Consider the following 115,343-nt stretch of genomic DNA (forward strand, 5'->3'; position numbering starts at 1 on the left):
AGCCTCCTTATCGCCTCCTGGCATAATGCTCGGGCCTGTACGGGCACCTTTTTCACCACCCGAAACACCGATTCCCATGAAATGAATGTCCTTTTCACGGAGGTATTTCACGCGACGGAGCGTGTCTGTATAGTGGGAGTTTCCTCCATCAATAATAACGTCGCCTTTTTCAAGAAGCGGTAACAGGGATGCAATCACATCGTCGACCGGCTGGCCGGCTGGCACGAGCATCATTACCTTGCGGGGGCGTTGCAACAGCTGGATCATTTGGGCAAGTTCCGAAACGCCCTTAACAGTGGTGCCCGGGGTGGCACTGGATTCCAACGCAGAATTTTTGGTTTCATCCTTATCGAAACCGATAACAGAGAAACCATGATCGGCCATGTTCAGTAACAGGTTTCTTCCCATTACGCCCAGTCCGATCATTCCAAAATCGAATAAGTTCTGTGACATAGATTAAACGTCTTGAATTAAGAAGCTGCAATATCAGGGTTTTTCAAAGACCAGCTTACATCTTTGTTGACATTCTATTTAAAATTTAAAATCTTCTCAATATTTTATTAAATCCATTTCTACTATGGTTATTTTATAGTTATGCAAGTAGTTATTATTTACTATACACATTACTATATACTACAAATTTATCAAGGTCGCCCTTCTGGCGATCCTCGCTTCGTGCAATGCGTTTTCGCAAGACTCGCTTGTTATCAAAAACCGCTTCCTGGAAAGAAAATTCACCATCGGTGATAATTCTTTCTACACATCCCGTTTCCAGCATCTTCTGACGAACAAAGATTACAGCCGCCCTGGCTCGGAGGAGTTTTATTTTACAATTAATGGTACACACGCGAGCAGCAACGGTGCGCATGGGCTACTCAATTACATTAAACACACCTCCACCAAAACCAGTGACGATATTCAGAAAGTGACCGTACAACTTGCCGGAAAGCAGAGTACCAGCGCAGAAAATGTGACAGTGCAATTAACCTACGAAGTATACGACGAGCTACCGGTGGTGCGAAAGCAAATCAGCATTACTAACAACACTTCAAAACCATCGCCGTCGCGGATCTGGAAGTCGAACGACTGAACCTCGTACCGGTTTCTTCTCAACAAAGCGAACTATACACCAATTACGGTTCGCGCTTCGCCTGGCGCCTCTACCACGGTGACCACCATGATGCTACCATTTTTGTATACAACAATTATGCAAAAGAGGGATTTATCCTTGTTAATGAAGCGCCCAGCGTACTTAAAAAGACCGAAGTTTACGCCGATCATCATCGCATTTCGATCGGTATGACGAGCCTTGCCGATCACTATCCGTTGCCTCGGGGTATTATGATTATGTTTTAGAGAAAATAAAGCGCCACGTGCGCGAAAACGACCTGGCCTACATTAAACTGGATCTAGCCATCGCCAACTCTGCGTATGTGCTCGATTATGACAAAAAAGGCGATTACAAATCCGAAGGCAAGGGTTACAAAGACCGCGAAAGTTCCTATTATGCCATCTATGAAAAGGCATTGCAGCTCTTCGACGACCTGCACAAAACATTCCCCGATCTGCTTATCGACTGCACGTATGAAGTGTGGGGAGAATACTACATTAATGACTATGCATTAATCGAACACGCCGATTACGATTGGCTTACCAACTATGATGACGACGCGCCCGTCGGACCGATCAACATCCGCCAAATGGCCTTCGACCGCAGCCGCGCCATCCCGACCGCGACCAACCTGATCGGCAACCAGTTTATGGACTCCCCGTATTCCAAGTACACGTTCTTGTCCCTAGCCTCGGTCAAACCAATCCTCGTCGGCGATTCCCGCAAGCTTCCAGCCGAACTGAAACCGTGGTATTTGAAATGGAATACCTGGTTCAAAATGATGGATCAGAAATACCAGTTTACACGCTTCTCCTATGTTTCGGACATTTTTCAGCGCCCCACCTTGAGCAACTGGGACGGCGTTTACAAATTCAACAAAGAGAAACAGGGCGGCGTGCTGTTCTTTTTCAGAAACGGATCGGTTGAAAGCTCCCGCACCTTTGCGTTTCCACTTACCGAGCCTGGCAGCCGGTACCGATTCTTTTCGCCGGAGGATGGGAAGGATTGGGGCATTCGCAGCGGAAAGGATTTAATTGAAAAAGGAATTCAGATAACTATTGACAAGCAGTTTGATGCGATGGTATTGGGTATTGAGAAGATAGAGTAGCCAAAAAGCAAAAATGCCGCTCCTGAGATTTCAGAAGCGGCATTTTGTGGAGAATATCGGATTCGAACCGACGACCTCTTGCATGCCATCCAGATTTTTGAGGATTTTTTGTATATTTGATTTTTATAAAAAACAGTCTAACATATTGAATATTAGTCAGTTAATTGAGTTTCTTTAAGTTTGCTTAATTATCCTTAGACAAGAAATGTTCGACCTATGTTCGACCTAATTTTGATCAAAATATGCACTGATGGCACTCTCAACCAAGTTTATCCTAGCTTCCAAAGTTAACGATTCGTGCGAGTATCCGATAATGCTCCGCATCATTATTAACCGTAAGAACCAGTTGGTCAGCACAAAGAAGAGCTGTAAACAAGAAAATTGGCTCGAAAATCAACAGCAAGTTGCCCGCGGTCACCCTAAGCATCAGGAGATCAATTTACTCCTTAGAACAATCGTTTCTGAGTTAGATTTTCTCATCATATCCGAAGGAAAAAAAGGTCGAAAGCCAACGTTCGACGAAATGAAAAGTGTGGTTCGTAGTTTGACCGGAGCAACGAAAGAACCGGAGAGCAAATCACTTTTTAAGCTCTTTGAGGACCATATTTCTCTGCTCAATCAGCAAAACCGGATTGGCTACGCGGACACCTTTAAATTTACACTGAGCAGCCTGAAAGGGTTTGTGAAAAACAAAGACCGAGATCTCCTATCTATCAATCTAAATTTTCTGAAGAAATATGAAGAATACTTGATGGAACGCGGATGCGCTATTACCACAAGAAGTGTCTATCTAAGGACCTTTAGAACGATGTGGAAGGTGGCAATCCGAGAAAAATTTTGCCCCGAGGGCCACTATCCTTTTAAAGAGCTCGCATTTGGCAAATACAACAACCCTAGGACAAAAAAAAGAGCGATTCAAAAATCGCAGATTGATCAAATCTCAGCACTAGTGATCGATCCAATGAATGATACACTCATTAATTCACGTAATTACTTCCTTTTCAGTTTTTATTGCCGAGGAATCAATTTTACGGATCTTGCAAGTTTAAAATGGGATAACATTGTTGATGACGAACTTGAATATATCAGATCGAAAACCAAGGAAGAATTTCGTTTTAAGCTCCATCCAGAAGCTATGCGGATCCTTGATTTTTACCGAAACCTTCGAGGCAACAGCGATGCCGGCTACATCTTTCCCATATTGTACAAAAGACACGACAGCATACAGTCGATCAGATATAGAAAGCAGAAGATTCGAACGCGGGTTAACAAGGACTTACAAGAATTGGGTGCAATCTTAGGCATTCAGAAGAACCTGACTACGTACGTGGCCCGACATTCATATGCAACCACGCTCCGGAGAAACGGAGTATCCAAGGAGAATATAGGCAGATCATTGGGACATGACAGCTTAAAAACAACTGATATTTATCTGGAAGACATCGGGGATCCAATTTTGGATGAACTGATTAACTCAACGCTTTGAACGCATGTATTTTTTCAATTTGCCAGGCTTCGACCCTGATCTCGGTATAAATCTGGACGATCAGGGACGGTTTCCATATTTAAGGTTTGCAGATCATGTTTTTCGCAGAGGAAAAGTAGATTATCTAGCACGCAACTTCCGCTTTGAGAACATTGCTGACAAGACAATGCCGCCGCTCTTTCTCAGTGAACCGCATCTGGAAGCCATTTTCGACCTAAAAGACCAGAGAAATATCATCGTAGATCATCATAGCCCAATCTCGGAGTCTTATGCCGACGAACTGAGAGTGCTATTTGAAAAAGGTTACTTCGACGCGATGAAGGAGTATCCACAACAAATAGTCTCTATTCTCTATAATCCTGACAACGAAAGCAAAATCGCTCATTTGGAGCAATTCATTGAATTTTGCTCCTATCATTTATACTTCGAGGGATTTGCCGTTCCTTCCTGTTTATACACGCTTGGATTCATCCAGGCGTACCTTGTTCGAGCTTGTGGAGATAGAATAAATGCACTTCGCCTACCTAAATACAAACCTCCGGTCGTGTTACAGAAGCAAGAACTGCCAGTGGTCGAAGCGCAAACGAAAGGTCCGGAGCGAATTCCCCTGGACTACGCGGTTGACGAAATCATATCCATGTGGTTGATTTTAATTGATGCATGGAAATGTAAGGCAGTGGGCTCCATTCAGGTTTTCACCAGTGAAGAGGAAGTGTTGCAGCTGTTGGGAATGATGTTCGAAGAAAAAGGAGGCAGACTGCCCAGACCTGAACACAAGTATTTTGAAATGCCTCCGGGAAACTACGAGCGTGTTTTAAACCTGCTTATGCACGCGACCTATAAGCTGAACACAGATCGGAATAATATTGGGCTTGACAGATACTGTCAATTGCTGCTCGATACATTTTCGTGCTACTCGAAAACGAAGCTGGAAAGCCTTCGCAGTAACATCAATAAAGCGCGTGGCAATATCGTGCAGAGTATCGGTAGTCTGGCTGATAGCCCGCATTCTAAAAATGTTCTGAAAACATTAAGGAAAATAAACGAGTACGGAGTTGAAGATCTGACTTAGTCAACTTCATATTGTTTTTCCCCGATTTTCTAGCCTTGCTTTGCCCATCACCAAAACGCAAAAGGGATGAGCACTACAGTTCTAGTTTCAATGAACGATCAGCAATTATCAGAGTTGATCGAATCTTCACTGCGCCGGGTTTTAGAGTCAAAACCGGAGGCTGCCGCCGATACCAGTGACACTTTGCTGGACACCAAGGAGGCGGCGCGCCTGACCAAATACAAGGAGACTTCCATTTATGGGCTGGTGAAAAGAAAAAAGATTCCGTTCTGCAAAATGGAAGGGAAGTTGCTCTTCTCACGCAGGGAGCTCCTGGAATGGATAGCCAATGGTCAGCAAAAAATAGGAGGTAGCCATGAAAGATAATCCGGTCTATCTGCGCATCGGCACCGGTTACTTTAAGAAAGTCAACCGGCCACTATCTTCCGGCGACACGATCTCCTCCTTGATCCCCTGGTCAGCTGAATGCATCCGGCTGGATCATAGCCGTGAATATTTGAAAGACCGGGTGGAGTGCTACGACGGCTTTTGTTTCGTCCCGAGCCACTTAGACTACCAACAAAAGGTCGGCGGGTTCTATAATCGCTACCAGCCATTCCAACATGAGTCGCGGCACGGCGATGCCTCGGTGATATTCCAGTTCCTGGGGCACATTTTCGGCGAGCAGATCGAGATGGGTTACGATTACTTCAAAATCCTGCTCGAACGTCCTACCCAAATCCTGCCTATCCTGTGCCTGGTCAGCGAGGAGCGCGGAACCGGAAAGACCACATTCCTGCATTTTGTCAAATCCATTTTTGGCGAAAATATGACGATCAACAGCAACGAAGATTTCCGCTCCAACTTCAACATCGAATGGGCGCAGAAACTGGTCATCGGGGTGGACGAAACGTTCCTGGATAGAAAGGAGGATTCAGAGCGGATCAAGAATCTGAGCACGGCCCGGTTTTACAAAGTTGAGGCCAAAGGCCATGACCGGCAGGAGGTGGAATTCTTCGGAAAATTCGTTTTGTGCAGTAACAATGAAGATCACTTTATCATCGCTGAGCCAGGGGAAATTCGCTATTGGGTGAGAAAGGTGCCACCGCTAAAATCAGAGAACCACCACCTGCTTGCCCAGCTACGGGCCCAGATCCCGTTCTTTCTGGATTTTTTGGTGAGCCGTGACTTCGTCCACCCCAGTAAAACAAGAATGTGGTTTACGGCCGATCAAATTGCGACACCCGCATTGAAAAAGCTGCTGAACCAGAATCGGAACAAGCTGGAAGTTGAAATCGCCCATATCCTGCTGACGATCGCAGACGAAAAGGAGCTGGATGAAATCCGGTTTTGCACCGGCGATGTCCAGGACTGGCTCAATAAAAAGCACATCCGTTTCAAAGACCTCTCACAGATCAAGCGGATCCTGCAAAATGCCTGGAAGTTGAGCCCGGCGAGTAATTCACTGACTTACCCGCAATACAAATTTTTAACCGACGGTTCCGTCTTCGAGCAGACCGGCAAGGGCAGGTTCTATACCCTATCCCGAAGACGTATAAATGAGCTCAACGAATTGCCCTAATTTTTGATGCTTTGATGCGCATCATATTTAATTAATTGATTAATAAATAATTACAGCGCATCAAAATCCGCATCAACGCGCATCAATCACTGGATAGCGATGCGACCCCTGATGCATTTTGATGCTTTTCTGATGCGGGCTTAAATGATTAAAAGCCAATCAGTTGCAAGCTATCCGCATCAATTCATCATTTTTTTTACTTTCAAGCCCAGTAATTATGACTTGCGAGCAAGCCAAACAGATGTCTATGGTAGACCTGCTGGAACACTGCCATATCCGTCCTCAATATGTCCGGGGACAAGACCATTGGTACCTCTCCCCGTTCAGGGACGAGAAAACGCCTTCTTTCAAGGTCAATGCGAGGTTGAATCTCTATTATGATCACGGAAATGGTCAGGGAGGTGATATTATTGATTTAGGACGTACCCTGTTTCATTGCGATACAAAAGCATTGTTGGAAAAATTGGATTCTGGTCTTTTTCTATTTCAACCGCAAAACCTAAAATCGACCGGCTTGCATATAGACAGTGGCGTTACCACGGCCAGGGCTCTCGATCAATCTGGCATCCATATTACTGCTTTAAAGGAGTTAGGCAGTAACCTGGCAATTACCCAGTACCTGGAATCGCGCGGTATCGATCTGGCCGTTGCTAAATCATACTGTCGCGAGGTATACTATCGGATCGGTGACAAGAATTATTTCGCCGCCGGTTTCGAAAACCGGTCGGGTGGTTGTGAGCTGAGAAGTGCCTATTTCAAGGGCTCGACATCTCCAAAGGACATATCCCATATCGATAATGGCCATAGCTCGGTCTGCGTGTTGGAAGGCTTTATGGATTTCTTGTCGCTTCTCTCGCTTCGAAAACAGGAGCAGGTCCAGACCGACTTTGTAGTGCTCAATTCGGTGAGTCTGGCAGAGCGCAGTGTGGACATTGTCAAAGGTTACAGCACCGTATTTTTATATACGGATCACGATGCAGCAGGGAAAAAGCTGCTTGAAAAATTCGAGAACGTGGGGCTCAATTGCGTCGATGCCTCTGGTATCTATAAGGATTACAAGGACCTGAATCAGCTGCTGGTTGCAAGCAAACATCCGGAAAAACAGCCCCAACATCAGCACCGTCACAGGAAGTCGCGAGGACTGGGCCTCTAAGTTTCTTTAAGGGAGCAAGTTTGTGTTTTCGCTTCGCAAAAACTCATTCCGGCACCGCCGGAACTCAAACTTGCTTTTACTCCCGATGGTCGCAAAAGGTAATCAACAGATTTTATCAACGAATGAAAGAGGTAGAAAGCATGGAGCAAAAGTCACACAAATCCAAAGGTGGAAGGCCGCCCAAAAAAGTCAAACGAAACGCGCAACTAATGGTCCGGCTATCGGAAACCGAGCGGTTTTTGATAGAGTCCAAAGCCAAGGACGCAGGCCTGCGTCCAAGCACCTGGCTAAGGCAAGCAGCTAAGAAAGCCAGGGTTGTTGCGCGGCTCTCCGCGGAGGAGGCTGGCTTCGTTAGAATGCTGGCTGGCTTGGCTAATAACTTGAACCAGCTGCTCAGATTTACGAATATGCAGGGGCTGCTTTACGAGACAAGAAAAGCCGCGCAGCTACTATCAGACATTGATCATTTACTCAAAAGACTCACTAACGATGATCGGTAAGATAATGATAGGATCAAGTTTCGGAGGGGCAGTCAGGTATGTCATGCAGAAAGAGCAGGCTATCGTGCTTCATGGCGAAGGCGTCAGGACCCTGGATGTAAAGTCAGCTATCCATGACTTCAATGCTCAGCGCCAGATGAATCCCGAGCTGGGCAAGGCTGTCGGCCACCTGGTGCTGAGTTGGAGTGCGTTTGACAAGGATAACCTCTCACAAAAAGTCATGGTCGAGAGGGCTACCGAATATATGGCCAAAATGAAAATCCAGAACACCCAATATCTGATCGTTGAACATCGCGATACCAATCAGCCGCATATTCATATTCTCTACAACCGGGTCGATAATGCTGGCAAATCCATTTCGGACCGCTTTCAGAAGCGAATCAATCAGAAGGTTTGCAAAGAGATGACCCTGAAACATGGATACTACATGGGCAAAGGAAAAACGCTGGTTAACCGAGCGAGGCTTAAAGGGATTGATAAAACACGTTATGAGCTGGCAGATCAGATCAAGATGGCAAGCAGATCGGCAGTGAATTGGAAACAATTGGAAGGCGCGCTTTCATCGAGCGGAATTGCCCTCATCTACAAATACAAGTCTGGTACCGATCAGATTGAAGGTATCAGCTTCCAGAAGGATGGAACGGTGTGGAAAGGCTCAAAAGTGGACCGAAGCATGAGCTTTCTGGCACTTGATAGAAAGCTGCGGGAAAATTTTCAACAACAGATGTCGATTAGGCGTCGGATGTTGGATCGGGGGATACTACCGCCTGCGCAAGAAAAAATGCTAACTCACCGATATGGTTTGCCACACTATAAGGAAGAAAACTTGCTGAAAGATTTGATAGATCCGGTACATCATCACGAGACGATTAATCCAGAGCTTAAAAGAAAACGCAAAAAATCGAGAGGACTGCATTTATGAAAAATATTGAAAATAAACTCGATGAATTCGAGCAGGTACTGGCTATCCTGATAAAAAAAATTTCAGTGCTGGAAAGCCTGTTGATTGATCCCAAAGTGCCGGTCGATGATTTAGCACGCCAAATGCTGGCAGACATTCAAGCTAGCTTAGCAAAGATACCCTCGGGGAACATGATGCTTTCCGACATAGGTAGTATTCGAAAGCGCCTTGATGCGTTATCGCATACTCTGGAAAATCCTAAGCCAGTCACGTTCGATTGGAAGGCTAAAAGTTATCTTGTCTCATTTTCAGTACTGCTTTGTGTTACCGCTTCTTCGCTTGCGGCAGTTAGATGTTCGAATGAGGAAATTGAACAGCGGCGTCGCACAGCGGCAAGGTACGAAGTGGCCCGGCAGTTATCTCCTCGTTTAACGGGCATGATTGATCAAGCTTTCGACCAAACAACGGAACCCTCAGTAGATTCGCTTCGGCATGTGTGGGCGTCTTTGGATTTAAATTCACGAAAGCTTAATAATAACCGCCGGAATAGATAATAAACTAAGTAGCGGTTGATGTCGATGCTAGCGCCATTTTTCGAGTCAAAACCGGGGCACTTTCTTGTTACGCTCTTACACCGGAGCCCGCCAAAAATCGGCCTGGTGGCGTTGTATCCAGTTGTTAATGAAATCGACGATCTTGGACTGGACCGAGATTTGTAAACCATCCGTTTTAATCCTCATATCAAATGAACAAAAAAGGCATTATTATAGTGATTGAGGATGATTTAGACGATCAATTCGTGCTCGAAGAGGCTTTCGTGGAGCTTGATTTCCCCAACAAAAGGATTTATTTCCCCGACGGATTTGCAGCACTAGACTATTTGCATGCGCACCATGGCTCCATTTTCTTGATACTATCGGATGTAAATCTGCCAAAGCTCACAGGATTAGAGCTGAGAGTTGAATTAAAGAAGAATGCGGACATAGCACTTAAATGTGTGCCTTACCTGTATTTGACGACATCGCTTAACCATGCTCATGTGGTCGAAGCCTACTGCGATTCGGTGCAGGGTTTTTTCGTGAAACCGGCCGACTTTGAGGAGATAAAAGAGCTGTTGGAAACTATTATTCGCTATTGGACTGCTTCTGCATCAAGCCGACTACATGAAGAATGTTTTTAGATTTTAAGCTATGTAAGCTCCCGAGCTAAAAACGATATGGGACAAAGTAGACGGACATAAAATAAGGTGTCGGATTTGGACGCTATATTCCCTTCAAGGGCTGAGAGTAACTACATTCATCGTCTGACAAGTTGTCAAAGTTTTGTTAATAGGTAGGTTTTAACTACATCTTCAAAAGCTTCTTTTGTTTTTAGCTTTGAGGGGTCTAATGCAGAAAATTGAAACAATCTGTCTTTCAGCTCGTCGTGTAGGTAAAAGGAAATAGAGCCTTCTTTTATGTAGATTCTTATATGTCGTCCCGCGGCAGAGAGCCAGTCCATGTATTCAATGTAGTCCTCGATGTCAAAATCTTCTACCTCCGCCAAAAAGGTGTATCCGTAAAGAGACATTTTTATTCCTGCTTATTCTCCTTCTTTGCCAGTTCTGTTTTCCGATACTTCAAACTTTCATGAGGTCTGTATAGCCTAAACGTTTATTTTTCAGAACAGGCGCCGCGGATACTTCGGACCCCATGGTATCCTTTATCTTTCTGCAATTTTGAAAAAATTGAATTTATTGCAACAACAATGCCGGCGTCTAGGTCTTGTTTCCCATAATACCTTGTGCGTATGCGGAAAGTTCCAGGATTCTGATTAAGATCAAAAGTCTGTACTCGCTTGCGACAATTCATTGTTGTGTTACCTCAACGATAACCCAGGTACAATCGCGATAAGAGATTAGCGATAAGGTTCGGACAACTGGGATAAACGGCGTTGCTGTCTAGTGATTTGTTAGTTCAAATTGATAGGTCATTGTAGCTGAGCAGGGCTCGGTTAGTCCTTCCACCAGTGCGACCTGCTCTGGACCGGGTCCGATCGCAAGTGGGATATGGCCTTCACTGGTAAACAGGCCCGAGGTCGTGTCCAAACCAATCCAGCTGGCCCCTGGTATGAAAACTTCTGCCCAGGCATGCAGTTCAACTGAGTCGCCCGATGTGGTACCTAATTGTATCAGATAACCTGATACAAACCTGCTTGCCAGTCCTAATCGTCGCAGCACCTGAACCATGAGCCATGCAGAATCGCGGCAAGAACCAGTACGGGTTCTCAGGGTCATCTCGCATGACTGCACGCCTGGCTCTAATCTCTGCACGTAACGGATATAATTACAAATATGCTGATTGAGCTGTACCAGGAAAGAGAGAGTTTCACCATGAAACTTTTCAGCGCAGCCAACGAATGCGGTGAGGGCAGAGCTCCTGTCTACGATCTGCAAATATGGCAGCAAAGCATTTTTAACGATCGAAGGATACAAAAATGGGAAGTACTGTGATTCATCGTCGACTAGCACATCGAAGGGGTTGAAACCGGTCAGCTTGATTTCCAGAGTAACGTCCACCGACATAAAATCTGTTGTCTCATCGAAATCGGCCCGCGCCATTTTATTGCCGTAAACATCGTGTTGCCAGTATAGGCGATTAGCGGGCCGCAGCACAAAGCTGTATCCTTCGATGACCGCCTGGGTATCGCGCTGCGGAGCAAGGCGGAATCTGTGTGGGGACAGAAGTACTTTGTGATCGTATCTGTAGTCTATTCTGTGCTTAACTGAAACGCGCGTCATCTAGTCGATCTTCGATTTACTATCCCGCTTCTCCTTCTTGTCCGCGCGCTTTTCTTTCAGGTTTTTGGCGGGCTTTTTTTTGTCACTTTTCTGCTGGTTTTTTTCTTTTGACATGGTTTTTAGTTTTGTTGTAAGGTAGGTCCTTTTCCCTGATATTCAACATGTTTTATGGATTCATGAGGATTCTGTAAAATATTTGGTGGCAGCTGAAATATTCCCGGGTAATGCGGTTTAATTAGGTTATCTTACAACAAATCAACAAACGGCCGAAATGAAAATTGCCTTTATAGGAACTTACCCGCCAAGGGAGTGCGGAATTGGCACTTTCACTCAAAATTTATTTCATTCTAGCGTCGGAGAGGAAGCCGTGGTAGGCGGCTCGCAAGGCTTTGTGATCGCGATTGACGACAATGGCCTGCATTATGATTACCCCAAAGAGGTCAAGCTCACTATCCGGCAAGAAGAGCAGACCGATTACCTGGAAGCAGCCAATCTCATTAACCTGAGCGGGGCTGATATCTGCATCCTCGAACACGAATTCGGTATATTCGGTGGGCAGGACGGCATCTACATCCTGCCGCTATTATACCGACTCAAAATTCCGCTGATTGTGACACTGCATACCGTCCTGAAAACGCCTTCCTACAATCAGAAGGCTGTGATGACCGAGATATGTAAAATTGCGCAGTCGGTAGTGGTCATGAGCCAGACCGCGGTAGATATGCTGTCGGATGTCTACAAGGTACCCATCGACAAAATCGCCCTTATTGCACATGGTGTGCCGGACATACACTTTGGTCAACTTCTGGCCAAGAAAGAGTTCAAGCTTTCCTCCAAGCAGGTGCTGTTGACCTTCGGATTTATCGGGCGTAATAAAGGGATTGAGACAGTCCTGAGGGCCTTGCCCGAGGTAGTGAAGAAGTATCCGCAACTAGTTTATATTGTGCTGGGAAAAACACATCCCAATGTAGTCAGGCATGCCGGGGAAGAATACCGTGTCTTCCTCGCAGGCCTGGTCAAACAGCTGGGTATTGAAAAGCATGTCGTATTCCTGAACGAGTTCATAAGTCAGTCCGAGCTTTTCAAATACCTCTCCGCCTCCGATATATATATCACCCCTTATACCAGCGAGGCTCAGATCACCAGCGGGACACTTTCCTATGCGATCGGCGCCGGCAATGCAGTGATTTCTACGCCGTATTGGCATGCGGCAGAACTGCTCGCCGATGGCAGGGGCCGCCTTTTCAACTTCCACGACTCACCGGCACTCACCGAGATATTGCTTGAACTACTGGATCATCCCGACCAGATGCAACAGCTCCGCAAAAATGCATTCGATTATGGTCGCGAAATAACTTGGCCGAAAATCGGGGAAAAATACCTGGAATTGGCGGAATCAATAGCGAAAATCGGACTGGATCTTGAATCGGGCAGTCCGATGATTCTGGACCCGCTTGCGCTCCCGCCATTCCTGCTCGATCATGTTCAGCGCCTCACCGACGACACCGGCATTATCCAGCACGCCAAATACGGGATTCCGAACCTGAAAGAAGGCTATTGCCTGGATGATAATGCAAGGGCCTTGCTGATGGTGTTGATGACCTACAAAAGAAACAAGCATCCACTTGCCTTGAAACTGTCGCCCACCTATTTAAGCTACATCAATTACATGCAGACCCAGGACGGCATGTTCAGAAACTTCCTGAGCTTCAACCGGAACTTTCTGGATGAAGTGGGGTCAGAGGACTCTTTTGGACGTACCATATGGTCATTGGGCTATCTGCTCGGGAATGCGCCTAATGACGCCTATTACCAGACCGGCCGCGAGATTTTCTTTGACGCCGTGCCGAATTTCACCAATCTCAGATCTATCCGAAGCATTGCCAATACCATCGTCGGGATATGCCATTACCTGAAAAGCAATCCGACAGACGAAGGGATGATCAAGATATTGGAAGCCCTGACCGGCAGGCTTCTCACCGAATACGATATCCACCGCAGCAATGATTGGCAATGGTTTGAATCGCTGCTGGCCTATGACAATGCATTTTTGCCTTTGGCGCTCCTGCATGCTGCTGAGTTTTTGCATGATCCCCGCGTCTTCGAAGTAGCAATAGAAAGCATGGATTTCCTTTCGGATGTAACGCTCCGTAACGGCTATTTGTCGGTGGTGGGCAACGAGAACTGGTACGGCAGAGATCGCGAGCAATCGATGTTTGCTCAGCAACCACTGGATGCCCTTGCCATGGTATTGATGTTCCATCAGGCATTCCGGCTTACCAAAGATCAATCCTATATCCAGAAATTATCCACCTGTTTCATGTGGTTTTTAGGAGAAAACGACCTCCGGGTAAGCCTTTACGATTTTGAAACAAAGGGCTGCTGCGACGGTTTGGAAAGCACAGGCGTCAACCGAAACCAGGGAGCCGAGAGCACATTGGCCTACCTGATCTCCCATTTAAGCGTGCTCGAAGCATTTGAGGAAGTCACCAAAATGGAAGCCGAACTGGTATGAGAGTGGCTATACTATCATCGATCGCATGGCGTACGCCGCCCCGGCAATATGGGCCATGGGAGCAGGTGGCCTCGTATCTGACGGAGGGGCTCGTCGAGAAGGGGGTAGATGTAACGCTTTTTGCCACAACCGATTCGATGACTACGGCAAAACTGGAAGGAACCTCGCACGCTCCCTATGCGGAAGACAGGGACATCGACCCAAAAGTGGCCGAATGTCTGCACATCAGCCATTTGATGGAAAATGCCTCCCGATTTGATCTGATCCACAATCATTTCGATTTTCTCCCACTAACCTATTCAAAGCTTATCCCCACCCCAATGCTGACGACGATCCATGGATTTTCATCCCCGAAAATCCTGGATGTCTACCGGAAGTATAACGGATCATGTTTTTACGCATCCATTAGCAATGCCGATCGTAGCGACGAGCTGGACTACATTGCAACAGTTTATAACGGTGTCGACGGCAAGGATTTCCCTTTCGAGAGAAACCCGCAAGATTATCTGCTGTTTTTCGGACGTATTCATCCCGAAAAGGGAACGCTGGAAGCGATTCAAATAGCCCGAGAGTCAGGGAAAGTCCTGCTAATAGCGGGGCTGATTCAGGACGATGCCTATTTCGAGCAAAAGATCGAGCCCTGCGTCGACGAAAGATCAGTCTTTTATATTGGGAACGTCGGGCCATCCGAGCGGAAAACGTTACTCGGAAAGGCGCTCGCTCTGCTTCACCCGATCCAGTTCGACGAACCTTTTGGTTTAAGCGTCGCAGAATCGATGTTCTGCGGTACACCGGTGATCGCCTTTAACCGTGGCTCGATGTGCGAGCTGATTATCGACGGGAAAACCGGGTTCCTGGTCCATACAATCGGTGAGGCCGTTCAGGCTGTAAAAAGGGTTGCACAGCTTGACAGGCAGGAATGCCGCCAATGGGCGAAGGCGATGTTTTCGAAAGAAAAGATGGTGGACAATTACATGAGCGTCTACGAAGAAATTCTCCGGCATTAGTTCTTGTCGACGATAAGGTCTTCTAATAATTCTTCTAAATTGACCACTGCATAAGTAGAAGCATAGTCGGAAGTCGCATAGGGGATAATCAGACTCTGATTGTGCACAAATGCGCCACAGGAATACACGACATTCGGCACATAACCATCGCGCTCGCTTGCATTGGGGATCAGTAGGGGGTTAATCAGACGCCCTATCTCATTTTCAGGACTTTCCAATTCAAACAGCGATGCACCTAGCACGTACTCCCGCATCGGGCCGACTCCGTGCGTTAATACCAGCCATCCCGCCCGGGTTTCAATGGGTGAGCCGCAATTGCCGATTTGAACGAATTCCCAGGGGAATTTGGGTGTCTGGATCAACGTGGCCTTGCGCCAAACGCTGATATTATCCGAATAGGCAATGTAATTATTTACGCCGTCGATACGGCAAAGCATGGCGTATTTACCCTTGATCTTGCGGGGAAAAAGTGCCATTCCCTTGTTTTGCGCAATCTCTCCGTGCAGCGGCAGTACTTTGAAATGATAGAAGTCGCGGGTAGTCAAGAGCTTGGGTAGGATATTGACGCCATCGTACGCCGTGTAGGTAGCATAGTAGGTCCGCTCTTGCTTGTCATCGGTGAAACAGACAAACCTCGCGTCTTCGATACCTCTTTTTTCCGTATCGGCGATGGGAAAGATCACACGTTCTGAGATGTCGGTATCAAGGGAAAAATCCATTTCATAGTGCGAAGAGGCCAGCCACATTACCTCGCGGAGAAACACCGCGCCCGCGATGTCCATCTCCGACAACCCGCTGGTTTCTTCCACATACCGTTTGAGTTCTTCGTACGTAAAAGTCTCGGTCAACTTTCTTTCCAAAGCCGGATACGCAAGATTATCCAAATCCTGCATTTCACCCAATTTTGACAGAAACGACTTTTTCTTATAGATGTGGTTGCGCACATGCTCGGGAGAATCGAGTAACCGGCCAGGCGTATCGATGACAATATCATCGTTTTGGTCAATGAGTGCAGAACGGAATACAATAGATGATATATGTCCTTCCCCCGTAGCCCGAAAGCTGAGGATCACCCGCGTTTCACCCGGTTCGACCCCGGATTGATCGGGATCGGCCACAATCGACGGGTTGAAAAAGGCCGCAGCTTCGATGGAGTATTCCATCGTGAAATAGGCGCCGATCAGCAGACGCTGGTTCGTCTCCAGATCCTGTGGGTCTATCTGCATGGCTTTGAGCAGAACTTCCAGCTTTCGAAAATGCCGTTCGAATACTTTGAGGATATTCCGGTGCCGTTTCGCGTACTTTCTCAGAACGTTGTTCAGTTGCCGTACCTGAGTGCCTGCATCAAGAGCGAGAATAATCGATATCAGTTCTTTACTCCTATCCTCGCCATTGTATAGAAATCGCGCAATGACCCGGCTCGAATCAGGTTGAAAAATGGTGTCTTTCCGAATGAGATGTGCGGCCATGATCGATATTTAAGATGAATGGATAGCACCCGCCGCCGGAATTTTCCAACGGTTATGTGACCATAGCCAGTAAGATGGCGCGCGGCTGATGCTTTTTTCCAGAAAATGATAGTAGGATTTTGTAATGCTCAAGGGCGTTGACCGGTCAAGGTGCTCCATCAGCCGAAATGTGAACTCGTAGCTGAAACGAGACCTTTTTTGAGATTCAACGTACACGACTGCCGCCTGCGATGAAGCCGCCATCCGTTCTCCTCCCGTTTGAACGGCAGTATCCTGGTCCAGGAATGAAATATGAAATTTATCGCTGCCAGGCGCAGGCCGCTGATCTGCTATTACCACCAGTAAATTAGGGATAGCAGTTTGGCGCAACAGCGATAACGCTTGCCGGTAAAACCCCTTCTTGGGAATAAGTTTGACTCCCAGGAACGAACGCAACCTGATCATTATCTTGTCGAGCAAACCATTTTTGATCGGCGAGTACGCTGTGTAGACAGGATAGTCCGTCACTTGCGGAAGATTAATCAGGTATTCCCAGTTTCCATAATGCGACGCGAAGACTATTACCGGTCGCTGGTCTGCATGGAGCGATTCCAGAACTTCCGGATTGATATACTTCGCCAGGCGCTTTCTAAGTCTTTCGGGCGCCAGATAGAACAAAAAAGGTTCAAGCAGCAGATCGCTCATATGGCGGTAATATGCACTCGTCAACCCGCGGATCTCGCCCGCGGATTTGGTAGGGAAAGAACTTGTCAGATTTTTACGGATCACTGTTTTCCGGTATTGCAGTACAAACCGAAGCAATAAGGATAGTAAAATTGAAAGGAGTGAGGTCAGGCAAAGCAGCGCATTACTTAAAAGCGTTGCTGGCAGATGTGTTAATCGGACCGCTATAATCCGCCATAACGATCTCGGGTATTGCTGGGTATTGGATTTCATTTGTTGGTCTAAAACAAAAAATCCTCCACACTGGGAGGATTCTGTTGCTTTGTATGGTTTGGCAGGCTAGATAATGGTTACATTAACTGCGTTCAGGCCTTTTCTACCTTCTTCAACTTCGTAAGACACACTGTCATTCTCACGGATATCATCATTAAGACCTGTGGTGTGTACAAAAATGTCATCTCCGCCATTTTCCGGAGCAATGAAACCAAACCCTTTGGTATCATTGAAAAACTTAACCGTTCCTCTATTCATAACTTTATTTTAAAATATTTATCAAATGTAAAATAAAATTTTGATAATAAAAATATTTCTGGAAGTATTTAGAATAATATTTTATTTAGGTGAAAAATAGCTACCTTCATGGAACACTAGGCTAAACCTGACTTCTGTAATGCAAAACCTGCTCGACATCCACCTAAATCCTGACTTTTGGGGTGTCCGTGAGCACTGTCTGGAAAAGTTACGGCCTTCTCAAATGGAGCGTCTTGAAAGCTTGATTCGAAAATATCCTACGTTGCTATCCGGAGTCTTTTTTCTCCGGTCGACCTCCCGGAATGGAACCATTTTTAGCTACCCGGATGACGAAACCGGCGATAAGGAGGTAATCGCGTGGTCGCGCATCTCGGATGACAATGAAATACTATGCGCTATGAATTTAGACCAGGAAAATTACGCTATTGTATACGTCACAGTCGATGATGTGATGCACCCTCTTGACGGCTCGATGAAGTGCTTGTTTGCCTCGGACTTGAGTCCGGCTGAATTAAATATTGAAGTGAGAAACGGGAAGGCGATCCGCTTAACAATACCTCCGCACGCGTTGGTTATCTACTGTTGAGATACCCATAGATTACTAAGAGCCACCACTGCGCCGCCCCCCGACGTTCAAGAGGAAATAGCACATGCCAGCCAATAATCCATAATGGCTTTCAGCGTCGAAACAAGTTCCTTTGGCGAATTGGGTTTAATGAAGAAGCCTAGCGCCAATTTACCATATGCATCGATTATCAGCTCGTGATTTGCCCTGTTTGTTAGATAAAGATAAGGGATGCCCGTTCGCCTTATTTCAATGTCAGTAATAAGCTGAGTGTCAAGGTCGGCACCATCCATATAAGGGTGATCAATGTCAGACAGTATCAGGAAGGGTTCTGCATAGGGCGCATTCATGTAGGCTAACGCTGACGCTCCATCCTTGAAATAGGCCCTCCTGTTGGGATAGCTCAGCTTTTCAAATACATATTCCAGCACATTTCTGTCCTCCTCGTCATCCTCAATAATAATAATTTCTCCGTTTCTGTTCATTTGTAGGCGATGATTGGTAGGTGGCCAATTGAAGCAAAAACCTAGCCACAGTTAAGATCCCATAAGGCTGGGTCACAAGCAGGTGAAGGGCAGTAAACAAAAAGCGAGCCCTAGCAAATTGCATTTGGGCTCGCCGCGCACCGTTTTATTAAATCGATCAGTTCAATGGAATTGGAATCAATTCCCTTTCAAAAAAAGCCAACATCTTTTTGTCACCGTCGCCGATTTCCTCACAATAGTAAATACGCTTCAAATACTTTTTGACCGTCAAACGCTTCCTGGGGTCCGTTAACAACGAGACCACCGACCCTACTAGATGTATGTTTTCCATTCAGGAAGATAGGGAACTTAAATGGTTATTGCTAAGAGTACATCAATTAAATAACTGCTTTTCAATGGCCTCTTATCACAAATACGCTACCTTTACAGCATTGCCTCTCTAAGATTTTACCGCTCGGTCGCCTCATTGGGAAAAAACCTCCGGCAAACCGCTCCTGCCGGATGTAGGCATTCATCATCACTGATCAATTATTCCCAAGACACCCGCAGTGCCGCCGGTAAATTGCATAGACTTCTTTGCTTCAGAATCATAATGCGTTAGCATTCTTCACTTGCGCGCACCTGACTTAACGGTCAGGTTCAGACTTCGAGATTTGAAACGGCCTGAGCATTATGCCGCCTATTTAGCGAAACGGCCTAATGCCGCAAACAACCGCATCAAATATTTCCACTATTTCAACCTATAATTATGAGTTTTATCGATGTCGTATTACGCGTACCATCTTATGGCTGGCAAGACCACGAGGGAAACCTTGTCAAACCCAGTGTTAAACAATTATTTTCAGAGTTTTTCCAGAGATTGAATGTTTTTCGAGACAAAAGAAATTGGTTAACGGTTTTGAGTTGGGGAAAGGTGGTCTGCATGGTACCATTTCTACTACTTTTTATCTTAAAATTTTTTACCGTTCCATTGCTGATCGCCGCGTTCATATACAGCATGTTCGTTATGGGAACACACGGTACCATCTGGCACCACCGATATTGCACGCATGGCGCTTACAAATTTCGCAATCATTTCTGGCGGTTTTTCACACAGAATTTGACGATTAGTATGATCCCTGAGGAAATATATTTAGTGTCTCACCACGTACATCATGCCAAATCTGATCGCCCGGGAGATCCTTATAATGCGGAAGGCGGTTTTTTGTACTGCTTTTTGGCGGATGTTAATCACCAGCCCATTTCACTGAGTCTGGATGAAATCCAATATAGTCGCGTAAAATCACTAATGAAGCATACCGGTCTCGTCCCGAATACATTCCAGCAGTACAAGAGATGGGGATCCTACCAACATCCCAGAAGAGCCTTAGTCAGTTGGGTCCTGAACTGGTCGTTTTGGTATTTAATCTTTTTCTTGCTTGGAGGGCATGCATTATCATGTACACTCTTCGGAGCGGCAGGCTTTTGGGCCGTAGGTGTCAGAACTTTCAATTACGAAGGGCACGGCAAGGGGGAGGATAAGCAGCGCCCCGGAATCGATTTCTGCCATGCAGATCGATCTATTAACCAACTGTGGCCAGGAATTGTTGCCGGTGAGTGGCACAATAACCATCACTTATTTCCTAAAAGTGCAAGAAGTGGTTTTAAACCATACCAAATCGATTTTGCATGGTATTATATCAAATTTCTGCATATCCTCGGTGCAGTGACTAGCTATAATGATGCAAAAAAAATGTTTGACACTCGATACTCAAACCCCAAAAATGAGGTAGATGAAAACACAACGACAGTAGCGGCTGTTCGATTAAATGCCAAACCAGCAAAAAACCGCTAAAAAGTAATGTGGCTGAATCGCCAGATACTAAGAAAGCCAAATAAAAACAAAGAAAAATGTTCGACCTATGTTCGACCTAAATAAAAAAGCCACTTACATTTTATCTGTAAGTGGCTGATTATCAAGTGGAGAATATCGGATTCGAACCGACGACCTCTTGCATGCCATGCAAGCGCTCTAGCCAACTGAGCTAATCCCCCATTTCAATCATCGCCGGCTATCACTTTTCGACACCCGACCCTCATTTGAGGAGTGCAAAGATGAAACGGAGAATTTTCAGAAGCAAGCGCCTACGCACGTTTTTTATGTATTTCTCACATTCATGATGCTTACGCGTCACCGCGAGCCCCCGCCGAACGCCTTCGCGAGCAGCCAGATTATAATGCCGATGATTCCCACAACGAGAATTACGCCCGTCCAAACGCCCGTCTTGAAAATATCGCCGATTAGCTCGCAGCTCATCAGTGTGAAGGATAAAAGGAGGATTATCAGAAGATTGATGTAAGCTTTCATGAGAAGGAATCATTTAGGTTAGTAATGTCTATCTGACCTTCAAAAACCATTCCATGAAAGATTGGGGCAGGATTTGCTACTGATATAAATCCATGGGGATAAGATTCTGCCTGTCGTTTAGCAGAAGTTTTTCAAAAAGACGGACGGTCGCTTCCGCATCGCCATGGGCGCGGTGCCGGTTTTCGATCATGATTTCCAGGCTCTCGCACAGATTTCCCAGGCTATATGATTTCAAGCCAGGAAAGATTTTCCGGCTTAGCTGCACAGTGCAAAGCAAATCGCGTTGAAAATACTCGTCCAACGCGCCGAATTCCCGTTTGATGAATCCGTAATCAAATTTCGCATTATGGGCTACGAACCACGCATCGCGGGTCATGGCCCTTACGGCATCCTGGACATCGTAGAATGTGGGCGCATTTTTCACCATTTCATTATCGATCCCGGTAAGGCGGGTGATAAATGGTGGAATATACATTTCCGGGTTAATCAGCGAGTGAAAAAAATCAACGATCCGGATACCATCGTGTCTGAAAACGGCAATCTCTGTAATACGTGAAGTCCCTCCTCCGCCTGTGGTCTCAATATCAACTATCGCATACATTAATTACTCACACTGAAATGGTTACTCACTAGTACTGTCATTATCCGGCCTGCGGTGGGAAAATTTGAATAGTACAAAAAAACGAAAAAATCCCCGCCGAAGCGAGGATTTTCTTCAATAACAGGGAGGCATCTACGCAAGAAGGCGATGATCAGTCCAGTTGAAATGCGATCGGCAGTGTAAATCTAACCCTCACCGGAACTCCAGCTTGTTTGCCTGGCATCCAGTCTTTCATCATTTTCACCACTCTTACCGCTTCCTCATCGCAACCAAACCCGATCCCCTTCACTGCGGCCGCATTCTCTATTTTTCCATCAGAACCTACTGTAAATTGTACGAATACCTTTCCTTGAATACCTGCACGCGATGCTTGCGAAGGATATTTCAGGTTTTTTCGCAGAAAAGCCGCCATCGCCTCGTTTCCTCCTGCATATTGGGGCGACTGTTCTACAAACGTAAAAGTCTCTTCTTTCCTCGCTTCAATCCCGGCAGCCTCGGCTTTGGGAGCCACCGCACTTTCAACAGGTGGGACAATCACATCAAGATCCTCTACCCCTTCCACGGTTTCCGTCGAAGGTTGGGCATTACTAAGGTCGTCAACCACCGGCGGTAGCTCTTCAATCTCGACTTTGTCGTCCGGAAGCACCTCAGGCGTCAGCGACTTCACCGTTTTCTGTACGGGCTCCGGTTCTTCCTTGGCGGGAGGCGGCGCAGGCGGCTCTTCCATCGTAACGTTGACCGTCTCCGCCTCCACGAGCCAGGCTACGTCATCAGGCTTTGGATCCGGTATCAATTTTGCATAAAGCTGCGGAAACATTACCAGCAGCAGAAAGAACGCTACACCCATTACAACCGCCCGTTGGACGGTCTGCCCGTAACCTTTTCTCAGATCATACGCACCGTACGACTTGTTACGATTCTCGAAGACGATGTCATTGAGGGATTTTTCCATGGCTAATAGATTTTGATGATCAACACTCAGATTCAGGAGGGTTTGCGCATCAGCCGTCTTTACCATATCCTGGTAAATCTGCTCGAATGACTTGCCATCCCAAAGACTTTCCTCCGCTTCACAAGCCAGGTGGTCGAGAATCTCCGGAAGCAATCCCGGATCCAGCTTGCTTGCCTGCAAATACTTGCTTATTTGGTCAATGCGATTTTCCTGAAGGCGTTTCATAGATCGATCTGTTTAGAGATTAGCCATGTACCTATTCTTTATTCTGTTGCCAGGTTTTTAGGAGCAAGCAGCAATCTTACTGCCTCTATAAAACGCTCTAAGTCATTGGTTTTAGTACGGGCAGTTTCATTTCCTCGGTGCGTCAGGGAATAATATTTCCGAAGACGTCCGTCCACCTCCACCGACTCGGTCAGCAGCAACCCCTCTTGCTCAAGTTTATGGAGCACAGGATAAAGTGCACCGAACGTCAGGGCGATAGCGCCGCCGGTTCTGTCTTTTACTTCCTGGGTAATCTCATAACCATACATCCGGTCGTGCTCTGCCAGCAAATTCAACACGATGGTTTTCAATGTACCCCGTACATACTCGTTACTCGTTGTGTTATTCTCCATGAGTTAAATTTTTATACAGCAAATATATATAAGTTTTTTATATATACAACACAAATCTACAAATTTCTTTTGATGAGGTCAAGATAAATTTCAAACTAGCTCTCAGCCAGTGGAATAGAACGATTAATGCGCTCTTCTAACGAAATAAAGGTTTCCGTTCGCTGTATGCCGTTTACTTTCTGGATCTTGTCATGGAGGATTTCGCGGAGGTGCCCGGTGTCTCTGCACACTATCTTAAGAAAGATACTATAAATTCCCGTGGTATAATGGATATTCACAACTTCCGGAATGCCTTCAAGTTCGGTAGCCACTTGCTCGTACAACGAACTTTTATCCAGGTAGATTCCCAGGAAAGCGCTGATATCCCAGCCCAGCTTTGTAGGGTCGATCACGAGCTGGGAGCCCTTTACGATGCCCATTTGTTCCAGCTTTTTCATGCGCACATGCACGGTCCCGCCAGACACGAACACACGCTTCCCGATTTCCGTGTACGGTAACGCTGCGTTTTCGATGAGCAAGGAAAGGATGCGCAGGTCGGTATTATCAATATCTGAATATTTTTGCATTTTGTGTTAAAAGTTTGAATTCTTCGCAACAATTAGGCTCAAATTATGAAAGAATTGTAAATTTTAACAATTTTAAATGAAAATATTTTATAATTCAGATCAGAAGTTTTAGTTTTGCAAAACCAAATTAGAAAAAAGGCAGTAGCAATATTGCTTTTACTCTGTTTGAGATCACATTGTAGGGTGATGAAATTGGCAGCCATGCCCTCCTGTCTCGGGGGTGGTGAATAAGGGATAAACGCGGCATAATGCCGACGCAAGTCGACTGGGGTGGACCACCAACAGTATTTGTACCGTAGCTAACCGCACCGTGGGTGGTTCGAATCCCCCTCCTACAGCAAAAAAAACTTGACAAGCGATTTTTTTCGTATTAGTTTTATTTGGTTTTTAGTTTGTTGATGAAGTGTAATTTGACACGCGGGTTCATTTTGAAACCTGCGTGTTTTTTTTACGCCTTTTTTAAACGGGCGTAGCCATACTTTCACAGGTAGCAGCACAAAGCCTGCAAGCCTCTGCACAAACGCGGCAATGAGCCATCCCCATCGCCGCATGTTGCTCACATTCAGCGGCACACGCATTACAAATATCCGCACACACTCTGCAAAGGTGCGCACTAAAATCGCTTTCAAGCGTCATTAATTCCACAGCGGCGTGACATACTGCGGCACACTCCATGTCGAGCTGGATACATTTTCGAAGATGCGCAACATGTTCATCGCGTAGACACGCGGTCGCACAAGTGACACACGCCTGCGCGCATGACACGCACGCATCAATACATTCCTGAAATTGGTTACTGGCCATAACTTTCGTCGTTTGAGAAAAAGATCTAAAAAATCTTTCGCCAACATGAAAATCATACCAAAGCAGAAAGCCTTAAAATGCAAAAAGCCCAGATTCCTCTGAGCTTTTGTGCGGTCTGGACGGGACTCGAACCCGCGACCCCATGCGTGACAGGCATGTATTCTAACCAACTGAACTACCAAACCAAAAAATAAAGAACTTCAACTTAATCGGCGGTCTGGCTGAGCCGGCATTCCGGCGGGACTCGAACCAGTATACTACCTAACTTATTTCTCGGCGGTCTGGACGGGACTCGAACCCGCGACCCCATGCGTGACAGGCATGTATTCTAACCAACTGAACTACCAAACCGATTCGTTTTACAAGCGTTTTTGTAAAACGTGGTGCAAAACTACTACTAATATTTACGATTGCAACACCTTACACAGCAATTTAGTTATTTTATTTGCAAAAACAATAGCCCCTCAACTAAGAATATTCTGAAAATGAAATAGTTGAACCAAGAGAAAATTTATGACTTTCATCAAAGAAATTTTAACCGAGCTCGAAAAGCTGGCTCCGCTGCCTTATCAGGAGGATTACGACAACGCAGGCCTGCTGGTTGGCGCACCGGATACAGAAGTTACCGGCATTCTCTTCACACTGGATATAACGGAGGACATCGTTGACGAGGCCATCCGCAGGCAATGTAACCTCATTGTCGCACACCATCCCGTTATTTTCAAAGGTCTTAAAAAGCTTAATGGTAAGAATTATGTGGAGCGGACAGTCATCAAGGCTATTAAAAATGATATTGCGCTTTACGCCACGCACACCAATCTTGACCATGTGGTAGGAGGCGTAAACTGGCAAATCGCAAAGCGCCTGGGCCTTCAGAATATAAAAGTACTGGCACCTAAAAAACAGGTTCTGACCAAACTGGCTTTCTTCTGCCCCGTTGAAAACACCCGGGAAGTACTAAGCGCATTGTTCGAAGCAGGTGCCGGAGAAATCGGCGAATACAGCAATTGCAGCTTCCGAAGTGAAGGACTAGGCACATTTTTGCCAGGCAACAATGCAAACCCGGTCATCGGCGCACGCGGCGAACTGGAAACGGTGAAGGAACACCGCGTGGAGGTGATACTGCCTTCACATTTACAGGGATCGGTACTGAGCGCACTTAGGCGTACACACCCGTACGAGGAAGTGGCCTATTACATGTCTGCGCTCGAAAACGAAAACCAGGAAGTGGGTGCAGGTGCCATCGGCGAGCTTCCCGAGGCGATGGAATCCCTCGACTTTTTGAGTTATTTAAAGAACGGCATGGAAGCATCGGTCGTGAAACATACGGAACCGACCGGCAAGTCAATCCGCCGGGTGGCGGTATGTGGCGGGGCAGGCAGCTTTCTCCTGCGCAATGCCGTTTCCGCAGGCGCCGACGTGTACGTAACGGCGGACTACAAGTATCACGAATTTTTCGACGCCGAAGGACGTATCATGATCTGTGACATAGGGCATTACGAAAGCGAAGTGTTTACGAAAAATTTATTGCATGACTATATATCAGGAAAATTTAGTAATTTCGCACTCTGTTTGTCAGAAATCAGTACCAATCCGGTGCGGTATTTTTCCTGAAAACCGGTTTTGACAACGAATTCTGCTGATAATCTGTTTAAATTAGGGCTGACTACCTCACATTTCAAGCATTGAAACAAGTCCATAAAAGACATACATGGAAAACACAATCGCACAAAAACTAGATGCTCTCCTGAAACTTCAGGAAATCGATTCAAGCCTTGACGAAATACTAAAAACCCGCGGGGACCTTCCCGAAGAAGTAAGGGACCTGGAAGATGAGATTGCAGGAATCGAAACGCGTTTAGGAAAATTTAAATCTGAAATTGCCAACCTGAACACAGAAATCGACAATTTCAAAAATGCGCAGAAAGAAGGGGAAAAACTGATCAAGAAATACAAAGATCAGCAGATGAACGTCCGCAACAACCGCGAATATGACGCCATCACCAAAGAAATAGAATTACAGGAACTGGATATGCAACTGGCCGACAAGAAAATCAACGAAGCCAGGGCCCGTATCCGCCTCATCGAGGAAGATGCCAACCGCGCGGAGTCCATCCTGAACGAACGGAACGAAGATCTGAAAGTTAAGAAAAACGAACTTTCGGTCATTACCTCGGAAAGCCAGGCCGAAGAACAGGCGCTGATCGCTGAAAGGGAGAAACACATTAAGAAAATCGAAGAACGCTTACTGAAATCTTACCAGAAGATCCGGGACAACTCACTCAACGGCTTGGCTGTTGTACACGTGCAGCGTGGCGCCTGTGGTGGATGCTTCAGCATCGTTCCTCCTCAGCGTCAGGCAGATATCCGTGAGCGTAAGAAACTGATCGTTTGCGAACACTGCGGACGTATCCTCGCCGACGTTGAAAGCGTTCAGCCGGTTCACCAACGCCGCTAGAATTATTAATATTAAATTGAAAGGTTGTCTGATCCGGGCAACCTTTTTTTATGTGCATTACCATGAGCAGCAGTTATTCGGAGGCCAAATATGCGGGATTCAGGTTACTGATGTGCCTGCTGCTTTTGTTACTTTTCCACCGGCCGGCATCAGCTATCGAGGAGCAAAGCGACGTTGCATTTTCTCCCAAACTGCAAAAAGCCTATTTTGAAATACAAAAACTGAGGCTGCCTGCCGCCCGTGAGCTGATCAACGACGAAAGGGCCGGCAATCCCGACAATCCGTTTATATCCTACCTCGACAGCTATGCCGACCTGCATGATCTGCTCATCGCCGAGGACCGCTCACGCTACAAAGTTTTCACCCAACAACAGGACAAGCGACTCGATTTGGTAGGGAGGCTTTCTGAAAAATCACCCTACAAGCGACTTTTTCAGGCTGACATCCGCCTGCACTCCGCATTTGCCAAGCTCAAATTCGGCAATGAGGTCAGCGGCTCGTGGGAAATTATCAAGGCTTACCGGCTCCTGGAAGATAACCGCAAGAAATTCCCTGCATTCACCCCTACCCTTAAATCGCTTGGACTACTGCACGTGCTGATAGGCTCCATTCCTGAAAACTATACGTGGATCGCCAAGATTCTCGGTTTGAAAGGGAACATCGCGCAGGGTATCCGCGAGCTCCGTGAAGTGGTAAAAGAAGAGCCTTTTTTCAAACAGGAAGCCGAGCTGATTGACCTCCTGTTACATGCCTACACCCTGCAACTCAGCCCTGAGCAACAAGCCCGGATTCGCCAGTGGCCGCAAGAACAACCCGACAACCTGCTACTGCACTTTTTCGCTACGACCGTTTTAATGAAAGAAAACCGGAGCGAAGAGGCTTTGCATTTCCTCGCCGATGCACCGACTGGCAGGGAATACATGCCTTTTCCGTTCCTTCATTACCTACGCGGGGAAATCGCATTGCAAAGTGGCGATTACGATGAGGCATTTGCCGCTTATGCCCGGTTTCTGAAACAATATGCCGGATTTAATTATATCAAAGACAGCTATTTCAAAATGTTCATGTGCCGCTGGCTCGCCGGGCGCGACCGGGAGGCCGCGGGTTATATGCAAAAAGTAACCCAAAGTGGCAGTACCATTGTGGAGGCCGATCAGTTTGCCGAAAGGATTGCGAAAGAATATGGTGAAGGAAAAATCAGTCCGAGCCAAAAGGTGCTGTACAAGGCCCGGTATGCCACCGACGGCGGTTATTTTCAGAGAGCCGAGGAACTGATGAAAGCTGTTTCGGAGAAAACTTTTAACACAACTTACGAAAAAGCCGAGTTCAATTATCGAATGGCCCGAATTCTTCAAAAATCAGGACGAACGAATGAGTCTGCACTATTTTACGACCGTTCGATAGCGCTTGGGCAGGCAGACCCGGGCGCCGGGGGATTTGCGGCTTCTTCGGCATTACAGATGGGTTACATTTATCAAAAAAAAGCTGATAATCAGAGAGCTGTAATGTATTTCAAAAAAGCGATGAGCTTTAAAAAGCACGAGTACAAAAACAGCATCGACAATAAAGCCCGTGCCGCGCTGACAGAATTAGGACAATAGGATTGTTACCAAAACGCACTTTCAGCGTATCAAGGATGCAAGCATTAATGCAACATTTGATATGCCCAGAAAAAAGAGCGACAATCCGAAAGTGATCATCAATTGGCACGATGACGACAAACCCCGTGAGAAATTCATGAACAAAGGCCGGGCCGCCTGCTCGGACTCTGAGCTGATGGCCATCCTGATCCGCTCGGGAACGAGGGAAATGACTGCCGTGGACCTTGCCAAAGCCCTCATGACATCGGTAGGCAACAATATTAATGAACTCGCCAAACTGAACGTCCGGGACCTGACAAAAATCAAAGGTATAGGCGAAGCGAAGGCACTTACCATCCTTGCTGCACTGGAACTCGGCCGGCGGCGCAAAGACATTATTTCTGATAAAAAACGTAAGATCATCGGTTCCCAGCCGGTGTATGAAGCCATGCGCCCCTATCTGATGGACAAAACGCATGAGGAATTCTGGATTTTACTGCTCAACCGCGGGAATTACGTGATGCGGGTGATACAGGTGAGCGTGGGCGGCATTTCCGGTACTGCGACCGATATTAAAATGATATTCAAAATTGCGTTGGACCATATGGCCAGTTCGCTGATCCTGGTACATAATCACCCATCGGGGCAGCTCATACCGAGCTTTGCAGACAAGGTGCTGACCGAACAAATAAAAGAAGCAGGCCGATTGCTCGACCTGCCTGTTCAGGACCATATCATCTTTACCGATGACGGTTATTATAGTTTCAAAGATTCCGGTGAAATGTGATCAGAACACCGCTTCTTTCCTGATAATACCTTTCAGCTCCTCATAAGGAATTGTAAGCTCGATTGGCCCACGGGCGTAGGCTGCTATTTCATAAGGATTATAGAAAAATAAGACTCCTTCCGGCCTAAACACATAATTGGCCGGAAGAAAGAATTTATGATTCGCGAGAAAATAACCTGCATCTTCCAGGTCGACCCCGGGCGCGAGCTTTTCCAGCTCACGAAACTTCTTTTCCACCAGACTCAACAAAGCCACCGAGTCGGCTACAAAGTTTTTCATTTCGATTTCCTCACCCGTCTTACCGTCGAAGGCATGATACGAAGTGAAGCTGTTGGGATGTGCGCCACCGGTGAATGCGTAATGATCCAGCTGATAGAACATTACTTTCGGGGTTGTCATGACGGTATCGCCATGCAATTCCACTTCCCAGCAGCCCGGAGAGTCGGGAAACTCCTTCTTGAAATCATTATAGTTTTTTTCAAAATCTTCGAAAGCTGCTTTCGGGCTTTTAATAGCCTCCAAGCGGGCTAACGCACTGGCCGGGTCACCGTAGGAATTCAACCGCTTAATGGCCTTGTCCGTCAGAATTTCCCTGATTTTGGTGGCAACAGCCCCGGAATCAGTCGGCTCCCAGAGGTTAATCAGCACAGATACCCCTTTATTGGAAACGGTATCACACCCTCCAAACTGCTCCTTTTTTACCTCTCCTGCCTGATAGCCGGTTTCAGCGACTGCCTGATCATTTTTGGACTGCTGGTTACATGCCCAGAACGACAAAGCGCCGAGCATCAGGGCAGCCATTTGCTTCAAACCCATAGTCATCGATTTTTTCAGTTGAGAAAGCGATTATAGACTCATCAGTTCCTTGAAACGAATGGCCTGGCGGCGCGAGATCTCGATTTTATCCCCGCCCTGTAAGGTTACCAGCAAGCCCCCACTGAACCACGGCTCGATTTTCTCGATCCAATGCAGGTTGATAATATGCTTGCGGTTGGCGCGGAAGTAGGTGTTCGGATCCAGACGTTCTTCGAGGTTGTTCAGCGATTTCAACACCAAAGGCTTCTGGTCGTCGAAATGCAAACGAACATAGTTTCCCATCGATTCGAACAGACGGATCTTACCCAGTTTTACAAACCAGCATTTCTCGCCATCTTTCACAAACACCTGGTCGTTTTCGCCCAGTACTTTTTCCGCCCGCTCATTCGCATGCGTGGGTGCTTCCGGCTGAGCCTGATTCTCCTCAATGCGGTGAATGGTCTCTTTGAGACGTTCGGTATCGATAGGTTTGAGCAGGTAATCCAATGCATTGAATTCAAATGCCTTGATCGCGTACTCGTCGAACGCGGTGGTAAAAATTACCTCCGGGCTTTTGCCTTCGATCGACGAAAGCAGTTCAAACCCGTTCTTGCCGGGCATTTGAATATCCAGGAAAAGCAATTCAGGCTGCTGCTCTTCGATCATTTTCAGCGCCTCTTCCGCGTTCGCGGCTTCTCCTACTATTTCAATTTTAGTGTATGGTTCAAGCAATCTCTTCAACTCGTTGCGCGCTAGTCGCTCATCATCTACAATTAAAGTCCTCATGGCGGATGGATCAGTTAGGAATAATAAACAGATAGTATATTGATTTGGTCATTAGTTCTCTTTTTCGGATCCTTCTCCCACCATCATCACGCCTTCCGAAAGCATCGGGATTTTAATTTCCGAACAAACCACGTTCTCTTTCTCCTGGAAAATCCGGAATGTTGCCGCCTTACCGTACAGAATCGACAGTCGCTCGGCTGTATTTTTTAAACCAACCCCACCGGATTCGGTGTTGCCCAGGTTGCCTGCATTTACCTCCGTATCTCCCAGGTTCCCCGAGTTATGGATCGTGATAACAAGCAGCTCATTGGCAATTTCCGATTTTAACCCGATAAATCCACCTCCCATTTGCTTGGCAACCCCATGCTTGATACCGTTCTCGACGAGCGTTTGCAACATCATGGGCGGCACTTGCCAGTAAATAGCTTGCGGGTTGGTCGTAATGCTGTAACAAAGGCGGTCCTCGTAACGCACTTTTTCCAGTTCGAGATAATCTTCGACCGTGCGAAGCTCTTCCTGTAAATCGACTGTTTTACGGCGGTCGGCCAGCAAAGAGTTCCTTAATATGTTGGATAGCTGTGTAATACTGAGCTGCGCACGCTTGGGATCTTCGTACACCAATGCGCGGATGCTGTTCAGTGCATTGAATGTAAAATGCGGATTGAGCTGCGAGCGTAGCACTTTCGCTTCCGCCTCGCGCATAGACATTCTCAGCATGATCTTCTCATAGCTGGCGAGTCGGTTCTGCTCCACATAGTGATAAACCGTGTAAGACAATATCCACGCCAGCAGGATTTTGCACCAGTTGGTATAATAACCCCAGAAAATCAACGGCTGGTTGAGCATATTGTGTTCCAGAACCTCACGATCCATTGGTTGGTTAATCATCGTCATGATAAGCCCCAGCCACAACACCGACCCGATCACCCGCAACGCAAGCCTGGGCAACGGCAGCGATGACCAATTCCACCGCCTGATCACAAGGCGGTACACATGGGTAAGGCAAATGCCCAACAGGATATTGGCCAGCGCAGAATAGAACTCGGTCAGCTTGAAACCGTATTCCAAGAGATACGGAATGTATTCGAACATGATGATTAATGTCCAACCCAGTATCTGAAGAGTCCAATAAATGCGTTTTTTGGACATGAGCATACGAACGCTGATAATGTATTGAAAAGCCACAAATGTATTAATGACCCCTCAGGGGAGGTACATTAATACACCAATGGAAACGAATCTACACAAACGGCTGCTATATCGTTTGCGGGATTTCGATGGAAAGAAGGTGTGTGATATCGTTGGAGACTTCCAGTTCGAACTGCTGGGTATCGTAGGAGTAATTAATCTTGTAGAGGCAAAGATTGCTGTGCTCGTAGTCGTCCATACGCACCAGCGGCTGTTTGAAAAGCGTCGTTAGTAATACGCGCATCGCACGGCCGTGCATGGCGATGAGAATATTCCTTTCATGCGGACGGGAGAGAATCGTATCGATCACCGGTATCTGACGTTCGCGCACATCTACGGGGCTTTCGCCGCCTTCTGCGGCAAGATTCACCTCACCTGCTTTCCAGGCGTTTACCAGTTCACGATAATAGTTATTATCGCCCGTGTTCGGTTCGCGGCCCTCACGATCTCCCCATGATATTTCGTTCAGCCCCGAGTAGCTTTCATGCGGTATACCGAGCCTGATGAACCCCCGGACGGTTTGATGTGTTCGCTTTAAGTCAGAGGTATAAATTTTGTCAAACGGAACATGTTGGTAAGCATTAAAAAAAGCTTCGGCCTGAGCTTCTCCCCATTCATTCAGCAAGGAGTCAACACCGCTCCCCTGGACAACTCCCCTGCGGTTCAAATCAGTTTCACCGTGGCGAATGAGGTAAATCGATTTTCTTTTCAAGACAATAGGATAATTTAAATATAAAATTTACAAAAACCTTGTTTATATTCCGCAAAGCCAATACAAATTTATACATTTTTTAGATATGTTCGCTAAAACCGTCACCGTCGATTCATTACAATCTTTTGGACAAAACAGTATCGCCCATCACATCGGGATCGAGTTTACGGAAATCGGAAAGGATTATGTGTCAGCCCGAATGCCGGTCGATAAACGCACCCATCAACCCTTCGGAATTTTGCACGGCGGTGCCTCGGTCGTACTGGCCGAAACGCTGGGAAGCATCGCCTCATTCTTGACAATTCCTGAAAACGAAAACAAACACGCCGTAGGGTTGGAAATCAATGCGAACCACCTGAGGCCGGTGAAGGAGGGTTATGTGTACGGAACCGTGCGACCGATCCATATCGGCCGGACCACGCATATCTGGGACATCAGGATCACCAATGAGGAAAACAAACTGGTTTGCATCAGCAGACTTACAGTTGCTATTGTGAATGCAGACCGCTAACATTATTTTGCAGAAAATTGACCTAACGGGACACGCCCATTCGTTATAAATGCTATCAGTACAGACCGACACAGGGATTTCGATATTTGAGGGATTACAGATTCAGGAGCTTTGGCGTGCATCCAAAATGATGGGTTTCCCGTCAGCAGTATGGCGCCTGCCCCACGCCAACGAAATTAAACTGCTTATTTCCATTCAGGATGGCACACGTAAATGTCTGCCTGAACTCGAAAAAATGAGCCCGGGCTTTGTGATAAGCACATTCTACTGGGAAGACGACCAGGAAGTACTTTTCCTGGAAGGCGATATTATCCTGACATTCTCGGAAGACAACCGGATCACGCACATCAAGAACCAACTCGGCGAGGAGCATCCCGAAGTAAAAAGACTCGTTCAGCTCGCATTAACCGAAAGCAACCACGAAAATCAGCAACAGGTAACTTCCAACCCGCTGTTACCTTTAAGCGGCCACCTGGATGCCAAATCCCGTTTCGAACGGACGGTAGAGCTCGCGGTGGCAGCAATCCGCCAGAATCAATTCAAAAAAGTAGTGCTCTCGCGTACCAAAGACCTGCGATACACCGATGCATTTCAACCCGCGCAGGCATTTCAGCGGCTCGTGAAAGCCTACCCTCACGCATTTGTTTCGCTGGTGAACCTGCCGGAAGAAAATGAACTGTGGCTCGGGGCAAGCCCCGAATTGCTGGTAGAGCAAATATCCGGCGGTATTTTCAAAACCATGTCCCTCGCAGGTACGCAGGGGGCTCGTGACGCATCGGGTGAGCTCATACCCAAGTATGACATCCGCTGGGGCGAGAAAGAGATTGAAGAGCAGGCGCTTGTAAGCCGCTATATTATTGAATGCTTTAAAAAAATCCGCTTGCGCGAGTACCTGGAAACGGGGCCCAAAACTGTGCTGGCGGGAAATCTATACCATCTCAGGACCGTCTTCGAGGTCGATACCGTGGCACTCAACTTCCCTGAGCTGGCTTCGGTAATGCTCAAACTCCTGCACCCGACGTCGGCTATTTGCGGTGTACCGAAGGCGCCCAGCCTTCGATTTATCAATGATGTCGAAGGTTACAACCGCTCCTATTACAGCGGCTTCCTGGGGCCAGTACAAGTGGGTGGTGATACCCATTTGTTCGTTAACCTCCGCACCGTGCGGTTCAAGGACGGCATTGCGACGTTTTTTGCAGGGGCCGGGATCACGGAAGACTCTGTACCTGAGCAGGAATGGTTCGAAACAGAACTGAAATGCGATACTTTGCTTAAAGTGATTGGTAGTTCCTTATAAAAAAATTAGCTGGCATTAAACTTTTATAGCGGCAAAAAGTCTAATCCGTTCGAGATTAATATCTAATTTTGAACAAAGCTCTGAATAGGACGCATTTAGTCCGTCAGACTCCTAAACCAATTTAAGCCAGGTTAACCAACCCTATGAATGTTATCGCCAGATCTGCCCGTGCAGAAGGAATGCCAAACTTAACCAAACCTCTGTCTTCACTTTTCATTGCCGGTTCGCTCTTTATTACGCTTTCGTGCGGAGAAAAAAAGGATACTTTTCAACAAAAAGGCGGTGGAGGCCCCACCATCGTGGATGTGATCGTTGCGAAATCCGAGAAGGTAAGTGACAAGGTAGAAGTGAATGGTACCATCGTGGCCAACGAATTCGCAGAATTGCGGCCGGAAGTAAGCGGATTGCTGACTTTCCTCGATGTACCGGAAGGCAAAACGGTCCAAAAAGGAACGGTGATCGCCCGGATTAACAGCGCCGACCTCCTTGCCCAGCTCAACCGGTCGAAAATACAGCTTGACCTCGCGGAAACGACCGAAAAGCGGCTCAAACAGCTGATCGCCGTGAACGGTATCAACCAGGCGGATTATGACCTGGCCCTCAACAATGTCAATACCCTCAAAGCGGACATGGCCTATACCCAGGCGCTGATCGACAAGACGATCATCAAGGCGCCGTTCACAGGTGTGGTAGGCTTGCGCAAGGTGAGTGCGGGCTCGTATGTGACGCCCCAGAGTGTAATCGCCACGATGCAGCAACTCTCCAATCTGCGGATAGATTTCACGGTTCCAGAGAGCTATCAGCAATATGTGAACAAAGGCGGCACCGTGGAAGTAATGCTCGACCAGGCTTCTGGTAAATATGAAACCGCCCGCATTCTGGCTATCGAACCACAAGTGAACCAAACCACCCGTAACCTGACGGTTCGCGCGGTGCTGAGCTCTGGCAATACCAGCCCCGGCTCGTTTGCAAAAGTATATATCACTGCCAGCAACAATAAAAATAGCATACTTATTCCTTCGAACAGCATTATTCCGGAAGCCCGCAGCAAGAAAGTCGTGACCGTGAAAGGGGGTAAGGCCGTATTTGCACAAGTAGAAACCGGCGACCGCAGGGAAGATGTGGTAGAAGTAACCAAAGGCCTGAATGTCGGCGATACGGTGGTTGTTTCGGGTGTACTTTTTGCCCGTCCCGATGCTCCTGTGAAAGTGAGAAGTGTTAGAAACCTGAATGTAGCGAGTAAGTAACAATCGCCGTTGCGGCGCTTGTTGCAGTGACCATTCCTTTGAAACCCCTGCTATGAATATTTCAGAACTATCCCTGAAACGGCCCGTTCTGGCGGTCGTGATGAACCTGCTCATCATCCTTTTTGGTGTGGTAGGATATAACTTCCTTTCACTGAGGGACTACCCGGCCATCGACCCGCCAATCGTGAACGTGCGGACAAGCTACACCGGTGCCAATGCCGACATTATCGAGAGCCAGATTACCGAGCCGCTCGAAAAGAGCATCAACGGTATCCCTGGTATCAAGAGTATCAGCTCTTCGAGCCAGATTGGTTCGAGTAACATTACCGTAGAATTCAACCTGAAATCCGACCTCGAAGGCGCCGCCAACGACGTGCGCGACAAGGTGAGCCAGGCTGTCCGCAACCTCCCGCAGGACATCGACGCCCCCCCGGTGGTAAGTAAGGCTGACGCCAACTCCGATTTTATTCTCCTTTTGGCCGTACAAAGCCCGTCGAAAGGTTTGCTCGAACTGAGTGAATATGCCGAGAACGTCCTCCAACAAAGCCTGCAAACGATCGACGGTGTAAGTGCGATCAATATTTTCGGGCAAAAGCGCTACGCCATGCGCATCTGGCTGAATCCCGACCGGATGAGCTCCTACAACGTCTCCTTCAACGACATTACCACTACTCTTGCTTCGGAAAACGTGGAATTGCCCGCGGGTAAAATCTACGGCGACAATACCGAGTTGACGATCCGAACCATGGGCCGTCTGAAAAGCGAGAAGGAATTCAATGACCTCGTGATCCGCAATGACAGCTCGGGAATCGTGAGGCTCGGTAATGTAGCCAAAGTGGAACTGGGCCCCGAAAACGAGGAACAAAGCTGGAAATACAACGGCATGTATGCGGTAGGTCTGGCGGTAATCCCGCAGCCCGGTGCCAACTACGTGCAGATTTCCGACGAATTCAACAAACGCCTCGCGGAAATCCAGAAATCCAATAAATCGGACATTACCTTCAACGTACTGATCGACAATACCCGCCTCGTGCGGCAATCTATCAAAGAGGTAGAAGAAACGCTGATCATCGCATTCTCTCTCGTGGTAATTGTGATCCTCTTCTTCTTCCGGAACCTGCTCGTGGCCGTCCGCCCATTGATCGATATTCCGATATCGCTCGTGGCGACGTTCTTCATTATGTACATGTGCGGGTTTTCGATCAATATTCTCACGCTGCTAGGCATCGTGCTCGCAACAGGTCTGGTGGTCGATGACGGTATTGTCGTCACGGAAAACATTTTCCGCAAACTGGAAAGCGGTTTACCGATCCGGCAGGCGGCATTGGAAGGTAGCCGGGAAATCTTCTTTGCAGTTATTTCAACTTCGCTGACATTGGCTGTGGTATTCCTTCCCGTAATTTTCCTAGAAGGTTTTGTGGGAAGTCTTTTCCGCGAATTCGGGATCGTGGTAGCCTCCGCGGTACTGATATCCGCATTCGTTTCGTTGACGATCACACCGGTACTGAATGTAGTGCTGAACCGCAAAAATGCAGGTCATGGCTGGTTTTATAACAAAACAGAGCCATTCTTTACCGGAATGGAAGACGGCTACAACCGAATGCTCCGCGGATTTATGAAAGCACGCTGGATTTCGTGGGTTCTGGTCGTAGCTTGCGGTGTGCTCATCTGGTTTACCTACACCCATTTGCAAAGTGAGCTCGCGCCGATGGAAGATCGAAACAGTGTCCGTTTCAGCGTTTCGGCGCCGGAGGGTACCAGTTTTGACCAAATGCAGCAGGTATCCGACCAGCTCAGCAATTTTCTCAATGATTCTATTCCTGAAAAAGCATTTACTTTCTCGGCAACACCCGGCTTCGGCGGGGGCGGCGTGAACAGTGCTACGGCTCGTATCGGCCTTGTCCCCTCCGACCAGCGAAGGAGAAGTCAGAATGACATCGCACAGGAAATTAACAAGAAGATGTCGCGGTTCAATGACGCCCGCATATTCGCAACGCAGGAGCAGACGATTTCCGTGGGTATCGGTTCAAGGGGCTCCCTTCCGGTTCAGTTTGTGTTGCAAAACCTCGATTTTGACAAACTAAGTGAAGTTCTTCCGAAATTCCTCGACGAAGCAAGACAGGACCCGACATTCCAGAATGTCGATGTGAACCTCAAATTCAACAAACCGGAGGTACGCCTGACCATCGATCGTCTCAAAGCACGTGACCTGGGCCTCTCTACAACCGATGTAGCCGCCACCATCCAGGCTGCATTCAGCGGTCGCCGGCTGGCCTACTTTATCATGAATGGCCAGCAATACCAGGTAATCGGCCAGGTGGAACGTTCGGAGCGTAACAAACCTGCCGATATCGAGAAATTGTATGTGCGTAACAACCGCGGCGAAAGCATTCCGCTCACCGCCGTTGTGCATATGGAAGAAGAGAGCGGCCCGCCGACTATTTATCACTATAACCGCTACAAAAGCGCTACCATTTCCGCATCGCTCGTGGAAGGCAAAACGATTGGCGACGGTGTGGAAGCCATGCGCAGGATTGGAGCCAAGCTGCTCGACGAATCCTTCCAGACGTCACTCACAGGTCCATCCCGCGACTTCGAGGAAAGTTCTTCCAATACCAGTTTCGCATTTGGGCTGGCGCTTTTACTCGTGTACCTGGTGCTTGCCGGCCAGTTTGAAAGCTTCACCGACCCGTTCATTATCATGATCACCGTGCCATTAGCATTGGCAGGTGCGTTGCTAAGCTTGTATTTGTTTGGATTAACCATCAATATTTTCTCTCAAATCGGGATGATTATGCTCATCGGGCTTGTGACGAAGAATGGTATCCTCATTGTGGAGTTTGCCAACCAGAAACGCGAACAGGGCATGGGCCGGATGGCTGCGGCTATCGAATCGGCAACGCAGCGTTTGCGCCCTATTTTGATGACGAGCTTGGCAACCGCATTCGGTGCGTTACCAATCGCATTGAGCCTCGGAGCGGCGGCGACGAGCCGCGTACCGCTGGGGGTGGTGATCGTTGGTGGTCTGATGTTCTCGCTGATCCTGACGCTGTTTGTGATCCCGGCGATTTACACGTTCATTTCACCCAAAAAACACAAGGTGACGGAAGAGCAGAAAATGGCAGAGGAGCTTGTGGCTTAAAGGATATTTTTTTTAACAAAATCAACTATTGTTTTTTACATGGGCTCGCTCACCTTTTTTAAAAAATACCAGTACACATTCATTCTCCTTTTGCTTTGCTGCACAACCGGCTGGGTCGGAGCCCGGGGCATCGCACAGCCTGCCGATACACTGGCGCTTACACTCGAACAGGCCGTGGCTACTGCGCTCAAAAACAGCTACGAAATTGAGATTGCCAAAAATAATGTCGATGCGAATACCATCCTGAACAACTACGGCGTAGCGGGCGGCTTGCCGACGGTAGCCCTCAACGCTTCCAATACCGAGCAAATCACTCAGGTAAACCAGAAACTGAACACCGGTGTGGAAATCAGCCGTAACGCCGCCGCGGGAAATAACACGCAGGCAAACCTTGCGGTAGGAATGCTCCTGTATAATGGAAAACGGGTAGTAGCTACCAAAAAACGGTTGGCCGAACTGCAATACCAAAGTTCTGAAGTACTCAATTCACAAATCCAGAATACAATTGCGCTGGTTATGACGAGCTATTACGACGTAGTTCGCCAGTTGAGTTACATCAATACGATCCGCACATCCATTATCGCTTCTGAGAAGCGCCTCGAAATCCTGCGGGTTCGCAAAGAAGCCGGTATGGCCAACAATGCGGATATTTTTCAGGCCGAAATCGATTTGAATACACTCAATCAGACTCTCCTGAACCAGCAAATGGTGGCGCAAGTCGCCAAAACGGAACTGCTTCGTACACTTACGCTTGATCCCAAGTCGGCGGTCACCATCAAGGACACCATTACAGTGGACAACAATATGCAACTGTCCACCATATTGGACCGGTTAGCTGCGAATGCCGACGTTAAAGCGGCCGACCATCAAATCAAAATCAATGAACTGATTGTCAAAGAAACATCGGCGCTGCGTTACCCTACGGTCCGTTTCAATGCAGCTTATAACTTTTCCCGCAACCAGACAGCCGCTGGTCTTACACTGCTCAACCGGGTGGTAGGTCCGCAAGCAGGGCTCACACTCGCGGTCCCGATCTACAACGGCACGGCATTCAAACGCCAGAAGCAGGCCGCTGAGATCGACACAAAAACGGCCGAATTGCAAAAAAACACGCTGCTGCGTGATTACAGCGCCAACGCGGTTAAGATGTACCAGACCTACCAGAGCTCTATCGAACAGCTGGAAAACCAGAAGAAAAACTACGCGCTCAGCAAACAACTCCTCAACCTGACCCTCCAGCGCTTTGAGCTGATCCAGGCAACGATCATCGACGTGCGCGAAGCGCAACGCAGTTTTGAAGAAGCAGGTTACAGGCTGATCAACCTGAACTATGCCGCCAAAGCTGCTGAGATTGAACTAAAAAGACTTAGTAATACGCTTCAATAAGGCCATTGACCGTCCCCGGTATCAAAATTTTTCCGGGGACGTGCATTGATTTCCATAACAGTCCTGTCCAGAATGTAACGGCTCGAAAGAGCCGGGCTTTGCAAGACTGAAATCCGAAATCAATGAAGGTACTGGCTATCCACAATATCCTCTGGTCGCATTACAAGGCCAGGGTTTTTACCCAACTTCACCAAAGGTTGCATCAGGAAGGAAACGACTTCTTTGTGCTGCAACTAGCTTTCAGCGAACTGAGCCGGCTCGGACTTAAAACGGACCTGAGCGTTCATACCTATCCTTACCAGGTCCTGTTTCCCGGCAAAGCCATCGAACAGATCGGGCATATTCAAAAAACACAAAAGTTACTCGCCGCACTCCGCCACCACCAGCCGGGAATCGTTTATCTCAATGGCTATTACGACCCATCCTATTGGTTTGTATTGGGCTATTGTAAAATCAACCAAATAAAAGTCGTGCTGGATTTCGAAAGCAGCGAAATCAGCAGACGCAGGATTTGGTGGAAAGAAGGCTTGAAAAAGGCCTTTCTCGGACAATGCAACGCACTGGTTTGCCTCGGACAGAAAGCCGCCGAATACGCGCTGAAACTGGATGTGAACCGCGAACGCATTCTCAGCACCAAAAATGTGGGTGTTGATAACGATGCCCTGCTGGAAATCTTCACACGCGAGCTGGCGTTGCGCGACCGCAGGAAAACAGAAGCCGGCCTGCCGCGCTTTAATTTCCTGTATGCGGGCAGATTCGTGGAACGCAAGAACCTGGACATGTTAATCAGGGCTTTTCATGAAGCCAAAAATCGCTCGAAAAACGGTAACGAATGGGGATTGATCCTGAGCGGTGAGGGAAGCCAGAAACCGCGGCTACAAGAACTGATTCGCTCGCTGGGCTGCGAACAAGTGCATTGGATGGAGCCCTGCGAATGGTATGAGGTACCGATTCGTTACACACTGGCCGACGTGGCCGTGCTCCCGAGTACATTTGAGCCATTCGGCTTCCTGACCAACGAGGCTATGGTATACTCGATGCCAGTACTCGTGTCCGAACGGTGCGGAAGCGCCACCGACCTCGTCATCGACGGGCTCAATGGCTTCCGGTTCGACCCTTGCAATCAAGAGGAATTTGCCGGCAAACTACAATGGTTTATGAGCCATCCCGAAAAGTTCAGGCAAATGGGCGCTAACGGCAAGGCGATCATCGATCAATGGTCACCAGACATCATCACCGAAGAACTTATTCAATCTTTTCATAAAGTATCTGCATATGATTAATCAACAAGCCAAAACGGTGCTGGTAACAGGCGGCGCAGGTTACATTGGCTCCGAACTGGTCCGAATCCTGTTGGAGGACCAGTTTCGGGTGGTCGTACTTGATAACCTCTCATTCGGTGGCGAATCGTTGTTGAGCTTCTGGGGAAACCCGGCATTCCGTTTTATCAAAGGCGACCTCCGGAACGACAACGATATCCGGGCAGCATTAAATGGGGTACATTATGTGTGCCATCTCGCCGCAATCGTTGGTGAGCCGCCTTGCAAGAAATATCCGGAACTGGCGCTGGAAGTGAACTGGCATGCATCCGTACGCCTGTACGAACTTTGCGAAGAGGCCGGAATCGACCGGTTCGTATTTGCCTCCACTTGCAGTAATTATGGCAAAATGGCTATCGCCGACGCTCTGCTCGACGAAACTGCTGAACTGAACCCGATTTCATTGTATTCGGAGACGAAAGTCAATTTTGAAAAATACTTGTTTGACCAGAAAAACAGCACTATTACGCGCACTATCCTTCGTTTTTCTACGGTTTATGGCATATCGCCACGCCCCCGGTTTGATCTCACGGTTAATGAATTCACGCGCGACGCGGCACTGGGAAAGCCGTTGCTGATCTACGGCGAAAACTTCTGGCGTCCCTATTGCCACGTGGGCGACCTGGCCCGGTCTGTAAAAATGACGCTCACAGCCGATCAGGAAAAAGTGGACGGGGAGGCATTCAACGTGGGAGATACTTCGCAGAACTATACCAAGAAAATGCTGGCGGCCGAGATCGGCAAAGCGATCCCTTCGCTCCAAGTGAATTACCATCCCGTAGTCACCGACCCACGCGATTACAAAGTGAATTGTGATAAAATCAAAAACGTACTCGGCTTTACCATCACCAAAACAGTCCCGAACGGTATCACGGAAATAGCCTCGCTATTCCGCGAACAGGTAATCAGCGAACCGATGAATGCACGCTATGGAAACGTATAGCTCTCCTGTGATCCCCCTCTGTGAGCCCAACTTGAATGGGCGCGAAAAACAGTACATGGCCGAAGCCGTCGATTCCAACTGGCTGTCGGGCGGCAGTTTCCTGCGCCGATTCGAGCAGCAATTGGCCGACTATACGGGCGCAAGGCACGTAATAGGTATATCCAATGGCACGAGCGCATTGCAGGTTGCGCTCACACTCGCGGGAGTGGAAAGAGGAGACCTCGTACTCGTCCCGGACCTCACTTTTGTAGCCACCGCGAATGCGGTAAAGTATCTCGGAGCAACTCCTATAATGGTTGATATCGACCCGCATACATGGCTGATGGACCTGGATTTGGTGCAGGATTTTCTTGAAAACCATACCTATCAAAATAGCGGCGGGTGCTTCCACCGCAAAAACCACCGGCGCATTAAAGCAGTGATACCGGTACACCTGCTGGGAAACATCTGTGAAATGGATCGGCTCAACGGTATTGCAGAACAATTTGCATTGGCGGTAGTGGAAGATGCGGCATGCTCGCTGGGGACATTTCAAAACAGTCGGCATTCGGGCACGTCCGGCCTGCTGGGGACCATGAGTTTTAACAGCAATAAAATCATTACCACAGCTGGCGGCGGAGCTATCCTGACGCATAACGATACATTGGCCAAACGCGCGCGACACCTCATTACCCAGGCTAAAAGCCATCTTACCGAATATATTCACGACGAACTCGGCTACAATTTCCGCCTTGTAAACCCGCTTGCAGCTATGGGCTGTGCGCAAATGGAGCAACTGCCTGATTTTCTGGAAAGGAAAAGGGAGGTTGCTGCGCATTATCATGAGGCGTTCGCGGAATATGAGGTTGCATTTCAGCAATTAACGCCCGGCACCGATTCCAACTATTGGCATTCCGCCATGCTGGTCGACAAAAGCCGAAGCCTGATTGCAGGATTGGCAGCCGAAAATATTGAAACGCGACCGCTGTGGACGCCGATTCATGAGCTTCCGGTATTCCGGGAGGATGTGTATCTCACACATGAGAATGTTTCATCCCAGGTATCCGGGCGTGGAATCATGCTACCCTGCTCAACATCCATAACGGACGAGCAGCTGCAAAGAGTCAGCCAAGCTGTCGGGAACCTTTTGAATAGCATCAAAAATTAAGCAATATGCTCCGGACCGCTGAAATGGGCCAATGGCCTGTGAATATCATCATTATGGCAGGTGGCAAAGGCACCCGTCTGAAACCGCTGACCGATAGCACCCACAAATCGCTCATTCCGGTAGGCGGAAAGCCCATTATCCGGCATCTGATTGATCATTTGACCATGTCAGGCTTTCGTGAAATGCACATTTCAGTGGGGCATCTGGCCGAGCAACTGACAGGCTACCTGCACGATGGCAGCGAGCTGGGCATTTCGATCCGGTATATTCAGGAACACAGTCCAATGGGCAGCGTCGGCGCTTTGACGCTGAAACATCGCTGGCCGCACGAGCATTTCCTGGTGATTAATGGAGATGTATATTCCAATTTCAATGTCGGAAACCTGTGCACCGAATACTTTTCCCGGAACGCCGATGCGACCGTTTTGACCGTACCCAATGTTGTCAAAGTACCCTACGGAGTATTTGATATGGACGCGAATGGCCGCATCGGAAGCTTTGTCGAAAAGCCGGATTACGAGTTTATGGTCAATGCGGGAATTTATCTATTCAATCAAAAAGTCCTCAATCTCTTGCCCAAGGGCATCCCTTATGAAGGATGGCAACTCATTCAATCGGCGCTGCATGCGGGGTTGCATGTTGTCGGCGTGCCGCAGACAACGGGATATTGGATTGATATTGGGAGTATGGAAATGCTTCAAAAAGCCCAGCAAATGAATCAGATAGACGTTTCCCAAGAGTAGTGGCGCTGGCATGCAATTCTTTTGAATAATCATAATACTATTACCGCCACGTTGTCAGTCCGCAAATCACAAAATGACAACAAATCGCGACTCGAATACCGGATTTTGACATGAACAACGCGCTCACGGTTACGCACAGCGAGAACGAGACGGAGCTCAATTCGTAAAGGCGCCGCAGCATTACCTGGAATGCCGGCTATTATTCTACTTGGTATTCCAATGGCGGCCACGGCAGTTTCTGCTCACTTTATCCTATCGCCTGAACCGCTCGAAGGAGAAACAGAATATGGATAAGCAAGGTGAAATGAACGATGAAGAGTAAATCGACGCGAAAGCGCTACCTTTGTATCCGAACCTCGTTATTTGAATAATGCTATTTATAGGAAAATACAATTACCTGACCATCGAGCGGGTTACCAGCGTAGGGATGTTCCTGAGCGATGTAGAAGGTGAAGAAGTGCTGCTTCCCAATCAATATATCACGGACGAGATGCAGGTCGGCGACCAGATCAAAGTGTTCGTGTATCTCGATTCGGAAGACCGGCCCGTAGCGACCACGCAGACGCCCAAAATCATCCGTAACGAGTTTGCATTCCTGGAAGTGAAAGATGTTTCCGAATATGGAGCATTCCTCGATTGGGGACTCATTAAGGATCTTTTCGTACCCTTCCGTGAGCAGCCGAAGCCGATGGAGATTGGCGAATGGCACGTCGTGTTCCTCTACCTCGATCAGAAATCGCAACGCCTGCTGGCCTCCGCCAAAATCGACAAATTCCTTGAAAACGACCGGCTCACCGTAGCGGAAGGTGAAGAAGTGGATTTGCTGGTATGGCAGAAAACCGATCTGGGCTATAATGTGGTCGTGAACCAATACCACAAGGGCCTCGTTTACGCCAACGAGGTATTTCAGCCATTGCAAATCGGTGATACGCTGAAAGGTTATGTCAAAAAAATCCGTGAGGAAAATAAGCTGGATATCAGCCTCCAAAAGACGGGCTACGACGTCGTAGAGCCGGTAGCGAAGCAAATTCTGGAAGAAGTCAAAAAAGGCAAGGGCTTTCTGAACCTTTCCGACAGCTCATCACCCGAGGCTATTTACAATAGACTTAAAATCAGCAAAAAAGTATTCAAAAAGGCGATCGGCGGGCTGTATAAACAGGGTATTATCCGCATTACTGATGATGGGATTTACCTGGTGGGAGAAAGTTGATTGTATTTTTGTAAATTGATTTTTGAAACAAACTGGTCGGACCATGAAAACCATTGAAATAGAAATCACGGACGATAAAGCGTTAAAACTTCTATTGGATATGGAGGAAATGCACTTGATCAAGGTTCTCCGGAACCGGCGACCGCTTTCAGAATTGAGAAAACAAATCAAGTCGCCAATGACAAATCAAGAAATTGATTCACAGTTAAACACACTAAGGAATGAATGGAAGAGAGATATCTGATAGACACCAGCGCGGTTATTAAGTATCTGAATGCCACATTACCCCTGTCCGGGCTACATTTTATAGACGGGATCATTGATAATGAATCAATTATTTCACTGATAACGGAGATTGAATTGCGTGTTTGGGAGCCTAGTGACATGATGGACAAAGTGGTTTACGAGATGTTCATAAGCGGCTCTACCGTCCTGGATTTGAACCGTGCCATTGTTGATCAAACCATAGCAGTCAGGAAGAAATACAGATTGAAACTTCCAGATGCGTTTATCGCCGCAACGGCAATTGTCAACAATTTGACATTGATAGCGGACAATGACAGAGATTTCGGCAAGGTTGATATTTTGAAATACATAAATCCAAATCACTAAAAACAAAAGCCATCCGCTATACAAACGGATGGCTTTTCAATTCCTGACCTATTGACTTTTTGACTGGCTACTTCTTTCCATACTTGTCCTTATATTTCTCATAAAGTCGCTTCTGCTTGTCGTCGAGGTTGACCTTTCCACCGCGGATATATGCCGCTTGAATCATATTGCCACGCATATCGAGGATATCGCCATCAGAAATGAGCAGAGAAGCTTGCTTGCCTTTTTCGAGCGTTCCTACCTGCTTCCCGGCACCGATAATATCGGCTGCATTACGTGTAACAAATTGCAATGCTTCCTCCGAGGTTACCCCGCTGAAGCCGGATGCGGTACCGGCCAGAAAACCGAGATTGCGTGTACGCCACCATTCATCTGCGTAGGTAATAGCTACTTTTACACCCGCCTTGTGGAGTATTCCCGGCAGCTCGTAGGGAAGGTAAACGTTTTCGTCGACACCTTCCGGCAGCCGGTGTGTGGTGTTGATAATTACGGGAACCTGGTTTTCCTTCAAAAAGGCGGTCACTTTGTAGGACTCGTTACCACCTGCAATGACGATCTTTTTCACACCTGCTTCCTGCGCAAAACGGATCGACTCGATAATATCCTTCGCGTAGTCGGCGCGGATGTAAAGGTTGGCCGTACCTGCAAAAAGCGGCTTCATCGCTTCCAGGCGAAGGTTTACAGGGTTTGGATTGGCGATTTCAGCGTAAGCTTTTGCCTCGGCAAATGTCTTTTTGAAGAGATCTATTACCTCCTGACGCTTGTCGTTTCGCTTGATGGAATACGTGAAAGTCTCGTTATCGAAATTCCCTGCCAGAAAAGCAGGCCAGCTTAGCCAGATACCATCATCCTTTTTCAATACCGCATCCTCCCAATTCCATCCGTCACTGTAAAAAACGGATGACGAGCCAGAGATCGCACCGCCTTGCGGCACGGCCTGCGATACCAGGATCCCATTACCCCGCAAGGTTGGTATCACTTCCGAATCGGTGTTGTAAGCCACGAGCGCACGCACGTGCGGATTGATCTCCCCTACCTCACGGTAATCGAGCGTAGCCCTTACCGACGCAATTTCCTGCAACCCGACGGTCGTATTCAGGGAGATCAGGCCTGGGAAAATATGTTTTCCCTTCACATCGACAGTTTCGGCGCCGACCGGGCTTGTTACCGAAGCCGTCGGCCCTACCTGCGTGATGATTCCTTTGTCGAACGCGATAGCGCCGTTCTGGATCACCTCCCCGTTTCCCAGGTGTATCGTAGCACCGGTGAGCACTACCGGTTTGGTTTGCGGTTTCGCCGGGGCCGGATTTTGCGCTTGCGCTCCGGCTGTCAGTCCCAGCAGAAGACCGGCGATCAGTTTATATCTTTTCATAAAAATCAATTTGAATGTCCTGAAACAGTTATTTACCGGCATGGATATCAACATGCTCTGCGTGAATTCCCACTACGTCTTCGCAATGCCACATATGTGGTTTAATCGCTTCCGGTTTTTGCGTAGGTTTACCTTCTGCTTTTTCACCCAGCATTTTCTGGATCAGCCTTTCACGCTCCACGGCAATGGATTTCTGTTTCTCTTCATCCTTTTTGCGGTCAAAATAAATCGCGCCTTCGACCATCGTGAAGTCGGGCCTAGCATATACCGAAAGCGGGTTTGCATTCCACAGTACCAGGTCGGCATCCTTACCAGCCTTCACACTTCCCATGCGGTCGTCGACATGCAACAGTTTGGCAGGATTCAAAGTGACCATTTTCCAGGCCTCTTCTTCCGGAACGCCGCCATACTCCACCGTCTTGGCAGCTTCCTGGTTCAGGCGACGGGCCATTTCGGCATCGTCGGAGTTGATCGCCACCGTCACACCTTCGTGATACATCAATGCCGCATTGTATGGAATCGCCTCTTTTACCTCCATTTTATAGGCCCACCAATCGGCAAACGTCGAGCCGCCGATACCCCGTTTCTGCATACCGTCGGCGAGTTTGTAACCTTCCAGGATGTGAGTAAATGTATTGATCCGGAATTTGAGTGAGTCCGCTACGTGCATGAGCATATTGATTTCGGATTGCACATAGGAATGGCAGGTAATGAAGCGCTCGTTATTGAGTATCTCCGCCAGTGCATCAAGCTCGATATCGCGGCGGGGTGGCGCGATATTCGCCTTTTTAGCGTTTGCATTGTAACTCTTCCAACTGGCAGCATACTCTTTCGCACGCAGAAAATGGTCGAAATAGATTTGTTCCACGCCCATACGCGTTTGCGGGAAACGCACACGCTGCACATCGCCCCAGTTCGACTGCTTCACGTTTTCACCCAATGCGAATTTGATCGTTTTCACCTCCGGGATGAGCATTTCCGATTGGCTTGCTCCCCATTTCAGCTTGATCATCGCACTTTGCCCGCCGATCGAGTTCGCTGAGCCGTGCAGCAAATGCGAGGCGGTAACGCCGCCCGCCAGTTGTCGGTAAATGTTGATATCGTCAGGATTGATCACATCGCTCATGCGCACCTCTGCCGAGCTGGATTGCCCGCCTTCGTTGATGCTGAAAAGCGCAATATGCGAGTGTTCATCAATAATCCCGCTGGTAAGGTGCTTACCTGTTCCATCGATCGTTCTTGCTCCTAACGGTGCTGCGAGGCCCTTCCCTACTTTGGCAATTTTGCCGTTCTGCACAATCACGTCGGCATTTTGCAAAATACCGTCTTTTTCGTTCGTCCAGATCGTCGCATTTTTGATCAATACCGTTTCTTTCGCAGGTAATGTTTCGTTTCCGTAGCCTACGAATGGATACACAATTGGCCCAGTTTCTTTGCTTTTCGGCTTAGTGGTATCAGCGGCAGCCACTGTTGTATTCTTTTCCGTAAACGCGGCGCTCCACGGAATAACTGTTCCATCAGGCAACACTCCTTCCCCGCTGAACCCGTTTCCGCTCAACCAACCGGTGAGACGGGTCGTACCACCCACTTTTTTGTCTTGCTGATAGCTCAATGTAAGCAATGCATTCGCCAGGATAATTTTGGGGGTGATGTTGATCGAGTCGTGTACCGTGATCTTGTATTCGGGCTTTTCCGGAGATCCGGTGATCTGTAACTTTCCGGCAGGCTGGTTGTTCAGCGACAGCGAGTAAGTACCCCTGATGTCTGGCGCGTCCAATGCCGTTAGCACGAATTTCTTGCCCTGGATCCAGTTTTCGTAGATTATGTTGTCTTTCGAAAACAAATCTCCCGAAGTAATGATAAAGTTGGCCAGCATTCCTGATTTCAGGCTTCCGATCTTGTTATCGGCTTTGACCAGCGAGGCTGGAAGGGTGGTGAGCGCGGCCAGTGCTCTTTCTTTAGGCAAGCCATATTCAACGGCTGTCCGCAGGTTTTTCCAGAAATCGGCTTTATTCCGCAATCCCGCGGTAGTCAATGCAAAAGGAATCTCCGCTTTCGCAACCTCCGATGCATTACGTGGCGCCAGTTCCCAGTGTTTCAGCTGACTCATAGTTACCACTTCCGCATCCCACGGGTCGGTCACATCATAGGCATCCGGGAATACCAGCGGTAACACCAGCGTTGCCTTGCTGGCCTTTATCTCCTGAATCCGCTGATATTCGTCTCCTCCTCCGCGAATAATATATTGTATTCCAAATTCATCTCCGATCTTGTCAGCCCGGAGGATACTGTATTTGTCACCTGCTTCAAAAAATGAAGGCAGCGCTTTAATCTGATTGAATGCTTCGAGCGATAGGTTGGTTTCCTTTTTGCTCCCGCCTTTCGCATACCAGTCGGCATCGTAGTAATTTTGTCTCAAAAGCGCCACCACGCCCATTCCCGACGACGGATAGGTTTGTGATGAACTCCCTTTGCCAAAAGAAAAATGGGCCGATGCTTTGCCGTTAAGCATGGCTTTGTTTGCTGGTTCGTCGGTAAGAGTCACGAGCGCGCCGCTTCCGCGGACAATACCGTCGTGTGAATGTACCAGTACGGTACCGAAACCGATCTTCCTCAAATCGCCTGCTTTTTTAGAATCGGGTGTAAAAAGAGCACTGGCATCCGTTTCGGGCTGAATGGCCTGATTCCAACCGAATGCACCTTTCTTATTCGATTCCAATTGAGGGGTTTGCCGGCCGCCACCGCCTTGCGCCCTTCTCACTTCGGGCATGCCGTAGTCAGAATCCAGTTCGATGAGTGATGCGTAAATGAATTTACCTTTCAGATCGACTGTAACCGTACCGGCGGGGATTTTCACCTGCTTACCAGTTTCCCGGATCACACCATCTTCGATCAGCATCGTGGCATTCTCGATGGTAGTTTTCGGGTCCACCACGATCGTCGCATTTGTGAAAGCGTAACGCCCTGTTCTTTCATCATAGGCGCCGTTTCTCGGAAAAGTCTCCTGTGCGTGGCAATACACCGCCAGCGTTATGCAGCCTAATATCGTTGATAATTGTTTAAACATATATTGTTGTCTTAATTACAATTGTGCCTTACAATATACAAGTAAAATCGGTAAATCAGGGCTCTGAGGCGTATCTTGCAACTGTTTTCACCGTTGTTCACCATCTTTCCACCGATTATGACATTCGAACAATTCCAGGAATCGATTTCCCAACCCACTCCTCCCAAAGGCCTTCCGGTCCTCCTGGAAGCACTTTGGCACGACGCCAATGGCGATTGGGAAGCAGCTCATAATATCGCCCAAAGCCGGGAGGGAACTCAGGCCTACGATCGTTTACACGCCTATTTGCACCGCGTCGAAGGCGATGCTTTCAATGCAGGATATTGGTACCGGCGTGCTGGTGCAGAGGTGTATAAAGGAAGTCTGAAAGAAGAATGGGCTCATCTGGCGAATCTGTTTCTAAAAGCATAAGGCTTTTCCCTTATATAGGATAGATATAAGGTTTTTAGCTTATATATTTAAAATATAAGGCTTTTAACTTATATTTGACCATTATAAGCAAAAAACCTTATACCCATGAAAGCATTCCGGGCGGTTATAACCGCTGATATGGTAAACTCCACGCAGTTTTCGCACGAGGAATCGACCACATGGCTGGAAGAATTACTGGCTATTTTGCATCAAAATCAGGCTTTTAACTGGGCGCTGAAACCGGAAATATACCGCGGCGACAGCTTTCAGGCCGTTTTGAAAAATCCCGACGAAGCCATGCGCATGGCCATACTCGCACGGGCCTGCATGCGTAAGCACGCCCTCAATGCGGACATGCGCGTAGCCATTGGTATTGGCCATACCGAGCAACTCACCGACCGCCCGGGCACATCCGATGGCGAGGCCTTCAGGCTTTCGGGACGCCTGGCAGATACGATCCGCCAGCAGAAAGCCAGGATCGGTATCGCGCTCCCCAGACCATCGGAGCCTTTATCGGCGACACTGGATTTGCTCGAAACAGTCATCGAAAACTGGACGATAGCTCAAAGCCAGGTAATTGAAGCGCTCTTGTTAGGCAAAAATGTGACCCAGATAGCCGAGATACTATCCATCAGCCAGCCCGCAGCAAGCCAGCGGGTTGCTGCGTCAAAATGGTGGGCTATTGATAGTTTTCTTACTACCTTTCCAAAGCAATTATCACTATACACCAAACGCTAAACGGCTATGACAGAATTTCTGCTGCTTCTTTTGGCACACGTTCTCGTAGATTTTTACTGGCAGCCTACCAGGTGGGTAACCGACAAAAAGGAGAAAAAATACAAATCCCGGTATTTGTATTTCCACATACTGCTCGTCATAATCGTCTCCTATATTGCCCTGCACCAATGGCAAAACCCGCTCCCGGCCATTGCACTCGGCATAGCGCACGGAGTGATCGATCTTGTCAAAATATCATTTGACAAGAAGGGCTCTCTCACCTGGTTTATCGCCGATCAGGCAGCACACCTGGCTACCATTGCATTTATCGCGCTCATTCTGACCGGCAACATATCTATTGGCTTTGAAGCCCTCATCACATGGTTTAATACGCCTAAAACCCTGGCAGCCTTATCCGGGGCGCTGCTTTCATTGTCGCCCATTTCGTTTTTGGTAGGCATTCTGACCAAACCCTGGCGGGAGGAACTCAGTAAACTTGCGCCGGAAGCAGACGATAACCTTGTCAGCGCAGGCCGTTGGATAGGTATGTCTGAGCGGCTGCTCATTTTTGTTTTTGTATTAGTCAATCAATATTCGGCCATCGGCTTCCTCATCGCCGCCAAATCACTGTTGAGGTACAACGATAAGTCAACAGAACCGGGCATTCCTCCGGCATATATCAGCAAGAAATCAGAATACGTGCTGGTAGGCACGCTGATGAGTTATACCTGTGCCATTGCCGTCGCGCTCGCTGTCCAGATACTCAGTCGAAAATTTAAATAGCGCATTAAACTTGCCGCACCTTTTTATATCTAACCCGGGTATCTAAACTTTTTTGACCATGAGGAAATCACTGTTAGCCATTTTACTGGCATTTGTAAGCTTCACAACTTTCGCGCAACGCGGGGGCAATGCAACGCCCGAGCAGCGCGCCGAGAACCAGACCAAGACTTTGACCGAAAACCTCAAACTTTCGGATGATCAGCAGAAAAAAGTATACGACCTTAGCCTCGCCCGCGCCAAGAAAATGCAGGAATTAAGGGATTCTCAAAACATGGACCGCGAGCAAATGCGGGCCTCGATGGAGACTTTCAATACCGAACTCGGCAAAATCCTCACCGTAGAACAAACGGAAAAATACAAAACCATGCTCGAAGACCGCCGGAATAACCGCGGCGGCGGAGGAGGACCGCGAAACTAATGCTGATCAAAAATAAAACAGGCTGCCATATTTGAAATGTGGCAGCCTGTTTTAGTATAGATTACTTTGTTATTCTAAATTACGCCCTCCTGCTTCAAAAGATCATTCAGGCAAAATTGGTATTGATCAAAAACGGGGATCATTTCCTCCCATTCATAGACAGTCCATTCGCGTGAATTGCCCATTACCATGATCTTACGATTTTCTGTCAAAATCCAGATCACCCGTTCGGTACCAAATTCGATCATTTTTTCGCTTTTACGAGAAATATACTCCTCGGGACTAGGGAACTGATCTGCCTCGATTTTCACATCTACCTCGATCGCGATTTTCGGAGGTACGTCGGGGTACTTTTTTGAGAAGACATCCTTGATTGTCGCCTTTTCAAAAACGGCAATATCGTTAGTCAGGTTGTTTCCACGCGAAACGTGCAGTCCGGATTCATTGCAAAGCACCCAGTACTGTTTACCTTTCAACATTTCCTTAAGATAAGGAAAAACAATACTGACGACCAGCGCCTGTAAAAAACTGCAGCCCATAACTTCTTCCGGAGACAATTTATTTTCCAGTACCTTCTTGTAACCCTTGCGGTACAAGGGGCGTCCGTCGAGTTCTTCGAAGATCAAGCTAGCAGGAATCGTCTCGGTGAGTATCATGGTTCTTTCAATTAGCTTCTAAGCAAATATAACGAATTTCAACCTCACTCAAAATCAGCGTCAAAGTGCCATTTCGGTCTTAAACTCCGACGTGAAATGGAAATGAATCGCCGGGTTGTTTTCGCGGTTCATGCGGATCATCCACTCCGATTCGGCAAGGAAAACCGGATTACGGTCCTTGTCGTAGGCGATTTGGTTGCCTTTGAGGCGTATAAACTGATCCATGGCCGGTTTATCGTCGGCGGTGAGCCAGCAGGCGCGGGAGATATTCATCGGCACCCAGCGACATTTGGCACCATATTCGTGTTCGAGGCGGTACTGGATTACGTCAAATTGAAGTTCTCCAACGGTACCTACCACTTTTCTATTGCCAAGGTCCAGGGTGAAGAGCTGCGCCACACCTTCGTCGGTGAGCTGCTGGATACCTTTTTCCAATTGTTTGGATTTCATCGGATCCATATTGATCAGTTCCTTAAAAATCTCCGGCGAGAAACTCGGGATACCGGAAAATTGCAGGTTTTCCCCCTCAGTCAATGTATCCCCGATTTTGAAATTACCCGTATCATACAGACCGACCACATCGCCCGGGAAACCCTCTTCCATCACGCTCTTATCCGAAGCCATGAAGGTGAACGGGCTCGAAAAACGCACATCCTTGCCCAGACGCACGTGTTTATAAAATTTACCCCGCTCAAATTTACCTGAGCAAATGCGCAAAAACGCAATGCGGTCCCGGTGACGGGGATCGAGGTTAGCGTGGATTTTAAATACAAACCCGGTGAATTTCGGTTCCGTAGGCTCTACCTCGCGTACGTCTGTAGGGCGTGGTTGTGGAATGGGCGAGATATCGCAGAATGTATCAAGCAATTCCTTGATCCCGAAGTTATTGATCGCACTTCCGAAGAATACCGGCGCAAGCTGGCCTTTCTGATAAGCCTCTTCCGAGAACGCATCGTAAACGCCTTCTACGAGTTCAACGTCCTCTGTCAGTTGGTTTGCATCTCTTTCCCCAAGCACCTCGACCAACTTCTCATCTTCGAGGTTCACCTTCGCTACGTCGTTCTCGATCTTAGTTTTATTGATTTTGAAGAAATACAGCATTTGCTCGTACAAGCTGTAAACACCCTTGAAATTGGCGCCCATATTGATCGGCCAGGTAAGCGGGCGAACGCGGATATTCAGCTTGCTTTCGAGCTCATCAAGTAACTCGAATGGATTCTGGCCTTCGCGGTCGAGCTTGTTGATGAACACGATCACAGGGGTGTTACGCATGCGACAAACCTCCATCAAACGCTCTGTTTGCTCTTCGACACCCTTCACGCAGTCAACGACGAGGATTACGCTATCCACGGCGGTCAATGTGCGGTAAGTATCTTCGGCAAAGTCCTTGTGCCCAGGTGTATCGAGGATATTGATCAGCAGGTCCTTATATTCAAAGGTCATTACCGACGTTGCCACCGAGATACCACGCTGCTTCTCGATCTCCATAAAGTCGGAAGTTGCAGTCTTCTTGATTTTATTGGACTTTACCGCACCGGCTGTCTGGATCGCGCCACCGAAAAGGAGCAACTTTTCGGTCAAAGTGGTTTTCCCGGCATCGGGGTGGCTGATGATCGCAAACGTGCGGCGCTTCTTAATTTCTTGTAAATTACTCATATATGCCTGGCAGCGAGTGCCAATGGTTGGTCAAAATTTGCGCAAAGATACGAATTAAAAAAAGCCGCCCCTAGCAGGAGCGGCTCTAAATTCCGTCAGCTGACGTCACATGCTGCGTCGGCTCAATAATAAGAATGTTTGTAATCTTCTACCGAAGTAAGGATCACTTCATGCGCCTCGTCTTTACCGTAAACATTAGTGATTTCAATGTGCGCCTTCTCGCCCGGCAGGTTTTTGTAAGTCAGGAAGTAGTGCTTCAAACGCTCCACGATACCATCCGGCAGCTCGCTCAGGTCGCTGAACTGGCCATAAACTTCGTCGCCTTTCAAAACAGCGATGATCTTGTCGTCGGCTTCGCCGCCATCGATCAGGCGGATACCACCGATGGGCTTCGCTTCGCACATAATATTACCGTGCGAAATGATTTTCTCGCACAATACGATGATATCCAGCGGGTCACCATCTCCCTCGGTCACATCACGACCTGACCGCTCACGCGCCAGTGCCGCGATTTTATCCGCGCAATAGGTTTTGGGAATAAAACCGTACAATGCAGGAACGATGTTCGAGTATTTCTGAGGGCGGTCGATTTTGAGGTAACCGGTGGCCTTGTCAATTTCGTATTTTACGGTATCGGTAGGAACAATCTCAATAAATGCAGTAACTAATTCGGGTGCTTTGTCACCCATTGGAATTCCGTGCCACGGATGTGCTTTGTGTACGTTAGCGATCATTAGTTGTGTAATAGGTAATAACTTTAAACTTAAATTTCGTTGAATACTGATCTTAATTTCTTACAATCCTGCCTTTTCAGCAATAGTGTAATCCCCTGTCTTTGAAACAGATTGCTTTACAAACAATTCACCCAAAAATCCTGCGAGAAATAATTGAGAGCCTACCATAATCGCTACCAGCGCCAGAAAGAACAGCGGGTTCTCTGTAACATTCCGGTAAGGCAATAAATTGTAAATGTTATATATCTTTTTTCCGATAAGCCACACAGCTATAAGGCTTCCAAGAAAAAACATAAGAGTTCCCAGACTGCCAAACAAATGCATCGGTCTCCGTCCAAACTTATTCACAAAGGCGATCGAAAGCAAATCCAGGAAGCCAAAAATGAACCGCTCGAGACCGAATTTTGTGTGACCGTATTTGCGTGCCCGGTGCTGCACCACCTTCTCCCCGATTTTGGCAAAACCATTCCACTTCGCAATTACCGGAATGTAGCGATGCATCTCTCCGTAAATAGTGATATTCTTGACGACCTCCTTGCGGTAGGCCTTCAAACCACAATTAAAATCATGGAGATAAACCCCTGAAATACTGCGGGTAGCAGCATTGAACAGTTTTGTAGGGATAGTTTTGGTGATCGGGTCGTACCGCTTTTTCTTCCATCCCGAGATCAGGTCGAAGCGGTCGTTGACGATCATGCTATATAACTCGGGGATTTCGTCCGGACTATCCTGCAAATCGGCATCCATGGTGATCACCACTTCACCCTTTGCGGCCTGAAAGCCCGTTTGCAATGCAGCTGTCTTGCCATAATTCCGCACAAAACTCATCCCGCGCACATTGGGGTTTTCCTTCGAAAGCTGCTGGATCACCTCCCAGGAACGGTCCTTGCTGCCATCGTCCATAAAAAGCACTTCATACGTAAAGTGATTATCCTCCATAACCCTCGCAATCCACTCGCAGAGTTCGGGAAGCGACTCTTCTTCATTGTAAAGCGGGACAACAACGGAAATCTGGGTAACTTGGTCGGTCATGTACGGTTTCAGTGACAATGCTTTGCCGGTAATTTGCGGCAAAGTTCGTGTTTTTCCTGATCAAAATTTCAAATAAAAAGCTTTTAGCAAGTCCCGAAAACGCGGATCATGGGTAACACCGTCGGTTTCATAAATGTACAAATCGGGCTCAACGTGCACATTATGAGCAAATTCAGCTCGTTGAAACACCATGAGTAAGCGAAATGCTTTTTTGTCTTCCTGATGAAACAAAGTCAGCTTACGAGTGAGTTTCCAGCCGGCTTGTCCCGCCTTTTCCGCGAAGCGCTCACCCTCGTCCACCGGAAAAAGAATATTGAATTTCCCCTCCGGTTTCAAAAGCCGCTGTATAGCGACGAGCAGCTCCTCAAAATCAAGGGATTTCGCATGATGGGCAATATTCTTTTTATCGATCGGCGAAAGCAGGTCCGACTGGAAGAACGGCGGGTTGGTGATGATCACATCATATAAGTGGTCGGAAACAAACTCCTGTACCGCCGAATGGAACAGCGTAATGCGGTCGTGAAACGGGCTTTGCTCCACATTCTCGCCTGCCTGGTAAAATGCCTCCGCGTCGATTTCCACGGCGTCAATCATCGCGTACGAGTTGCGCTGTGCTACCATTAATGATAATAGCCCGGTTCCGGCACCGATGTCGAGAATGCGGTCGGCGTCCTCCACATCCGCCCATGCGCCCAATACGCACGCATCTGTACATACTTTCATGGCACACTGGTCCTGCCGGACAGTAAACTGCTTGAACCGGAAATGGGCGTTACGGGGCATATTATGGTCTATTTTCTTCCAAAATCAGCCGGATTCTCTCCCCAATACTCTGTCTCCCATTTCAATATCCTGTTGGGGTAAGTGTTCGTTGCCAGCCAGCGTTCGGCGCGCTGCAACATTTCAAAAAGCGGTTTGTTCCGCGGCGTCAAAGCCAATTTGGTATTCGCGTGTTTCTTTTTAACCCAGGCAATTGCCGTTTTGGAATCACTGTAAATCGGCAGATCGCTCTCTTTCTTTTGTAAATAGGCCAATGCATGCACGATCGCCAGGAATTCGCCGATATTATTAGTACCGTCTTTAAATGGCCCTTGCAGGAAAATGCGGTCGCCGGTAGCGTAATAAACGCCCTGGTACTCCATATCGCCTGTCGCGGTATTCCATGCCGCATCCACGGCAATACTATTTTTAATGGGCCTTCCGACATTCGCGGGCGGCTCCTGAACGGCCGGCTTCGAATCCTTTTTGGCCACAAACTCCCAGTAATTCCGCTGAATGGCCGCTTCGGCCTCCTGCAAAGAGTCAAAAGACTTATAGCGCGCATCCTCGAAGCCCTTGATTTGCGCTTCGCATTCCTTCCAATCGGTAAAAACGCCCGTCTTCCGGCCTTGCCACACTACGTAATATTTGGTCTTTTTCAATTTTGAATGATTGAATGATTGAATGACCGAATGATTGAGTGGACCGAATATTTTATTCAATCATTCAGTCATTCAATCATTCAAAATTATTTTTCCGCCCAGACGCCCGCCAGACTGACAATAACCTCGACCGCCTTCTCCATATCCTGCACCGACACCCATTCCAGTTTGGAGTGGAAAGCGTGCTCGCCGGCGAAGATGTTCGGGCATGGCAGGCCCATGAATGAGAGCCGCGAGCCATCGGTACCGCCGCGAATGCTGCGCTGGATCGGATTCAGCCCGACCCGTTCCATCGCTGTCAATGCATTCCGGATAACTTCCGGGTGCTGATCGAGTACCTCCTTCATGTTCCGGTATTGCTCCTGAACTCTAAATTCAGCGGAAGAATTGGGGTATCCTTTAAGCACTTCCTCCATAATGCCTTTCAGCAGTACCTCTTTTTCGTGCAAGCCAGCGACGGTAAAATCACGGATGATAAAGCTCAAAACGGCCTTTTCCTGAATACCTTCCATTTGCACAGGGTGGATAAAACCTTCCTTATCCTGCGTGGTTTCGGGGGAAAGTTTGTCTTTGGGAAGTCGTGCGAGTATTTCGGCAGCGATTTTCAATGCGTTTTCCAGCTTGCCAATCGCATAACCCGGGTGGGTGCTCACGCCGTGAATGGTGATTCTCACACCATCGGCAGAAAACGTCTCATCTTCCAGTGTGCCGATCGCCTCGCCGTCAACAGTGTAGCCAAAATCAGCACCCAGCTTTTGCAAATCAACCTTTTCGGTTCCTCTTCCTACCTCCTCGTCCGGCGTGAAAAGTATTTTGATATCGCCGTGCTTCAAATGCGGATTACTCAGCAAATACTCGGCGGCAGCCATAATTTCAGCTACACCCGCCTTATTATCAGCGCCTAGCAACGTGGTACCACTGGCGGTGACTATATCATTCCCAATCTGCTGATCGAGGTCATGCAGCTCTCCTACTCTCAACACCTGCGAATGATCGTCCGGCAAAATAATGTCCGATCCATCCCAATTTCTGTGAACAATCGGTTTTACATTTTCGCCCGTGACGTCCGGCGAAGTATCTACATGCGAGCAGAAACAAATTACAGGGACGTCGTTCCGATCCGAATTGGACGGGATTGTCGCGTACACATACCCATGCTCGTCCACGTGCGCGTCCGCGACGCCCAGTGCACGAAGTTCTTCCGCGAGCAGGTTGCTCAGATTACGTTGCTTGGCGGTACTGGGAAATGTCTCCGAATTGGGGTCCGATTGCGTATCGATTTGCACATAACGCAGGAATCGTTCAAGAACTGAGCTCATAATGGGTCGATTGAACTAAGAAAATATAACTAACCGATGATCGATGCCAGATCGGCAGGCGAGTAATTGATGTTCTTCAAAGTCTTGTCATCGGCAGTGCGGTATACGAGGTATTTGCCATTATCTTCCTTGAAATAGCAGTCGGTGCCTTTTGCCTGATAGTGGGCTACGGTCGCTTCGGCTTCCTCTATCGAGTTGCAGGCTTTGGACATATTCGAACGCTGCACTTCGTCGAACAATGCGCGGAACTTCTCGCCTAGCCCGAATTCCAGCACCGCTCCCGACAATACATATTGCAGATCGCAAAGCGCGTCGGCTACCTCCACAATATCCTTTTGAAGGATTGCAACTTCCAGCTCTTTCAACTCCTCGGCCAGCAATGCCACGCGTAGGCGGCTTCTTTCTTCGGAGGGGATCGTCGGCGTTTCCAGGATCGGGTGTTTGAAAGTTCTGTGAAAATCCGCGACTTGATTAAGGCTATCCAGCTGTTGCATTGTTATATGGTTTTAAAAATTTGTTTTGACATAAAAAGCGACCAGGGAATCACTTACATCGAAAGGTTGGTTTTGAAAAGTTTGATAGAAATAGCTAACAGAATGATACCGAACACCTTCCTGAGAATATCCGTACCACCCTGCCCGAGTTTCCTTTCCAGCCAGTTCGAAGATTTCAATACGAGGTAAATAAAAAAGAGGTTCAGCACGATGCCGACCAGGATATTCTGGATCTGGTACGTCGAACGGAGCGATAGCAAGGTCGTCATCGTAGCCGCGCCGGCGATCATCGGAAATGCAATGGGCACAATCGACGCCACGCTCACGTCCATATTACCGTGTTTGAAAATATCGCGCCCCAGGATCATTTCGAGCCCCAGCAGGAACAAAATAATAGCCCCGGCAATCGCAAACGAGGCAATATCCACACCGAAAAGGCTCAATAACCTTTCTCCCAAAAACAGAAAGATCACCATAATGAGCCCGGCCACAATGGTCGTTTTTTCAGACTCGATCTTGCCGAGCTTTCGCCGGAAATCGACGATAACCGGCAATGAGCCAAGCACATCAATCACCGAAAACAATATCAGCGTGACGGAAACGATTTCCTTAAAATTGAACATGGGCTTACACTTTGGGGCGTTTTGATCCCGCAAAGTTGCTCAAAACCGACTGCTTACACAACCTTAAAAACCAATGATCGTAAAAATACCGGCGGCTAGGAAGCGCTTCCCGGCAGGAAGTTCAGGAATGTATTGAACTGCTTCTTGTACTTCTCCTCGTCGATTTTATAAAAGAAAGCACCTTTTTTGGAATAGCCCTTTTGTTTTTCATCCAGCTTGATCAACAAATTGGTCGACAACAATTTACGGCTAAAATTCCGTTTATCGAGCTCCGTGCCGAAAATAGCTTCATACAGTTTTTGCAACTGCGGGATCGTGAATTTTTCCGGCAATAATTCAAAGCCGATCGGGTGCTGTGAAGCCTTGTAGCGCAAATGCTGGATCGCCATATCGACCATCGCACCGTGGTCGAAAAGCAGTTTGGGTAGTTCCTGCATCGAAAACCATTGTGCTTCGTAATTTTTGGAGATCTTGTGGTCGTAGTCCTCCACATTAATCAGCGCAAAATAGGCAACCGACACGGTGCGCTCCACCGGGTCGCGGTGAGGGTTTCCGAAGGTGTAGAGTTGTTCTAGGTAAATGTCTGTCAGGTTCGTAAGCTCGAAAAGGATACGCGACGATGCGCCTTCGAGGCTTTCGTCGGGCTGTACCCAACCGCCCATCAGCGACCAGGTGTGGTGCTCATCCTCAATGCCCCGTTTCACCAGCAGCAGTTTCAGCTCTTCACCGTCAAAACCAAAAATAATCGAATCCAGCGCGACCAGACATTTGGTCTGGGCCTGGTATTGCTTTAAAATATCTAATCGCACAACTAGTAAGTCGCAGGTGAGTGGATTTGTTTTTTAGTTATAAATACAAGGAGGGTCATTTACTACTCATTCTGTCAATTCGGGGCCATTTTCGCTAAAAAAGCCTTCAGTATGGCTATTTCCTCATCGCTGATAGCCGGGAAATTGGCAATGCGAAAACTGGTGTCCTTCTCTTTGCCATAGCCGTTGCCTAGCGTAATCCCTTCCTTTTGCGCCGCATTCTTGAGGAACGCGATACGTTCTTTCTCTGCCCGGACAGCGATAACCGTGTCCGACCGCACCGCGGTATTTTCCACCACCAATTCATACCCGTTTTCGAGCAGGAATGCATACCAGTCATGCGCACGCTGACGTGTCTGTGCATCCACTTCCCCGATCGACGGCACTTGCTGCATCACCTTTCCTAGCAGGTAAATACCGAGAATGTTGGGCGTAAAAGGGGTTTGAAACTTCAAAAAGTTGTCGCGGATAAACAGCAGGCTATTGTAATGCTTTCGCTCTCCTATCTGTATCGCGCGCTCGATGGCTTTGGGCGAAACAATCATCACTGCCAGTCCCGCGGGTAAGCCAAAGCATTTCTGTACCGAAGCATACCATATATCAGCATTCTCCCAGGGCAAAATCACGCCGGCCATCGCCGAAGTGGCGTCCACCGCAATGAGGTTATCGACCTTTTTACGAATATCCAGCAAGAAGCCGTCCGGGATTTTGGTACCATTCGAAGTCTCATTGTACGTTATGCAAATAAGCTCGTTACGCGAGAAGATGGCGGATCGGTCCATGAGCAGCGTTTCATTCAATCCGAAGGCTGCGTCGGTGGCACGGTGCGAAATGCGGTGGGTATATTCCATCCATTTCTCGCCGAATGCCCCATTGTAAATATGCAGGCTGGAATCGATCAGCAGCGATTGGGCGATGATTTCCCAGCATTCCGTTGCCGACGACACGAAATAGACTTCATAACCAGCCGGAACATCCAGCTTGGCTTTCAGATCGGCAATCGTCTGCTCCAGCAAATGCATGAAACCGGAGCTACGGTGGTTGGAACTGATCAGCCCGCTCGCAAATGCTTCCGAAATATATTGTTCGACCTGCGGATAAACCTTACTCGGCCCTGGGTAAAACGTGATCATAACATTTCGTTTTTGATTTAAAACAAAACATCACAGGCCGGAATTAAATCCCCAAACCTGTGATGCCCGAAATATAAATTAGAAGCCGGAATACCCAATGTCAAAATCTGACCATTCCTGACTATAAATGACTACCCTGACTAAATTGGACCAGACCTGACTACATCTGACCGTCTACTGTCACATAAAACCCTCGCGCACCATCGCCTTTTCGAGCTTCTCACCCAACTCTTTCGAAGCTTTCAGCAATGGCAAGCGTACATCAGAGCTGCAAATACCTTTGATTTCGAGACATTTCTTGATCCCTACCGGGTTCGACTCGATGTAGAGCAGCGTATCGAATTCCAGGAACGCGAGTTGCAGTTTTGCGGCGTCTTTGAAACGGCCTTCGAGCGCCGCCCAGGTAAGATCATGGAATTCTTTCGGGAATGCATTGGCAATCACCGAAATAACGCCATGCCAGCCCACGCTTACCATGGTGGTCACCAGGTTATCGTCACCCGAAAGCAGCAAAAAGTCGTCCGGTACACGGGCAGCGAGCTCCATGCTCTGTTCGATGCTGCCGCCGGCGTCCTTGATACCGATGATATTGGGATGTGCTGCCAGTTTCACGATTGTATCCGCCTTCATGTTGATGACTGTACGGCCGGGAACATTGTACAGCAGCACAGGGACCGGCGAAGCATCGGCTATGGCCGTAAAATGTGCGATAATGCCCTCCTGAGTAGGTTTGTTGTAATAAGGACAAACCGATAGAATTGCATCCACACCCGTGAAGTCAGTTTCCTTAATCGTATTCAGTACTTCCCGTGTATTGTTGCTCCCGATGCCATAGACGATCGGCAGCTTCTTGTAGTTATTCTTGATTGTAAATGCCAGGATATCACGCTTTTCCTTGGAAGTGACTGTCGGCGACTCGCCAGTTGTTCCTTGTACTACGAGGTAGTCCGTACCACCTTCCGTCACCAGGTCGATCAGTCTTTTCAGACCCGGATAATCAATCTCATTCTGTTCATCAAAAGGTGTGATCAGCGCGGCCCCTACCCCTTTGAAACGTTGGTCCAATGGCATTATTTACTTATATAATTGTTAGATTTTAAAACACAAAGTTAGCCTTCCGGGGCTATTTTCTTTACTTAATTTCCAATCATTGCTAAAAATTCTTCCTCAGAAATAATCGTGACGCCCAGTTTTCGTGCTTTTTCAAGTTTGGAGGGCCCCATATTCGCACCGGCCAGCAGGTAATTGAGCTTCCCGGAAACGCCGCTGAGCACCTTTCCGCCATTCGCTTCGATCTTCTCTTTCAACTCATCACGTTCGAAATTTTCGAAAACCCCGGAGATTACAAACGTCTTGCCATCCAGCAGGTCACTTTCGATTTCCACCGGTTTTTCATCGCTTTCCATCTGCAAACCGGCTTGCTCCAATCGCTGAACCAGCAACTGATTTTCCGGAACGCTGAAAAACGATTCGATGCTCAGCGCAATGCGACCGCCAATTTCGGGTACCGCCGTGAGTTGTTCGTAACTCGCAGCCCGCAGCGCCTGCATTGATTTGAAATACGCCGCCAGTTTCTCTGCAACAGTTTGGCCTACAAAGCGGATACCCAACGCAAAAAGTACATTCTTGAATGGCACGGTTCTTGACAAATCAATGCCTTTCAGGATATTATCCACCGTTTTTTCCCGGAAGCTGATCTTTTTAACCTTCCCGGTTTCCTCGTTGAGCAAATTCTTTTCGAGGCCCAGCAGCTTGTCGTAATTGAGGTCGTACAGATCCGCAGGCGTACGCACGAGGCCGAGATCGAAAAGCAGCTCGATCTTACCCTCTCCCAGACTCTCGATGTTCATTGCTTTGCGATGAATGAAATGCTCAATGCGACCTTTCAGTTGCGGCGGGCAATGGCTGTCGTTCGGACAGAAGAAGGCAACTTCACCCTCATTCCGCTGCAATTCGGAATTACACTCGGGGCAATGCGTCGGGAAGACGATCTCCTCGGTTTCGTATTTCTCACGTTGTGAAATGTCGACACCGGTAATTTTAGGAATAATCTCCCCGCTTTTCTCCACGAAAACGGTATCGCCTATCCGGATACCCAGCCTTTCCAGCTCGTTCGCATTATGCAAAGTCGCGCGCTTTACACGCGTACCCGACAAATGCACGCCCTTCACCTGATTATACGGCAATGCACGCTCCGACAAGTCGCAAAGATTGGCGACCGGTGTCACCGCACCCGTGCGGCCAACCTGGTAAGTTACCATCCGTAACACCGCAGGCTTGTTCTCCGCCTTGTATTTATAAGAAATAGCCCAGCGCGGACTTTTTGCAGTGAAGCCTAGCTCTCTCTGCTGAGCAAAAGAATTGACCTTGATCACTATACCATCCGTCGCCAAAGGCAGATTCATGCGCTTCTCCTCCCATTCGCGGATGTATTCAATGGCTTCGTCGATATTCGCCACCTTTTTCCAGCCCGGCGACACATTGAAGCCCCATGCTTTCATTCCTTTCAAACTCTCTTCCTGGGTTGGAAAAACATCGGTATCGGCAAAGAAGTAGTAGAGGTAACAATCCAGCCCGCGACGAGCCGTTTCAGCCGAATCCTGCAATTTGAATGAGCCGGAAGCTGCGTTCCGAGGATTGGCGTACGGGTTTTCGCCCAGCGTATCCATCTCCTCGTTCAATTTTTCAAACGAAGAGATCGGCATAAAACCCTCCCCCCGAATCTCGAACAATGGCGGGAGATTGTCGGCTTTCACCCGCAAAGGCAACGAGCGGATGGTTTTAACATTGTTCGTGATCTCGTCCCCGCGCGTACCGTCGCCCCGCGTAACACCGCGTACAAGAATGCCATTTTCATAGGTAAAACTGAGCGATATCCCGTCAAATTTCAGCTCGCAAATATATTCGTAAGCTTCGCCGTCAAGCCCGCGGCGCACCCGGTCGTCGAAGCTCCGGAGCTCCTCCTCGTTATAGGTGTTATCAAGCGATAGCATTGGATACCGGTGGTACACCGCATTGAACGTTTTAGTTACCGCCCCGCCGACCCGCTGAGTCGGTGAATCCTCCTGTTTGAATTCCGGGTACTGGTTTTCCAGGGCTTGCAGCTCTTTGAGCAGCTGGTCAAATTCATAATCCGATATTTCCGACTCGCTGTCCTGGTAGTAGCGGTCATTGTAATAATGCAGCTTTTCGGAAAGCTCCTGGATTCGTTGTTGGGGATTCATAGTGGTCACGGCGCTTGATGATTCGGCCCAAATTTAAGATTTAATTCAAATTTTGGGCATTGGATAATTGATGTGTTACCAATTGTATATCCAGACGTATCAATGGGATATTAACCTATCCATCACACGCTCAGTATGTCATGTATTTTTCGTATTTTCGTTCAAAACGGCAAAGCCTATGAAAACCCCGGAACCAACCATTTACTACAATCCGGATCTGACGCAGATCATAAACGGCGAGGAAGTCATGTCGCCTAGCCCGAAATTTCTGCACCAGTCGGCTTCCGTGGAGCTGGTTCTGCTGCTGGCGAGTCATGTCAAGCAAAACAAACTCGGTCGTGTATTTGCTGCGCCTTTCGACGTAATTCTGGAACAGGATTTCAATCACCTGCAACCAGACATATTTTTCGTATCCAATGCGAACCGGGACATCATGCAGGACTGGATTCGCGGCGTGCCTGATCTGGTTATCGAAATCGTGTCGCCAAGCTCCAGAAAGCTGGACACGGTCGTCAAAAAGGGTGTGTACGAAAGCTACGGCGTGCCCGAATGCTGGATCGTCTTTCCCGATAAGGTTCGCATTGAAATCTATACGCTCGTGGAAGGCCGATACGAGTTGTACGGCACATTTTCGGATGAGCAAAAGGTGCAATCGAAAGTACTACCAGCGCTGTCGTTCCCCGCGAGTGCCATGTCAGGTGATTTTGTATGACTTAATCAACAGAAAGCGGTCCGCGTACCCGCCTTCCCCATAAATTCACTAATTTCGGCCTCATTAATCATTACTAGCTTCTGATTTTATGGCTGAAATTGCCCCTTCCATACTAGCCGCGGATTTCGCGAACCTGCAACGCGACGTCGAAATGATCAACAGCAGTTCCGCAGGTTATATACACGTTGATATCATGGACGGCATGTTCGTCCCCAACATTTCATTCGGACTTCCCGTGTGCCAAGCCATTCACCGGCATGCCCAAAAGCCGCTGGACGTACATTTAATGATTGAGCAGCCCGACCGCTACCTTGAAGCGTTCCGTAAGGCAGGAGCATCCGGGATTACCGTGCATTATGAGGCCTGCCCACATTTGCACCGCACCATCCAGCATATCAAAGAGCTCGGCGCCGAACCAGGCGTGGCGCTCAATCCCCATACGCCGGTGGACGTTCTGAGCGAGATCATGGGCGATGTTTCCCTGATCCTGATCATGTCGGTAAATCCCGGATTTGGGGGGCAAAAATTCATTGAAAACACCTACCGGAAAATTGCGGCACTGGATGACTACCGCAAAAAATTCGGCTACAACTTCAAGATAGAAGTCGACGGCGGCGTTAATCTCCACAATGCGCCCAGGCTTGTGCGCGAAGGTGTGGATATCCTCGTCGCAGGCAGCTTCGTTTTCACCTCGCCCAATCCGGTGCAAACGATCGCCGAGCTGGGAAATAGCTAGTATCCATTGAGCTGACACCATGAATATGTTCAAATCGCTGGTCGCCAGATCCCTGCCCGGACTCCTGTTGGCTTGCTTACTTTCGCTCGGGTTTGTTTTTCAGAGGGAAGACCAGGCCCCACCGAAATTTCCGTTGAAAATCAGCCCGAATGGCAGACATATTACCGATAACCACGGAACACCGTTTCTGATGGTGGCCGACGTGGCCTGGCAAATGCTGCGGAGGTTGAGCTATGCCGAGGCGGTACAATATATGGATATCCGCAAGTCGCAGTCGTTCAATACCTTTCTTGTGCATTTGCTCCCCGCATTACCCAACCAACGGAATTTCAACAAGGTCGCACCGTTTCTCGACAATAACGATCTGACCAAACCCAACAAAGCCTACTTTGACTATCTGGAAAAAATAGTCGCGGCTGCCAGAGAGCGAAATCTGGTGGTCGGGATCGTCGTCTCCCGGCAGAGCTGGAATACGGTTTTCGATGCGCAGAAGGAGGATGCGTGGAAAAGCTACGGGACCTATGTAGGAAAACATTTTGCCAAATACCCAAACATCATCTGGATCGTCAGCGAAGAAGAATACCAAAGCGCTTCGCAGTTTAAAGCGATTTCCGAAGGTATCCGTGCTGAATCGGACGGGCAGATCCTCGCTTCACTCAACACCTGCTCGCCAACGAGCGTGAACGACAATTCCCCCAACCATTCGCAGCTTAAATTCATTATCCCCGATTCCACGGTAACCCCGGCCGAATATGCCGCACTGGCCAACTGGCAAAAAAATTCGGCTGAGGCTGCATTGCGGCCATTCCTGATCGCTAATTCGGAATTCCCCAAAGAAATTACCGACCAGTCGACGCTGATACGCAACCAGGCATACCAGTCCATTCTGAGCTCGGCGGCAGGTTTCTGCCATATGAGTACGATTAAGAACTTCAACCCAACCTGGAAAGTCAACATTACCAAGGACGGAGCCGAGTACATTCACCAACTCGTTAAAATCCTGAAAGGCATTCCGTGGGAATATATGCAGCCGGATACGCCCGATTTGCTGGTAGACTCGCTCGATAAGGCGGAAATAGGTATCGTTTCGCTTTCGAACAAAAAGATGGCGATGCTTTACATTCCCACCTCACGACCGGTGCGACTGAACCTCAAACATCTGGAAGGTAACCTGTTCGGCGCGGTTTGGTACAGCCCACGCACGGGCAAGAGATGGAACGGCAAGGATCTGAAGTTGGATGAGGAAGCGATCGTTCAGCCGCCCGAATTACAGCCTGAATGGGACTGGATACTCCTCATCGGTGCCAAGCAGTAAGTTTGGCTTTTTTTTGTATTATTAATATATTACCAGATATAGCATAGCCCTGCCGGCATCTGATCACCCTATGCATTTGAGATTTAAGAATACCCTTTTCAGCATATTAATGGCAGTTATGCCGCTTTTCGCGTACTGCCAGGAGGTGTTATGGGCCAACAAGGTTTTGGGGTATTCTTCGGAGTACAGGCCGTCGCAAATAGGCCACGCATACCGTTCCAAACAGATCCTGGGTGTTCCCAACAAGCTGCCTGATTTTGGCGACAGCCCCTGTGCCTGGTCGCCGGCCGACGCCGACGGACGCAACGAGGAGTGGATCAAAGTGGGTTTTGACAAAGCCATTCCACTGAAGCAGATCGTGATTGCCGAGAATTTTAATCCAGGAGCGATCGTGCGCGTATATGCATATGACGCAGCGGGTAAGGAATACCTCGTTTCGGAAACACCGGCTGCACAGCAAACAGTGAAAGGTCGTATGCTTCACATATTCCCCAAACAGAATATCCAGGCCAATGCGGTGAAAATAGTCTTGCAACCGGGTAAAGTTTCGGGTTTCAATCAGATCGACGCGATCGGTATTTCATCGGATATGGCGCCTGTTGAAGCCAAAATCAATTTTGTGGCCTCCCAGTTGAAAGCGCAAAAGGAGAATATGGGCAAGGCGATCAACTCTGTTGCCCAGGAAGTGGCCCCGATTATCGCTCCGGATGGGAAGACACTCTATTTTACCAGAAACGACTTTGAAGGCAATATAGGCTCGCCTGCTCATCAGGATGTGTGGTATTCGACGCTCAACGATAAAGGTGAGTGGACAGACGCCGTCAATATCGGCCCACCGATCAACAACGGGGGCGAAAACGCAATGACCAGCATTTCGGCAGACGGCAAGACTGTCTATCTCATTAATGAATACGGGGCCGATGGCAATATGTATTTCGGATTTTCCCGCGCCTTCAAAACCAAATCGGGATGGTCGGTACCACGTCCATGGAAGATCACAAACTTCCTCAAAACAGCTAAATACTTTGAAATCTCGGTCTCACCCTTTGAAAACGTGCTCATTATGGCGGTTCAGGGAAATGATACCGAGGGCGGCAAAGACTTATATATTTCGTTTTTACAAAAAGACAACTCCTGGTCGGAGCCTCGAAACCTCGGCAGCGTGATCAATAGTGCCGATAATGAAAGTACTCCTTTCCTGGCATTGGACAACAAGACGCTATACTTTTCCTCATCCGGGCATGCCGGCTATGGCCAGGGCGATCTCTTCCTTACCCGTCGCCTGGACGACACATGGCTCAACTGGTCGACGCCCGAAAACCTGGGACCAGCGGTGAACTCGCCTCTTTGGGATGCATTTATCAATATTCCCGCTACCGGAGACTATGCCTATTTCAGCGCCAGCGATAAGGTTGTAGGCCAGGAAGACATTTTCCGTATCCGCATGACGCCCGAGATCAAGCCCGACCCCGTGGCGGTTGTGAGTGGGACCGTCCTGGAAGCGGAAACCAATAAACCGGTAAAATCCGACATTACCGCCGACATCAAAAACACGAGTGCCTCATTCGCAAAGGCCAGCTTTGACCCCGAAACCGGCGAGTACCGGCTGATACTCCCGTTGAAGGAAATATACCGCATTACCGCCTCCGGTGAAGGTTTTTTCCCCGTTTCGGAGGATATGGACCTGAGCGCAGAAACCGGTTTCCGGTCGATCCGGAAGAACATTTACCTGCAACCCATTAAGGCAGGCCAGCAGATCCGGCTCAGCAATGCGATGTTTTCCCAAAGCAGCGCGGAAGTGACCCCGTCGTCCTTCGCCGAACTCGACAAAATCGCCGAAACAATGAAAGCCCACCCTTCGATGGAAATACTGCTGGAAGGCCATACCGACAACCAGGGCGAAGTGCAAAAGAATATCAAGCTCTCCTCCGATCGCGTGGAGCAAGTAAAAAAGTACCTTTTATCGAAAGGGATCGACGGCCAGCGCATTCAGACCAAAGCCTGGGGACCAACGCGCCCTATTGCCAACAACCTCACCGAGCAGTCGCGTCAGAAAAACCGCAGAGTAGAGTTTACGATTCTTAAAATCTAAAAAATATCCTATAACGGGAAATTTCGTTATTTTCGCGGCGTCCATCAGCGAACGCACTAATGTCTCCCAACCAAACCAAAGAAACCCTGCGGTCAAGGCTCATACTCACCCTCATTCTCGTTGCAGGTCTTGCGTTGAGACTTCATAACCTCGATAGGTACAGTATTTTCTTCGATGAAGTGAGCACATTGCTCGTCAGCCAGGGCATTGTATTGGAAGGGGCTAATCAGAAAGAAGTTTTTGCTACCCGTGAGCTGTCCGATTCCCGTTTTTGGACAACACCGGCCCACCCGCAAAAACAGGTACTCCGCTCATTCACGGCAAACGAAATCTATACCCCTAAGGCATTCACGCCTGCCGAATTCTGGGCTCCGAAGTCCATTGAGGATTACTACGAAGCCATGACACGCAGCGATATCGGGAACAGCCCGTTCTACTACCTGCTCCTGCATCCGTGGATCGACATGTTCGGCTTCTCCGACTACTCGATTCGCCTTTTCTCAGTCATTTTCAGTGTATTGATCATCGGGCTAACCTACCTGTTTGCGAAACGTTTCTTCGGGACCAATACCGCGCTTATAGCAGCAGGTATTACAGCCATCGAACCTTTTTTCATCGCTTACAGCCACCAGGCGCGCAACTATTCGCTGACATTCTTTCTGACGCTCGCTGCAACGTATTTCTTTTTACAAATCATTGAAAATAAAGCCAGTAAAAAGAAAACATTTGGGCTTTATGTAGGCTATGTATTCTCCGCCGGGCTCGGATTGCTCAGTCACTTTCTGGTCATCGCGGTACTGCTGGCGCACGCATTGTATGCATTGTTTTTCCTGAGGACGCTCAAAGGCTGGATTCGCATGGCCATTGCTGCGGTATTTGCGCTCTCCGGTGTGGCCTGGTGGCTAATGTTCGGGGGGGGCGTTTACACATTGTCCTCGCTGCAATATCAGGCGGCGTTATATAAAAGGATGGCAGATACGGGCGGGCAGGCATTCGGGAATATCCTGCCTGCAACGCCATTGAATGTCTTCAACAAATCGCTGCCCATTTTCGCGGACCTCGTGATTTTCACTAACGGCCTTACCGACGCCCTGGGAGGCAAAAAGAATGTGGTTGTGGCTTTGGCGGTAGCTTTGATACTCATTTGCTGGTACCGTTTCAAAGACAAGATCAATACTCCGGCGTGGCTTACCCCCCGCTTCCCGTATTTACTCGTCATCGTCATCGCGTTTTTTTACAATAACCACAAACTGCAATTCTGCATTCTGAGCGTCAGTTTGTTCGCATTGTCCTTCATTCCCGATTTACACAAAAACGCGGACCGCCAGCAAAAGGCGAGGCTGTGGATGCTTTACATGATGGCGCTCGTGCCGACGCTGTTCCTCATCCTGATGTCGTTCAAGAACGGGCATACTTATGGCATTATGCAGCGGTACTCGGGTTTTTCGTTCCCTTACGTAATCATTCTTCTAAGCTTGCTGCTGCAATTTTACACGAATTTGAAGGTCGAGTTCCGGGTGCTTATTTTCGTATTCCTTGCCGCCCAGCTCTATTTTGTGGGATTGAGATTAAAGGAATTCTATGAGGACCGCTCACCGAAATACGGCTATTTCGCGGTACCTCGCGTACCTAACCCATACTGGGAGGCTGCCAAGAAGATACAAGCGAATTACCAGCCTGGCGACACCATCTTTTACCCGGCGCCGCGTTACGAGGTTCTCTCCGAAATGGACCGGACATTCCTGCCCTATTCGATCCACGATGCACAGATTACCAACCTGTATTTCCCCAAAGACGCGCAATACGTGCAGGTCATGGATATGGACCAGGCAGATCGGATCTGGATCAAAAAACAGGGACGCTCCGAGCCCCTGGAAATCATGAAACTGACCGGCAAGCGTTACGGTTTTGAGTAAGCGGCAAGGCTGTTTTGGCAGAGCCGTCCAATAACATTTTGTATATTGCGGACTTAAAACCGGAGATCTGGCCTTTATTTTGCAGGCAATTCCTTACATCGACATACAACATCAGGCATGACAGCAGAAGAGATATTAAAAGACCCTAAACAGTTGAGCGGCGAGCTTCGCCTGAAAATACTGGGCCTTTACCACCAGGCCAACGCGGGCCACATTGGTTGCTCACTCAGCTGCATCGACCTGATGATCGCAGTCCTTTTCCTTCAAAAATCGACCGACGATACTTTCATTCTTTCCAAAGGCCACGCCGCGGCCGCGCTTTACGCGTGCCTGAATACGTTGGGGGAAATTACGGACGAGGAGCTGGACACATTCTACCTGGACGGCACCACATTGCCCGCCCACCCCGCACCGCGCCAGTATAAGGGCATTCCTTTTGCTACCGGTTCATTAGGCCACGGCCTGCCCATTGCAACGGGCATTGCCCATGCAGCAAAGGTCGCCGACGATGCAACGTATTCGTTCACGCTGTTGTCTGATGGGGAGACCAACGAAGGCACCACCTGGGAAGCTGCGCACTACGCAATCCAGAATCAGCTCGACAACCTCATTATGCTCATCGACAAGAACGGCCTGCAAGGTTTCGGTTTTACGGACAAGGTTTTGGGAGAAACCGCTTCCGTTGAAAAATGGAAAGCGATCGGTTTTGAAACGGTGGAAGTAGACGGCCACGACATTGCGGCCATCAGCGAGGCAATCAGCAGGCTGAAAGAAAGCAAAAACGGGCTCCCGAAAGCAATCATTGCCAATACCGTGAAGGGAAAAGGGGTTTCTTATATGGAAAACAAATTGGAATGGCATTACCTGCCCATGAATAAAGACCAGTATGAGCAAGCTACACTGGAAGTAAAGGAACGTTATCTTAATGAATTGACGAATGCTTGATCATTTACCGGTTTACCGCGATAAAATAGAGAAATTAAAAGGGCCAGTTTTTGTTTTCGGTGCCAGCGGCTTCATTGGCGCCAATCTCTTCAATGACATATTTAAAATCCGGAAGGATTGTTACGCAGTAACCCACGACGCCACCAAAGCATGGCGTCTGAAACTGCTCAATGTCCCGTTTGAAAACATCATCCACTGCGACATTCTTTCAGACAATTCCATCAAGGAGGTATTTGAAAAATATAAACCGCAGACGATTTTCAACCTTGCGGCCTACGGGGCGTACAGCAAGCAGAGCAATGTAAACCTGACTTACGAGACCAATGTGCTCGGAACGGTGAATATCCTTCAAAACTGCACGAAGGACATGGTTTACATCCATGCCGGAAGCAGTTCCGAATATGGTTTCAACTGTACATCGCCCAAAGAAACCGACCGCGTGGAACCGAACAGCCATTATGCGGTTTCTAAAGTTTCGGCCGCCTATTTGCTCGAATATTATGCCAAAGTAGCAGGGCTAAAAACGCTCAACCTGCGCTTGTACTCGATTTACGGCTATTGGGAAGAGCCCGACCGGCTGATCCCGCGCCTGATCGAAAATGCGCGTAAAAAGAGCTTACCTTCTCTGGTATCCCCCGATATAAGCCGCGATTTTGTGTTTGTAGAAGACTGTGTGGAGGCGTTTCTGGACGCGGCGTTGAAAATCGACGACGAGAAATCGGGACGCTCTTATAACATCGCCACCGGCCGCAAAACCACGATGGGCGACCTCGTGGACGTGACGCGCAAGGCATTCTCTATCGCCAAGGAACCCGAATGGGGCAGCATGTCGAACCGCAAATGGGATCTCGCCGAATGGTATGGTGACCCTACCGCATTTGAAAACGACTTCGGCTGGAAAGCGAGAACTTCCCTGGAAGACGGCCTGATCCGTTACAGCCAATGGCAGGATGCCGTGCAATATGAGTCCAGGCTGATTCCTGCTTTTGAAAATCCTAAGCTCAACCCGGTCATCACAGCCATTATCGCGTGTTACAAGGACGCCCAGGCGATCCCGTTCATGTACGAGAGGTTGGTGAAGACTTTCAACGAGTTGAAGGTGCGTTATGAGATCATTTTCGTAAACGACAACTCGCCCGATAACCAGGAAGAAGTGATCAATGCGATTTGCGACAAAGACCCTAATGTGGTAGGTATCAGCCACTCTCGAAACTTCGGATCGCAATCGGCGTTCCTGAGCGGGATGGAGATCGCAACCGGCGACTGCGTGGTGCTGATGGATGGCGACTTGCAGGACCCGCCTGAAATTATCCCGGCATTTTACGAAAAGTGGATGGACGGCTACGACGTCGTCTACGGCGTACGCGTGCAGCGCGAGATGAAGCCGCATATCCACTTCTTCTATAAGACATTCTATAAGGTATTCCAGGGGCTGAGCTACATTCCGATCCCGCGCGACGCCGGCGATTTCTCGATGATCGACCGCAAAGTGGTGAAGGAGCTGGTGGACTTGCCTGAAACAGAGCAGTTCCTGCGCGGCTTACGCGCTTGGGTAGGTTTCAAACAAACCGGGGTACCTTATGTGCGTCCGGAAAGGATGTTCGGTGTGTCGACCAACAACTGGACGAAAAACATCTGGTGGGCGAAGAAGGCGATCTTCTCGTTCAGCTTCGCGCCATTGGAACTGATGAGTTATGCGGGATTCGGACTCACGGCACTGTCCATTCTGGGGATAATCTGGCAGATACTGGCCAAATTCTTTTTCTTTCCGGATACTCCAAGAGGCCTCAGCACCGTAATTATTCTGATCGTGTTCTTCGGCGGGCTCACCATCCTGGGCATTTCGTTTTTGGGAGAATACATTACCAAGATATTCGAAGAAACTAAAAAGCGGCCCAAATACATCCGCACCAGAATACGCCGGGGACCGAAGGCTTATAAAACCGCCGACGAGATCCGGGCTTTGGTAAAACAATTGAGAAAGTAATAAATTGCATGGTATCAGCCGGTTAGGCGGCCATTTAAGTTAAGCAATCAATCGGCGTAGCGCCCACTTAACGATGAGAAAAGAATTTTCAACAGCCATCGAAGAGCTTGCGGTCGAAGACGACTCCGTTATCTTCATCACAGGCGATCTTGGATATAATGCGTTGGAAAACTTGCAGGCCAAAATGGGCAAGCGGTTTATCAATGCCGGTGTTGCGGAGCAGAATATGGTGGGCGTAGCTGCCGGCTTTGCCCACAAAGGTTATAAAGTATTCTGTTACAGCATCGCGCCATTTATCGTGTACCGCTGCCTCGAACAGTTCCGTAACGACGTTTGTTTCAATAACTTGCCGGTATTCCTGGTAGGTAATGGCGGCGGATATGGATACGGGATCATGGGCAGCAGCCACCACACCATCGAAGATCTTGCATGTTTGAGCGGTCAGCAGAATGCACAGGTGTGGGTACCCGCATTTACCGACGAAGTAGTTCCGGTTGTGCGGCAGATCGCCGCCGACGCCCGTCCTGCATACCTGCGCCTGGGAGCCGGGAAAACCACTCCGGCAAACAGCTACCTGACGGGTTCTTTTAAAGTAATTCACCAGCCTGCCCATGCCGAAACGACTGTTTTTGCACTGGGACCGATTGCCAACAATGTGCTATCGGCGCTGGCGCTGGCTCCCGAGCTTGCAGAAAAGGTGAACGTAGTAACCGCCCTGCATTTTCCGCTGGAACTGACGGACGAGCTGATCACGCTGGTAAAAAAAGCGCCCGCAATACTCGTTGCCGAAGAACACATCAGCACAGGCGGGCTTGCGCAACAGCTTTCCGTTCAGCTACTGGAAAAAGGTGTTTTCCCTTCAGTATTTAAAAGTCTCAAAGCGGAAGGCTATCCCAACAGCCGCTATGGCAGTCAAAGCTACCACCAGAAGCTTTCCGGACTTGACGCAGATTCGATCTTGTCGAGCATCAGCCAACTAATGATCCCGGCATGACGAAAAAGGCTTTCACCATTATCCTGAGCCTGATCCTGTTATTACCCGTTGCCATTTATTTCACGGTTTGGGATTACTATGCCATCAATATTCCCAAATGGGACGACCACGCGCTGAAAAATTTCATCGCCGAATATACGCAGGCTGGTGACTGGAAAGGGAAAATCCTGGCGCTTTTCAGGCAGCATAACGAGCATCGCATCGCGCTGACCCGCCTTTTCGCATGGATCGATTATGCCATTTTCGGGCATCTCAATTACCGGCATTTGATGACAGCAGGTAACCTGTTGCTTCTGGCGGCGATCCCGTTGTTCTACGACTTGCTCAAAAAAAACAAAAAGCCGCTTTTTGCATTGGTACCCATTCCATTCCTGTGGATGACGCTAGCGTTCTGGGAGAATATGTACTGGGGAATGTCGGCTGTGCAAAATTTCGGGGTAGTAACGCTGGTCCTCTGGACATTGTATCTGGTCGTCAATCCCAAAGTATTGCCTTTTTCCATCGCCATGCTGCTGAGCGTAGTAACTGTGCTTACGAGCGGGAATGGATTGATGGTTTTGCCACTGGGTGCTGTTTTGTTATTTTTAAGTGGTAATCGAAAGCGCTTTGCACTGTGGACGATCATCAGCATTGCCGAGATTTTCTGCTATTTCTATTGGTACAAGCAACCAGACTACAACCCCGAATCAAAAGCCTCGCTTCTGCAACTTGTCAAAGGCTATATGGCATTTCTGGGTTCATTTGCAGAATGCATCCCCGTCCTGAACCACGTTAAGGTGTGTATTTTCCTGGGTGTAATTTTATTCCTCGTCGCTGTGTCTATTGGTTCTACGACGCTTTTCAGGATTGTTAGGAACAAGTACGCCACCAAATTCGAACGAACTACCGACCTTTTCTGCCTGGGAGTAATCCTGTTCATCCTCGGCACCGCTGCAATTGTAGTTCACGGCCGCGCAGGTTTCGGATTCGACGTGCTCATTGCGAGCAAAGTCAAGATATACTCGGTTCTCCTGCTGATCATCGCCTACATCTATGTGGTGGTCCCGATCCGTGGTAGTTTCCTTTCGCCTTACATTACTGCGATTATCGCCCTGGCGGTCACATTCAATGTGTTCAGCTATCATTATCATCTGGTGGACGCCTATAATTTGAGAAAGCAGATGGTGACCTCGCAATTCAACTGGACATTCACGGACAAATCGCTGAAATACCCGACAGACACATCGTTTGCGGCTAATATCATGGAAAAAACGCCTGTCATTTATGACAAATGGCTGCCCCTCATCGCCGTCGCCGACCGTCAGAACTATGCCGGAAGTTCACGGGGAATGGTGGATTTGTATGATAAAACCACTATTACCACGGACACGGCATCCATTAAAGTGAGCAATACCTCATTCACCAGCCAGCGGTTGCAGGACAGTGGTGTGTATGTGCTGCTCAGTTCTGATGAATGCTACTACATCTTCCCCGCCCTTCGCACGCGCAACACGAGCCGGAAGCAGCTGTTCCTGAAACAATATTATTTCGCTCCGGGCTTCTATGCCGACATTCCGTTCTCTGAAATGGATAAGGGAACTTATAGGGTGGCACTCATCCGCCAGCAGGGCGACGAAACCGGCATTCTGTTCAAAGACCAGCGTGTGACGGTCAAAGAATCGCGTAAAAAAGAAGTGAAAGTTAACTGGTAACCATGCGCACCAATTCAGAAGGACACATTATTCAACTTGACGGCGTGCGCTTTATTGCAGTGGGGCTGGTTCTGCTCGACCACCTCATCGTAGAAATCAATATTATCCCGTTCGGCGCGTTGGGAGTAACGATCTTCTTTGTGCTCAGCGGTTTCCTGATCTCCCGCATTTTGCTCAAAAGCAAGGAAAAAACTTACGGGACACCCGGAGGCTTTAAAAAGTACCTGCGCAAATTCCTGGTCCGGAGAACGATCCGGATCTTTCCGGTTTATTACCTCATCATTGCATTGCTGTTTATCTTCAATGTGCCGCCGGTGCGCGACAAGTTGCCCTGGCTCGCGTTGTACGGAACCAATATTTACATTGCCCTCCATAAAACCTGGCTGGGTTCAGTAGACCATTTGTGGTCGCTGGCGGTGGAAGAGCAGGTGTATCTATTCTTCCCGTTCCTGATTTTCTTCATTCCCAAAAACAAACTGGTGCCAGTGCTGGGCCTGATGGGTATTTTCAGCATTCTCCTGCGCGCTTACATTTTCTATTCGGGCAGAATACCGGGTACCAACTTCGTCACAATGGGTGAATGGACTGTAACCTATGTATCCACGCCCACTTGTTTCGATTCTTTCGCATTGGGCGGGCTTATGGCCTGGATGCAGCTATACAAGAATGATGTGTTTGTTAAATTATTCAGCAAATCATGGCCGGTACTGCTTGGCTTGCTGGGATGGGTGCTGATCCAATGGTGGGCCAAATCGCTGGCTCAGCCCTTCAACTTCCCGTACGTGGTGCTCGACAGAACCATGTCGTCCATTTTCGGGTTTACGTTGATAGGACGCGCTGTGATGGGTTTCAAGGGTTGGATGGCCGCGTTTCTCGAAAATCCGGTGTGTATTTATCTTGGCAAAATCAGCTATGGCCTGTACCTGTACCACAATTTTGTATACAACCATTTTCACAGCGGTCCCATGCACCCGACGGTCAGGCTTTTCCGGAAAATCTATCAATATATCCCCAGCCTCGAAGGCAATATCGCGTTCGAAGCAACGGTCGTAGTGGCGCTCACGGTCTTAGTGGCGTCGGTTTCCTGGCACTTTTTCGAGAAACCTATTAACGCCCTGAAAGACAAGTACGCTTACTAAATAATGAAACCCCATAGCCCGGTTACAGGCTTTATTTATTAATTTCGCGCAACATACCAAATACGCTTTTGCATGTCATATCTTCTGAGTATAGTAATGCCCGCATACAATGAGCAGGATTGTATCGAAAAAGTAGTTTATAATTGGACCTCCTTCCTCAAAACCAAATTCCCCAACGATAACACTACCCTGATCGTCATCAACGACGGATCGAAAGACAATACCAAGGTATTACTGGATGAGCTGGACAAAAAGATCGATAATCTGACGGTTGTCCACCAGAAAAACGGCGGGCATGGCAATGCGGTCGTGAACGGTTATCGCAAGGCGCTGGAACTGGGTTCGGAATATGTATTCCAGACGGACAGCGACGACCAGTTTGTTTCCGAAGATTTTGACAAACTCTGGGACAAACGCTCCCAGTCGCAATTCATACTCGGCTACCGCCAGGTTCGGCATGATGCCGGCGTACGCCTTTTTATCACGAAATTCCTCCGCGGCACGATTTCGGCTGTTTATGGTACATTCATCATGGACAGCAACATCCCGTTCCGTCTGATTAAAGGAACATTCCTGCAAAAACTGATGAACCAGCTGCCCAATCCGGAACCGTTCGCACCGAACATCTTCCTGGCTGTGATGGCAAAAAAATCAGGGCAGCAGCTGTTCGATATCCCTATCACCCATAAAGACCGGGAAACCGGCACCGTTTCGATTGTGAAATGGAACCTGTGGAAAGTTTGCATCCGAAGCTTTAAAGAACTCTTGCGGTTTCGCCTCGAACTGAATGATAAAGTGAAAGCGATCCGCGCTTAAAAAACAGGCTTGTGTCGAAAAAAAAACTGATTGCTATCCTGCTGGTCGTGCTTATCGCATCAGCAGGATATTTCCTGTTCAAATGGTCGAGGGGTTCGTCGGCAGCCTGGCAATTCATCCCCTCCAATGCCGTGGTGGTGATCACTAGTGAGCATTTGCAAGATTCGGCTTACACGGCCACAGAAGCCGCTCTTGACCTCAAACGGCTTCCTCTCCTCGACATCGCCAGCGATAACCTGACTTTGCTCAACCTGCTGACGAAAGACGCCAAAAAGCTCAAAACATTCCTGCAAGCCAAAACCCTCTCCTATTCATACCACCCGCGCACCAGCACGGAATGGGGGGTAATCATGTATATTCCCGTTACCGACGAAGAAACCAAATGGCTGGCCAGCCCGCAGCACGCCAACATCCGGCTTCTGCATCACAATTTCCAGGACCACCGCATTACCGACGCCATCGACGCCAATTCGCGGCCGTTGTTTTCCTACCTGGTGAAAGACCATTACCTGATCGTCAGCTACTATGGCGACCTGATCGAAGACGCCGTACGCGCTTCCTCGCTCAATATCAGCTCGTTCAGGCTGCGTTCACGCTTTTCGAATATCAACGATTCCGATTATGGCACGAGCATTTACCTCCGTACGGATGCCTGGAAGTCGGTAATGTCCATGGAGAATGTGGCCACCCTGGCGGAGTTTGGAAAGAGCTTCCCTGCCTACCAGGATTTTCACATTGAAAAAGCGGAGAGCAAGGGAAATCTGGTAGTCAAATCCAATGGGGCGGATGCACCGGATTATTACCTGGCCGAGATCCTGAAAGGCAACCCCGGCACGCCGTTCGCCGGGCACAAGCATGTATCGCAGCAAACTTCATTTTTGTATCGCGCGGCTGCGTCCGACAAAGCGGCATTCAAGGAAACATTTTTGAAATGGCATAAAAAATACAAATCGCCGGCCTGGGACAAGCTCAACTATTACATTGCCGGTGAAAGTAATGTGCTCATCGACAACATTGGTTCGGAGTTTGTATTATGCCAATTGGAGGAGAATAACAGCATTACCGACGGTAAAATCCTGCTTACGGAGTTTTCCAACTACGATAAAGTGAGGCCAGTACTACAAAAGCTTGCGCAGCTCTCCAACCAGGAAACAAATGTTTCGGCGGATCAGTACCAGGGCTACGACATTTATTCGGTACCTGTTCCTGAACTGCCTTCGGGCTTGTACGGGCCGATGTTTACCGGCTTTCCGCGCAGCTATATTACCTACATTGCGCCCTATCTGGTGATCAGCAACAACTCGCAGGTATTGCAGAACTACATTGTCGACTACGAAAACCAGATCACCTGGAAACAATCGCCGGAATACGATAGCGTGCTTACCAGTACGAACAACGAAGCTCAGCTTTCGATGATCGTGAACCTGCGGAAAGCGCAATCGGGCGAGGAAACGCAGGTTAGCAAAAAGTATAGCGACCTCACGGCCAAAATGGAGTCCATCACGCTGCAATGCCGCTTCGAAGGCAGCGAGGCATTCCCCGAACTCACATTTCATCCCAAAAAACGGCAAACCGCCAGCAAGGTGCTCAACCGCACTTTTCTGAACATCGATATCGAATGGCCGGATATTTACGATTCTGAACTGGCTGCATTGCAAAACCCGATCGACGGAAGTTCGGAGATATTGCTCACCGACAAGGAACACAACCTGCTCAGAACAAATAACCTGCGCGAAGGAAAAACCGAGACCATCGCCAAACTGAACGGCGCGATCGGTACGGCAGCTTATAAAGTCGATTTTCTGAACATCGGCCGCCAACAGCGCATTTTCGCCACGGAACGCACGATATATGCATTGGACGAAGACGACTCTTCCAATGTTTCGACCTTCCAGGCGCATTTGCCTACCCCCGATCTCGTCTCGGCATTATACCTCATCGACGGTGGCGAAGACGGCAGTAACCGGCTTATCGTCAAGAGCTCGGCGGAAGAGTTGTTCGTATGGGAAAGTGTGACCCGCCCGCTCAAAAGGCTGAACCATTCCGTACGTTTCGAAAAGATAGTGGGGCCGGTGGTAGCGCTGAACCAAATTGGCAACCGGGGCTTCATTGTAACGCAGCAGAATGGAAAGATTTATTTATTGAAAGAGAATGGCACGGTGCGCCCAGGCTTCCCCGTCGATATCCTGACGCGAACGGAGAGTCCGTTTACCTGGGCACAGAACCCGCAAACGGGTCAGCCCGAGCTTACGGGCGTGAGCGTATCCGGCGAACTGATCCGCATTAGCCTGGATGGTAAAATCACGTCGCGGCGACAGCTCCTGCGCCCCGAGCCGGGTTCGCGTTTCAGGATCCTTTTCGACCGCAATTCGCTCGATTGGATATTAGTGCGCTCGGTTAATTCCAAAACTGCTATTATTACCAAAGATGGCCGCGAACTGTTCGAGATCAAGGATATTTTACCCAATGCGACCATCCAGTATCACTTCTTTGGCGTCGATAACCGGTTTATCACGATCAAATCGGGCAGTTATTCCACCGTTTTTGATATGAACGGAAGGCGCCTCGGCGACAAAGCGATCCCTTCGGAAATGCCGGTGCAGCTTACGTACCAGCCTGGTTATTACAAATTATTGATATTCAGCCGGTCGGAAAAGAAAATACAGGTCTGGTCGATCAAGTTGAGATAATGCTATGAAGATTTTAAGATATATCGCACTGGCTATTGGCTCTCTCATATGGATTGTGGGCCTGAGCCCTACCATTTTGCCCTGGCTGTGGAAAGAACAGGTTGTGGAAGACGGTTACCAGTACGGCGATTTGTATAAGCTTTCTACCTTATCCGAGTTTCGCGACCCACGCCACCAATGCACCGGTTATACGCCGCCGGTTCGGCCGCAATCAGCTAAAAAAGTGCATCTGTATATTATCGGCGATAGCTTTACAGAAAAAGGAAGAGTTGGACAAAGCGATTTTCCGGTAGACGAATATACCTGGGTAAAATGGTCTGACTTCCTGCATATCAAACTCGACACCACCCAGCTTAATATCTTGCTGATGGAAAGCGTCGAACGGCATTTCCGCCAGAAATTCGCTTCGTCTACCATCACCGTGCTCGTTCCGGATTCGGCAACATTTATTCAAAACGGGGCTTCCAGCAAGTTCATGCACCAGCTGGACGAGGCGTTCAAAGGGTCGCACACCGCCGACAGGCTCGACGGCTTTTTGTTCCAGAACGATTTCGCATTACGCATTAAAGAATGGAAATCCGATTTCAACCACCGTTTTTTCGACAGGACCGCTTCGGGCGTGACACTTGTCAACAACGATCGCGATATTGTGTATTACATGGATACCGACACCCCGGAAGTTACATCGTCCTTCACGCCGGTGCGCCAAACCGAGCTTGATTCCATGATCGCAAACCTTAATGCGAGCCGTGATTTCGCGGACTCGCTGGGCTTCGACCATGTGATATTGAGCATTATCCCCAACAAGGTTTCGGTACTCAGCCCCGGATATGGCACGTACAACAATCTGATTGAACGGGTATACAACCACCCCAAACTCGGCGTGCCCTATATCGATGTGCTTGGCGATTTTCGCCGCATGGGCCGTGCATCGTACTTGAAAGGCGATTCGCACTGGACTTGCGAAGGGCAAACGGTCTGGCTTAACAAAATCAATGCGCTGATCAACCAGCTCGTGGCGGGGCCGGCTTCCTAAGCGGCCGCCTCCGCGTCGTCGGGCAGGCGGTCGGTTAGCTTGCCTACCGTGAGCCCTTGCACGATGATCGAGAACAATACCACGAAATAGGTGATTGCCAGCAGCAGGTCTTTGTTGAGATGCTGATCAATGGACAATGCCAATGCGATGGAAACACCTCCGCGCAAGCCTCCCCACACCAATATGGTAATCGATTTCTTCCCGAAGCGCGTTTTGAAAGGAATGAGCTTGACAGGAATATAAATCGAAATGAACCGCGCCAAAAGCACCACTACGATCGCCACCATGCCTGCCCAGCCATATTGCTTCATGTCGGGGATCAGGAGCAATTCGAAGCCGATGATCAGGAACAGGATCGCATTCAGGATTTCATCGATAAGCTCCCAGAATTTGTCGATATAATCGCGCTCGGTATCCGAAACGGCACCGGGATTTTTGCCATAATTCCCTACCACCAGCCCAGCAGCCACCATAGCCAATGGACCCGACATATGCAGTGCCTGGGCAGCCAGGTGCCCGCCCATCACGATTGCGAGCGTAATGAGTACGTGTACGTTGTAGCCATCTACCCGGTACATCATTTTGGAACCTAAAAAACCGAGCAGCAAGCCGAGCAAAATGCCGCCCAGCGCTTCTTTCACAAAAAGACCGGCAATACCGGTAAATGAGGTATTCACTTCTTCTCCCCGTGCCAGCGCGAGCATCAGAATGAACACCACTACGGCCATACCGTCGTTAAAAAGCGACTCACCCGCGATCTTCGTTTCGAGCGACTTGGGAACACCCGCCTGTTTGAGGATCCCAAGCACTGCAATAGGGTCCGTGGGGGAAATCAATGCGCCGAAAACGAGGCATTGAATGAGCGGAATGCTAATGCCGATCAACGGCAGGATATAGTAAATGAGGAAACCGATCACGAACGTGGAAATCACGACGCTGACGGTGGAAAATATAATGACCGGCAAACGCTGCTCCCTAAGATCTTCCAAATGCAAATGGATAGCCCCCGCGAACAGTAGAAAGTTGAGCATCGCGCCCATGAGTATTTCCGTGAGATCGACGCTCGCTATGAGCGTGGAAATGCGGATGAATGTGCGTGGAAATATGCTATCGGTAGCGATAAGCCCCAGCGACACCATCAATGCGATCACCATGACGCCGATAGAGGGAGGCAATTTCAGAAACCGGGAATTGAGGTAAGAAAATATCGCAGAGAGGACGATTAATGCGGAAAAAGAGTAATACAGCTCCATGAAAATATTTTTTAGACTAACCAAAAATAAGAAATTCCGGGCTCGCATTCAAGGCGAAACGGGTTACGCGGGTAAACTCTAATGGTATTCTAATTTGAAAGAAATGTCTGAAACCGGGGCCGAAAAGTGATTTGAAAGCCTGAAAATCCGGTTGCATCGATTGTTTTCCTACATTAGTAACCCAAAGGTTGCCTTGGTATTCAACGCTTCGCTATCACTCATGCAAAAGTTCCTGACAAGTTTCAAACCATGCCTGCTAGGGCATTTTTACACAGCTATTGTCTTTATCCTTGGCACACTCGCCGTTCAGCCCGGAATGGCGCAAACCAGCAAGCTGAAACCCGGCTTTGACAAGGCTGAATACCAGGAACTCGTGTATATGCACGCCCTGCTGTACGATACCGCCATGACCAACCGGCAAAAGTTCAAAGTACCGCGGCCCACGAAATTTGATTCCGTTTACGCTTCTCCCGTAATGGGCCTCGACAACCGCTGGGGGCTGTGGAAGAGCAAGTCTTCCGTAGCTGTAATTAACCTCCGGGGCACGACCATGAATGCCGTGGGCTGGCTCGAAAACTTCTATGCCGCTATGGTACCGGCCCGCGGGGAGCTCCAAATCACCAAAGATTATACTTTTAAATACCATCTGGCCGACAATCCCAAAGCAGCCGTACACATTGGCTGGCTGGTAGGCACGGCTTATCTGGCGAAGGATATTGTCCCAAAAATCGACTCCATGTACAAAACCGGCGTCAGGGATTTCCTTATTATGGGCCATAGCCAGGGCGGCGCGCTCAGTTATCTGATGACGGCGCATCTGTATTCGCTTCAAAAGCAGGGCGCATTGCCCAAAGATATCCGTTTCAAAACCTACGCCAGCGCGGCTCCAAAGGTGGGCAATACCTATTTCGCCTACGAGTATGAACACCTGGTCGATGGCGGCTGGGGCTATAATGTCGTCAATTCGGCCGATTGGGTGCCCGAAGTACCGTTTTCGGTGCAAACACTTAGCGATTTTAACAATACGAACCCTTTCAAAAATATCGACGGCATTATCAAGAAGCAAAAACTCATTGCGCGCATCGGTATGCGGCACGCTTACAAGGGCATGAAAAAGCCCAGCGAAAAGGCGCAGCGCAATTACGAAAAGTATCTCGGCCGGTATGCAGGGAAAATTGTAGCTAAAAACCTGCCGGAATACCAGGCACCAACCTTTTACAAAAGCAGTAACTACGTACGCACCGGGCCGACGGTCGTGCTCCTGGCCGATGATGCGTACTATAAGCAGTTTGAGGATTCGGATCAGAATGTTTTCATTCACCACGGCCTCCATCCTTACCTTCACTTGCTCGAACAATACAAATACTGACATTTTACTCCGTTCATGCGCTTCAAACTAACACTATTTCTGTTGGGTATTCTCCCGGCAATTGCATTCCACGCGGAAGCCCAGTACCAGACCCGTTTTGAAAAAAGCGGTGGCAAGCAAACCCCTACCTACGACGAAGGCATTGCCTACTACCGGCAGCTGGCCCAAAATTTCCCGCAGGTACAAATGCAGGAAAAAGGCCTTACCGACAGCGGCAGGCCATTGCATCTGGTATTGTATTCAAAAAACAAGGTCTTCGATGTCAAAAAACTGAGAGCACAGGGCAAGGCTATCCTGTTTATCAATAATGCCATCCATCCCGGAGAGCCGGATGGCGTGGATGCGTCGATGATGCTGTTGCGCGACATGCTCGTGCATCCGGCCAAATTCCCCGAACTGGACAGCGTTGTGGTGGCTATCATTCCCTTCTACAATATCGGAGGCGCGTTGAACCGCAATAGTACCACCCGCACCAATCAGGCGGGGCCGAAGGAATATGGTTTCCGGGGAAATGCGCGGAATTATGATCTGAACCGTGATTTTATCAAAGCTGATACCCGCAATGCACGGAGTTTCGCTGCCATTTTTCACGAGCTCGATCCCGACCTCTTCGCGGACACGCACGTGAGCAATGGCTCTGATTACCAGTATGTAATGACGCTCGACTACGCTCAGAAAGACAAACTCGGCGGTCCGCTTGGCGATTTCAACGAGAAGGTTTTTCTACCTTATATGTACAAGCATTTGAAAGAAGCTGGCTTCGAGGCTACGCCCTATGTGAATGCCTACGGGCAAACGCCTGACAAAGGTTTTGTTCAGTTTCCCGATTGGCCGCGCTATTCCACAGGATACGCCGCTTTGTTTCATACCATCGGCGTGATGACCGAAACACATATGCTGAAACCCTACGATCAGCGCGTAAAATCGACTTATGCCTATTTACACGGCAATATCAAGTTCCTTGCCGCGCACCGGAAGACGCTGTTGAGACTGCGGAACGAGACGAAAGAGGCCGTCAAAAAGCAGGAGAAGTTTGCTATTACCTGGCAGGTCAATAAATCAAAACAATCCACGATCGCATTCAAAGGCTACGAGCCCGAGTACATTCCCAGTGAAGTAAGCGGGCTGCCCAGGCTGCATTACGACCGGTCAAAACCATTTACCAGGGATATTCCATTTTACGACTCCTATGCCCCGCTGGACGAAGTGACGCGGCCGGAAGCCTACATTATCCCGCAAGGCTGGCACAATATAGTGGAGCTGCTACGGCTGAACGGCGTGCAAATGAAAGCGCTCGAAAAGGACTCGGAAATGAATGTAGAAACCTATTATATCGAGGAGTTGGAAACGCCTAAGCAGCCTTTCGAAGGACATTACTGGCATACTTCGGTGAAACTAAGGACTGAAAAGCAGAAACTGCCTTTCAAAAAAGGAGATTGGTATATCCCCGTCAATCAATCCGTGAACCGGTACATCATCGAAACCCTCGAACCAAAAGCGGTGGATTCGTTCTTCAAATGGAATTTCTTTGACACCATTTTACAGGCCAAAGAACATTATTCGGGCTATGTTTTTGAAGACCTGGCTGCGGATTTGCTCAGAAAGTCTCCCGAACTGAAAGCGAAGCTCGATGAGAAACGCAAGGCAGATCCCGAGTTTGCGAAGAACGGCAATGCACAGCTGGATTTTATCTACCAGAATTCGGTTTACGCGGAAAAGGAATACATGCGCTATCCCATTTTCCGCGTCGTGCGGTGATCAGAAGCGGAGTCCCAAGTTGAAATTGAACTCACCGGTGATTTCCATGCGTCCGTTACGGTAAGTACTCGAATGGTATTTCTCCCGATCCAGATAGCGCGGGCCTACCCCGGCATTCAGCCCGATTTGAAAATGCGGAGTAATCTGGAAATTGACATAATTATTAACGATCATTCCCATTCGGAAGCGGTTGCGTTTTTCCTCTGTGCTGGTGGTAACGCCGCTTAAAGGATCGTATTTGTTGGTGTATTGCCATTTTGTGCCAATTCCGGTAAAGAGCGTCGGCCCTACTGCATAAGTAACGCGTTTCTGGCCAAATGGATAAACTTTCAAACTGGGTGAGAAATAATACATCTGGTCGTCGGAGTCCTCGCCGATCGAGGGAAGGTAGTAACTGTCGGGAATGGTCAATGTGAAAGGTAAGAGTAAGCCGAAATAGCCGCGTTTGTCGAGAATTCTTTCATAACTAATGCCAAAGCCCGGGCCGCTGTCCAAAGCCTTGAAAGGGGAAAAATCAATTTTGTTTTTACCTAATTCTTCGTCCTGGACGATGGGCTCATTCCGCTCCCGATTCCTCGTATTACTACGCTCGGCACGTTTGTCAAACCAGACTGTCTGACCATTCCCGAACTCGATGCGTAGCAATTCGTTCTTTCTGACCACAAAATTAGCTGCATTCGCTTCCAGGCTGATCTTGTACAATACCTTATCGATACCTACTTCGACCACTTTTCCTTCGATGGTGGAACCGTTTTTCCGGACCAGGACATCCTGTGCATGAGCGGCCGTGAAGAAAAGCGATAGTAAAAATGTGAGGGTAAAAATCTTGCTCATAGTGTTGCTGCGTTGATGAACGATGATCAAATTTAAGTGAATAGTGACTATTTTTGCGAAGTATTCTCACTGAACGTTTAAAAACATACTTCTGTTATACACCTGGCCAGACAGGCCGATTCATATTATGCAGGCTGCGTTTAAAATGGATGATCATCACGCAGCCATTAAAAAGACCAAATGACATTTCAGGATTTAAAACTCATAGAGCCGATTAAGAGGGCTCTCCAAGAAGAAGGATACACCACTCCCACTCCCATCCAGGCCAAAGCTATTCCGGTTATTTTAGAAAATAAAGATTTGCTGGGCTGCGCGCAAACGGGTACCGGCAAAACTGCCGCCTTTGCGATTCCGATGCTGCAATTACTGCACGAAAACCCGGTCGGGAAGTTTGAAAGAAGCCGTATCCGTGCATTGATTCTGACCCCTACCCGCGAGCTGGCGATCCAGATCGGCGAGAGCTTCGCTGCGTACGGGCGTCACACCCGCGTGAGGCATACCGTTATTTTCGGTGGTGTAGGCCAGAAACCGCAAACCGACGCTTTGGCAAGGGGCGTGGACGTGCTCATCGCTACGCCGGGCCGTCTGCTGGATTTGATTAACCAGGGGTTCATTAAACTGAACCAACTGGAATTTTTCGTGCTCGACGAAGCCGACCGCATGCTCGATATGGGCTTTGTGCACGACGTGAAAAAGGTGATCAAATTGCTACCGAACAAGCGCCAGTCGCTATTTTTCTCGGCCACCATGCCTCCGGCGATCGTGACTCTGGCAGGTACTATTTTGAGAAACCCGGTGAAAGTGGAAGTTACCCCGGTATCTTCAACGGCCGATACCATTCGCCAATCGGTGTTTTTTGTAGATAAATCAGACAAAAACTCGCTGCTGCTGCATATTCTGAAAGATGAATCGATTGCTACGGCATTGGTATTTACCCGCACTAAACACGGGGCCGACAAGGTGGTGAAAGTATTGCGCAAAGCAGGTGTTACTTCCGAAGCCATTCACGGTAACAAGTCGCAGACGGCCCGCCAGAATGCATTGAAGAATTTCAAAAGCCAGACTACGCGCGTCCTCGTAGCCACCGACATCGCCGCGCGCGGTATCGATGTGGACGACCTCACACACGTAATCAACTACGAAATCCCGAACATTCCCGAAACCTACGTTCACCGTATCGGTCGTACCGGCCGCGCGGGAGCGAAAGGCATTGCGATGTCGTTCTGCGACAAAGAAGAGAAGCCATATCTCAAAGATATTCATAAGCTGATCGCTAAAAATATCCCGGTTGTGAACGACCATCCTTACGCGGTGAGCAGGTAATTGGCAGTATGCTGAAAAAAACTTACTCGGACATTGACCTTCCTCAGGCACTCGCATTGACCAAAGGCCCGGATGCCGTGCTGGTGGACGTGCGTGAAAACTGGGAGTTTGAGGAATTCAACGAAGGAGGAATCAATATTCCACTAGCTGAAATCCGGGAAAAGCGTCCGCTCGTGGCGCCCTACCAGACGATCGTCGTCATTTGCACGAATGGCGTCCGCAGCAAAGTCGCCGCGATGGATTACTGCCGCGTCCCGGAGTGGGGCGGCAAGCAGATATTTCATGTGAGGGGCGGTATTATCGAGTCGGAATAACGGAGTTGGAAGCTTAAAGTTTAAAATAGAAGGCAAAGTAAAAAGTAAAGCCTTGCAAATCATCGACTTGCAAGGCTTTACTTTTTACTTCAAACTCTAAACTTCCAAAGTTCCTTCAAAGACGCGCACTGCGGGACCGATCAGATAAACGTCTTTAAACTGGCCTTCGCCGGCATCCTGGTATTCCACCGCCAGCGTTCCGCCGATCGTTTCTACCTGTACCGGGCCTTGCCAGCCTTCGCGTAGGTGCGCGGACAATGCGCAGGCGGTCACACCCGTTCCGCAGGAGAAAGTTTCGTCTTCCACGCCTCGCTCGTAAGTACGCACGCTCAGGTGGTTGTCTTCGATTACCTCTACGAAATTCACATTGGTACCTCCTTTGGGGCCGTACACGGAACCGTAACGGATCTCGCTGCCGATATTCACCACATCGGCTTCGTGGATGTCGTCCACGTACGTTACGTAATGCGGCGAGCCAGTGTTCATGAAATCGTATTCCTCATATTGCTCCACACCATTCACGTTCGACATTTTGAGGCGGATGGTATCACCCGAAACAGTCGCTTCATGCTCACCGTCGACCGCTATGAATTTGGTACTGTCCTTGAAAAGCCCCAGGTCGCTGGCGAAACGCACCACACAACGGCCGCCGTTGCCGCACATGCTGCCTTCGCCGCCATCGGCATTGAAATACACCATGCGAAAATCGTAACCTTCCGCATTTTGAAGCAGGATAAGGCCGTCCGAGCCGACGCCGAACCGGCGGTGGCAAATCGACGCGATCAGTTCTTTGGAAACCGGGAATTGCAGGTCGCGGTCGTCGATCATGACGAAGTCGTTGCCGGTACCCTGGTATTTATAAAATGGGATAGTCATAATGTTATGCTTTAAGCTGTAAGCCATAGGCTTGTAAGCTATTTTGTATTCGGAAAATTGTATGCCCGGGAATTATAGCCTATGGCTTAAAGCTTATAGCCTTTTCCAAAAAACAAAACCCCGCAAGAAAAATTCGCTTGCAGGGTTTTAAAATTTCGTTCCCGAAGGTCCTTTGGATTACTTCGTGGTTTTAAGCTCTTTAATACGAGCTGCTTTGCCCTGACGGCCACGCAAGAAGAACAGACGTGAACGACGTACCTTACCACGACGAATAAGCTCGATTTTCGCGATGCTTGGTGAAAGGATTGGGAAAACACGCTCAACACCGATACCGTTTGAAATTTTACGTACTGTAAAAGTTTCGCCAGCTCCGTTTACGTTACGACGCTGCATAACGGTACCCTGGAACTGCTGGATACGCTCTTTGTTACCTTCACGGATTTTCACGTGAACGTTGATCGTGTCGCCTGATTTGAAATCAGGATACTCGGATTTACGATTTTCAATCGTAGCTTCTACGAGTTTAATAAGTTCGCTCATGACGAGTGATTTTATGGATTTAAAATGATAGCTTGCTCCCAGCGGACGGGGTGACGCCCCTTCATTCAAAACAGCTTTTGAGAAAACGAGTGCAAAGCTAGCATTATTTGTCCGTAACAAAAAGCTTTTCGCGTGATTATCATGAAGATTTTCAATATAGAACAGATCCGGGCGATGGACGCCTATACGATCGCACACGAACCCATCGCCTCCATTGATTTGATGGAGCGCGCGTCACAGGCATTTGTACGGTGGTTTTGTAATCAATATGTCAATACCCGCCCTATCGCCGTCTTTTGCGGCAAGGGAAACAACGGCGGCGACGGCCTGGCGATAGCCCGCATTCTGAGCGGCTGCGGCTACGATGTGCAGGTTTTCATCGTGGAATACACCCTGAATGCGACTGACGATTTTCGCCAAAACTACTCCCGGCTTGGCAGCCACCTCACACCGCGCCGCATTCATTCAGAAAATGACCTTCCACAATTGGGAAATAAAGTCGTTTGCATTGATGCCTTGCTGGGCTCAGGCCTGTCGCGCCCCGTTGAAGGTTTATTAAGCATTGTCATTCAGTATTTAAATGAATTGCCCAACAGGCTCGTGTCCGTCGATATTGCCAGCGGGCTCTACACCGACCAGCCCAATAACCCCAACGATGTAGTCGTCAAACCGAAATACACCGTTACGTTTCAGTTGCCGAAACTGGCATTTTTGCTTCCTCAGAATGCCGAATACGTCGGCGAATGGCATGTAGTCGATATTGGTCTCAGCTCCCGGTACATGGCTGAAACGAGCACACCATATTATTTCACCGACAAATTTGAAGCTGAAAAGCGCATTAAACTCCGTCAGAAATTTTCACACAAAGGCACTTTTGGACATGCCGTGATCGTCGCCGGAAGTTATGGCAAAATGGGGGCCGCGGTTCTTTCGGGAAAAGCCTGCCTGCGCTCGGGTGTGGGGCTGCTCACTATGCACGTGCCCACGTGCGGGTACGAGATCACGCAAATCTCCGTTCCGGAGGCTATGACGACCGTCGATGAAGCAGAAAAATACATTAGCAAGCTGCCGGATCTCGCTTCGGCGACGGCTATCGGCATCGGCCCGGGCATCGGCCAGGAGCCGGCGACGGTGAAAGCATTGGAAAAAGTACTGGAACAATCCAAAGTACCGGTCATTATCGATGCCGATGCATTGAATATCCTCTCCACAAACCGGCATTTACTTTACAAGCTGCCTGAAAACACGATCCTAACCCCTCATCCAAAGGAATTTCAGCGGCTTGCCGGCGAAAGCGGCAACGAATATGAGCGGCTGGAAAAAGCGCAGGCATTTGCTGCCAAATACAAAGCGATTATCTGCTTGAAAGGCGCCAACACCGCTGTTGTTCTTCCCAATGGTGAAGTCCATTTCAACTCAACCGGCAATCCCGGCATGGCCACCGGCGGTACCGGCGATGTACTGACGGGCATCATCACCAGCCTCCTCGCCCAAAAATACGACCCCGCCGACGCCGCCATTCTGGGCGTGTACCAGCACGGCCTCGCCGGCGACCGCGCCGCCGAAGCCCGCGGCCAAACGGCGCTGATCGCCTCGGACGTGATAGAGCACCTGGGTTGGTAACTCGTTTGATTTGAGTTAAATTTGATTAATCAAACAGCTAAAATCATGGAGTATCTCGAAAGAATCACGATCGATCCCGGCATCTGTCATGGCAAACCTTGCATCAGAGGAATGCGCTGGCCTGTTGAAGTGATTATAGATATGCTCGGCTCAGGTATGTCGATTTCGGAGATTCTCGAAGATCATCCGGAACTTGAAAAAGAAGATATTTTGGCTAGCTTAAACTATGCCAAAATGCTGGTATCCGGTCGCACCATCAATGAAGCTGCATAATGAACTTCCTTTGCGATGTTCATATCCCTATTAAACTGGCGAAGTTTCTCCAAGCCAGAGGTCACTCAGCAAAGCATGTAAACCAACTTCCTGCCAAATGGCATACCGGTGATTCCGAGATTTGCGAAATAGCGGATAGGAACGAATGTATTGTTATTACCAAGGATGAAGACTTCCGAGCATCATTCCTGCTCCGTCGAACGCCCCGAAAACTAATCCGCATTAGCCTTGGGAACATTTCAAATGCTGCATTGATCGAACTATTTTCGGAGCATCTTGCATTAATTGAAGGCGTTGACCAGAACCAGTCCTTCTACCTCGAACTGGGCAAAGTCAACACTCTCTACACATTTTAACTCAAAATCTGATAAACCAAAAACGCCGATCCGTACGCCAATACCATCAGGTAAGCCAGTTGGATCAGCGGCCATTTCCAGCCGTGGGTTTCGCGGTAGACGACTGCGATCGTGCTCATACACATCATCGCGAATACGTAGAACATGAGGAGCGAGTAGCAGACCGCCGGCGTAAACATTTGTCCGCCGGTTTCAGGATTTTTTTCCTGAACAAGGCGCTGCTTAACGGTAAGGACGTCCTCTGTATCGCCGCTGATGCTGTAAATCGTGGCCATCGTACCGACGAATACTTCGCGTGCGGCAAACGATGCCAATAATGCAATCCCGATTTTCCAGTCATAACCCAGGGGTCTGATCACCGGCTCGATGAAACGGCCGAACTGGCCCGCATAGGAGCTTTCCAGGCGGGCAGACGCAACCGCTGCGTCGATTTCTTCCTGTGGCGCGGTGGCCATGGAGGCTACTACCTGCTGCTCGGCCAAATTCATGCTGTCCCCCGGGCCGTAGGACGCCAGTACCCAAAGGATAATAGAGATCGCCATAATGACTTTACCAGCTTCCAGTACAAACGATTTCACGCTTTCGTACATCATAAACCCGACATGCCCCCAGCGCGGCAGCTTGTAGGATGGCATTTCGAGCATAAAATAGCTCGGCTCCCTTCTTGGAATAAACAAAGAGAGAAACCACGCTGAGCCCAAAGCGCCAAGCAAACCCAGCAGATAAAGCCCGAACAAGGCAATTCCCTGCATGTTGAATATGCCCAGTACCTTCGTTTCCGGCACTACCAATGCAATTAATATCGTAAAAATCGGAAGACGGGCAGAGCAGCTCATCAATGGTGTCACCATGATCGTGAGCAAGCGCTCATACCGGCTGCTGATGCTGCGGGTGGTCATGATAGCGGGAACGGCGCAGGCTACACCCGAAATGAGCGGCACCACGCTGCGGCCATTAAGCCCGAAACGACGCATGAGCTTGTCCATGATCACCATAACACGGGCCATATAACCCGATTCTTCGAGGATGGCAACCAATGCAAAAAGGATCGCGATTTGGGGGATAAATATGATAATACCACCGATACCGGCCATGATACCGTCGGTAATGAGGTCGTTCAGCACACCTGCGGGTAATGTGCCTTTTACCCATTCGATAGCAGCGGCGGTACCCGCGTCGATCATATCCATCGGATAGGATGCCCAGGCAAAAATGGCCTGGAATACGACCAGCAACACCAATGCAAACGTGACATACCCCCAAACCCGGTGCAGCAAAATGCTATCCAGCTTGCGCGTCCAGTAAGGCTGCTCGGTGGCGCCGTCGGACTTAACCGCTTTGGAAACGATGGGTTTGATTTTCTCGTAGCGGGCGATGGTTTCGTTCGCGAGGAAATTATTTTCGTCGAAACCGTATTTCTCGATCAACGCGTCGAGCTTGGCTCTTACCGGCTGTTCAAGGAAGGAGAAATTGTCGTGCTGGCAAACATATTGGAGCGCCACATAGTCATTTTCCAGCTGATGAATTTCCTTCACCTCATTGATCAGCCCTATTTCACTTTCTTTCGGCTCGTAGAAATATCGCAGCGCAGGCTTTTCTGTGCGCTCCACAACCTGCTTCACCGCCTCTTTCAATCCCTTCATACCTTCGCCTGTACGCGCATTAATGCGCACGACAGGTACATTGAGCTGCATCGCGAGCTGCACCGCATTCACGGCCAGGTTCATGCTCTCGGCAACGTCCAGCATATTCAATGCGAGCACGGTAGGAATACCGAGGTCGTTGATTTCGGTAAAAAGCAACAGGTTCCGTTGCAAATTGGAGGCGTCGGCTACGATCACCACCACGTCCGGGAAGTCGGGGTGTTTGGGGTTGGCAAGAATGTCCATTACCACCGCCTCGTCCCGTGATTTAGGGTAAATACTATATGTACCCGGCAAATCGACGAGCGTTACGAGGGCGTCGTCGTGCCCATTATCCCCTGCAATGCGGAATGTCCCGGATTTCTTTTCGACCGTCACCCCCGGAAAGTTGCCCGTTTTCTGGCGCATTCCGGTGAGTGCATTAAATAGCGTAGACTTGCCGGCATTCGGGTTACCTACCAGCGCAACTTTAATATTTCCCTGTTTCAATGGAGAGGCTGTATGCGGAACGCAATCTTTACTCTAATTCAATCACTGCGGCTTCGTTCAAACGCAAAGACAGGCTGTAATTCCCGCCGACGTTGATGCAGATCGGGTCACCGAAAGGCGCAATCGCATCCAGACGCACCTCACAGCCCGGCAAACAGCCCATTTCGAGCAGTTTGAGGGACATTGCACGGTCTGCGAATGATTTGATTATGCCTTTTTCACCCTTTTTGAGGTGGGAAACGGTACGAGCCGACATACGTTCCTTATTTAGATTCATTTTATTTAAAGTACAAATAAAGCACTCTCAGACGGTAAATCAAACTTTACTTCTTTTAATGTGCCTACCGTTCGCCAAATCATTCAAAATCCTGAACGTTTTATTATTTCCCTCGGGCTTTGTGTCGTACTTTTGCAGCGCGAAACGAAGTACCGGAAGCCGGAAAAAGCGACGCTGGTTACATTATAACAGCAAACAGAAAGCCGGACGCTGCGAGCCGATGGCCCACACCAATCACCTTGAACGAGATTAAGACCCTGATCTGGAAAGAAGTAACACTCGAATGGCGCCAGAAATACGCGTTGAGCGGGATGTTGCTGTATGTGGTCAGTACGGTGTTTGTCTGCTACCTCAGTTTCAACCTCCGCAGAAATCAGCTGACACCGATCGTCTGGAACACATTATTCTGGATTATTTTGCTTTTCACAGCGGTCAATGCCATTGCCAAAAGTTTTTCACAGGAACGCCACGGGCGCCTGCTCTATTATTACAACCTGTGCAGCCCTCAGGCTATTATCATTTCCAAAATTATCTATAACTCGCTGGTAATGGCGGTATTATCGGTACTTGGGTTTGTATTTTATGCATTTGTGATGGGCAACCCGATCCAGGATAACGGCCTGTTTTCGATCTGCATCCTACTGGCATCCACCGGTTTTGCTTCCGTTCTCACACTCATAGCGGGCATAGCTTCCAAGGCCGACAACAGCGCTACGCTCATGGCCGTGCTCAGTTTCCCGATCATCCTGCCGATGCTTTTAATGACGATCCGTTTGGCCAAAAATGCCATGGATGGTCTCGACTGGTCGGTCAGCGCCGATGAAATCACCACACTATTATCGATCGATCTGATAGTAATTACGCTCTCTTACCTGCTTTTTCCTTATTTATGGAGAAGCTGAAAAACAGCAGGTTACAGGGCATAACTTTTAAAGTACTAGTTTAAAATGAGAAAGATCTGGTGGAAAATCCTCTGTGTCGTGATCATCTTCTACGTGATCATCATGGGATTTATCGGTCCCGTTCCACGCCTTGCCATTATCAATGAAAGTATCCGCAACACCTACTTCCACGTAGCTTTATGGCTCGCCATGACTACGCTGCTTCTGCTGTCGATGGTATTTTCAATCCGCTACTTAATGAAGGGTAGCATTAAAGACGACGATATTGCCAGCGAGGTAGCAAAAGCCGCTATTTTCTTTGGGATATTAGGCTGCTTAACCGGTTCGGTGTGGGCCAACTACACCTGGGGCGATCCCTGGCCGAACGACCCGAAACTGAACGGCGCAGCAGTAGGCATCCTCATTTACCTCGCCTACCTCTTGCTCAGAAGCTCCTTTGAGGACGAGCAGCGCCGTGCCCGGATTTCTTCGGTTTACAACATTTTTGCATTCGCCGTTTTCATCCCGATCATTTACATTCTGCCCCGCCTGACCGACTCTTTGCACCCGGGCAGCGGCGGCAACAGCACGTTCGGGTCTTATGATTTCGACAACAATATCCGCAAGGTATTTTACCCGGCAGTGATTGGCTATATCCTGCTCGGATTGTGGATTGCTGAACTTCGGATCCGCATCAAGCAGATCAATCGCGTGCGGGAGGAAGCACTCATCGAATCGGGCAAGCTGTAAGCATTTTGGCCCGAATTAGGTTTTTTACAAACGTTTCAAAGTAAATTTTCGTTAAGGTTTAGTCCATCATATATACAATGAAAAGAATTTCCCTCATCCTCCTGACATTGCTGGCGGTTTCCGGCAATTTGTTCGCGCAGGCGGGCGACACTTCCGTTGAAATGGCCGACAGGCTCCGCGCCGACGGTAAAATATGGGTCGTGGTGGCGGTAGTTGCCGTTGTTTTCGCAGGATTGGCGATCAACCTGTTCCGTATTGATTCCAAGTTGAAAAAGATTGAAAAAGACCTCAATATCAAGTAAGCCCCTATGAAAAAGATACAGATATTCGGATTGGTGATCATCGCGGTTGCAATTGGTATTATCGTTTCAACTGCCGGTGATGCAAGTACTTACGTCGATTTCACGAAAGCCAAAGAAATGGCTGCGGATGGCGACAACGAGAGCATTCACGTTGTAGGCAAACTCAAAAAAGACGCGGCAGGACAGATCCTGGAAATGGAATACCGGCCGGAAATCGACCCTAATCTGTTCGTTTTCACATTGGTCGACAACAACAATGTGGAGCAAAAGGTGGTCTACAAAAACACCAAACCGCAGGATTTCGATAAATCCGAGCAGGTCGTAGTAGTAGGAAAAATGCAGGACGGCTCGTTTTCGGCCGAAAAAATCCTCATGAAATGCCCGTCGAAATACGAGAACGGTAAAATGGAAACCACGGAACATACTGCAAAACAATCATGATTCACAGTACGATCGGAAGTGCAGGACACCTGCTGGTTATAGTCGCGTTTGTAACGGCCATTCTGGCGACGTTCGCTTATTTTAAAGCGGGCATTGCGGGCGGTACCGTAGAGGAGACGCAAACCTGGAAAAAGTTTGCACGCGGCGTCTTCTGGGTCCATCTGGCGGCCGTGATCGGGGTGGTGTTCTCGCTCTACTGGATCATCGGTAACCATTATTTTGAATACCATTACGCCTGGAAAAACTCGTCGCTTTCCCTGCCGACCGGCTACACCATTTCCAGCTTCTGGCAGGACCAGGAAGGTAGCTTCCTCCTCTGGATATTCTGGAACGTGGTACTCGGAGCGACGTTAATCTTCACCAACCGCTCGTGGGAAGCGCCGGTAATGACCGTTTTCGCGTTGGTACAAGCATTCCTTACCTCGATGATCCTGGGTGTGGTAATCCCGGGCCTCGACCTTAAAATCGGTTCTACGCCGTTTCTTTTGCTGAAAGAGGTAATGCCCGACCTGCCTGTTTACAAAATGGACCCGAATTTCATCCCGAAAGACGGTAATGGCCTCAACCCACTGTTGCAAAACTACTGGATGGTGATCCACCCTCCTACCCTGTTCCTCGGCTTTGCGAGCACGCTTATTCCGTTCTCGTTCGCAATTGCGGGTCTTTGGAGCAAAAGAATCAATGAATGGATCCGCCCTGCATTGCCATGGTCGTTGTTTTCGGCACTGGTACTGGGGGTAGGTATATTAATGGGTGCTTACTGGGCTTACGAAACGCTCAATTTTGGTAGCTACTGGAACTGGGATCCCGTTGAAAACTCTTCTATTGTGCCCTGGCTCGTGCTCGTGGCGGCGGTACACGTGATGATTATCGCGAGACGGAATGCGACTGCATTGAAAACGTCCTTCATTCTTACGATCGCGACATTCATTCTTGTTCTTTACTCGACATTCATGACCCGCAGCGGGGTATTGGGTAATGCTTCGGTGCACTCGTTTACCGATCTTGGCCTTTCAGGTCAGCTGCTGATTTACCTTTTCACCTTCATGATCGTGTCGATCGGCTTGCTGGTCGCGCGCTGGAAATCATTGCCGAGCGACGAAGAAGAGGTGTCTACCTACTCGCAGGAATTCTGGATTTTCATTGGCGCTACGGTGCTTTGCCTTTCCGGCTTCCAGATCATCGCCACAACGTCTATTCCGGTTTACAACAAAATCGCCGAGGCATTCGGTACCGTACTGAACATGGCGCTGCCCGCCGACCAGGTGGCGCATTACAACAAGTTCCAACTCTGGTTCTTCGCATTGATCATCGTTCTCACCGGCGTAGGCCAATATTTCTGGTGGAAAAAAACCGGCAAAGGCAAGTTGCAGGCATTGTACAATCCGCTATTAGTGGCATTGCTGATCAGCGCGGCGGTGATCACTTACAAGCAAGTTCGCGATATTCAATACATTGCATTGCTCACGACTTCGATTTTCGCGATCATTGCCAATGGCAATATCCTGTTAAACATTATCCGTGGTAACTACAACCTCTCCGGAGGTGCTATCACACACATCGGCGTAGCACTGATGCTGATCGGTATTTTGTTTTCGTCGGCTTACACCAAAGTCGTTTCAATCAACAACTCCGGCCTGATGATTTCCCGCAGTGAGGAATTTACTGCTAACGACAACAAGGAGAACAAAGAAAACATCACCCTTTGGCTCAACAAACCTGAGAAAATGGGCGATTACATGCTTACCTGGCGTGACGTGCGCGTGGAACCGCGCCACATTCCGGGTTACATACCGAAGAGCTGGGTCGATATCGTAGAAGGTGATTACCACGCCGTGGCATTGCGCGACATCGAGGTAAACGGCCAGAAATACAACAAAAAGGGCGATACCCTCGAAATTTTCCCTGAAAACTTCTATTACGAAATCGAATACCGCGAGCCTTCGGGCAAGATATTCACGCTCTTTCCACGTGTGCAGATCAACCCGCGCATGGGTGGTATCGTTTCTTCGCCGGATATTCAGCGTAAAGTCGATAAGGATTTGTACACCTACGTTTCCATGGTGACTAACCCAACCGCCGAGCCGGTTTGGAGCCAGAGCGAGAACTTTACCATCAACCTTCGCGACACATTCTTCGTAAACGACTACGTAGCCATTCTGGATAATGTAGTCCGCACCGAAGAGGTAGAAGGCATCAAACTCGGCCCAGGCGATGCAGCTGTGAAGGCGATCATCCGCGTACTGGATAAAGACAAGGAGTTTGTGGTAACCCCATCGTTCGTGATCCGCGATCGCATGGTAGCACGCAAGCCGGAGGTAAGCGATGAGCTCGGCATGCGCATTCAATTTAACGAAATCAACCCGCAGACAGGCCAGTTTACATTTGGTGTAAATACTACCCAGCGTGATTTTATCGTCATGAAAGCGACCGAAAAGCCGTTGATCAATATCCTGTGGCTCGGTACATTCGTGCTGGTCATCGGCTTTGTAATGGCTACTATCCGCCGGTTCAGGGATTTTGTCAAAATGCGGAACAAGGAAACTGCTGCTACGGAGCCTAAGGCCAAAGTAAAGCCGAAGGTACAAACCGCGTAAGCGATTCATTTGAAATACATTACAAAGCAGCCCGGACTTTAACAACCGGGCCGCTTTTCTTTTGAATACCAGAAACTAAGTAAATCTGCCTCTCGCTAAAGGTTTGTTTGAGCTGCGTATATAGGTAAGTAATTTGAGGTACTCAATCGACCTCATTACATCATGGACAAGCCGCAACAATCCTCCCGGCGCGAATTTCTGCGCCAATCCGCCCTGCTTGCAGGTGCCTCAATTCTCTCCACACGCTCTTTCGGAAGCATCTACATTGGCAAGCAAGCCCGCGTGATCGTGATCGGCGCCGGGTTCGCCGGGCTGGCCGCCGCCTATGCCCTCAAACAAAAGAATGTGGATGTGACCGTCCTCGAATCGCGTAACCGCATTGGTGGCAGGGTATTCTCCCATACCATTGATCCGAAAGAAAACCTCGTCGTAGAACTCGGCGCCGAATGGGTAGGCAACTCGCACGAGCGCGTTCGTGCATTGTGCGACCAGTTCAAAATACCGTTGCTCAACAACCAGTTCGATACCCACCTCATTTACCAGAACCAATATTATAAAGCCAACGCCTGGGATTTCACGGATAACTGGAAGGCCAAAATGAAGACGCTGCTCGAAGGCTACAAAAAGCTGGACGAAAAGCAGAAAATCGAGCTCGACAGTATCGATTGGTGGCGTTATCTCGTGAACAATGGCTGCGAAGGTAAGGACCTCGTCTTCCGGGAACTGCTCGACAGTACCGATTTCGGTGAGAGCATCCGGCACGTGTCGGCCTACATCGCATTGGCCACATTTGCAGAGAGCAGCGAAAAGAATGAGATGGATTTGAAAATGCAGGGTGGCAATGCCATGCTAGCGAAGAAGTTTGCGGAAGGGATTGGAAATGATCGCATTCTGACCGGCCACGCCGTGAAACGCATCGAACAGAAAGATACCGTGAAGGTAACCTGCGAAAACGGCAAGACTTTCGAGGCCGACAAGCTTATCTGCGCGATTCCGACATTTGCTATCCGGAACATTCAGTGGGAACCGGGATTACCGGCTGAAAAGGTACAGGCGATTAACGAGCTGCAATATGCCCGCATCAACAAGAACGCCATTCTATTCAAAAAGCGCTTCTGGAAAGATGAGAGCTTCGACCTCATTACCGACCAGACGCCGCATTACTTTTACCACGCTTCCAAAAATCAGCCATCCCAAAAAGGTGTGCTGATCTCCTACACGATCGGAGAAAAGGCCGAACTGATCGCTGCACAAAACGACGCGTGGCGGAAACAAATGCTGGCGCAAACGCTTAGTCCCTATTTTCCCAAAGCGAAAAAACTCATCGAATCACAAGCCAATTATTACTGGGGAACCGACAAGATTTCGCAAGGTGCATACGCCATGTACGGCCCGAACCAGTGGTACACCACCCGCCCTGCCTTGCAGAAGCCTTTCCTGCACACCTCTTTCGCCGGCGAACACCTCGCCGACTGGCAGGGGTTCATGGAAGGCGCGGTAGTCACCGGCGAAATGGCGGCGGCGGAAATCATCGCGGTTTAGAACCGCAATCCCAACCTGGTAAAGAAGAACGCCCCGTTGCTGCCCATTTGCACAGGGTCCCAGGCTCCGCCCGATTCCGTCAGTGCGGGCTGGAATTTGTCGGGGTACACGTTCAGGATATTGCTGCCGCCGATGGAGAGCGATATGTTTTTGGTGAATTTGTAATTCAATGTAAGGTCTGTCTGGATTTTGGGGCTGTATGTATCAATCATATAGTCCCAATTCGCCAGCTTGATTTCACCGAAACGGATAAACCGCAACATCGCGCTGAACTTGCTCACGGAGTAGTCGAATGTAAGGTTGATCTTCGAAGGCGGCGCCGATGCGAGTACGAAATGGCGTTCGCGGTCGTCGAAGTAGATATCCTCTTTGCCCGCCAGCTTAGGCACGGTATTCACCGGCCCCAGTTCCATCCAGTTGAAGTTGGCAGCCACGGTTGTGCTGAGCCTTCCGGCTCCCATCGCCGCAGAATGTGCCACAATGACGTCCAGCCCCTTGGTAGTGGTGTATTCCAATGCATTGGTAAAGAATTGTGCCTTCCCTACCCGCAAAGCTTTCAGCAGATCACCGATGTCCTCATCGTCGTCGCTGAACTGGCCGGTAAGCACCACACGGTCTTTGACTTTCACATAATAACCGTCCACAGTCACCGAAAGCCCCGCCGCTGGTGTGAAGGTGATCCCCAGGCTGCCGTTCAGGGACGTCTCCTGTTTCAACCGGGGAATACCCAATGCCTGGGTTACGGCACTATTATTGTTGGCAAGCAGTACTTCGACAGCCTGGCCGTTCATGAAATTGGTAAATGTCGAATTGAAATACTTCTGGGCCAGCGACGGTGCGCGAAAGCCGGTACTCACCGACCCGCGCAGTGAAAAAGCCTCGGTAACTTTGTAACGCAAGCCCAGCTTACCATTTAAAGTACTCCCAAAATCACTGTAATGCTCAAAGCGACCGGCAACATCCATGAGGAACTGTTTGGTAACATCCGCTTCCAAATCTACATATGCCCCTACATTGGAACGGCTGTGGTTGGTCACATCCGCCGGGCTGTAACCGGGGAAGCCTTGCGAGCCACCTGCGAACTCGGGGTCATAGTTACGATAGGAAGCCTCCTCGCCTGCAAAGATCTTGTAGCGTTCCTTCCTGAATTCCGCCCCGAATGCAATATTCAAGCCCTGCATCACGGTTTTATAATACCTGCTGACATTCAGATTGACCACATTTTGCCCGAGTTGAAAACCACCCGCGTCGAACGAAGTCTGCGAACGCTCTCCCAGCGACCTGTTCAGTGAATTTTTCACGCCAAAATGAAACTTGTTGAAGCCATAGGTATTACTTAAATCGATATCCCACGATTTCCAGACCCCACGTATGCCCGCAGCCACGGAGCGGTCTTTAATTTCGCTCGTAATGATCGGATCAAAGCCGTTCGGGTAAATGGAAGGGATATTCCGGTCGTCGTCCGCAAAACGCGTCCACGCGTACGCATCGCCCTTGCGCTCGTTGATACCTCCGAAGCTGTAAACCTGGAAATTGCTGCCCACCGGTATTTTCGCATTGTAGTACACCGAGGCATTGCGGATTTCCGGGTCGCCATACTGCCGCCGCGCAAGGTCCGACTCGCTGGTCACGGTATTGGCACGGTTGGTGTGGTCGCGGGAATTGTAATCGGCCGTCACGTTAAGGAATCCCTTTTTCGCAATTTTCACACCGTAGTTTGCATTGATATTGTAATTCAAACCGTCGAACTTCTTATCATCAAACCGGTACTTAGCCTTGAACATGCCCGCATTCGCATTCACAGCCAGTTGATTAGTCGTTTCTTTCAACACAATATTGATGACCCCCGCAATCGCATCTGAGCCGTATTGCGCGGCGGCACCGTCGCGCAGTATCTCGATACGCTCAATGGCCGCGGCCGGGATCGCATTCAGGTCGGTGCCGGTGTTGCCCCTCCCACGCGAGCCGAAGAGGTTCACCAGTGCGGACTGATGCCGCCGCTTACCGTTAATGAGCACCAATGTCTGGTCCGGACCAAGCCCACGCAGTGAAGCGGGGTCGACATGATCGGCGCCGTCGGAGCCCGTCTGGCGGTTAGAGTTAAAAGAAGGCGCGGCGAATTGTAAAAGCTGGTTCACATCGAGCTGCCCTTGCTTGGTGGTTACTTCGCGGATGTCGATCACATCCACAGGCGCAGGCGTGTCGGTCGAAGAGCGGTTCAGGTTCCGGGAACCGACCACCGTCACCTGGTTCAGTACCGTGGCGTCAGCCAGCGCAAAGTCCTGGGTGGCGGCGCCGTCCAATTCCCTTTCCATTTTGTTGTAACCTACATAGGTTACCACGAGTGTCGCATTGTTATAGCCTACTGTAAGGCTGTATGCGCCGGTTCCGTCGGTGACGGTTCCATTTCCGGTACCTTTTTCCAGCACAGAAGCGCCAATCAGCGGCTCACCCTTTTCGTCGGTAACCTTCCCGGTTACTTTCAGGCCCTGCGCATAACAATAACAGGAGAGGAACACGAAAAGCCATGTTTGGTAGATTCGTTTCATAATATCGAGATAAGGTGCTATTATTACCAATAATGCAATTTTTAGCCTTAAAACAAATATCATTCAGAATAAAATTTTTCAAAAACCCAATTCTACCAAATTTACCTAAACTACCAGTTACATAAATACAAAATGTAATATTTCCGGGCAAAAGCTTTTTTGAAGTTCCTGCGTTTCAAGGAGCTTGATGCGTATCTTTGCCGGTAAATTGTATTCCCCTATTCTGATTTCCTATGGTATCCGAACTGATCAAATCGGCATTAGGCCGTCTCCGTATCATTGCATTTCTTGAAGGCATTTCTTTTATCGTACTCCTGGGCGTCGCGATGCCCCTTAAATATTTTGCGGGAATTCCACAGGCTGTGCGCATTGTAGGCATGGCGCACGGAGTACTCTTTATCCTCTTTGTGCTCCTGCTCATCCAGGTTGCCACTGAAAAAAGCTGGTCTTTCAAAAAATCGGCCTTATCGTTCCTTTCTTCGCTGGTACCATTCGGGACTTTCTATGCAGATTCCCGCTGGTTCAAAAACTGAGTATTCATGAACCTTTTATATTCCTAAACATCCCTTGACCAAGTGCTACGTACCTTTATCCTAACCCCTTTCATTTTCTGTTTCATCATTTTTCAAAGCATTGCCCAGAAACCGAACGAAAACTACCAGTATCACATCCATTCCGCCACTTCACCCGTCAAAGTCGACGGGGTAGCGGACGATCCCGCGTGGTCGGCAGCCGAAACTGCCAAGGACTTTTTCATGATCACGCCGATGGACACCAGCTTTTCCAAGGCCCTTACGGACGTGAAACTGTGTTATGACAAACACAACCTGTACATCCTGGTCATCAACTACAAGCCGGTCAATGGCTCGCTGATCGTCGAATCGCTCAAACGTGATTTTGCATTCGGAAAGAACGATAACTTCCTGCTTTTCATGGACACCTTCGATGACAAGACCAATGGCTTTTCATTCGGTGCCAATGCAGCAGGAGCGCCGTGGGACGGCCAGCAGGGCGACGGCGGTACCGTCGACCTCAGTTGGGACAACAAGTGGGTAAGCGCGGTGAAGAACGAAGACGATAAATGGGTCTGGGAAGCAGCCATCCCGTTTAAAAGTATCCGTTACAAGCCGGGTATTACGCGCTGGGGAATCAATTTCAGTCGCCAGGACCTGACAATCTCCGAAAAATCGTCGTGGGCGCCCGTTCCGCGTCAATTTCCGTCGGCCTCGCTCGCGTATACGGGCGTGCTCGTGTGGGACACGCCTCCGCCCACGCCTGGCCCGAACATTTCGGTGATCCCATACGCAGCCATGCGTATGACGAAGGACTACCAGAACGATCTTCCTACCAAATATAAGCCCACGATCGGGGGTGATGTAAAAATCGGGCTTACCCCGTCCCTCAACCTCGACTTGACCGTCAACCCGGACTTCTCGCAGGTAGATGTGGACGTGCAGCAAACCAACCTCGACCGTTTCGAGCTCTTCTTCCCCGAGCGCCGGCAGTTCTTCCTCGAAAACGCCGACCTTTTCGCGAATTTCGGGTACGCTACCATTCGGCCGTTCTTTTCGCGGCGCATCGGTTTGGGTGTACCCATTCAGTTTGGCGCCAGAATGAGCGGCAAAATCAATAAAAACTGGCGTATCGGCGTGCTGGATGTGCAAACCGGCGCTAACGATACGTTGACGCCGCATAACAACTACGCTGTGTTTGCATTGCAACGGCAGTTGCTGGCACGTTCCAATGTGCGTTTCATATTCGTGAACAAGGACGCGACGAATTACACACTGGAAAGGCATTCGGCCACCAACCGTTACAACCGGAACATCGGTGCGGAGTTTAACCTGGCGAGCGCCAAAAACCTCTGGACCGGGAAAGTAATGTTCCTTAAATCATTCACACCTGGTAAATCCTCCGACGACTTCACGCACGCGGCCGACCTGAAATTCACGAAAGCGAATTTAATATGGCAATGGCAGCATGAGTATGTGGGTAAGAATTACAATGCGGAAGTAGGCTATGTACCCAATGCCGTACGAATGGGTTATTACAAGATCAGCCCCAATGTAGCCTATCTGTTTTTCATTAAACACAACAAAATCATCAGCCACGGGCCCAAGCTCGTAAGCAATGTTTACTGGGACAAGAAGTTTGACGTCAGCGACAAGGAATTCATTTTGTCCTACAACATTAACTTCATCAACCGGGCAACGGTGGCCCTATGGGGTTCCAGCAACTACGTGCGCCTGCTGCGACCGTTCGATCCCACCAATCTGGGCGGCTCCACCCTCGCTACCGGTACCGAGCATAACTGGAAAGCCGTTGGTTTTGACATCGTTTCGGGGCCGCAAAACCGCTTTACCTACCTTGCATCGGGTATTTTGGGCGGTTACTACCAAAATGGCAAACGCAACAACCTCAAAGCTGAACTCGGTTACCGCGTGCAGCCTTACGTAGCTATTACCATGGCAGGCAACTACAACGATATCCGGCTTCCGGAACCGTGGAAACGCACGCAGCTTTGGCTCGTAGGCCCGCGGGTAGACGTGACGTTTACGAACAGCCTCTTTTTCACGACATTCATGCAATACAACAATCAGGCCGACAACATCAACCTGAATGCTCGTCTGCAATGGCGCTACAAGCCGGCCTCCGACCTTTTTATCGTGTATACCGACAACTATCTGCCTGAGAATTTCAGGGTCAAGAACCGCGCAATTGTATTGAAATTCACCTACTGGTGGAATCTCTAATAAAACACTTCGATATTCTTGCTTTTAAGCTGGCTCAACTGATCGCTGTATTTACGTTCGGCGTCCTGTCCTAAAAACGGGTTGCCGCGTAAATGCAGCTTATCGAGCTTGCGGATCTGCAAAAGCTGTATGGGAAACTCCGGAAAGTTATTGGCTGAGAGATCCAGCTCCTGCAAACTGGTAAATGCTGTGAGTTGCGACGGGAATGTCGTCAGCCAGTTGTACCCCAAATCCACAATACGCAACTTCTTCATGCGCGTAATACGTTCGGGAAGTTTGCTAAGGTGATTATGATGGGCGTATATGGTATGCACGCTTTTCAGTTTATCCATGCGCTTCGGCAATGCCGTAAGCTGATTATGCGATACAGCAAAATGCGTCAGGCGTTTCAGGTTTGCGACCGACTTTGGCAGGGTTTCCAGTTTATTATAATACAAATCCAGCACTTCCAGGCCGCGCATTTTGCCGATCCCTTTGGGTAATGCGATGAGTTCAGCTTTGTAAAAATTGAGATCTTTGACTTGTCTCAGCCTTCTGAAGCTGGCGTTCGTCAATCCGGTCATCCGGTTATTGCCGAGCCAGAGGGTTTCGAGCTTTTTGCAGTTCCGGGCGGCCCGTGGAATATCGGTAACGAGGTTCATTTGCAGGTTGAGGAGTGCCAGCGATTTATTTTTACTAATGGCAATGCTGTTATCTCGTAATATATTTCTGCTCAGGTCGAGGTGCCGTAGCTTGGGCAGACGCGCCATGTCGAGGTTGACGGTTTCAAGGTCGTTATCGCCCAGAAACAGCTCTTCCAGGTTGGGGAAGCGGTATATTACCTCAGGAATGCTTGTAAGTAAATTCTGCCCAAGCGCCAGCGTCTTCACTTTTAATGTGTCTTTCGTCGCTATTGCATCGGCCAGGCCATGCACCACACTGTCCTTTTTAACCTGCGGTTCCGCGGGGGGCCGGGTATAGAAACTAACGAAGACAGTGATGGCCGTTTTAGTGCCGATAGTCCTGCGCGAGACAAAATCGGTGAGATAAGGGGTGAGCTGCTCGGAAACGGCCGCCGCGAGTGAGTCGGCTACGGAGGCATCCTCCTGTTTCTTCCCGTCCGCTGTCCGAAAGCCCCGCGTAACGCTCAAAACGAGGTAATCGATCTTACCCTCCGCATTCAGGTAAAGCGTGTTCCAGGCCATGTATTCCTTGTATCTATCCGTTCGAACGATTTTCTCGTAGATGTTCTCGAATACCGTCCTCACACTGTGCGGAGTTTGATTCACCGGGCCTTCATTATTCTGATATTCCCGATTTAATTTCTGTGCAAGCTCTTTGGTGACATCTTTCTGCAACAGAACCACAGGCTGGGCCAACAACCCAAGGCTGACGGCAAGAAGAAAAGTAGTAAGGAATATTTTCATGACAGACAGCATTAAGTGAGTACACAAACATAACTAAAAAGATAGTTATATTATTATACTTACTTATATATTTTCTGTCAGAAGTAATTTTGAATGGTTGAATGATTGAATGATTGAATTAAAAAAGGTCAAGTATAGTCAAGCGTGGTCAGGTATTGTTTTTGACAACTCACGACTATTTCTGACTCAATGACGATTTATTCGGTCATTCAGTCATTCAATCATTCAATCATTATTATTTACTCCGCTCAATGGTGTATTGCACCAACTGTTCGAGCGAGCGGCGGTGTGGTGAATCGGCGAATTCGTTCAACAGGGCGAGCGCTTCTTTTACATACCTTTCCATCACCTCTTGCGCGTAACGCAATCCGCCCGATTCTTTCACGAATGCGATTACCTCGCTCACTTTATTGGGCTTGTGACTTTCGTTGCGAATAATATTGATAATGCGGCGCTTTTCGAGCCAGGACGCATGGTTGAGTGCGTAAATGAGCGGGAGCGTCATTTTTTTCTCCTTGATATCGATCCCCAACGGCTTGCCGATCTCATCCTCGCCGTAGTCAAAAAGATCGTCCTTGATCTGGAATGCCATGCCAACTTTCTCCCCAAATGCGTGCATCTTTTCCACTACCTCCTTTGCAGCCCCGACCGAGCTCGCCCCGACGGCGCAGCATGAAGCGATCAGCGATGCTGTTTTCTGCCGGATGATTTCGTAGTAAACCTCTTCATTAATATCCAGTCTGCGGGCCTTTTCGATTTGCAGCAGCTCGCCTTCGCTGAGCTCGCGGACGGCGGTAGAAACTATTTTCAGGATTTTGAATTCTTCGTGATCCACCGAAAGCAACAACCCGCGTGACAGCAGGTAATCGCCCACCAGTACGGCAATCTTGTTTTTCCACAATGCATTCACCGAGAAGAATCCACGACGGTAGTTCGAATCGTCCACAACGTCGTCGTGTACAAGGGTAGCCGTATGCAGCAGCTCGATCATCGCGCCGCCTCGGTAAGTCGATTCGGCAATATCACCACAAACTCCAGCGGACAGGAACACGAACATCGGGCGCAGCTGCTTGCCTTTCCGCCTCACGATGTAGTTCATGATCTGATCCAAAAGCATTACTTCGCTTTTCATAAACTGGCGAAACTTCTGCTCGAAAGCTTTCATTTCATCCGCAATAGGAGCCTGGATATCCTTTATTGAAAGGGTCATATTCATGTACGAGGGCTAAAAGGTCCCTCCTGATAATAAAAGGACGCGAACAGGGGCATGAGTTTGTGAAAATGTTCGTTTAACCCTCTGAACTCTGATCTTCAAATTTGGAATAAAATCTTCTGTTTACATCAATTTTAAATCGAAAATGTTTAGAATTGGACAAAGGCCTGGGCATCAAAAACGGCCGACTGCCGACTGCCGACAGCCGAAGTACAAACTAAACCACGTAAACCAGTCCATATGAAAGCACTCGTTCTCGGCGGAGGGTCCATGAAAGGAGCATTTCAGGTAGGCGTCATCCAGGCCATCCTGGAAAACGGCTTCGAGCCTGAAATGGTCTACGGAATTTCAGTAGGCTCGCTGAATGCTACATTCCTGGCGAATGAAACCGGCAAGCAAATGGCCGAAAATAAGAAGATAGATTGGCCACTGGCAGGCCGCAAGCTGCTCGAATTCTGGATCAAGAATATCACCCAGCCACAGGACATTTCCACCTTGCGCTCCCGGGTAATGCTGGGGATGAACACGCTTATGAGCCGTTTCGATGGCATCGTGGATCCGTCGCCGCTCCACCAGCTTGTCCGTAAGCACCTCAACGACGATTACCTTCGTGATACACCCATTAAAGTGAAAGCCGGGGCCGTGAATATCGAAACCGGGGAAATGAAATATGTCTCCACGCAGGACCCGCATTACGTGGATTTTGTGTACGCCAGCTCTTCGATACCGATGCTGATGCCCGCCGTCGAAATCAACGGCCAGCTTTATCTCGACGGCGGCTTGCGCGAGGTCGCACCCATACGCGAGGCCATCGAGGACGGTGCGACGGAGATCATCCTGATCGGTTGCCATTCCCCCCTGCTCTACCAGCCGGAGGGCATCAACACGCGTAACCTGATCACGTTGATCGAGCGTGTACGCGACATTACCGTGAACCAGATCGTGAACAACAATATCCAATGGGCCGAGTCGTATGTCGACCGCTCGAACCTGCGGGGCAAGCCCATGAAACTAACGGTGGTAAGGCCGCTGACCCCGCTCTTTCTCGATTTACAGCATTTCAATTCGGAAGACATTTCCCGGCTGATCATCGAGGGCTATCGTGCAGGTGTGGAATCAATTTTGAAAGCCGAAAAAGGCGGCGACTCCGCTATCACCGACCCCGCCATTAACGGCTCCGCCATTCGCGACGCCTCTAAGCACGGACCACGCCATACCGAATCAAATAATGTGACATAAACAATGAAGAAACCAATCCGGCTAGCCCTTGCAGCACTGCTACTGGCTGCCCTTTCACACACTGTCCAGGCCCAAACCGGCGACTGCCAGTTCAAGGATGCCGAAGCACTGAAAAGCTATCTGAAACCCGGCAAACGCACCACGCCTTTAATCATGGCACATCAGGGTGGTACCGAAGACGGTTATCCCGGCAATAGCATGGCCACCTTCGAGCGGACGTACTCCAAAGTGCCTTGCGTGCTCCTGGAAATTGATGTCCGCGCAACCGCCGATAGCTTGCTGGTGATCTTACACGACGACGACCTGGCATTAAAAACCAACGGAAAAGGTTTGTTGAGTAAAAAGAAGTGGAAAGAAGTCAGCAAACTGAGGTTAAAAGATCCCTATGGTTCCATAACGGAGCACCCCATACCCACATTTCAGGAGGTGCTGAACTGGTCGGCAGGCAAGAATTTCGTACTGATTGTTGACAAAAAGCCCGAAACGAGCATTACGCAAACCATCAAAATGCTTCAAGGAACCGGGAACCTTTATAAATCCGTATTGATCTGCTACTCATTAAAAGAAGCACAAGTGGCCCATCGGCTGGCCCCTCAACTTATGCTGGCGGTTGGATTCAATAGCCCGGAACATATTGACGCCGTCGAGCAATCGGGATTACCATTGGAACAGCTTGTAGCGCTCACACCCCGCGAATTGCAGGAAAGCTCCTTTTACCAGCGCATTCACGATCTGAACGTTACCTCTTCGCTTGGGACCAACGGCAATATCGATACGCTTCAAGTCGCCGAATCAAGGCCATTGTACCAAAAGCTCCGGGATTCAGGCGGCCCGGACATTATCTGCACCGATAATCCGATTTTGGTGCAGAGCATTTTTTATAAGAAAGATTGAGGATTGAAGGGAGGAAGAGCAAGATGTCAGTCTGAGCGGAGTCGAAGACAGTCCGTATGGCAAGTCTTCGACTCCGCTCAGACTGACATTCAACAAAAAACGAGCCCGCATTGCTGCGGGCTCGTTGCTATCAGAAGGCTTGCTATTCTTAGTTGAAGATATAACGGATACCCAACTGCGCCTGCCAAACGTCGTTGATCGTTCTTGACTTCACAAATGCGTCACGCAAAAGGACTGTCTCGCCATTCACTACCTGCGTACCCATGCGGTAGGCAGGAACACCCTGCGCATTTACGCTTGCAAAGTTGAGCGGGTTAGATTGTGTACTGTTTGAAGAAGCGGTTACCTGGTTGGCTACACCCCACTTGTTATTGATCATATTACCTACGTTGAAAATATCGGCACGCAGGCGAATGATATTTTTCTTATCCTTCTTGCCCACTTTCACATAGAAATCCTGCTCCACAGTAAGGTCGAAACGGGTCAGCCATGGATAAGCACCACCGTTACGCTCCGCGTATTTACCTTTTCTTTCTTTCAGATAAGGATGGTTGTCGATGTATTTCTGGAATGCTTCTGCCTGCTCCTCTGGCGAGAACGTGTATGTTTTGCCGTTTGCAGTGGTAGTCAAAGTAGAGAAAGTAATGTCGGTTGCTTTGTTTGGAACAAAGATCAGGTCGTTGTTCTGACCATCGCCGTTCATATCGGTAGAGCTGATGTAAGAGATTTTAGTACCGCTTGAAGATACGCCACCCAATGTTACCATCGTAGCACCACCGAATTTACCGCCATATTCTTTGCGGTAAGAAACATAACCTACAAAGCGGTGACGAACGTCGTTGCCTGAATAAGCGAGATCGAGGTAGTTCAAGCCATTTACTCCCGGCACGTTACCTTCCACTGTTGAAGATACCGAAGCGATGTCCTTAGCCATACCGTAAGTATAACCCACCATTCCACCGAAGCCGCGTGTAGCAGGTTTTTCGAGTTTACCCGTCAAAGAGTAAGAATATCCCTTGTTGGTGTTGGTCAGCACGTAAGTGTTCGAAACCTGGCTTGAAATCATACGCGCTGCCGTTGCCGCACTGCCGCTAAGACCAGAAGCCGGGAAACGATCGCGGGTATCAGGACCTGCAAACTGAGCATTCGGCGCTTTCAGGTTCACGTCAATGTAACGAAGTGAATTGTAGTTTTTATTGAAAATACCTTCCACGGTCGCTACGACGCCCCAGCCTAGTTGCTGGTCGATACCAA

The 115,343-nt window shown here is 48.8% G+C and carries 106 protein-coding genes and 3 tRNA genes (2 of these 109 running past the window's edge); 65 read left to right on the top strand and 44 right to left on the bottom strand.

Going from position 1 to position 115,343, the window contains the following annotated elements:
- Positions 1-453, bottom strand: partial view of an NADP-dependent phosphogluconate dehydrogenase gene (gndA, locus tag AC2YIT_RS18105; RefSeq protein WP_487280095.1) — the start only. 960 nt of this gene lie to the left of the window's left edge; the window shows 453 of its 1,413 coding nt (coding positions 1-453); its start codon is at positions 451-453; the stop codon falls past the left edge of the window.
- A 472-nt stretch (positions 454-925) separates the two neighbouring features.
- Here gndA and AC2YIT_RS18110 point away from each other — a divergent pair, with 472 nt between their 5' ends.
- From AC2YIT_RS18110 to AC2YIT_RS18160, 11 genes are all read left to right on the top strand, one after another.
- Positions 926-1,090 carry a hypothetical protein gene (locus AC2YIT_RS18110; RefSeq protein WP_487280096.1) on the top strand — a complete coding sequence of 55 codons (165 nt, stop codon included), beginning with the start codon at positions 926-928 and terminating at the stop codon, positions 1,088-1,090.
- Positions 1,091-1,373: 283 nt separating this feature from the next.
- The gene (locus tag AC2YIT_RS18115; RefSeq protein ID WP_487280097.1) at positions 1,374-2,219 is read left to right on the top strand and encodes a hypothetical protein; all 846 of its coding nucleotides are present in this window, start codon (positions 1,374-1,376) and stop codon (positions 2,217-2,219) included.
- Positions 2,220-2,469: 250 nt separating this feature from the next.
- Positions 2,470-3,705, top strand: coding sequence for a phage integrase SAM-like domain-containing protein (locus AC2YIT_RS18120; protein WP_486279443.1), 1,236 nt, complete (start codon positions 2,470-2,472; stop codon positions 3,703-3,705).
- Positions 3,706-3,709: 4 nt separating this feature from the next.
- Entirely contained in the window at positions 3,710-4,777 is a 1,068-nt protein-coding gene (locus tag AC2YIT_RS18125) for a hypothetical protein (protein WP_486279441.1), read from the top strand.
- 66 nt (positions 4,778-4,843) lie between these two features.
- On the top strand, positions 4,844-5,143 hold the full coding sequence (locus AC2YIT_RS18130) for a helix-turn-helix domain-containing protein (RefSeq protein ID WP_487280098.1): 300 nt from the start codon (positions 4,844-4,846) through the stop codon (positions 5,141-5,143).
- Complete coding sequence (locus AC2YIT_RS18135) at positions 5,133-6,338, top strand: primase-helicase family protein (RefSeq protein ID WP_486279437.1); 1,206 nt, start codon at positions 5,133-5,135, stop codon at positions 6,336-6,338. The genes AC2YIT_RS18130 and AC2YIT_RS18135 overlap by 11 nt, the downstream gene beginning before the upstream one ends.
- 217 nt (positions 6,339-6,555) lie before the next feature.
- Positions 6,556-7,491 carry a toprim domain-containing protein gene (locus tag AC2YIT_RS18140; protein ID WP_487280099.1) on the top strand — a complete coding sequence of 312 codons (936 nt, stop codon included), beginning with the start codon at positions 6,556-6,558 and terminating at the stop codon, positions 7,489-7,491.
- Between the two features lie 122 nt (positions 7,492-7,613).
- Complete coding sequence (locus AC2YIT_RS18145; RefSeq protein ID WP_486279433.1) at positions 7,614-7,991, top strand: plasmid mobilization protein; 378 nt, start codon at positions 7,614-7,616, stop codon at positions 7,989-7,991.
- 43 nt (positions 7,992-8,034) lie between these two features.
- Positions 8,035-8,913, top strand: coding sequence for a relaxase/mobilization nuclease domain-containing protein (locus AC2YIT_RS18150; RefSeq protein ID WP_486279431.1), 879 nt, complete (start codon positions 8,035-8,037; stop codon positions 8,911-8,913).
- Positions 8,910-9,446: a hypothetical protein gene (locus AC2YIT_RS18155; RefSeq protein WP_486279429.1), complete on the top strand. Its 537-nt coding sequence runs from the start codon at positions 8,910-8,912 to the stop codon at positions 9,444-9,446. Before AC2YIT_RS18150 ends, AC2YIT_RS18155 begins: the two co-directional genes overlap by 4 nt.
- A 191-nt stretch (positions 9,447-9,637) precedes the next feature.
- Positions 9,638-10,072: a response regulator gene (locus AC2YIT_RS18160; protein ID WP_486279427.1), complete on the top strand. Its 435-nt coding sequence runs from the start codon at positions 9,638-9,640 to the stop codon at positions 10,070-10,072.
- 759 nt (positions 10,073-10,831) lie between these two features.
- Here the strand turns inward: AC2YIT_RS18160 and AC2YIT_RS18165 are convergent.
- Positions 10,832-11,671 (bottom strand): transglutaminase family protein, encoded by an 840-nt coding sequence (locus AC2YIT_RS18165; RefSeq protein WP_486279425.1) that lies wholly within the window; start codon positions 11,669-11,671, stop codon positions 10,832-10,834.
- Positions 11,672-11,942: 271 nt separating this feature from the next.
- Between AC2YIT_RS18165 and AC2YIT_RS18170 the strand changes: the two genes are divergently transcribed.
- Both AC2YIT_RS18170 and AC2YIT_RS18175 read left to right on the top strand, forming a co-directional pair.
- On the top strand, positions 11,943-14,186 hold the full coding sequence (locus AC2YIT_RS18170) for a glycosyltransferase family 4 protein (protein ID WP_486279423.1): 2,244 nt from the start codon (positions 11,943-11,945) through the stop codon (positions 14,184-14,186).
- Positions 14,183-15,193: a glycosyltransferase family 4 protein gene (locus AC2YIT_RS18175; protein WP_486279421.1), complete on the top strand. Its 1,011-nt coding sequence runs from the start codon at positions 14,183-14,185 to the stop codon at positions 15,191-15,193. Before AC2YIT_RS18170 ends, AC2YIT_RS18175 begins: the two co-directional genes overlap by 4 nt.
- Here the strand turns inward: AC2YIT_RS18175 and AC2YIT_RS18180 are convergent.
- From AC2YIT_RS18180 to AC2YIT_RS18190, 3 genes are all read right to left on the bottom strand, one after another.
- Positions 15,190-16,662, bottom strand: a complete 1,473-nt coding sequence (locus tag AC2YIT_RS18180; protein WP_486279419.1) for a glycoside hydrolase family 130 protein — start codon at positions 16,660-16,662, stop codon at positions 15,190-15,192. The genes AC2YIT_RS18175 and AC2YIT_RS18180 overlap by 4 nt on opposite strands.
- 9 nt (positions 16,663-16,671) lie before the next feature.
- On the bottom strand, positions 16,672-17,598 hold the full coding sequence (locus tag AC2YIT_RS18185; RefSeq protein WP_487280100.1) for a lysophospholipid acyltransferase family protein: 927 nt from the start codon (positions 17,596-17,598) through the stop codon (positions 16,672-16,674).
- A 66-nt stretch (positions 17,599-17,664) separates the two neighbouring features.
- Complete coding sequence (locus AC2YIT_RS18190; protein ID WP_019942599.1) at positions 17,665-17,856, bottom strand: cold-shock protein; 192 nt, start codon at positions 17,854-17,856, stop codon at positions 17,665-17,667.
- 139 nt (positions 17,857-17,995) lie between these two features.
- On the opposite strand from AC2YIT_RS18190, the gene AC2YIT_RS18195 reads away from it, so the two are divergent.
- Positions 17,996-18,442 (top strand): hypothetical protein, encoded by a 447-nt coding sequence (locus tag AC2YIT_RS18195; protein WP_486279415.1) that lies wholly within the window; start codon positions 17,996-17,998, stop codon positions 18,440-18,442.
- Positions 18,443-18,489: 47 nt separating this feature from the next.
- Here the strand turns inward: AC2YIT_RS18195 and AC2YIT_RS18200 are convergent, their stop codons facing one another.
- Positions 18,490-18,906, bottom strand: a complete 417-nt coding sequence (locus AC2YIT_RS18200) for a response regulator (protein ID WP_486279413.1) — start codon at positions 18,904-18,906, stop codon at positions 18,490-18,492.
- Positions 18,907-19,654: 748 nt separating this feature from the next.
- Here AC2YIT_RS18200 and AC2YIT_RS18205 point away from each other — a divergent pair.
- Complete coding sequence (locus AC2YIT_RS18205) at positions 19,655-20,740, top strand: fatty acid desaturase (RefSeq protein ID WP_486279411.1); 1,086 nt, start codon at positions 19,655-19,657, stop codon at positions 20,738-20,740.
- Positions 20,741-20,866: 126 nt separating this feature from the next.
- Here the strand turns inward: AC2YIT_RS18205 and AC2YIT_RS18210 are convergent.
- The 9 genes from AC2YIT_RS18210 to AC2YIT_RS18250 form a co-directional block, all read right to left on the bottom strand.
- Positions 20,867-20,940: transfer RNA gene (locus AC2YIT_RS18210), tRNA-Ala, on the bottom strand.
- 136 nt (positions 20,941-21,076) lie between these two features.
- Positions 21,077-21,253 carry a hypothetical protein gene (locus AC2YIT_RS18215; RefSeq protein ID WP_430851031.1) on the bottom strand — a complete coding sequence of 59 codons (177 nt, stop codon included), beginning with the start codon at positions 21,251-21,253 and terminating at the stop codon, positions 21,077-21,079.
- 76 nt (positions 21,254-21,329) lie between these two features.
- On the bottom strand, positions 21,330-21,854 hold the full coding sequence (locus AC2YIT_RS18220; protein WP_430851029.1) for a 3'-5' exonuclease: 525 nt from the start codon (positions 21,852-21,854) through the stop codon (positions 21,330-21,332).
- A 151-nt stretch (positions 21,855-22,005) separates the two neighbouring features.
- Positions 22,006-23,031, bottom strand: coding sequence for an energy transducer TonB (locus AC2YIT_RS18225; RefSeq protein WP_430851027.1), 1,026 nt, complete (start codon positions 23,029-23,031; stop codon positions 22,006-22,008).
- Positions 23,032-23,069: 38 nt separating this feature from the next.
- Positions 23,070-23,423: a PadR family transcriptional regulator gene (locus AC2YIT_RS18230; RefSeq protein ID WP_015814590.1), complete on the bottom strand. Its 354-nt coding sequence runs from the start codon at positions 23,421-23,423 to the stop codon at positions 23,070-23,072.
- 95 nt (positions 23,424-23,518) lie between these two features.
- Complete coding sequence (locus AC2YIT_RS18235) at positions 23,519-23,989, bottom strand: Lrp/AsnC ligand binding domain-containing protein (protein ID WP_015814589.1); 471 nt, start codon at positions 23,987-23,989, stop codon at positions 23,519-23,521.
- Between the two features lie 459 nt (positions 23,990-24,448).
- Complete coding sequence (locus tag AC2YIT_RS18240; RefSeq protein ID WP_487280101.1) at positions 24,449-24,793, bottom strand: four-helix bundle copper-binding protein; 345 nt, start codon at positions 24,791-24,793, stop codon at positions 24,449-24,451.
- Between the two features lie 111 nt (positions 24,794-24,904).
- Positions 24,905-24,978, bottom strand: a tRNA-Asp gene (locus AC2YIT_RS18245).
- Positions 24,979-25,070: 92 nt separating this feature from the next.
- Positions 25,071-25,144 (bottom strand) — tRNA-Asp (locus AC2YIT_RS18250).
- A gap of 162 nt (positions 25,145-25,306) precedes the next feature.
- Here AC2YIT_RS18250 and AC2YIT_RS18255 point away from each other — a divergent pair.
- The 4 genes from AC2YIT_RS18255 to radC all read left to right on the top strand — a co-directional run bounded on the left by AC2YIT_RS18255 (position 25,307) and on the right by radC (position 29,618).
- Positions 25,307-26,407: a Nif3-like dinuclear metal center hexameric protein gene (locus AC2YIT_RS18255; RefSeq protein ID WP_430851022.1), complete on the top strand. Its 1,101-nt coding sequence runs from the start codon at positions 25,307-25,309 to the stop codon at positions 26,405-26,407.
- A gap of 97 nt (positions 26,408-26,504) precedes the next feature.
- Entirely contained in the window at positions 26,505-27,251 is a 747-nt protein-coding gene (locus tag AC2YIT_RS18260; RefSeq protein ID WP_430851020.1) for a zinc ribbon domain-containing protein, read from the top strand.
- Positions 27,252-27,313: 62 nt separating this feature from the next.
- Positions 27,314-28,852 (top strand): hypothetical protein, encoded by a 1,539-nt coding sequence (locus AC2YIT_RS18265; protein WP_487280102.1) that lies wholly within the window; start codon positions 27,314-27,316, stop codon positions 28,850-28,852.
- A gap of 61 nt (positions 28,853-28,913) precedes the next feature.
- Positions 28,914-29,618: a RadC family protein gene (gene radC / locus AC2YIT_RS18270; protein ID WP_430851016.1), complete on the top strand. Its 705-nt coding sequence runs from the start codon at positions 28,914-28,916 to the stop codon at positions 29,616-29,618.
- Here the strand turns inward: radC and AC2YIT_RS18275 are convergent, their stop codons facing one another.
- From AC2YIT_RS18275 to AC2YIT_RS18290, 4 genes are all read right to left on the bottom strand, one after another.
- Positions 29,619-30,434 (bottom strand): DUF3298 and DUF4163 domain-containing protein, encoded by an 816-nt coding sequence (locus AC2YIT_RS18275; protein WP_430851014.1) that lies wholly within the window; start codon positions 30,432-30,434, stop codon positions 29,619-29,621. It lies immediately after the preceding gene.
- A 30-nt stretch (positions 30,435-30,464) separates the two neighbouring features.
- Positions 30,465-31,199 (bottom strand): LytR/AlgR family response regulator transcription factor, encoded by a 735-nt coding sequence (locus AC2YIT_RS18280; protein ID WP_487280103.1) that lies wholly within the window; start codon positions 31,197-31,199, stop codon positions 30,465-30,467.
- Between the two features lie 51 nt (positions 31,200-31,250).
- Complete coding sequence (locus AC2YIT_RS18285) at positions 31,251-32,348, bottom strand: sensor histidine kinase (RefSeq protein ID WP_430851147.1); 1,098 nt, start codon at positions 32,346-32,348, stop codon at positions 31,251-31,253.
- A 106-nt stretch (positions 32,349-32,454) separates the two neighbouring features.
- Complete coding sequence (locus AC2YIT_RS18290; RefSeq protein WP_430851011.1) at positions 32,455-33,099, bottom strand: histidine phosphatase family protein; 645 nt, start codon at positions 33,097-33,099, stop codon at positions 32,455-32,457.
- An 85-nt stretch (positions 33,100-33,184) separates the two neighbouring features.
- On the opposite strand from AC2YIT_RS18290, the gene AC2YIT_RS18295 reads away from it, so the two are divergent.
- The 12 genes from AC2YIT_RS18295 (at position 33,185) to AC2YIT_RS18350 (ending at position 46,656) form a co-directional block, all read left to right on the top strand.
- The gene (locus AC2YIT_RS18295) at positions 33,185-33,610 is read left to right on the top strand and encodes a hotdog fold thioesterase (RefSeq protein WP_430851009.1); all 426 of its coding nucleotides are present in this window, start codon (positions 33,185-33,187) and stop codon (positions 33,608-33,610) included.
- A 49-nt stretch (positions 33,611-33,659) separates the two neighbouring features.
- Positions 33,660-34,907 carry a chorismate-binding protein gene (locus AC2YIT_RS18300; RefSeq protein WP_487280104.1) on the top strand — a complete coding sequence of 416 codons (1,248 nt, stop codon included), beginning with the start codon at positions 33,660-33,662 and terminating at the stop codon, positions 34,905-34,907.
- A gap of 143 nt (positions 34,908-35,050) precedes the next feature.
- Positions 35,051-36,154 carry an efflux RND transporter periplasmic adaptor subunit gene (locus AC2YIT_RS18305; RefSeq protein WP_430851005.1) on the top strand — a complete coding sequence of 368 codons (1,104 nt, stop codon included), beginning with the start codon at positions 35,051-35,053 and terminating at the stop codon, positions 36,152-36,154.
- A gap of 52 nt (positions 36,155-36,206) precedes the next feature.
- Positions 36,207-39,296: an efflux RND transporter permease subunit gene (locus AC2YIT_RS18310; RefSeq protein ID WP_430851003.1), complete on the top strand. Its 3,090-nt coding sequence runs from the start codon at positions 36,207-36,209 to the stop codon at positions 39,294-39,296.
- A 39-nt stretch (positions 39,297-39,335) separates the two neighbouring features.
- Positions 39,336-40,682, top strand: coding sequence for a TolC family protein (locus tag AC2YIT_RS18315; RefSeq protein ID WP_487280105.1), 1,347 nt, complete (start codon positions 39,336-39,338; stop codon positions 40,680-40,682).
- 122 nt (positions 40,683-40,804) lie between these two features.
- On the top strand, positions 40,805-41,965 hold the full coding sequence (locus AC2YIT_RS18320; RefSeq protein ID WP_487280106.1) for a glycosyltransferase family 4 protein: 1,161 nt from the start codon (positions 40,805-40,807) through the stop codon (positions 41,963-41,965).
- A complete protein-coding gene (locus AC2YIT_RS18325; protein WP_487280107.1) occupies positions 41,958-42,944 on the top strand; it encodes an NAD-dependent epimerase/dehydratase family protein in 987 nt (328 codons plus the stop codon). Before AC2YIT_RS18320 ends, AC2YIT_RS18325 begins: the two co-directional genes overlap by 8 nt.
- Positions 42,931-44,091: a LegC family aminotransferase gene (locus AC2YIT_RS18330; protein WP_487280108.1), complete on the top strand. Its 1,161-nt coding sequence runs from the start codon at positions 42,931-42,933 to the stop codon at positions 44,089-44,091. Before AC2YIT_RS18325 ends, AC2YIT_RS18330 begins: the two co-directional genes overlap by 14 nt.
- 5 nt (positions 44,092-44,096) lie before the next feature.
- Positions 44,097-44,834, top strand: coding sequence for a nucleotidyltransferase family protein (locus AC2YIT_RS18335; protein ID WP_487280109.1), 738 nt, complete (start codon positions 44,097-44,099; stop codon positions 44,832-44,834).
- Positions 44,835-45,204: 370 nt separating this feature from the next.
- A complete protein-coding gene (locus tag AC2YIT_RS18340; protein ID WP_430850991.1) occupies positions 45,205-46,044 on the top strand; it encodes a CvfB family protein in 840 nt (279 codons plus the stop codon).
- A gap of 43 nt (positions 46,045-46,087) precedes the next feature.
- Positions 46,088-46,288 (top strand): hypothetical protein, encoded by a 201-nt coding sequence (locus AC2YIT_RS18345; protein ID WP_430850989.1) that lies wholly within the window; start codon positions 46,088-46,090, stop codon positions 46,286-46,288.
- Positions 46,270-46,656 carry a type II toxin-antitoxin system VapC family toxin gene (locus AC2YIT_RS18350; RefSeq protein WP_430850987.1) on the top strand — a complete coding sequence of 129 codons (387 nt, stop codon included), beginning with the start codon at positions 46,270-46,272 and terminating at the stop codon, positions 46,654-46,656. The genes AC2YIT_RS18345 and AC2YIT_RS18350 overlap by 19 nt, the downstream gene beginning before the upstream one ends.
- A 67-nt stretch (positions 46,657-46,723) precedes the next feature.
- Here AC2YIT_RS18350 and AC2YIT_RS18355 read toward each other — a convergent pair whose 3' ends face one another.
- Entirely contained in the window at positions 46,724-48,028 is a 1,305-nt protein-coding gene (locus AC2YIT_RS18355) for an amidohydrolase family protein (RefSeq protein WP_430850985.1), read from the bottom strand.
- 28 nt (positions 48,029-48,056) lie between these two features.
- Entirely contained in the window at positions 48,057-51,095 is a 3,039-nt protein-coding gene (locus AC2YIT_RS18360; RefSeq protein ID WP_487280110.1) for an amidohydrolase family protein, read from the bottom strand.
- 117 nt (positions 51,096-51,212) lie between these two features.
- Between AC2YIT_RS18360 and AC2YIT_RS18365 the strand changes: the two genes are divergently transcribed.
- The 4 genes from AC2YIT_RS18365 to AC2YIT_RS18380 all read left to right on the top strand — a co-directional run bounded on the left by AC2YIT_RS18365 (position 51,213) and on the right by AC2YIT_RS18380 (position 53,424).
- Entirely contained in the window at positions 51,213-51,506 is a 294-nt protein-coding gene (locus tag AC2YIT_RS18365; RefSeq protein WP_487280111.1) for a hypothetical protein, read from the top strand.
- A 105-nt stretch (positions 51,507-51,611) separates the two neighbouring features.
- The gene (locus AC2YIT_RS18370) at positions 51,612-52,244 is read left to right on the top strand and encodes a hypothetical protein (protein WP_430850979.1); all 633 of its coding nucleotides are present in this window, start codon (positions 51,612-51,614) and stop codon (positions 52,242-52,244) included.
- A 6-nt stretch (positions 52,245-52,250) separates the two neighbouring features.
- Positions 52,251-53,006 (top strand): DUF3307 domain-containing protein, encoded by a 756-nt coding sequence (locus tag AC2YIT_RS18375; protein ID WP_487280112.1) that lies wholly within the window; start codon positions 52,251-52,253, stop codon positions 53,004-53,006.
- Between the two features lie 58 nt (positions 53,007-53,064).
- Entirely contained in the window at positions 53,065-53,424 is a 360-nt protein-coding gene (locus tag AC2YIT_RS18380) for a DUF4890 domain-containing protein (protein ID WP_487280113.1), read from the top strand.
- A gap of 74 nt (positions 53,425-53,498) precedes the next feature.
- Here the strand turns inward: AC2YIT_RS18380 and AC2YIT_RS18385 are convergent, their stop codons facing one another.
- The 13 genes from AC2YIT_RS18385 to ligA all read right to left on the bottom strand — a co-directional run bounded on the left by AC2YIT_RS18385 (position 53,499) and on the right by ligA (position 66,525).
- Positions 53,499-54,080, bottom strand: a complete 582-nt coding sequence (locus AC2YIT_RS18385; protein ID WP_487280114.1) for a Uma2 family endonuclease — start codon at positions 54,078-54,080, stop codon at positions 53,499-53,501.
- Between the two features lie 60 nt (positions 54,081-54,140).
- Positions 54,141-55,736, bottom strand: a complete 1,596-nt coding sequence (locus AC2YIT_RS18390; RefSeq protein ID WP_487280115.1) for a peptide chain release factor 3 — start codon at positions 55,734-55,736, stop codon at positions 54,141-54,143.
- Positions 55,737-55,858: 122 nt separating this feature from the next.
- Positions 55,859-56,470 carry an inorganic pyrophosphatase gene (locus AC2YIT_RS18395; RefSeq protein WP_430850969.1) on the bottom strand — a complete coding sequence of 204 codons (612 nt, stop codon included), beginning with the start codon at positions 56,468-56,470 and terminating at the stop codon, positions 55,859-55,861.
- A 60-nt stretch (positions 56,471-56,530) separates the two neighbouring features.
- Positions 56,531-57,502, bottom strand: coding sequence for a glycosyltransferase family 2 protein (locus tag AC2YIT_RS18400; protein ID WP_430851145.1), 972 nt, complete (start codon positions 57,500-57,502; stop codon positions 56,531-56,533).
- A 60-nt stretch (positions 57,503-57,562) separates the two neighbouring features.
- Positions 57,563-58,285: a tRNA1(Val) (adenine(37)-N6)-methyltransferase gene (locus tag AC2YIT_RS18405; RefSeq protein ID WP_487280116.1), complete on the bottom strand. Its 723-nt coding sequence runs from the start codon at positions 58,283-58,285 to the stop codon at positions 57,563-57,565.
- A gap of 8 nt (positions 58,286-58,293) precedes the next feature.
- Complete coding sequence (locus AC2YIT_RS18410) at positions 58,294-58,923, bottom strand: ribonuclease H1 domain-containing protein (protein ID WP_430850965.1); 630 nt, start codon at positions 58,921-58,923, stop codon at positions 58,294-58,296.
- A gap of 86 nt (positions 58,924-59,009) precedes the next feature.
- Positions 59,010-60,242 carry a peptidase T gene (gene pepT / locus AC2YIT_RS18415; RefSeq protein ID WP_487280117.1) on the bottom strand — a complete coding sequence of 411 codons (1,233 nt, stop codon included), beginning with the start codon at positions 60,240-60,242 and terminating at the stop codon, positions 59,010-59,012.
- A gap of 29 nt (positions 60,243-60,271) precedes the next feature.
- Positions 60,272-60,736, bottom strand: coding sequence for a pyrophosphohydrolase domain-containing protein (locus AC2YIT_RS18420; protein ID WP_430850961.1), 465 nt, complete (start codon positions 60,734-60,736; stop codon positions 60,272-60,274).
- 53 nt (positions 60,737-60,789) lie between these two features.
- Positions 60,790-61,359 carry a MarC family protein gene (locus tag AC2YIT_RS18425; protein WP_430850959.1) on the bottom strand — a complete coding sequence of 190 codons (570 nt, stop codon included), beginning with the start codon at positions 61,357-61,359 and terminating at the stop codon, positions 60,790-60,792.
- Positions 61,360-61,454: 95 nt separating this feature from the next.
- Complete coding sequence (locus tag AC2YIT_RS18430) at positions 61,455-62,168, bottom strand: NUDIX hydrolase (RefSeq protein WP_430850957.1); 714 nt, start codon at positions 62,166-62,168, stop codon at positions 61,455-61,457.
- A gap of 74 nt (positions 62,169-62,242) precedes the next feature.
- Complete coding sequence (locus tag AC2YIT_RS18435) at positions 62,243-63,301, bottom strand: aminotransferase class V-fold PLP-dependent enzyme (RefSeq protein ID WP_487280118.1); 1,059 nt, start codon at positions 63,299-63,301, stop codon at positions 62,243-62,245.
- A gap of 180 nt (positions 63,302-63,481) precedes the next feature.
- Positions 63,482-64,372: a 4-hydroxy-tetrahydrodipicolinate synthase gene (dapA, locus tag AC2YIT_RS18440; RefSeq protein WP_487280119.1), complete on the bottom strand. Its 891-nt coding sequence runs from the start codon at positions 64,370-64,372 to the stop codon at positions 63,482-63,484.
- 65 nt (positions 64,373-64,437) lie between these two features.
- Positions 64,438-66,525, bottom strand: a complete 2,088-nt coding sequence (gene ligA / locus AC2YIT_RS18445) for an NAD-dependent DNA ligase LigA (RefSeq protein WP_487280120.1) — start codon at positions 66,523-66,525, stop codon at positions 64,438-64,440.
- 178 nt (positions 66,526-66,703) lie between these two features.
- Between ligA and AC2YIT_RS18450 the strand changes: the two genes are divergently transcribed.
- The 13 genes from AC2YIT_RS18450 (at position 66,704) to AC2YIT_RS18510 (ending at position 84,594) form a co-directional block, all read left to right on the top strand.
- On the top strand, positions 66,704-67,237 hold the full coding sequence (locus AC2YIT_RS18450) for a Uma2 family endonuclease (RefSeq protein WP_487280121.1): 534 nt from the start codon (positions 66,704-66,706) through the stop codon (positions 67,235-67,237).
- A gap of 88 nt (positions 67,238-67,325) precedes the next feature.
- A complete protein-coding gene (rpe, locus tag AC2YIT_RS18455) occupies positions 67,326-67,973 on the top strand; it encodes a ribulose-phosphate 3-epimerase (RefSeq protein WP_487280122.1) in 648 nt (215 codons plus the stop codon).
- Between the two features lie 19 nt (positions 67,974-67,992).
- Positions 67,993-69,288 (top strand): apiosidase-like domain-containing protein, encoded by a 1,296-nt coding sequence (locus AC2YIT_RS18460; RefSeq protein WP_487280123.1) that lies wholly within the window; start codon positions 67,993-67,995, stop codon positions 69,286-69,288.
- A gap of 70 nt (positions 69,289-69,358) precedes the next feature.
- A complete protein-coding gene (locus AC2YIT_RS18465; protein WP_487280124.1) occupies positions 69,359-71,380 on the top strand; it encodes an OmpA family protein in 2,022 nt (673 codons plus the stop codon).
- 59 nt (positions 71,381-71,439) lie between these two features.
- Positions 71,440-73,296 carry a glycosyltransferase family 39 protein gene (locus tag AC2YIT_RS18470; RefSeq protein WP_487280125.1) on the top strand — a complete coding sequence of 619 codons (1,857 nt, stop codon included), beginning with the start codon at positions 71,440-71,442 and terminating at the stop codon, positions 73,294-73,296.
- Between the two features lie 117 nt (positions 73,297-73,413).
- Entirely contained in the window at positions 73,414-74,241 is an 828-nt protein-coding gene (locus AC2YIT_RS18475; protein ID WP_430850939.1) for a transketolase, read from the top strand.
- Positions 74,234-76,228, top strand: coding sequence for an NAD-dependent epimerase/dehydratase family protein (locus tag AC2YIT_RS18480; protein WP_487280126.1), 1,995 nt, complete (start codon positions 74,234-74,236; stop codon positions 76,226-76,228). Before AC2YIT_RS18475 ends, AC2YIT_RS18480 begins: the two co-directional genes overlap by 8 nt.
- A gap of 73 nt (positions 76,229-76,301) precedes the next feature.
- On the top strand, positions 76,302-77,222 hold the full coding sequence (locus tag AC2YIT_RS18485) for a transketolase family protein (protein WP_487280127.1): 921 nt from the start codon (positions 76,302-76,304) through the stop codon (positions 77,220-77,222).
- The gene (locus tag AC2YIT_RS18490) at positions 77,219-78,913 is read left to right on the top strand and encodes a hypothetical protein (protein WP_487280128.1); all 1,695 of its coding nucleotides are present in this window, start codon (positions 77,219-77,221) and stop codon (positions 78,911-78,913) included. Before AC2YIT_RS18485 ends, AC2YIT_RS18490 begins: the two co-directional genes overlap by 4 nt.
- A gap of 2 nt (positions 78,914-78,915) precedes the next feature.
- Complete coding sequence (locus AC2YIT_RS18495) at positions 78,916-80,052, top strand: acyltransferase family protein (protein WP_487280129.1); 1,137 nt, start codon at positions 78,916-78,918, stop codon at positions 80,050-80,052.
- A gap of 72 nt (positions 80,053-80,124) precedes the next feature.
- A complete protein-coding gene (locus tag AC2YIT_RS18500; protein WP_430850929.1) occupies positions 80,125-80,868 on the top strand; it encodes a glycosyltransferase family 2 protein in 744 nt (247 codons plus the stop codon).
- A gap of 11 nt (positions 80,869-80,879) precedes the next feature.
- Positions 80,880-83,558, top strand: coding sequence for a DUF3352 domain-containing protein (locus tag AC2YIT_RS18505; protein ID WP_487280130.1), 2,679 nt, complete (start codon positions 80,880-80,882; stop codon positions 83,556-83,558).
- Between the two features lie 4 nt (positions 83,559-83,562).
- On the top strand, positions 83,563-84,594 hold the full coding sequence (locus AC2YIT_RS18510; protein ID WP_487280131.1) for a hypothetical protein: 1,032 nt from the start codon (positions 83,563-83,565) through the stop codon (positions 84,592-84,594).
- On the opposite strand, the gene AC2YIT_RS18515 is transcribed toward AC2YIT_RS18510, so the two are convergent.
- Complete coding sequence (locus AC2YIT_RS18515) at positions 84,591-85,847, bottom strand: cation:proton antiporter (RefSeq protein WP_487280132.1); 1,257 nt, start codon at positions 85,845-85,847, stop codon at positions 84,591-84,593. The two genes, AC2YIT_RS18510 and AC2YIT_RS18515, sit on opposite strands and share 4 nt — an antisense overlap.
- A gap of 220 nt (positions 85,848-86,067) precedes the next feature.
- On the opposite strand from AC2YIT_RS18515, the gene AC2YIT_RS18520 reads away from it, so the two are divergent.
- Together AC2YIT_RS18520 and AC2YIT_RS18525 are read left to right on the top strand one after the other, a co-directional pair.
- Complete coding sequence (locus AC2YIT_RS18520) at positions 86,068-87,216, top strand: lipase family protein (RefSeq protein ID WP_487280133.1); 1,149 nt, start codon at positions 86,068-86,070, stop codon at positions 87,214-87,216.
- A 15-nt stretch (positions 87,217-87,231) separates the two neighbouring features.
- Positions 87,232-88,974, top strand: a complete 1,743-nt coding sequence (locus AC2YIT_RS18525; RefSeq protein WP_430850918.1) for a M14 family metallopeptidase — start codon at positions 87,232-87,234, stop codon at positions 88,972-88,974.
- On the opposite strand, the gene AC2YIT_RS18530 is transcribed toward AC2YIT_RS18525, so the two are convergent.
- Entirely contained in the window at positions 88,975-89,808 is an 834-nt protein-coding gene (locus tag AC2YIT_RS18530) for a hypothetical protein (protein ID WP_487280134.1), read from the bottom strand. It lies immediately after the preceding gene.
- Between the two features lie 180 nt (positions 89,809-89,988).
- Between AC2YIT_RS18530 and AC2YIT_RS18535 the strand changes: the two genes are divergently transcribed.
- Positions 89,989-91,131: a DEAD/DEAH box helicase gene (locus AC2YIT_RS18535; protein ID WP_430850914.1), complete on the top strand. Its 1,143-nt coding sequence runs from the start codon at positions 89,989-89,991 to the stop codon at positions 91,129-91,131.
- A gap of 8 nt (positions 91,132-91,139) precedes the next feature.
- Complete coding sequence (locus tag AC2YIT_RS18540) at positions 91,140-91,445, top strand: rhodanese-like domain-containing protein (RefSeq protein WP_487280135.1); 306 nt, start codon at positions 91,140-91,142, stop codon at positions 91,443-91,445.
- 96 nt (positions 91,446-91,541) lie between these two features.
- On the opposite strand, the gene dapF is transcribed toward AC2YIT_RS18540, so the two are convergent.
- Both dapF and rplS read right to left on the bottom strand, forming a co-directional pair.
- Positions 91,542-92,321 (bottom strand): diaminopimelate epimerase, encoded by a 780-nt coding sequence (gene dapF, locus AC2YIT_RS18545; RefSeq protein WP_430850910.1) that lies wholly within the window; start codon positions 92,319-92,321, stop codon positions 91,542-91,544.
- A 177-nt stretch (positions 92,322-92,498) separates the two neighbouring features.
- Positions 92,499-93,059: a 50S ribosomal protein L19 gene (gene rplS, locus AC2YIT_RS18550; RefSeq protein ID WP_430850908.1), complete on the bottom strand. Its 561-nt coding sequence runs from the start codon at positions 93,057-93,059 to the stop codon at positions 92,499-92,501.
- Between rplS and AC2YIT_RS18555 the strand changes: the two genes are divergently transcribed.
- Genes AC2YIT_RS18555 through AC2YIT_RS18565 form a run of 3 tightly spaced genes read left to right on the top strand, consistent with a single transcriptional unit; the run spans position 93,003 to position 95,113 of the window.
- Positions 93,003-94,484 (top strand): NAD(P)H-hydrate dehydratase, encoded by a 1,482-nt coding sequence (locus tag AC2YIT_RS18555; RefSeq protein ID WP_487280136.1) that lies wholly within the window; start codon positions 93,003-93,005, stop codon positions 94,482-94,484. The two genes, rplS and AC2YIT_RS18555, sit on opposite strands and share 57 nt — an antisense overlap.
- Before the next feature lie 45 nt (positions 94,485-94,529).
- Positions 94,530-94,757 carry a DUF433 domain-containing protein gene (locus AC2YIT_RS18560; protein ID WP_487280137.1) on the top strand — a complete coding sequence of 76 codons (228 nt, stop codon included), beginning with the start codon at positions 94,530-94,532 and terminating at the stop codon, positions 94,755-94,757.
- Positions 94,757-95,113, top strand: coding sequence for a DUF5615 family PIN-like protein (locus AC2YIT_RS18565; protein ID WP_487280138.1), 357 nt, complete (start codon positions 94,757-94,759; stop codon positions 95,111-95,113). The genes AC2YIT_RS18560 and AC2YIT_RS18565 overlap by 1 nt, the downstream gene beginning before the upstream one ends.
- On the opposite strand, the gene feoB is transcribed toward AC2YIT_RS18565, so the two are convergent.
- Both feoB and AC2YIT_RS18575 read right to left on the bottom strand, forming a co-directional pair.
- A complete protein-coding gene (gene feoB, locus AC2YIT_RS18570; RefSeq protein WP_487280139.1) occupies positions 95,110-97,245 on the bottom strand; it encodes a ferrous iron transport protein B in 2,136 nt (711 codons plus the stop codon). The genes AC2YIT_RS18565 and feoB overlap by 4 nt on opposite strands.
- A gap of 28 nt (positions 97,246-97,273) precedes the next feature.
- A complete protein-coding gene (locus tag AC2YIT_RS18575) occupies positions 97,274-97,501 on the bottom strand; it encodes a FeoA family protein (protein ID WP_430850902.1) in 228 nt (75 codons plus the stop codon).
- Between the two features lie 260 nt (positions 97,502-97,761).
- On the opposite strand from AC2YIT_RS18575, the gene AC2YIT_RS18580 reads away from it, so the two are divergent.
- From AC2YIT_RS18580 to AC2YIT_RS18605, 6 genes are all read left to right on the top strand, one after another.
- Positions 97,762-98,424 carry a heme exporter protein CcmB gene (locus AC2YIT_RS18580; protein ID WP_430850900.1) on the top strand — a complete coding sequence of 221 codons (663 nt, stop codon included), beginning with the start codon at positions 97,762-97,764 and terminating at the stop codon, positions 98,422-98,424.
- Between the two features lie 45 nt (positions 98,425-98,469).
- A complete protein-coding gene (ccsA, locus tag AC2YIT_RS18585; protein WP_430850898.1) occupies positions 98,470-99,153 on the top strand; it encodes a cytochrome c biogenesis protein CcsA in 684 nt (227 codons plus the stop codon).
- 77 nt (positions 99,154-99,230) lie between these two features.
- The gene (locus AC2YIT_RS18590; RefSeq protein WP_430850896.1) at positions 99,231-99,455 is read left to right on the top strand and encodes a CcmD family protein; all 225 of its coding nucleotides are present in this window, start codon (positions 99,231-99,233) and stop codon (positions 99,453-99,455) included.
- Positions 99,456-99,461: 6 nt separating this feature from the next.
- Positions 99,462-99,896, top strand: a complete 435-nt coding sequence (locus tag AC2YIT_RS18595; RefSeq protein WP_430850894.1) for a cytochrome c maturation protein CcmE domain-containing protein — start codon at positions 99,462-99,464, stop codon at positions 99,894-99,896.
- Positions 99,893-102,493 carry a cytochrome c biogenesis protein CcsA gene (gene ccsA / locus AC2YIT_RS18600; protein ID WP_487280140.1) on the top strand — a complete coding sequence of 867 codons (2,601 nt, stop codon included), beginning with the start codon at positions 99,893-99,895 and terminating at the stop codon, positions 102,491-102,493. The genes AC2YIT_RS18595 and ccsA (AC2YIT_RS18600) overlap by 4 nt, the downstream gene beginning before the upstream one ends.
- A gap of 162 nt (positions 102,494-102,655) precedes the next feature.
- Positions 102,656-104,035: a flavin monoamine oxidase family protein gene (locus AC2YIT_RS18605; RefSeq protein WP_430850890.1), complete on the top strand. Its 1,380-nt coding sequence runs from the start codon at positions 102,656-102,658 to the stop codon at positions 104,033-104,035.
- On the opposite strand, the gene AC2YIT_RS18610 is transcribed toward AC2YIT_RS18605, so the two are convergent.
- Positions 104,032-106,584: a TonB-dependent receptor gene (locus AC2YIT_RS18610; RefSeq protein WP_487280141.1), complete on the bottom strand. Its 2,553-nt coding sequence runs from the start codon at positions 106,582-106,584 to the stop codon at positions 104,032-104,034. The genes AC2YIT_RS18605 and AC2YIT_RS18610 overlap by 4 nt on opposite strands.
- A 233-nt stretch (positions 106,585-106,817) precedes the next feature.
- On the opposite strand from AC2YIT_RS18610, the gene AC2YIT_RS18615 reads away from it, so the two are divergent.
- Together AC2YIT_RS18615 and AC2YIT_RS18620 are read left to right on the top strand one after the other, a co-directional pair.
- Positions 106,818-107,117, top strand: a complete 300-nt coding sequence (locus tag AC2YIT_RS18615; protein ID WP_430850886.1) for a DUF3817 domain-containing protein — start codon at positions 106,818-106,820, stop codon at positions 107,115-107,117.
- 42 nt (positions 107,118-107,159) lie between these two features.
- Positions 107,160-109,337, top strand: coding sequence for a DUF5916 domain-containing protein (locus tag AC2YIT_RS18620; RefSeq protein ID WP_430850884.1), 2,178 nt, complete (start codon positions 107,160-107,162; stop codon positions 109,335-109,337).
- Here AC2YIT_RS18620 and AC2YIT_RS18625 read toward each other — a convergent pair.
- Together AC2YIT_RS18625 and AC2YIT_RS18630 are read right to left on the bottom strand one after the other, a co-directional pair.
- Positions 109,334-110,743 carry a leucine-rich repeat domain-containing protein gene (locus tag AC2YIT_RS18625; protein ID WP_487280142.1) on the bottom strand — a complete coding sequence of 470 codons (1,410 nt, stop codon included), beginning with the start codon at positions 110,741-110,743 and terminating at the stop codon, positions 109,334-109,336. The genes AC2YIT_RS18620 and AC2YIT_RS18625 overlap by 4 nt on opposite strands.
- Positions 110,744-110,978: 235 nt before the next feature.
- Complete coding sequence (locus AC2YIT_RS18630) at positions 110,979-111,953, bottom strand: polyprenyl synthetase family protein (protein ID WP_487280143.1); 975 nt, start codon at positions 111,951-111,953, stop codon at positions 110,979-110,981.
- Positions 111,954-112,196: 243 nt separating this feature from the next.
- Between AC2YIT_RS18630 and AC2YIT_RS18635 the strand changes: the two genes are divergently transcribed.
- Together AC2YIT_RS18635 and AC2YIT_RS18640 are read left to right on the top strand one after the other, a co-directional pair.
- The gene (locus AC2YIT_RS18635; protein WP_487280144.1) at positions 112,197-113,195 is read left to right on the top strand and encodes a patatin-like phospholipase family protein; all 999 of its coding nucleotides are present in this window, start codon (positions 112,197-112,199) and stop codon (positions 113,193-113,195) included.
- 3 nt (positions 113,196-113,198) lie between these two features.
- Positions 113,199-114,089 carry a glycerophosphodiester phosphodiesterase family protein gene (locus AC2YIT_RS18640; RefSeq protein ID WP_487280145.1) on the top strand — a complete coding sequence of 297 codons (891 nt, stop codon included), beginning with the start codon at positions 113,199-113,201 and terminating at the stop codon, positions 114,087-114,089.
- A 148-nt stretch (positions 114,090-114,237) separates the two neighbouring features.
- Here AC2YIT_RS18640 and AC2YIT_RS18645 read toward each other — a convergent pair whose 3' ends face one another.
- Positions 114,238-115,343: the end of a TonB-dependent receptor gene (locus AC2YIT_RS18645; RefSeq protein WP_430845341.1), read on the bottom strand. It continues 2,248 nt past the right edge of the window; the window shows 1,106 of its 3,354 coding nt (coding positions 2,249-3,354); its start codon lies beyond the right edge, outside the window — the gene reads right to left on this strand; its stop codon occupies positions 114,238-114,240.

The organism is Dyadobacter sp. SRI_021 (assembly GCF_057586235.1).

Coding starts and splice junctions, on each gene's coding strand:
- AC2YIT_RS18295 (WP_430851009.1), top strand. CDS start 33,185: ATGTTCGCTAAAACCGTCACCGTCGATTCATTACAATCTTTTGGACAA.
- AC2YIT_RS18150 (WP_486279431.1), top strand. CDS start 8,035: ATGCAGAAAGAGCAGGCTATCGTGCTTCATGGCGAAGGCGTCAGGACC.
- AC2YIT_RS18305 (WP_430851005.1), top strand. CDS start 35,051: ATGAATGTTATCGCCAGATCTGCCCGTGCAGAAGGAATGCCAAACTTA.
- rpe (WP_487280122.1), top strand. CDS start 67,326: ATGGCTGAAATTGCCCCTTCCATACTAGCCGCGGATTTCGCGAACCTG.
- AC2YIT_RS18560 (WP_487280137.1), top strand. CDS start 94,530: ATGGAGTATCTCGAAAGAATCACGATCGATCCCGGCATCTGTCATGGC.
- AC2YIT_RS18180 (WP_486279419.1), bottom strand. CDS start 16,662: ATGGCCGCACATCTCATTCGGAAAGACACCATTTTTCAACCTGATTCG.
- AC2YIT_RS18395 (WP_430850969.1), bottom strand. CDS start 56,470: ATGATCGCTAACGTACACAAAGCACATCCGTGGCACGGAATTCCAATG.
- AC2YIT_RS18370 (WP_430850979.1), top strand. CDS start 51,612: ATGAAAGCATTCCGGGCGGTTATAACCGCTGATATGGTAAACTCCACG.
- AC2YIT_RS18490 (WP_487280128.1), top strand. CDS start 77,219: ATGACGAAAAAGGCTTTCACCATTATCCTGAGCCTGATCCTGTTATTA.
- AC2YIT_RS18175 (WP_486279421.1), top strand. CDS start 14,183: ATGAGAGTGGCTATACTATCATCGATCGCATGGCGTACGCCGCCCCGG.
- AC2YIT_RS18555 (WP_487280136.1), top strand. CDS start 93,003: ATGAAGATTTTCAATATAGAACAGATCCGGGCGATGGACGCCTATACG.
- dapF (WP_430850910.1), bottom strand. CDS start 92,321: ATGACTATCCCATTTTATAAATACCAGGGTACCGGCAACGACTTCGTC.
- AC2YIT_RS18475 (WP_430850939.1), top strand. CDS start 73,414: ATGACAGCAGAAGAGATATTAAAAGACCCTAAACAGTTGAGCGGCGAG.
- AC2YIT_RS18470 (WP_487280125.1), top strand. CDS start 71,440: ATGTCTCCCAACCAAACCAAAGAAACCCTGCGGTCAAGGCTCATACTC.
- AC2YIT_RS18595 (WP_430850894.1), top strand. CDS start 99,462: ATGAAAAAGATACAGATATTCGGATTGGTGATCATCGCGGTTGCAATT.
- AC2YIT_RS18385 (WP_487280114.1), bottom strand. CDS start 54,080: ATGATACTCACCGAGACGATTCCTGCTAGCTTGATCTTCGAAGAACTC.
- AC2YIT_RS18525 (WP_430850918.1), top strand. CDS start 87,232: ATGCGCTTCAAACTAACACTATTTCTGTTGGGTATTCTCCCGGCAATT.
- AC2YIT_RS18615 (WP_430850886.1), top strand. CDS start 106,818: ATGGTATCCGAACTGATCAAATCGGCATTAGGCCGTCTCCGTATCATT.
- AC2YIT_RS18225 (WP_430851027.1), bottom strand. CDS start 23,031: ATGAAACGCCTTCAGGAAAATCGCATTGACCAAATAAGCAAGTATTTG.
- AC2YIT_RS18635 (WP_487280144.1), top strand. CDS start 112,197: ATGAAAGCACTCGTTCTCGGCGGAGGGTCCATGAAAGGAGCATTTCAG.
- AC2YIT_RS18590 (WP_430850896.1), top strand. CDS start 99,231: ATGAAAAGAATTTCCCTCATCCTCCTGACATTGCTGGCGGTTTCCGGC.
- AC2YIT_RS18345 (WP_430850989.1), top strand. CDS start 46,088: ATGAAAACCATTGAAATAGAAATCACGGACGATAAAGCGTTAAAACTT.
- AC2YIT_RS18155 (WP_486279429.1), top strand. CDS start 8,910: ATGAAAAATATTGAAAATAAACTCGATGAATTCGAGCAGGTACTGGCT.
- AC2YIT_RS18510 (WP_487280131.1), top strand. CDS start 83,563: ATGAAGATTTTAAGATATATCGCACTGGCTATTGGCTCTCTCATATGG.
- AC2YIT_RS18235 (WP_015814589.1), bottom strand. CDS start 23,989: ATGCAAAAATATTCAGATATTGATAATACCGACCTGCGCATCCTTTCC.
- AC2YIT_RS18355 (WP_430850985.1), bottom strand. CDS start 48,028: ATGAAAAGATATAAACTGATCGCCGGTCTTCTGCTGGGACTGACAGCC.
- AC2YIT_RS18630 (WP_487280143.1), bottom strand. CDS start 111,953: ATGACCCTTTCAATAAAGGATATCCAGGCTCCTATTGCGGATGAAATG.
- AC2YIT_RS18515 (WP_487280132.1), bottom strand. CDS start 85,847: ATGGAGCTGTATTACTCTTTTTCCGCATTAATCGTCCTCTCTGCGATA.
- ccsA (WP_487280140.1), top strand. CDS start 99,893: ATGATTCACAGTACGATCGGAAGTGCAGGACACCTGCTGGTTATAGTC.
- AC2YIT_RS18135 (WP_486279437.1), top strand. CDS start 5,133: ATGAAAGATAATCCGGTCTATCTGCGCATCGGCACCGGTTACTTTAAG.
- AC2YIT_RS18375 (WP_487280112.1), top strand. CDS start 52,251: ATGACAGAATTTCTGCTGCTTCTTTTGGCACACGTTCTCGTAGATTTT.
- AC2YIT_RS18640 (WP_487280145.1), top strand. CDS start 113,199: ATGAAGAAACCAATCCGGCTAGCCCTTGCAGCACTGCTACTGGCTGCC.
- AC2YIT_RS18315 (WP_487280105.1), top strand. CDS start 39,336: ATGGGCTCGCTCACCTTTTTTAAAAAATACCAGTACACATTCATTCTC.
- AC2YIT_RS18400 (WP_430851145.1), bottom strand. CDS start 57,502: ATGACCGACCAAGTTACCCAGATTTCCGTTGTTGTCCCGCTTTACAAT.
- AC2YIT_RS18160 (WP_486279427.1), top strand. CDS start 9,638: ATGAACAAAAAAGGCATTATTATAGTGATTGAGGATGATTTAGACGAT.
- AC2YIT_RS18450 (WP_487280121.1), top strand. CDS start 66,704: ATGAAAACCCCGGAACCAACCATTTACTACAATCCGGATCTGACGCAG.
- AC2YIT_RS18280 (WP_487280103.1), bottom strand. CDS start 31,199: ATGAGGACTTTAATTGTAGATGATGAGCGACTAGCGCGCAACGAGTTG.
- dapA (WP_487280119.1), bottom strand. CDS start 64,372: ATGCCATTGGACCAACGTTTCAAAGGGGTAGGGGCCGCGCTGATCACA.
- AC2YIT_RS18145 (WP_486279433.1), top strand. CDS start 7,614: ATGAAAGAGGTAGAAAGCATGGAGCAAAAGTCACACAAATCCAAAGGT.
- AC2YIT_RS18435 (WP_487280118.1), bottom strand. CDS start 63,301: ATGATCACGTTTTACCCAGGGCCGAGTAAGGTTTATCCGCAGGTCGAA.
- AC2YIT_RS18220 (WP_430851029.1), bottom strand. CDS start 21,854: ATGTATGCGATAGTTGATATTGAGACCACAGGCGGAGGAGGGACTTCA.
- AC2YIT_RS18310 (WP_430851003.1), top strand. CDS start 36,207: ATGAATATTTCAGAACTATCCCTGAAACGGCCCGTTCTGGCGGTCGTG.
- AC2YIT_RS18420 (WP_430850961.1), bottom strand. CDS start 60,736: ATGCAACAGCTGGATAGCCTTAATCAAGTCGCGGATTTTCACAGAACT.
- AC2YIT_RS18170 (WP_486279423.1), top strand. CDS start 11,943: ATGAAAATTGCCTTTATAGGAACTTACCCGCCAAGGGAGTGCGGAATT.
- AC2YIT_RS18575 (WP_430850902.1), bottom strand. CDS start 97,501: ATGTCGGCTCGTACCGTTTCCCACCTCAAAAAGGGTGAAAAAGGCATA.
- AC2YIT_RS18605 (WP_430850890.1), top strand. CDS start 102,656: ATGGACAAGCCGCAACAATCCTCCCGGCGCGAATTTCTGCGCCAATCC.
- AC2YIT_RS18200 (WP_486279413.1), bottom strand. CDS start 18,906: ATGAACAGAAACGGAGAAATTATTATTATTGAGGATGACGAGGAGGAC.
- AC2YIT_RS18500 (WP_430850929.1), top strand. CDS start 80,125: ATGTCATATCTTCTGAGTATAGTAATGCCCGCATACAATGAGCAGGAT.
- AC2YIT_RS18260 (WP_430851020.1), top strand. CDS start 26,505: ATGGAAAACACAATCGCACAAAAACTAGATGCTCTCCTGAAACTTCAG.
- AC2YIT_RS18365 (WP_487280111.1), top strand. CDS start 51,213: ATGACATTCGAACAATTCCAGGAATCGATTTCCCAACCCACTCCTCCC.
- AC2YIT_RS18485 (WP_487280127.1), top strand. CDS start 76,302: ATGAGAAAAGAATTTTCAACAGCCATCGAAGAGCTTGCGGTCGAAGAC.
- ccsA (WP_430850898.1), top strand. CDS start 98,470: ATGAGAAAGATCTGGTGGAAAATCCTCTGTGTCGTGATCATCTTCTAC.
- radC (WP_430851016.1), top strand. CDS start 28,914: ATGCCCAGAAAAAAGAGCGACAATCCGAAAGTGATCATCAATTGGCAC.
- AC2YIT_RS18275 (WP_430851014.1), bottom strand. CDS start 30,434: ATGGGTTTGAAGCAAATGGCTGCCCTGATGCTCGGCGCTTTGTCGTTC.
- AC2YIT_RS18340 (WP_430850991.1), top strand. CDS start 45,205: ATGCTATTTATAGGAAAATACAATTACCTGACCATCGAGCGGGTTACC.
- AC2YIT_RS18130 (WP_487280098.1), top strand. CDS start 4,844: ATGAGCACTACAGTTCTAGTTTCAATGAACGATCAGCAATTATCAGAG.
- AC2YIT_RS18165 (WP_486279425.1), bottom strand. CDS start 11,671: ATGACGCGCGTTTCAGTTAAGCACAGAATAGACTACAGATACGATCAC.
- AC2YIT_RS18230 (WP_015814590.1), bottom strand. CDS start 23,423: ATGGAGAATAACACAACGAGTAACGAGTATGTACGGGGTACATTGAAA.
- AC2YIT_RS18125 (WP_486279441.1), top strand. CDS start 3,710: ATGTATTTTTTCAATTTGCCAGGCTTCGACCCTGATCTCGGTATAAAT.
- AC2YIT_RS18405 (WP_487280116.1), bottom strand. CDS start 58,285: ATGCCCCGTAACGCCCATTTCCGGTTCAAGCAGTTTACTGTCCGGCAG.
- AC2YIT_RS18240 (WP_487280101.1), bottom strand. CDS start 24,793: ATGGCCAGTAACCAATTTCAGGAATGTATTGATGCGTGCGTGTCATGC.
- AC2YIT_RS18185 (WP_487280100.1), bottom strand. CDS start 17,598: ATGAAATCCAATACCCAGCAATACCCGAGATCGTTATGGCGGATTATA.
- AC2YIT_RS18610 (WP_487280141.1), bottom strand. CDS start 106,584: ATGAAACGAATCTACCAAACATGGCTTTTCGTGTTCCTCTCCTGTTAT.
- AC2YIT_RS18320 (WP_487280106.1), top strand. CDS start 40,805: ATGAAGGTACTGGCTATCCACAATATCCTCTGGTCGCATTACAAGGCC.
- AC2YIT_RS18205 (WP_486279411.1), top strand. CDS start 19,655: ATGAGTTTTATCGATGTCGTATTACGCGTACCATCTTATGGCTGGCAA.
- AC2YIT_RS18285 (WP_430851147.1), bottom strand. CDS start 32,348: ATGTCCAAAAAACGCATTTATTGGACTCTTCAGATACTGGGTTGGACA.
- AC2YIT_RS18140 (WP_487280099.1), top strand. CDS start 6,556: ATGACTTGCGAGCAAGCCAAACAGATGTCTATGGTAGACCTGCTGGAA.
- AC2YIT_RS18480 (WP_487280126.1), top strand. CDS start 74,234: ATGCTTGATCATTTACCGGTTTACCGCGATAAAATAGAGAAATTAAAA.
- AC2YIT_RS18465 (WP_487280124.1), top strand. CDS start 69,359: ATGCATTTGAGATTTAAGAATACCCTTTTCAGCATATTAATGGCAGTT.
- ligA (WP_487280120.1), bottom strand. CDS start 66,525: ATGAATCCCCAACAACGAATCCAGGAGCTTTCCGAAAAGCTGCATTAT.
- AC2YIT_RS18495 (WP_487280129.1), top strand. CDS start 78,916: ATGCGCACCAATTCAGAAGGACACATTATTCAACTTGACGGCGTGCGC.
- AC2YIT_RS18330 (WP_487280108.1), top strand. CDS start 42,931: ATGGAAACGTATAGCTCTCCTGTGATCCCCCTCTGTGAGCCCAACTTG.
- AC2YIT_RS18520 (WP_487280133.1), top strand. CDS start 86,068: ATGCAAAAGTTCCTGACAAGTTTCAAACCATGCCTGCTAGGGCATTTT.
- AC2YIT_RS18540 (WP_487280135.1), top strand. CDS start 91,140: ATGCTGAAAAAAACTTACTCGGACATTGACCTTCCTCAGGCACTCGCA.
- AC2YIT_RS18215 (WP_430851031.1), bottom strand. CDS start 21,253: ATGAAAGCTTACATCAATCTTCTGATAATCCTCCTTTTATCCTTCACA.
- AC2YIT_RS18360 (WP_487280110.1), bottom strand. CDS start 51,095: ATGTTTAAACAATTATCAACGATATTAGGCTGCATAACGCTGGCGGTG.
- AC2YIT_RS18335 (WP_487280109.1), top strand. CDS start 44,097: ATGCTCCGGACCGCTGAAATGGGCCAATGGCCTGTGAATATCATCATT.
- AC2YIT_RS18380 (WP_487280113.1), top strand. CDS start 53,065: ATGAGGAAATCACTGTTAGCCATTTTACTGGCATTTGTAAGCTTCACA.
- AC2YIT_RS18535 (WP_430850914.1), top strand. CDS start 89,989: ATGACATTTCAGGATTTAAAACTCATAGAGCCGATTAAGAGGGCTCTC.
- AC2YIT_RS18190 (WP_019942599.1), bottom strand. CDS start 17,856: ATGAATAGAGGAACGGTTAAGTTTTTCAATGATACCAAAGGGTTTGGT.
- AC2YIT_RS18120 (WP_486279443.1), top strand. CDS start 2,470: ATGGCACTCTCAACCAAGTTTATCCTAGCTTCCAAAGTTAACGATTCG.
- AC2YIT_RS18300 (WP_487280104.1), top strand. CDS start 33,660: ATGCTATCAGTACAGACCGACACAGGGATTTCGATATTTGAGGGATTA.
- AC2YIT_RS18625 (WP_487280142.1), bottom strand. CDS start 110,743: ATGAAAATATTCCTTACTACTTTTCTTCTTGCCGTCAGCCTTGGGTTG.
- AC2YIT_RS18325 (WP_487280107.1), top strand. CDS start 41,958: ATGATTAATCAACAAGCCAAAACGGTGCTGGTAACAGGCGGCGCAGGT.
- pepT (WP_487280117.1), bottom strand. CDS start 60,242: ATGAGCTCAGTTCTTGAACGATTCCTGCGTTATGTGCAAATCGATACG.
- AC2YIT_RS18390 (WP_487280115.1), bottom strand. CDS start 55,736: ATGAGTAATTTACAAGAAATTAAGAAGCGCCGCACGTTTGCGATCATC.
- AC2YIT_RS18565 (WP_487280138.1), top strand. CDS start 94,757: ATGAACTTCCTTTGCGATGTTCATATCCCTATTAAACTGGCGAAGTTT.
- AC2YIT_RS18460 (WP_487280123.1), top strand. CDS start 67,993: ATGAATATGTTCAAATCGCTGGTCGCCAGATCCCTGCCCGGACTCCTG.
- AC2YIT_RS18530 (WP_487280134.1), bottom strand. CDS start 89,808: ATGAGCAAGATTTTTACCCTCACATTTTTACTATCGCTTTTCTTCACG.
- AC2YIT_RS18425 (WP_430850959.1), bottom strand. CDS start 61,359: ATGTTCAATTTTAAGGAAATCGTTTCCGTCACGCTGATATTGTTTTCG.
- AC2YIT_RS18350 (WP_430850987.1), top strand. CDS start 46,270: ATGGAAGAGAGATATCTGATAGACACCAGCGCGGTTATTAAGTATCTG.
- AC2YIT_RS18255 (WP_430851022.1), top strand. CDS start 25,307: ATGACTTTCATCAAAGAAATTTTAACCGAGCTCGAAAAGCTGGCTCCG.
- AC2YIT_RS18265 (WP_487280102.1), top strand. CDS start 27,314: ATGAGCAGCAGTTATTCGGAGGCCAAATATGCGGGATTCAGGTTACTG.
- AC2YIT_RS18195 (WP_486279415.1), top strand. CDS start 17,996: ATGCAAAACCTGCTCGACATCCACCTAAATCCTGACTTTTGGGGTGTC.